Source organism: Paenibacillus albidus (genome assembly GCF_014644435.1).
GTDB classification, from domain to species: Bacteria; Bacillota; Bacilli; order Paenibacillales; family Paenibacillaceae; genus Paenibacillus_AQ; species Paenibacillus_AQ albidus.
In genome coordinates this window covers 1-115343 of record NZ_BMKR01000001.1, presented here as the reverse complement: position 1 = coordinate 115343, position 115343 = coordinate 1, and the positions used below count along the sequence as shown (strand labels likewise).

Below are 115343 nucleotides of genomic sequence, written 5' to 3'. Positions count from 1 at the left end.
GGTTCCCTTCCGCCAAATGCACTCCTGGGATTACAGCGGGCCGTATCATGGCTATGACGGCTTCAAGATTTTTGCCAAGGATATGGATATGACGGTGAACAGCCCTGTGTGGACTTTATTAAAGCCGGGAAAATCAGGGCTGCGCCATAAAGAGGGGGCGGGCCTATGAAGAAAGACAAACTGGTGATTCCCGATCACAATACATTGTTCGCGACTGATCCTTATGTAAAGCAGCGGGAGGGGAAAAAGGCGTTCGAGGCCCCATGCAGTGAGCAGGAAACCGCGGAAGCGCTGGCTTACTCCAAATCGGCGGAATACAAGGACAAAAATTTTGCCCGGACTTCGCTGGTGGTGAACCCGCATAAAGCCTGCCAGCCGCTTGGTGCATTGATGGCTGCCCTGGGGTTCGAGATGACGCTGCCGTTCATTCACGGCTCGCAGGGCTGCACCGCTTATTTCCGCAGCCACCTAAGCCGTCATTTCAAGGAGCCGACCCCGGCGGTATCTTCCTCCATGACAGAGGACGGAGCCGTATTCGGCGGGATGGCCAATCTGATTGACGGACTGGAAAATAGTGTGGCCCTGTACAAACCGGCAATGGTTGCCGTATCTACCACCTGTATGGCCGAGGTCATCGGTGACGACTTGCAGGCCTTTATCTCCAATGCCCGCCAGAAAGGCGCAATTTCGGAAGAATTGCCTGTTCCGTATGCGAATACGCCAAGCTTCTCCGGTTCGCATATTACCGGATATGATGCCATGCTGAAGTCCATTATCAGCACCCTGTATACCCGTTCCGGGATCGAAGCGGCTCCCGGCAGCGGGGAGGGGACCGGAGAGAAGCTGAACATTATCCTCGGCTTTGAGCCTTATACCGGCAATTTTGCCGAGATGCGCAAAATCATGGCCGCTTTTGATACAGCCTATACGTTCCTTGGCGACCATAGCGGCAATTTCGATTCACCAGCTACCGGCGAATATTCCTATTATTATGGAGGTACAAAGCTGGACGATGTACCGAAGGCGGCTTATGCGCTGGGCACCCTTTCCTTGCAGAAATATGCGGTCAAAAAGACGTTGGAATATATCGGCGGCACGTGGAGGCAGCAAACGGTAGGCTTGTCTGCACCGATTGGAATTACGGCAACCGACCGCCTGCTGGAGGCCATCAGTGAGCTGACAGGATTGCCGGTACCTGCCGAATTGACCGAAGAGCGCGGCCGTGTCGTGGATGCACTCACCGACAGCCATCCTTACCTGCACGGCAAACGTGTGGCTCTGGTGGGTGATCCGGATCTGCTGATCGGCCTGGTTCAGTTCTGTTTGGATACCGGGATGGAGCCTGTGCATATCGTCTGCTCCAACGGGGACAACGGCTTCAAGGAAGAAGTGGAAGCCTTGCTGGCATCCAGTCCATTTGGAGCCGGGGCCACGGTCTATATCGGCAATGACCTGTGGCATATGCGTTCCCTGCTGATCGGGGAGCCGGTGGATCTCGCTGTTGGCAGCTCCCACCTGAAGTTCGCCGCCAAAGATGCCGGCGTTCCGCTGATCCGTGTCGGCTTCCCGGTCTTTGACCGCCATCACCTGCACCGCTATCCGCTCATCGGATATCAAGGCGCACTGAACCTGCTGACCACCATCGTCAATACCGTACTGGAGGGCCTCGATGAACAGGCTTCCGGGTTCAATCATGATCTGGTGCGGTAAGCTTGAAGTGTTGTGAGGCTTCTACACCCGTGCAGGTACGGATTCTCAGGGTAACGGGTATTCAGTTACAGCAAAGGAGGCAGACGATGGAGCCCATTCGAAAAGATGAGTTAGACGCGCATGCTTGCGGGAGCCTGTCTCCCAAAACAAAGCCCTGTCCCCGGCCGAAGCCGGGTGAGGCCGCCGGAGGCTGTTCCTTCGACGGAGCCCAAATCACGCTGTTGCCGATTATGGATGCCGCCCATTTGGTCCATGGACCCATTGCCTGTGCAGGCAACAGCTGGGAAAGCCGGGGGACCTTGTCCAGCGGTCCCTCCCTCTCCCAGTATGGCTTCACTACAGATCTGAACGATACCGGCATTATTTTTGGCGGAGAGAAGAAACTGAAGGAGAGTATCGACTATATTGCCGGGCGTTTTGCGCCTCCGGCAATATTTGTATATTCAACCTGTGTAACTGCACTGATCGGCGAGGATATGGATGCTGTATGCAAAGAAGCGGCTGGGCGGCTGGGCCTGCCGGTCATTCCTGTGAACAGTCCCGGATTTGTGGGCAGCAAGAACCTCGGCAACCGGCTGGCGGGGGAGGCGTTGCTGCAGTACGTAATTGGCACTGGTGAACCGGAATCCGGGATTCCGCTGGGGGTAAATCTGCTTGGCGAATATAATATTGCCGGTGAGTTGTGGGACATAGAGAAGCTGATGAACAGTGCAGGGATAACGCTGATGTCCCGGATTACCGGGGATGCGAGGTACAAGGAGATCACCTGGGCGCACCGGGCCAAGGTCAATATGGTTGTATGCAGCCGCGCCTTGCTGGGGCTGGCGAAGGAGATGGAATCGAGGTATGGGATTCCCTATTTTGAAGGCTCTTTCTATGGGGCCAAAGAGACGACCTATTCCTTGCGTCAGATGGCCTTTCTTCTGAACGACCGGGAGATGGAGCGGTGTGTGGACCGGCTGACCGAACGCGAGGAGAGCCGGTTGTTGCAGGAGCTGCGTCCATACCGCAAGCTGCTGAAGGGAAAGAAGGCGGTTCTCTATACCGGAGGCGTTAAAAGCTGGTCGGTCATATCCGCGCTGAAGGAATTAGGGGTTCAGGTTGTTGGTGTCGGTACGAACAAAAGCACCGAAGATGATGTGCGGCGCATAGCGGGCCGGGTCGGAGACGACACGGAGTATATTCCGGATGGCGGGGCCAGCCGGATCATCAAGACCGTGCGGGACCGCAAGGCCGATCTCATGATTGCAGGGGGTCGGAATATGTACGTGGCGATGAAAGAACAGATCCCATTCGTGGATATTAACCAGGAACGGCATAGGGCGTATGCCGGGTATGAGGGGCTGCTGCGGCTGGCCAAGGAGCTGACCTATGCTCTGGCGAACCCGATCTGGAAGCTGGCGGCAAGCCCTCCGCCCTGGGATCAGGAGGTGCCGCATGACCGTTAACCACAGAATGAAACCGGCTGCGGTGAATCCCATCAAAACCGGTCCCTCGCTTGGCGCGGTGCTTGCGCTTCAGGGCTGCTACCGGGCCATGCCGATTATACATGGCTCGAAGGGCTGCTCCGCTTTTTCCAAAGCGCTGCTGACCCGCCACTTTCGGGAGCCTATAGCCGTACAGACTTCTGCGCTGCAGGAGATGGATGTTATTTTTGATGCCAACCGCAATCTGGAGGAAGCCCTTGATCTGGTGCTGAGCAAGCACCGGCCGGATATTATCGGGATTATCGGTACAGAATTGACCGATGTTGCTGGGGTGGACTACAGGGCGATGCTGAAGACGTATAAAAGAGAGCGGAATGTGCGGGGCAGCCTGGCTTTCTCTGTCACATTACCGGATTTTCGCGGTTCGCTGGAATCGGGGTTCAGCTCTGCCGTTGAAGCAATGATTGATGAGATGATCCAGATGGCAGGGCATAAGGGAGCGAGACATGTGAATAACCGGCAGATTACGCTGCTGCCTGCTTCTTTTTTGACACCGGGGGACGTCATGGAACTCAAGGAGATCATAGCGTCGTTTGGGTTCGAGGTGATCGCGGTGCCGGATATTTCAACTTCGTTGTCGGGGCATTTGCTGACGGGTTTCTCTCCGCTGACCAGGGGTGGTGTGCGGCTGGACTCCATGCTGCAAAGTTTGCAGTCGGGTCTGACCATAGCGGTTGGCGGGAGTATGGAGCGTCCTGCCAGAAGGCTGCATAATGCGCTCGGCACACCTTACAAGGTGTTTCAAGGGGCAATGGGACTGAAGGCGGCAGATGAACTGCTGCATTTTTTGCATCAGATCAGCGGAGAGCCGGTACCGCTGCGTTATTGCTGGCAAAGAGAAAATCTGCTCGATTGTATGCTGGATGCACATTTTCAATTCGCCGGGATGTCGGCCATAGCCGCTCTTGAGCCGGATCATCTATTCTCCGTGTCAGGGTGGCTGGAGGAACTGGGTGTAGAGCAGCAGGCGCTGGTTACTTCTTGTGAAACGCCGGTGGTGGCGGGCATGGAACAGGAGGTCTGGGTGGGTGATCTGGATGATGCTGAATATTTCGGGAAAGGTGCCGATTTGTGGATCAGCAGTTCCCATGGAATAACCGCGGCACGGCGGATTCAAGCGGCGTTCCTGCCGGCGGGTTTTCCGGTCTGGAATGAGCTGGGTGCCCACATGGCAGCTTCCGTCGGCTACCGCGGGGCGATGGAATGGACCAACAAAGCGGGGAATTTGTTAATGCGAAGGGAGGCGGAACGCCGTGAAAGTAGCGTTCGCAACAGATGATGGAATCCGGGTCAACGCCCACTTCGGGCAAAGCCCGATGTTTGCCGTGTATAACGTGACCCGTAGCGGCGGGGAATTGCTTGCGCTGCGCAGGCTCCCGGAGGCCCTGCATCAGGATGAAGCGGGCAAAATCGACTGCCGCCTTGCGGCCATCGCCGACTGCACCCTGATCTTTCTGATGCAGATCGGAGCATCGGCAGCTGCGCGGGTGACCAGGCGCCAAATTATGCCGGTGAAGGTGCCCTTTGGCAGCCCGGTGGAAGAGCAGGTAAAACGGCTCGTGGAGATGCTGCAAGGCAAGCCGCCGTTATGGCTGGCCAAGGTGCTCCGTACTGAAGAGGAGGAGGCGGCCTATGGCAGCGATGGCGAGTGAAGGCGGGGCAGGGGCCGGCCGGAGGAATCAGGAAGGCGCGGCGACGGCTCGCCGCAGCCGTGCAGTGGAAAGGGATGTGGATCAAGTGCTGGAGGAGGCCTTCATTCGCCGTTTATGCCAGCTATTGGATGCCGGAGATTTCTTTGGGCGGCATGCTGCTCTTCCGGCTGAGGAGAAAATATCCGCGATGTTCCTGGCTTCCCTGGAGGATAAGCGGCAGTCCGATCTGAATTGCATGGTATCTCCTAAGGTGCAGTTGCAAGTTCCGCTGCTCTTTCAGGCCGCTGCCGGAGTGATGGAAGAGAAATGCGGATGGCTTATCCAGAGCTCAGCCGAGATCAATGGCGAAGGTTTTGGGCGGGCGTTGCTGTACAGCGGACGGATGATTCTCGTATTAAAAAGCCTGCGCGCAGGTTTTCCCTTCCCGTTCACTTCCGGGGACAAAGCCATCCTGTACGGGGTGGCCTGTGTGGAGGAAGGGCTCGCTTTTATGGATAAATACAATGAAAAAACTGCGCTGCATGGCTTGTTAAGCCTGGAGGGGTAATCTAGTTTGGCCATGCCGCTTGTTGCAGGGAGGGAGCAGAATGGAACAGCGGCTTGCCGGAGGAATGGAACTGGAGCGTTACGCCCGGCAGCTGAAGCTGCTGGGAGAAGGCGGACAGAAGGCGCTGAAGGAGGCGACGGTCATGGTCGCCGGTATTGGCGGGCTTGGCGGAACGGCAGCGCTGTATCTGGCAGCTGCCGGAATCGGGAAGCTGATTTTGGCCCATGAGGGGGTTGTTCTGGCCCCTGATCTAAACCGGCAAATTCTGATGGACAGTGAGCATTTGGGGATGGAGCGGATCAGCACGGCTGTTCAGCAGTTGAAACGTCTGAATCCTGAGGTGGAGATTGAGGGATATAACTCCAAGATCCATTATCCCGGGGCAAGACCTTGGGTAGAAAGCGCAGATCTCGTAATTGATGCGCGTTATGATTTTCCCGAGAGATACGCCTTGAACCGCTTATGTGTGGAGACAAGGACACCTATGGTGGAGGCGGCTATGTACGGTTTTGAAATTTCGCTGACCACTATCGTTCCCGGGGTTACGCCTTGCCTGGAATGCCTGTATCCGAATCTTCAGCCGGAATGGGAGCCGTTTGGCTTTCCGGTTCTGGGTGCGACCTCCGGAATTGCGGGTTGTCTGGCCGCACTTGAAGCCGTAAAATGGATTACAAGGGTAGGGACGACATATGCGGGCGTGATGCATCGCTTCAGCTCACTCGACTTCGCCTGTTACAGCGTTCGAATTACCCGTAATCCGAATTGCGCTTGCTGCGGAGAGGGAGGTACACCGTGAAAAATCTCAAGCTATGTGACACGACACTTAGGGATGGCGAACAGGCGGCTGGAGTATCATTCACGAGGGCGGAAAAGCTGGACATCGCAAGGCTTTTGTCGGAATGCGGAGTAGAACAGGCGGAAGTGGGTATCCCTGCTATGGGAACACGGGAACAAGGAGATATTGCGGCCATTGCTGAACTGGGGCTTCCGATGAAGATGATGACCTGGAACCGGGCAACTGCAGGCGATATCGACAAAGCGCGGGCGACCGGAGTGGACTGGAATCATATCTCTCTTCCGGTCTCCCGGATTCAGCTGCAGGGCAAGCTTAGGCTCACGCCTGCGGAAGGACTGGATAAGCTGGTGCGCGCGGCGGAATATGGCCTGGGACTGGGAATGACGGTATCGGTTGGCATGGAGGATTCCTCCAGAGCGGAGATGGAATTTCTGGTAGAGCTGGTGAACCGGCTCTACCGGGAAGGTATTCGCTGGTTCCGTTATGCGGATACGGTATCGGCCCATCATCCGGGACAGATGGCGGAGCGGGTGAGCCAGCTTCTAGGGTCGGTGCCTGCTGATGTGGAGCTGGAGGTGCATTGCCATAATGATTTTGGCCTGGCCGCGGCGAACACGCTGAGCGGGATTGCGGCTGGCGCCACGTGGGCCAGCACGACAGTGGCGGGCATTGGGGAGCGGACCGGAAATGCGGCGATGGAGGAAGTCGCCATGGCCTGGCGCTACCTGTATGGGGGAGCATGCTCTGTGAAGCCGGAGCGCCTCAAGGAGCTGGCTGATACTGTCATTGCGGCTTCCGGCCGCAGTGTTGGCGATGCGAAGCCGATTGTGGGCCAACTGGCGTTCACCCATGAGTCCGGCATCCATGTGGACGGACTGCTGAAGGAGCGGGCCACGTACCAGATGTTTGATCCCGGAGAGGTGGGGCGGGCACACCGTTTTGTGCTGGGCAAGCATTCGGGGACCGGCGGCATCACCCATGTGCTGGAAGGACAAGGCCTCATGGCCGGCCCGGATACGGTGGAACGGCTGCTGATGCGGGTGCGGGAGTATGCCGAAGCCTACAAGAGCAACGTGCCCGAAGCTCTGCTGGTGGAATGGCTGCTGGAGGAGCGGCGGCGGCAGTCGCAGGATGCGGGCTGACGGCATCTAATATTACAGACCCGCTTGGTCTCAAGCGGGTCTGTTTGCTTGCGCCCGCTGCTGCTGCGGGCGGGGGTCTTTTGCCAGGGCTGTTACACCATAATCGGTGCTTGACCAGAGCTGTGGGGTAATGAAAGGGCAGTTCCCTTTGCGGGATGGGCCAGTTGTGCGGAATGAGAGGCAAAAATGCCTTTGGTTTGAGCGGATGGGGCCAATGGCCACCCATACCCACCGTGATTGTGTTTGAATTAAAGCCTGCTCCCCGCAAAAAAAGCAAATTCCTTCACCCGCCCCGCAATTGTTCACTAGGCACATGAGGTTATCGTTCACATCCCGATGAATTGTATAATTGCAATTGAATCCGCTTTCATCCATGGTGGGAATATCCTACATTCTAAGGGGGTTTTCTTACTCAATGCGACGAAAACAAAGCAAACGCTGGTTTACGGTACTCCTTGCTGCCGCCACTTTTTTCAGCTTTCAGGTACCGTTGCCAAGCGCTGCGCAGGCCAGTCTGCTGACAAATCCGCAGGAATGGAGCGGGGAATTGGAGCCTCTGCCGGAGGCGAAGCTCAATGAGCTGCTACCGGAGGAGCAGGCGCCGGAACCTGATGAGCAACTGCCGCCCAAGCAGATAGTTGATCTCGATGAGCAACAGCCGGATGAACAGTCAGTGGAACAGCCGGATGAACAGCAGCCGGATGAACAGTCAGTGGAACAGCCGGATGAACAGCAGCCGAGTGAGTCGTTACTAACAGACCTTGCTTCTGAGGCCGCGTCTGAGCTTAACGAGCAGCAATTGAGCGATAACGATTATATTTTGTATTTCGTGAACGCTGGTGATCCTACGCCAGCTACGCTGGAGGAGTATGACAAGCTTGGGCTGTATGCCAGTGTGACTGAACAAGTCTACGGGCCGGATGCGGTGACGGGGAAAAACTGGGGACTGACCACAACGGCCACCGGTACGAATGTTCCGAACGCAGCAGTCAAGACAGGCAGCTTGCGCTACTATAATGGGACTCAAGTGCGAAGCAAGGCGATCAGCTACAAGTTCGAGCTGCCTTTGGATCAATATGATATTACGTTCGGATTCAACAATCCCTGGAGCGGGCGTTCTGTTAATCTGCTGGCTGAGGGGATGAATGTATCGGGCGGCGATTACGACATAGGTGCTCAACAACTTAAGGAATTTACTTACCGTGGCCTGGCCGTAACAGACGGAATGCTGGAGGTGTCCATTGCGGGACCTTCGACGGCAACGCTCACCAACTATAATGATCCGCTGATCAACTACATTATTGTGCGAAAAAGCGTGATCCTGCAGCTATCCGATGTGCAGGCGCTGATCGATCAGTCCCGTGCATTGGCTGAACAGCCGCAGTACACAAAGTATAGCGTGGATAAGCTGACGGCCGTGCTGGATGCGGCGCAGGTTTTTGTGGACCATGCAGCGGGGCAAGGAACGGAGGTTGTTACGATCCAGAACGAGCTGCATACGTATAAGCAGCAGATCGGCGATGCCGCCGCTGCGCTGGCTGCGTACACCGTGAACAGCTCTTTTAAGCCGGGAGCGGTATGGACGGATACGAACGGCACGCCGATACAGGCGCATGGCGGCGGGATTTTGTATGATGAAGCAAGTTCTACGTACTACTGGTACGGAGAGGATAAGACGCACGGTTACATGCCGACACGAGGCGTTCGGGTCTACAGCTCCAAGGATCTGTACAACTGGCAGGATGAGGGCCTTGCACTGACCGCGATTGAATCGATGGACCAATTTACAAGCGACCCGCTGATCTCACAGCTGTATGCCGGGCGGGCGGATCAGGCGGATATTTTTAACGATATCGGTACGATGCGGGTTCTGGAACGGCCCAAGGTTATTTACAATGATACAACAGGAAAATATGTAATGTGGCTGCACACAGACGGCCCAAGCGCCACCTCTACGGCGAACTATGCCAAGGCCGAAGCGGGGTATGCGCTCAGTGACTCCCCGACGGGACCTTTTGTCTATGGCAAAAGCGAACGGATGGACCGCGCTCCGGAGGATGCCGAGTATAATGGACAGCCCAATCAGCCTGGCATGGCCCGGGACATGAATCTGTTCAAAGACGAAGACGGAACGGCTTATTTGATCTATTCCAGTGAAGAGAACATGACGATATACATCTCCAGGCTGAATGAGTCGTATACCGATGTGACCGGATGGCACAAGGACGGCAACGAAACGCGGGATACCACTTATCAATCCGAGTATGGTGTGGACTATGTACGGGTCTTCCCGGGGGCGCAGCGCGAAGCGCCAGCGATGTTCAAATATCAGGATAAATATTACATGTTTACCTCGGGGGCAACCGGCTGGGCTCCCAATCCGGCCCGGTATACGGTGGCGGATGAGATTTTTGGCGAATGGAAACCGATGCGTGATCCGTCTGTCGGCACCAAGGCGGCTACCACCTTTGACTCCCAAAGCACGAATGTCATCACAGTGGACGCGGCAAGCGGCAAATATATATTCATGGGCGACCGCTGGAACTCGGGCAATCTGACGGACTCCCGTTATATCTGGCTGCCGCTGGAATTCGGGCAAGGCGACCAATTAGTGCTGAGATGGTACGACGAATGGAATTTGTCTCTCTTGGACCGGATGGGCAGAATTACCGTGAACACGGAGCTGCCGTCTTTTGCGCCAATGGGGAAGGCTCCGGCGCTGCCCTCACAGCTGTCTGTAACGCTGTCCAGCGGCACGACGGTGCAAATGCCTGTTCAGTGGATGCTGACGGCGGAGGCTTTTACTAAACCTGGCCGGGTGACGGTGAACGGGGTTTTGCCGGAGCTGGCGAACAAGGAAGTGTCGTTCACACTGGATGTTCTTCCTGCGCATGCCGTTTATTTCGTCAGTGCCGGCGGTGTGGTGACCGAGGACTATACGGCTTGGACATCGCATTTGGGCGACACGCTCTTGAACAAGGACGTTCCGGATCAGCAGTATAACCCGGACCTGGAACAGAACTGGGGTTACGTAGGCGATGCTACGAATACTTCGGGAACCGCCGCAGGCGATTTGTTCTCAACCCTGCGTTATCTCAAAGCCAACTCCGGCAACGATATTACTTATAAATTTGACCTGGAAAACGGTTTGTACAATGTGTACACCGGACTGTATGATCCATGGGCCCAATATTCCAATGGCGCCCGCAAGGCGGATATTATTCTGAATGGGCAGACCTTGACCTCGGCCTACGTCTTTACGAGTGCGAAGGATGTGCTCGCTTATCCGAATTTCGCGGTTGGCGAGGAGGATGACGGACTGGAACTGACGGTTCACCGCTCAGCTTCAGCCGGAGCTTCAAGCTCCGACCCGCAGATCAGCTGGATTATGGTGGTGAAGGTGCAGACGGCTCAGGAAGTGGCGAATACGCTGACAGTGATTACCGCTCCGGCGCAGGATGCTCTGAAGCTGGCCCTGCCGGAGGTTCCTGCAGAATATAGTGTGGCGATCCAGGCGAGCAGTGATCCTTCCGTAATTGCGCTGGACGGAACCATCACTCCGCCTCGGGAGCAGGCCAATGTCGAGCTGATCCTGGAGGTTACGCGGACAGTGGATGGTTCCAAGGGGACTGTCACACTGAGCGTCACTGTGCCGGCCAGATCCGCGACTGCACAGGAAGTGGCAGATACGCTGGCAGTGATGGCCGCTCCGGCGCAGGATGCCGTGAAGCTGGTTCTGCCGGAGGTGCCGGCAGGATATCACGTGGCGGTTAAGGCGAGCAGTAATCCGTCCGTGATTGCGCTGGACGGAACAATTATCCCGCCAAGCCAGGCTGTGCAGGTGGAGCTGACGCTGGAAGTGACCAAAACAGCGGATGGCAGCACGGGCGAAATTAAGGTCATCGTGAACGTGCCCGCGAAGAGTGTGCCAGGCGGTGAAGATGGCGGCGGGAACGGAGGCAATCCGGGCCCGGACCCTGGGGGTAATCCAGGTGGCAATCCGGGTGGAAATCCTGGGGGTAATCCGGGCACAAATCCGGGAACGAATCCAGGCACAGGCAGCAGCGGCAGCTCGGGCAGTGGCACAGGTATTGGCAGTTACCCGGTTGCCGGCAGCGGTCCGTCAACAACAGGCACTATTGTTACGGGAGCCATGGGGAGCAAGGCAGGGGTGATAACCACCGCTTCACCTGTCCTTGTCGGTAAAGAAGCTACCGTTACGGTGGAATCTTCTGCGCTGGTAGCGGCCGCCAAGGAGGCCCAACTGCTTACTGTAGACATTCCTCAAGTCGAAGGCGCGCACACTTATGTTGTGAATTTGCCTGTAGGTCCTTTACAAGACTCAGAAGAACTCAAGCTGAGAATCAACACGGAAAATGCGATGATGGAGCTGCCATCAGGCTTTTTCCGTAGTGCGGATATCGGCAACGCAGAAGTCATTACTTTGACGATCGGCAAGGCGGATCTCGCCCGGGTCAACCGGGCTGTGCAAGACCAGATCAGTAACAGACCTGCTGTGGAACTGCAGCTGCTTATTGACGGTGTTGTGAAGAACTGGAGCAACACCAAGGCACCGGTGCAAGTGTCCTTGCCGTATTCACCTGCTGCCGGAGAAGATCCTGAACATCTGGTCATTCTGTATGTGGATGGGGAGGGCGCAGCCCATAGTGTTCCTGCCGGGAAATACGTCCAGCAGGAAAGGATGATACGTTTCTCGGCAACACATTTCAGCGCTTATGCAGTGGCGTATGTGGAACGGTCGTTTGATGATATCGGAACTTACGGCTGGGCCCAACAAGCGATTGAGGTCATGGCCTCCAAAGGAGTTATTCAAGGCACAACGGCTGACAGCTTCACGCCACAGGCGGAAGTCAAACGAGGAGACTTTATCATCCTGTTGGTTCGAGCCTTGGGGTTGACGGCAGATGTGGAAGGAAGGGCCGGTTTCACGGATGTGAAGGTAACGGATTATTGGTCCGAAGCGATTAAGGTGGCTGCGGAACTTGGGATAACCAAGGGAGCAGGCAACAACAGCTTTGACCCTGATGCCGCCATCTCGCGCCAAGAAATGTTTGTCCTGATCACCCGTGCGCTTACAGCGGCGGGCACTCCACTGGAGAAGGGCCATGCCCAGTCGCTGGAAGCTTTCACCGATGCAGCGGAAGTATCCGCCTATGCAGTGGACAGTGTTGCTGACTTGGCGGCCAGCGGTATTGTGAGCGGAGACGGAACAACACTCCGTCCGCACGGTACAGCGACCCGGGCGGAAGCCGCAGTGCTGATCTACCGGATGTATAACAAGTTATAGGGTAGTGGTAAGGGGCTGCAGTTTCTACTGTAGCCCCTTTTTTTCTGGCAGGTGTTGAACAAGCCGCCGGGTAAAATATTGCCCGTTCCCCATTTGCCGCTATGAGGGACGGCTTAATTTCCATCCATTGTTGCAATTAACCATGTTCCTTTATCCTTATCCTCCAATAAGGAATAGGTCATTATTTCTTGCTCAATTTCTTCATCTTTTATATTCCGAAGGAAAGTGGCGACCACTTGAATACGCTTCGCGTCTTGTTCATAAGTGATAGTATTCACCTCTTTGAATTCAAATTTCACTCCAGCTTCATACTTATAATTAAACCAATGCATATTAAATTTGACGGATTCCTCATCAAGCATATTTTCTTTGAACTTCTTTTCATCATGCTGAATAATAGCTTTCATATTATTTTGAACCTTGTCTGATATGTCCTGTGTGAAGAAATCCTTCACATGATCTGATAAGTCAAAGGAAACTCCTTCTTTAAAATTTGAAAGATCAGGTCTTTCCTGACTGAATTCTTTTGTATAAAGAATGGTCGTGCTTCCTATCTTGTCTGTGGATGAGTTGGTTGAACCCTTACTGGCCTCAGCTTGACTTACATCCGGAATTTTCGATTCTTGAGCACATCCGGATGCAATGACGATGGATAGAGCTGCAATCACACCAATCATCCCTTTTTGAAATCTCATATAAATCATCTCCATAAATAAAATGTATCATTGTTACGCATCTACCTCAAAATAAGCCGTTGAGAGACTTAACGGACTGGAGAAACGTTATTTCGCGAAATCAGCTTATTTTTCCGGCTAAACGGACTCAGGTGCCGCTAAATGATCCATTGACCCTCGTTTTGGGCTAGAGATCATACAATAAGAGCACCTGTGTCCGCATAAAAGGACAACACCCTTCGTTGACTCAAATAAGATCCTCTGAGTCCTCTTCCTTGCACAGCCGGTCCCGGTGACGAGGGGTTGCCGGGACCAAGTCAACCGCTGATTATGGATTCCAGCAAAAAAATCCACGGCCGGTCAACAGCAGCCAAAGCTTGGCGTGGAGCTGGGCTCCTTATGACATTACGGAGAGCAAGCTGGGTCTGCTGCTGTCCCTGTATAAGGGACAAGAGCTGGTTGCGCTTTCTGCCATTGCTGACCGGCTTGCTGGCGGCCTGCCTGATTAAGAGCGAGGCTCCGGATACTTATTTAACACCCAAATCTTGAGTTGTTTGTTATCGCCTTCCTCCTGTGTGGTTAAGATATATTAATATGTCCGGAATCTAACAGCAAGTTAGGAGGCAAACCAAGTGAACCCTAAATGGTGGAAGGAAAGCATTGTGTACCAAATCTATCCGATCAGCTTTATGGACAGCAATGGGGACGGCAAAGGCGACCTGCGCGGTATTATCTCCAAGCTCGATTATTTGCAGGAGCTTGGCGTGGATGTGATCTGGGTCTGCCCGATTTATAAATCGCCGAACCATGACAATGGCTATGATATCAGCGATTATTGCGACATCATGAAGGAATTCGGGACGATGGATGATTTTGACCGGCTCCTGCAAAATATGCACGCCCGCGGGATGAAGCTGATGATGGACCTGGTGCTCAATCATACGTCCCATGAGCATCCGTGGTTCGTGGAATCCAGAGCTTCAAAGGATAATCCGAAACGTGACTTTTATATATGGAGGAAAGGCAAAAACGGCGGTCCCCCGAACAACTGGGAATCCTATTTCAGCGGTTCGGTGTGGGAGCTGGACCCGCAGACCGATGAATATTATTTGCATTTATACTCCAAATACCAGCCGGATTTGAACTGGGATAACCCCGCAGTGATTGATAAGCTGCATGAAATGGTACATTGGTGGCTGAAAAAGGGAGTGGACGGCTTCCGCTTCGATGCGATTGCCCATATTGTCAAAAAAGAAGGCTACCCGGATGCTCATAACCCGTCAGGAGCAACAACGGTACGAGCCTATGACATGTTCTCCAATCTGGAGAATGTCCACACCTTACTGCAGAACCTGTACGACAAGGTGCTGTTTCACTACGATATTATGACGGTTGGCGAGACTTCGGGGCTTGGCCCCGAGCAGGCGCTCGATTATGTGGGCGATGGTCGGCGGGAGCTGAATATGACCTTCCAGTTCGAACATATGAATCTGGATGCGGCTTCGCCGGGCAGCGGCAGATGGGATGTGGTTCCGTGGAAACTGACGGATCTCAAGCAGATCATCAGCAACTGGCAGACGGTGCTGCATGGCCGGGGCTGGAATGCCAATTATCTCTGCAACCACGACCAGCCGCGTTCAGTATCACGGTTCGGAAATGATCTGTATTACCGGATTCCTTCAGCCAAAATGCTCGCCACCTTCATCCACATGCTGGAAGGCACGCCTTACATTTATCAGGGTGAAGAGATCGGTATGACCAACATCGCGCTGGAGTCGATTGATGATTACCGGGACGTAGAGACGCTGAATTACTATGAAGAGAAACGCCAGCAAGGCGTTCCCGAAGAGGAAATTATGTCGGCGATCCACCGGAAAAGCCGGGACAACGCCCGCACCCCGATGCAGTGGGAGGATGCACATGAAGGCGGATTCACCACCGGCACCCCTTGGCTACGGGTCAATTCCAATTATGCGGAGATCAATGCGGCGAATGCAGTCAAAGACCCCGACTCGATCTACCATTATTATAAAAAACTGATTGAGCTGCGTAAAAAGCATAAGGTCATTGTGTACGGAGAATACGGGCTTCTGCTGCCGGATCATCCGGAGATTTACGCCTACATCAGGACGCTGGAAGACCAGCGGCTGCTGGTGATCCTGAACTTTTTTGACAAGGAGCCGGTGTTTGAACTGCCTGCAGATATGAAGCAGGGCGGAATGCAGCTGCTGCTGTCCAACTATCAGGCACCCAAAAACGATGATCTGACCCAGTTGAAGCTGCGCCCCTATGAAGCACGGATTTATTTGCAGCAGCTGGAAGGTAAGTGACATTGTTGTTTTGAGTTTCACAGCGAAAGGGGGTACAATTAGCGTTACGATAAATATGTACAAGGGCTGTGATGGGATACAGCGATGTAGGAGGAGAACACAAGTGAGCGAATGGTATGAGGAGAGCTTCGGAGAGGACTATCTGATCGTCTACAAACACCGGGATTTCGGGGGAGCACGGCGGGAGGTCGAGCAAATGATCGGCTGGCTGGATCTGCCTTCGGGCGCCAAAGTGCTGGATTTATGCTGCGGAATGGGCCGCCATTCACTGGCACTGGCCGAAGCCGGCTATGAAGTCACGGGGGTCGATCTGTCGGAAGCGCTGCTGCGTGAAGCGCGTTCCCAGAACGGGGCGGAGCAGGTCACCTGGATACATTCCGATATGCGGGAGCTGCCGCTTGCCGGGGGATTCGACGCGGTAGTCAATCTGTTCACATCGTTCGGTTACTTTGAAGAGGATAAAGATCAGGTGAAGGTGCTGCGTGAAATACACCGGATGCTAAAGCCGGAAGGGAAATTTATTATTGATTTTCTTAATCCGGCTCATGTGATCCGGCATCTTGTACCGCATTCCACCCGCGAGGATGGAGAGAATCTGATTGACGAGTCGCGCCGGATCGAGAATGGCTATGTCATGAAGGATATCATTCTGACCTCCAAGAGTGACGGTACACCCCGCCTGTATCATGAGCGCGTGAAGCTGTATCCGCGTGAGAAATTCCAGGAGATGATTGCCGAGGCCGGCTTACAGCTTAAGAAAGTTCACGGTAGTTACGAGGAAGAGAGCTACGATGCCGAGAACTCGCGGCGGATGATTTTTTGCGGTACCCGGCCCTGATGGTATCCGGGAGAAGACTCAGAAGAGATGACGGGGAAGGCTCGCAGCGGAAGGTAGAAATCATCCCTTGGGAGGGGGGCAGCCTCTTGCAGGTCTCTGTGCCGATGGACCCCCCGCTGCGTCAGGTGAACAGCTATATCCTGCCGGAGGGAGCGGATGGCATCACCGTCATCGACCCGGGGCCGCGTTCCCCTGAGACAGAGTCCGTCTGGCAGTCGGTGCTGGATGAACTGGGGCTGTCCTGGAAGGGAATCCGTGAGGTTGTGGTTACGCATCACCATCCTGACCATTACGGGCTCTCGGGCTGGATGCAATCCCGCAGCGGCTGCAAAGTGCGGATGACGCGACGTGCCCATCAGGAAGCATTGCTGATGTGGGGCGGGCAATCCACCATGAACGATACTTTGCCCGCATACTTCGCGGGGCATGGCATGCCGGAGAGCTGGACCACGCAAATCTACGGACATTTGCTGAGCTTTGAGCCGCAGGTGACTCCGCAGCCGCAGGTGAGCTATATTGATCCGGCGGAGCCGTTTGTGATGGGAGGCCGGACTTGGCAGCCGCTGGTTACCGGTGGCCACGCCCCGGGACAGATATCGTTCTATCATGCCGAAAGCGGACATTTATTGTGCGGTGATGCCGTTCTGCCGCAGATTTCGCCCAATGTCAGCTTGCTGCCCGGCAGTGACGAGTCGCCGCTGCTGACGTTCCTGCAAGGGCTGGAGCAGCTTGGCAGCTATCCGGTAAGCCTGGCATTCCCGGGGCATCGTGAGCCGTTTCGCGGCTGGAGCGAACGTACGCACAGCCTGATCCGGCATCATGAGGAGCGGCTGCAGACGACCGAAGCTCTGCTGGCCGCAGGTCCGAGAAGCGGCTTCGAGGTCTGTGACTCGCTGTTCCGCGGCCGCATCGCGAGTGTGCACCAGATGCGCTTCGCCATGAGCGAGACGCTCGCGCACCTCGTTGAACTGGTGCGGCGGGAGCGGGCAGTTACCGTGGAACAGGACGGGATTACCCGGTTTGCCCTCAAGGAATCGGCCAGTGGGGCAATAACAACCTCATAGATGTGTGAATGGAGGGGGTCCAGAAGCCAGAAATGGCTGCTGGGCCCCCTCTTCGTGTCGGTTAGACATTTGCACTGGTTTGGGCAAAGTGAGAGGAGAGGCAAAATCGCCTCGCGTGGAGCGATCGGCACCGCTTTGAGCGTAAAGAGAGGCAAAATCGCCTCACGTGGAGCGAGTTGGGCGGTTTTGAGCGTAAAGAGAGGCAAAAATGCCTCACGTGGAGCGATCGGCACGGCTTTGGGCGAAAAGAGAGGCATAAATGCCTCACGTGGAGCGGGTTGGGCGGTTTTGAGCGTAAAGAGAGGCAAAAATGCCTCACGTGGAGCGGGTGGCGTGGTTTTGGGCGAAAGGAGAGGCAAAAATGCCTCACGTGGAGCGATCGGCACCGCTTTGAGCGTAAAGAGAGGCAAAATCGCCTCACGTGGAGCGGGTGGCGTGGTTTTGGGCGAAAGGAGAGGCAAAAATGCCTCACGTGGAGCGGGTGGCGCCCCTAGGTTGGGTGGTTTTCCCCGCCCATTATCTGCTGAAGCAAGCCGCTGATGACTAAACACGCAGAGCAGCAATTCTCCGGGTATCGGAAAATTGCTGCTCTGCTGTTTTTTGGCAGTTTATAAGTAGACAGCGCGGTCTTTTCCAGTAGAGAAGTTACTTATGAGATAGCACCTTGCCTATCCCTAGAGGAAAGCGGATTGGTTGTGCAAAGATGTTATTCAGGTGCTTCGCTGCCTTCCTGCGCCGCCCGTCTCTTGGCGGCTTCCTCGCTGTCCTCCGGCGCATGGGGCAGACCCAGCTCCTGTTCACGCTCCGCCTGTTTGCGGTGGGCGATCCGGCTGCTGGCTGCGGCGGCTACCGCGCCGACGATATCATCGAGGTAGGTGTGGATCTGCCCGTCGCTTTTGTCATTCAGACGCTTAAGGACGCCGGGCTTCAGCTTGTCCACATAACCATAGTTCGTAAAGCCGATGCTGCCGTATACATTCACAATGGAGAAGGCCAGAATCTCATCGACGCCATACAGCCCCTCATCATTTTCGATCATGTCCTGAAGCGGCGGGAACAGCTTGCCTTCTTCCGCCAGCACATCCAGCTGGATGCCGGTCAGGACCGCATTTTGCACTTCCCGCTTGCTGAGCACCATCTCCACATTATGCACACATTCATCCATAGTTAAATTCGGATAGTAATTCTTTTGCAGAAGCATGACGAGCTCCGCGATTTCCAGCAGGGTTACTCCCCGCTTGTGAAGCCATGCATAGGTTGCTTCGGCGACCGCCTTGCTGTTCAGACTGTAGGGCATTTTGGCATCTTTGGCATCTTTGGCATCTGTCATTCTACATCACTCCGTTAGTAAGTCTTAGATTATACTCCAGTTGCTTAGTGAAATTGTACGATTACGCACTGTAAATGTCCAGGCCGCGGCCTATTCCAACAATTTAGGATAAGCTGTTGTTATTTTTTGGACAAAGGGCTCGTATACATAGCAGTACAAGTGCTATCCAACCTTGAAAGGGGTAATAATGATGAAACATTTGAAGCAAATCCGCGGGGCCTCCGCAGCTTGTCTGCTGGCCGTTCCACTGGTATTGTCCGGCTGCAGTCTGTTTGGTTCGGAGTCTGCTTCGGTTGATCCGCCGCCAAGCGAGGTGGAAGCGCAAATGCTGCAGGTCAGCGGGAATACAACCCTGGATTCGGGTGTTATTGGCCCGGTGACCCAGATTTCCTCTGAAGGCGGCAAGGAGGCGCCGGTCTCGAATTCTTCGGGAACACGTGCGACTGTATTCCTGGAGGATGCGAACGGGCTGCTTGCTCCGGTATCCATGAACCTGCCAAAAGGCGAGCTGGCGGCGAATCTGAAGGATTCACTGACTGCGCTGGTTGACAAAGGAGCTTACGCTTCTATGCTGCCGGCGGGCTTTGCAGGTGTCCTTCCCGCCGGAACGGCTGTGGAGAACGTCACGCTAGACAAGTCGAACGGGCTGGCGGTGGTTGAGTTCAACACCGGGTTCAATGCCTATGAGCCTTCCGATGAACGCAAAATTATGGAGGCCATCACCTGGACATTAACCGGTCAGGAGGATATCAAGGGAGTACAGCTCTGGGTAGACGGCAAAAAACTTACGGAGATGCCGCTCAAAGGGACTCCACTCGACCGGCCGCTGACGCGCAGCATGGGCATTAACCTGCCGAAGCAGGGGGCGCTCTTGATGAACTCGAGTGCCGTTACGGTGTATTTTTCCGCAGCTTCACAAGATGGCCTCCAATATTATGTTCCGGTTACGCGTTTTGTACCTTCCGGGACGGAGCCGCTGAAGGCGGCACTGAACGAGCTGATTACCGGTCCTGAAGCCGGCTCCGGTCTGGAAATGGTGATGACGCAGGAAACGAAGCTGGATCATGTGGAAGCAGGCCAGAATGGCGTGGTGACCGTATCCCTCAAAGACGATATGTTCGCGGACGGAAAGGATATTCCTGCGGAAATGCTGGAATCCGTCGTCCTGACGATTGCCCAGAACACCGGAGACTCCCTGGTCCAGATCCGCATGAACGGCAAGGAGACGGTCACCGGCACAAACCATGTGGATTACGGCAAACCGGTATCGGCTCCCGAATTTGTGAATGAGCTTCCGTTATAGAATGGCCTGTTAAAGGTAAAAAGATGCTTTTGTGCCTGCTCTTTGGTAGAATAAAGGTTGCTCAAAAAGACGTACATCCCGTGCGCGGGATCCATGCCAAACTTTAAGCTACTCACGATGTAGGAGGCAGAAAAGATGAGATCACATGGGCGAACCGACGACCAGCTCCGGCCGTTGACGATAACTACCCAAACGAATAAATATGCTGAAGGCTCCGTCATTATTGAAATGGGGGATACCAAGGTCATCTGCACGGCAACCGTGGATGAGAAGGTACCGCCATTCCTGAAAGGACAAGGCAAAGGCTGGGTGACCGCAGAATATTCCATGCTTCCACGGGCGACGCAGACACGCAATCAACGTGAAGCGGCGCGCGGCAAGCTGACCGGGCGGACCATGGAAATCCAGCGCCTGATCGGCCGTGCCCTGCGCTCCGTTGTGAATCTGCAGGCGCTTGGCGAACGAAGCATTACGCTGGACTGCGATGTGATTCAAGCCGATGGCGGAACGCGCACTGCTTCGATTACGGGTGCCTTTGTAGCCATGGCTTTTGCGATAAATAAAATTGCCCTGCAGCACAAACTGGCGGTCTTCCCGATTACGGATTATCTGGCGGCTATCAGCGTGGGTGTGGTAGGCGACAAAACGCTGCTCGATTTGAACTACGATGAGGACTCCAAAGCCAAGGTCGATATGAATGTGGTGATGACAGGCCAAGGGGCGTTTGTTGAAGTGCAAGGTACCGGTGAAGACAGACCGTTCTCCCGTCAGGAGCTGGATCAGCTGCTGGGGCTTGGGGAAAAGGGGATCTACGAGCTGATTGCCGCCCAGAAGGAAGCACTGGGTGCCATCGCGCTCCAGATTCCTTCCGGCCAGCCGGGCCAAGAGGCGTAAATATGAAGGCCTCTACGGATATCCTTATTGTCGCGACGAAGAATAAGGGCAAGGTGCGCGAGTTCCAGCACGCCTTTGCCCCGCTTGGACTGACAGTGCAAAGTATGTTCGACTACCCCGATCTTCCGGATGTGGTAGAGGATGGGGCAACTTTTGCCGAGAATGCGTTCAAAAAAGCAAAGGCCGTCGGCGAGTCCCTTGGACTGCCTGTGCTGGCGGATGACTCCGGCCTGTGCGTGGATGCACTGAACGGCAGACCGGGTGTCTACTCCGCCCGTTATGCGGGGGAAGACGCTGACGACGGGGACAACAATCTTAAGCTGCTGAGCGAGCTGGAGGGGCTGAAGCAGGGCGAGGACACTGGACAACCGCTGCTCAGTACGGCGCGTTTTGTCTGTGCCTTGTCCCTCTACGACCCGGCCACGGGCAAGGAGCTGACCGCCGAAGGGACGGTGGAAGGCTGGATTACCTCCGAGCCCAGCGGTGCAGGCGGCTTCGGTTACGATCCGCTGTTCTTCCTGCCCGGCTACGACAAAACGATGGCGGAGCTGACGCTGGAACAGAAGCAACAGATCAGTCACCGCGGACAGGCCCTGCGGCTGTTGACGGAGAAGCTGGCCGCCGAGCAGTAAGCGGGTGACGGCAAACCGGGCTTGCTGAAAGTTAAGCAGCCTTGTAGCACTGTACAATAACAAGCTTGCAGAGAAGGGCGGAAGCCTTGATCTGCAAGCTTTTTTGCTGTGGGCCATTTATCGGGGGAATGGATAAATAGTTATTTAAATTCCATATATTTGAAGAATTTATCCCCCGATCAGCGATTTTTATCCCTAGCGCCAGCGGCCGCTGTGCCTGAGAATTAGAGTTACCTTCACCTGGTGTCTGCACCAGCTTAACCCTCCCTCACACACTGCCTATTCCTGCCACCTATGATTCCACACAACGTGCCAGAGCACATATGAATCCTGCGGAGACCCTTTGGTTCCCGTTTGTGCTGCCCGGATTTTCCAGTAACTCTAGCAGGTTGATCTGCCGAAAATAATAGAAACCTGCGGTGAAGGCCAAATCGACAGTGGGGGTGAGCGCCCGAACAGTCTGTCCGGATCAAGGATACCCGAGCTTATCATCGAATAAGGAGGTAGATGGGAATGGGAATCACACACAGCAAATCTGGCAAAGCATGGTTGCTTGGAATGGTGGCGGTGCTGTTATTGACACTTATCCCCGCATGGAGTTCGAACGCCGGCACAGCCAGCGCAGCTGCAGAGTACAAAAAGGTAGGTTACTATGCGTCTTGGGCTGCTTATGGGCGCGGGTACAATGTAACGGATATTGATCCTGCCAAAATGAATGTGATCAACTACGCTTTTGCGGATATTTGCTGGAACGGGGTTCATGGCAACCCTGACCCGACCGGTCCGAACCCCGTGACCTGGTCCTGCCAGAATGAACAAGGCCAAACCATCAATGTGCCGAACGGGACGATCGTTCTGGGCGATCCCTGGATTGATGCCCAAAAAAGCTTCGGGGATGACAAATGGGATGATCCGATCAAAGGTAATCTCAAACAGCTGTGGAAGCTGAAGGACAAAAATCCGAACCTGAAGACTGTGATTTCCATAGGGGGATGGACCTGGTCCAACCGCTTCTCGGACGTGGCGGCGACGGCGGCGACCCGTGAGGTTTTTGCCAACTCAGCCGTGGATTTCATTCGCAAATATCAAATGGATGGGGTTGATCTGGACTGGGAGTACCCGGTCAGCGGTGGTCTGGCGGGCAACAGCTCACGTCCTGAAGATAAGGAGAATTATGTGCTGCTCCTGCAAAAAACGCGTGAAAAGCTTAATGCCGCCGGTACGGCCGACGGTAAAACCTATCTGCTGACCATTGCCTCGGGCGCAAGTCCGGCGTATGTCACCAATAACAATTTAAGCGGGATCGCTGCGGTTGTCGATTGGATCAATATTATGACTTACGATTTTAACGGGAGCTGGAATACGACTACGGGCCACAATGCTCCGCTCTACTATGATCCGGCAACATCCGGTACGGGTCTGGCCGATCCGTTGGACTATAACATCGATAAGGCGGTAACCAGCTATTTGCAGAATGGAGTGCCTGCCGGCAAGCTGGTGCTGGGCCTGCCTTTTTACGGCCGGGGCTGGAGCGGTGCCCCCAGTGCGGGCAATGGCCAATATAAAGTCTCGGCCGGAATCTCTTCCACCGGGACCTGGGAGAAGGGCAGTTATGATTTCTATGACCTCGAGGCCAATTATATTAACAAAAACGGATACACCCGATACTGGAACGATACGTCCAAGGTGCCTTATCTATATAATCCTGCCAATCAGACCTTTATCAGCTACGATGATGCGGAATCCTTAGGCTTCAAGATTAATTACCTGAAAAGTAAAGGACTTGCAGGCGTCATGTTCTGGGAGACCAGCGGCGACCGGAATCATACGCTGCTGAACAAGCTGAACGCCGAGCTTGGCAGCTCCGTGGTCCTCCCGACGGCCACACCGACCGTGACACCGCCGGGAACACCGGCGCCAACCGCGACACCGACGCCAACCGCGACACCGGGGCCAACCGCGACACCGGCACCAACAGCCACACCAGCGCCGACACCCACCCCAACATCGACGGTAACTCCTACAGCTACTCCGCCGGGATGTACGGTAGCTGCCTGGAGTTCCACCACGGTGTACACGAAAGGGCACCAGGCCTCCTACAATGGGGTTCTGTATCAAGCCCAGTGGTGGACGCAGGGCGACCGGCCCGACTTGAGCGATGCTTATGGACCCTGGAAAGCTATAGGAACCTGCGCTGGCGTGAGATAACCGGCCGGTAAGGTTCATATGCTCGTGATTTGAACGGACTGTCTCTTACAGTGGGAGTTTCCACAAAAGAGACGGTCTTCTTTGTGTTCTTAAGGAACAGGAGACTGCTTACGGACAACGGAGTCCGTAAGCATGGCGAAATCGTGTTCTCTTTAAAAATAAGCGCACCGGGGTCCGTTACCGTCGCTTTGACCTGGCTGCTGTCTACCGGCTTTTCTGCATAGATTCATCTATTCAAAAGCGACGAGCAGGCAATCCATGCTCCGAGGGAGGGCGACGATAATTGGGGTGGTTTTGCTGCCGCAAAAGATTGTGCTCATAATCTTACATGAGCTGAAATATAATTCCTTTACATCCCCGCGCCTATTTTTGAGAACAATTGCAACGCATGAGTGAAATATTCGTTATAGTAGTATATAGCGGAAGGTGGTGGGTTCACCAATGGTTGTGTTTATAGTCTGGTTAATTGCAGCTGGTGTCCTGTTTGTAGTCGAAATGATGACGCTTACGTTTTATCTGCTATGGCTCAGTATCGGTGCATTGGCTGCCGGTCTGGTCGCTTGGATCATCCCCGGCTCCATTCTGCTCCAGGTAGTGACTGGTTCGTTGGTTGCGCTCGGGCTCACACTGTTCTCCAAACCGCTGGTAGCAAAGTTCCGCAGCTCCAGGGGCTTCAAGGACACCGGGACGGATATCGTCGGGCGTCAGGGGGTTGTGCTGGAAGCCATAGTGCCGGGGCACTACGGCCAGGTCAAGGTAGGCGGAGATACCTGGAGCGCAACCTCATTGCAAGTGTTGAACAAGAACGAAGCCGTCAGGGTAATCAAGAGGGGTACGACTATTATTGAAGTAGAACGATGGGGGGAAAAGTAATCATGCAATGGGCAATTATAGCAATCATCCTGGTGGTAGTCGTAGTTTTTATCGGACTTACAGTCAAGATTGTTCCGCAGCAGCGGGTTGGGGTAGTAGAACGCCTGGGTAAATTTCACCGGCTGCTTACACCGGGTCTGAACGTTCTCATTCCGGTGATCGATCAGGTGCGGACCTACCATGATTTACGGATACAGCAGGCCAATGTTCCGCCGCAAACGGTAATTACGAAGGATAATGTGCAGGTGCAGATTGATACGATTATTTTCTACCAGGTGGTGGGACCTGAAGAAGCAACTTATGGGATTTCCGACTACGTCTACGGTGTACGGAACATCTCAACGGCGACGATGCGCCAGATTATCGGGAAGCTGGAGCTGGATGAGACATTGTCCGGACGGGAGAAAATATCCTCCGACATCCGGATTGCCCTGGATGAAGCCACTGAGAAGTGGGGTGTGCGGATTGAACGTGTGGAAGTGATCGATATCAAACCACCGCTGGATATTCAGGAAGCCATGGATAAACAAATGAAGGCTGAACGCAGCAAACGGGCGATTGTCCTGGAAGCGGAAGCTGCCAAGCAGGATATGATCCTGCGTGCCGAAGGGGATAAGCAGAGCAAAATCCTGAAGGCGGAAGGGGACAAGGAAGCGCGTATCCGTCAAGCCGAAGGCTTGCGGCAGGCGCAGGAACTTGAAGCGCTGGGCCAGGCCAAAGCGATTGAAGCTGTGGCTGAAGCCGAGAAGGTGCGGATTCAGTTAATCAGCACCGCGGGGCTGGATGAGCGGGTGCTGGCGTACCAATCCTTTGAGGCGCTTGGCGAAATTGCCAAAGGACCGGCCAATAAGGTGTTTCTGCCGTCAAGCACGGTGGAAACGCTGGGCAGCCTAGGCGCGATGGCTGAGATCTTCAAGGCCAGCAAGGACGGCAAATAAGCCTATTTTACAATTGCAGGAGTTTCCGTTAAAGTAAATAGCAACCTGATCCAGACTTCGTAAGTGGGCGGACATAGATTTGGGCCCCTTGCGGAGTCACTTTGTTTATGTAGTATGATGTACATATGTTTATGAAGAGACTGCTGTATCACACCACCTTTAAGGAGAGAAGAACCGTGACACACAAAGAAATATCGCCGCTGGTTGAAGCATTGGGCTTGCAGCCCCATGTAGAAGGCGGCTGGTACAAGCGACTTTGGAAATCGGAATTTGAAATCCCACAGGAGGTGCTAGGCGAGAAGTATTCCGGTGCGCGCGCATCGGCATCCTCCATTTATTTTTTGCTCCACGAGGGCGAAAGATCCGAGTGGCATACCGTACTGTCGGATGAAATCTGGCTGTGGCATTCGGGCAGCCCTATTGTGCTAAGTCTTGGCGGCAGCGGAGATCAGCCGGAAGATGTGCAGGAGATTATATTGGGACTCGATGTTGCAGCCGGCCAACAGCCGCAGGTAGTTATTCCAGCTGGGGTCTGGCAGGCGGCCCGGCCGCTGGGTGCTGAACCGGTGCTGGTATCCTGCATCGTGTCGCCCGAGTTTCATTTTGACGATTTTAAGCTGATTGAGAAATAAACCGCCGCTGTACTCACAAGGGGCTGTCCCATAAGTGGATTTTCCACCAATGAGACAGTCCTATTTAAAAAAAAGGACAGAAAGCAGCGATCCTCCCGTTACTGGAGAATCGCTGCTCTGCGTTTTTGGTCATTTGCTGCTTGCTTTAGGGGCAAGCGAAAGCCGACTGACTTCGAGGGTCACTTTTTCCATCCCTCATCGCCAAAATCGCCGGAAGCCCCGGTTGTTCTTCAGTTGTCCAAACACACTTTCCGGTTCCGTCAGTAGGCAACCGTTACAACTGGGGCTACGGTAATGACGTTTTCGAATTTCATATCGACTCTCCATTGGAACAACGGTCCGTTCGCGGAGCGTCCTCACAGAGCGCAACGTCTATCCGACTCCAAAAAGAAGGGGATGTCCCAGTTCATGGCTTATGGGAAAGCCTCTTTTTTTTTGCAGTAAAGGTCCGCTTATCTTACTTTTCTCACAATGGCCCTGTAGGCTGTACCGACGGCAAACAAGACCACAGCCCCGCCCAGCAGCCAATATTTCTCATTCATACTCTCCTTCGAGAGCGAAAATAAGTAGAAATTCCCCAGCTTCTGACCCGAAAACATATTCAGGGTATAATACACTGTCGGCAGTATGTACCCCGTGACCAGGTTGTCTGACAACGAGTAGGCTAGGAACCCGAGGGAGCCCAAAAACAGGGCAGTGGCAAAGGTGCCAAGGATAAACGGCCCGGCTGCGAACTGGCAATGGTTCAACAGCATCACTCCAATAAAGCTGCTCACGAGGCATAGCAGGACAGTCAGAGCTAACATAAGCCTAATCAGGAGTACCCCTGTATACGGGGTGTATTTAGACTCGACTAATTCTTTTACAGAGTTGTCTTGCTCCGGGAAAAACAAGGGCGTACATAAAATAATCCCAGTGAACGAGAGAAAACGTTCCAATACGAAGCTGGAGGCCCGGCTGTCAAGATATTGTATACCAAACAGGACGGGGGTTCCCAGGACAAGCGCCAAGGCCAGCAAAAAATTAGCCCAGAGTGTCAGCTTAAATTGGGCTTTTGCGATTTCTGAATATTTGGTGAAAATGGCCGTAGACATCCAGTTTCCCCCTTCTCTTAAGCTCATGTAGCACAATGGTCACTCCTACCAGAAGAAGCGAAAATAGCACATATGCGCTTCTGTTCAGTATAAGGTCGGGTAATCCATCCTGCATGGCCTGCAAATTGTCCAAAGTGTTGTGGCGGATAGCCAACTGGGTACCGTAGTGTCCACCGTAAATATAGGAGCTGCCTGAGAGTAGATCTGTATAGCTCCAGAATAGTTGTACCGCTATGGCAATAGGAGTGTCAGTCAGCGCAGTCAGTACAAATGCAACCGCTGTGGTTGTCATCAGCGTGGGGAGCAGCCAGGCCAGAATGTATTTTGCAAAAGCCCATAAATCGACTGCGATATGGTGTTTGCTCCCATACAGAACCAGCTGAGTCAGCGGGATGAGCGACAATAACAGGACGGGAAGCAGCAGCATCGTTACCAGTGCAAAATACCTCGCCAGAATAAAGCCTGCCGAACTGTATTTGCGGGAATAAAGCAGTTCCTTGACCCCGGCCTTTCTGTCTCTGATTAGGAATGCCACGGGTACAAAAACAGAAAATAAAGAGATCACGATGCCCATATAATCACAAAATAGCCGGGCGTAGGCACCGGTTACTTGGTCAACTTGAATGAAATCATGGTATTCCGCCAGCTTTTCTTCATAAGTAACAGGGAGGTTCCCATATTCTTCAAGTCTGGTTTCTTCGTATTTTGATCCTCCTCCCAGCAGGGTATCGAGCTCTGCCATTTTGACTGTAAACGATTCGTAAGTGATCAGAATGGGAAGCTTGTCCTGCTCATTCATCAGATCTTCCGGACGTTGTCCTGTAATGTCTTTTACGATCGCAGCCACTTTCTTCTGTTTCTCCTGGCTTAACTTTACATTCTTATAGAAGCCGACAGGATAGGTGGCGTATTCATTGTTTGCATATTCGCTTAGCAATTGATTTAGAGCAGCAGGCATAATCTGTTCCGGAATTTCCGCTTCCACAGACCCGTAATTGTCAGCATCCGGCGGAGGTTTCATCAGAGGGTTTTGGCTGTTGTACCCGGACGGGTTCTGCACTTCAGCGATATCGGCTCCTGCAAAATCACTAAGCTGGGTGAAGTAGAACAGGAGCATTGCGCCAATAAACACAAAGTAGATTATGCTTTTGAGGGTTTGCCGGCATTCTGTGAGAAATAGCTTCATCGTTGATGCGCTCCCATCTGTTTCATATAAGCTTCCTCCAGACCCCGTTCATTTCCGATGAAATGCTGCAGCGCTCCCTGATAAATGATTTGGCCCTTGTCCAGAACGGCAATGTTCTGACAAGTCTTTTCAATATCCTCTACAATATGGGTAGACAGGATAACGATTCTATTCTCTGCTATTTCACAGAGTAAATTACGGAACCGTATTCGTTCTTCGGGATCAAGCCCGGCGGTTGGTTCATCCACAATCAAGATTTGAGGATCATGAAGAAGGGCCTGTGCGATGCCCAGCCGGCGTTTCATGCCTCCCGATAATGCCTTTACCTTGAGGCTCAGGCAATCTTCGAGGTTGACCCGTTTTAAGAGAGCAGGTATCCGCTCTTTCCTTGCCGCTTTGGACAACTCCGATAATATCCCCAGATAATCCATGGCCGCGTACACAGTCATACCGGGATAGATGGAGAAATCCTGAGGCAAATATCCGATGAGCTTCCTGACTTCCTTTGATTGTTCAATGGGAATGCCGCATACCGTAACCGATCCGCCTGATTTATGAAGCAGGGTCGCGAGTACCCTCATCAAGGTCGTTTTTCCGGCGCCGTTTCTGCCAAGGAGTCCGAACATGCCGGGCTGAATATGTAGTGAAACATCCCGTAGTGCTGCTCTTTTTCCAAAAGTTTTGGATAGATGATCAATGATAATTTCAGGTTTCAAGGTTATTCCTCCCTTATTTGATGAATGCTCTAAACGAGAAGTCGTCCAATATGTAACCAAGCAGCAGATATGCTCCGCAAATGCCCGTTATAGATCCAGGGTTTGAGGGGACCCAGAGGATTAGCAGCACAAATGTTAAAAGCATGGCCGTGTACAGGACGATATTATTTTTCATCAATCTCCGATTCCGTTCTCTGGCTTGTTTTTTGTGCAACTGCTCTGCTTCCAGAAGTTCAACGCTTCTCCACATGCCGGCTAAAAAATCCTCTTCACTCTTCATTTACAATCAGCTCCTTATACTGAAGTTTGAATTTTTTGCGTGCTCTGTAAAGCAGGATTTTGATTTGGGGCACTGATTTTTTCATAATGCGGGCAATATCCTTATAGCTGAAATCAGCTACAGCATACAGATACAAAGCTGTTTTATAATCGATCTGCAAATCGTTCAGCACTTCATAGATAAGTTTGGTGTTCTCCCGGCTGGCCAGGATTTCTTCGGGTGTAGTGGGATCGCTGAGCTCAGGGACCGTTTCAAGGGTTAATGACCGCGAGGCTTGTCTTGACCTTAAGTAATCAATGCAGCTGTTGCGGATAACGGTAAACAAATACGTATTAAAAGCATGGCTGGGCTGGTAGGCGGTTCTATGTATATAAATTTTTACGAAGCACTCCTGCACAATATCCTCGGCGGTATATAAATCACACACGAAGCTGTTTGCAAATGCGACAGCCTTTAGTCTGTGCTTCAGGACAAGCTTTTCGTACGCCCCTTTATCTCCAGCTTGTACCCGAGCCATAAGTTCATTGTCTTCATACAATCCTCTCCACCTCCTTCAGGCCCTTCTTACACGAAAAATAAGGATACAAGTTACACCCTAAAGCAAAAAAAGCCGGAGGACTGTGATGAACAGATCAGCTGACACCAGCATTTATAGAATTTTGGTAATTGTCAACGTTCTGCTATACTAAAAGCATTGTTATGTGCTTCTTATGCCTCTTTTGCGGTTAAGGAAGAGTGATGAACTTACTATAGGCTTGGAGGGGAAACGATGAGTCAATTAAACGGACCATTCTCAGGCGGACCTACGTTGAATGATGGGGTGACCATGCCTTGGCTGGGGCTGGGGGTATGGCAGACCAAAGACGGGGAAGAAGTGATCCAGGCCGTGAAGGCCGCGGTAGAAACGGGGTATCGGAGTATTGATACTGCTGCCGGGTACAACAATGAAGAGGGTGTCGGACAAGCGATCCGCGAATGCGGCGTATCCAGAGATGAACTCTTTATTACCACGAAGGTACGGAATCCCGATCAGGGTTATGAGTCCACACTTCAGGCCTTTGAAGTCAGCCGCCGCAAGCTGGGGCTGGATGTTATAGATTTGTACCTGATCCACTGGCCGGTTGCCGGTAAATATAAGGAGACATGGAAAGCGCTGATCCATCTGCAAAAGGAAGGTTTCATCAAGTCGATCGGCGTCAGCAACTTTCAGATTCACCACTTGAAGGACATTATCGAAGACAGCGGTGTCGTGCCGGTCGTCAATCAGGTGGAGTTCCACCCGCTGCTGACCCAGCGCGAATTGCTGAAGTTTACACGTGCGCATGATATTCAGTTAGAGGCCTGGAGCCCGCTTATGCAGGGGAAGCTGGATCTGCCTCTAATTAAGGAGCTGGCCGGCAAATACGGCAAGACTCCGGCACAGATTGTGCTGCGCTGGGATCTGCAGCAAGGCGTAATTACCATTCCCAAATCCGTTCATGCAGAGCGGATCAAGGAGAATGCCGGATTCTTCGACTTCACCCTCAGCGATGAGGATGTTAAGGCGATCGAGAACCTGAACGAAGACCACCGTTTCGGTCCGGACCCGGATAATTTCAACTTTTAAATGAACACCTAATGAAGAGTCAGTTAAAGCCAAGGCTTTAACTGACTCTTTTTGCGCACAGCTCTATTTAATTGACACATTATAGGTTTTTAGCCACAGGTTGACCTGGGCCAGATAGGCGAATAATTGCGGGCCGGACATCAGCTGGCCGAACCATGGCAGGTTGCTGGAGGATTCCTCCGAGGCGGCGAGCTCACGGATTCTGGCGGCGTCGATTAAGGGCAGGATAGGCGAGGTCGCATCGTCCAGAATGTTCAATACCTGCTGGCGGACTACGTTCAGATAAGCCGGATTATGCGTTTTGGGATAAGGGCTTTTTTTGCGGTAGAGGACATCCTCCGGCAGTACGCCTTCAAGCGCTTTGCGCAGAATGCCTTTTTCGCGGCCCCCCACGGTTTTGATTTCCCAGGGAATGTTCCATACATACTGGACGAGGCGGTGGTCGCAGTACGGAACGCGGACCTCCAGGCCGACGCCCATGCTCATGCGGTCCTTGCGGTCAAGCAATGTAGGCATGAAGCGGGTGATATTGAGGTAGGACATGATGCGCATTTGCGCCTGTTTGCCGGTCTCCCCGTCCAGCTTGGGGACCTCTGCGACTGCATCGCTGTATCTGTCGCCCAAATATTCCAGCGGGCGTATCCAGTCACGGATTTCGGGTGACAATAGTCCGGCCCGCATTTTGGGGGCTACCGACCAGGGGAACGTGCCGGAGGACAACATTTCTTCCCGGTGGAACCAGGGGTATCCGCCAAAAATCTCATCGGCCGCTTCGCCGGATATGGCGACGGTGGCGTTCTTTTTGATCTCGCGGCAGAACAAATACAGTGAGGAATCGACATCGGTCATGCCCGGCAAATCACGGGCGAAAAGCGCGTTATCCAGAGCGGCTGCCAGCTCGGGGGTATCGAAAGCGATATAGTGGTGGTTCGTTTGCAGTTCATCTACCATCCGCTTGATCCAGGGGCCGTCGGCACCGGGCTGAAAGGAATGGCTTTTGAAATGCTTGTCATTATCGACATAATCGACGGAAAAGGTGTTCACCCGGCCCTGGCCGGTCCGGTTATAATAATCTACCGCGAGTGCCGTCAGGGCGCTGGAATCCAGTCCCCCGGAGAGGAGCGAGCAGACCGGGACATCCGACACGAGCTGGCGCTCCAGCGTATCCTGCAGCAGTTCACGGACCTTGACGGCAGTCTCTTCTTCATTGTCGGTATGCTTCTGGCTCTCCAGTGTCCAATAGGCATATTTACGCAGTCCCGAACGGCTGTAGATCATGGCGTGGCCCGGCCGGAGCTCCTGCAGATCTTTGTATACTCCTTGCCCCGGTGTACGCGCCGGACCGACAATGAATACTTCCGCCAGCCCCTCCGGACCAACGACGGGTTGGACTTTGGGATGCTGGAGCAGCGCTTTGGGTTCGGAGCCGAATACCAGGACATCCTCCACCTGACTATAAAATAAAGGCTTCACGCCCAGGCGGTCGCGGGCAAAAAACACCTCTTCACGTTGACCGTCCCATACGGCAAAAGCAAAAATGCCGTTCAGCTTTTCCGTACAATCGGGTCCCCATTCAATATAGGCATGCAGCAGAACCTCAGTGTCGCATTGGGTCCGGAAATGATGGCCGCGCTGCTTCAATTCTTTGGTAAGCTCGGGCGCATTATATAATTCACCGTTGTAGACAATCGCGTACACCTTGTCGTCATGGCGGGTGATCATAGGCTGGGCGCCGTTCTCTGGATCAATAACGCTGAGTCTGCGGTGGCCAAAAGCGCAGGGCCCTGAAATCCAGGTTCCCGCTGCATCCGGGCCGCGGTTCGCCAAAGTTTCAGTCATTTGAACGAGCAGTTGGGAATGTTGGGTGAGGTCGCCGCGCCACTCTATAAATCCGGTTATTCCGCACATGATGGTTCATCCTCTCTTTTGTGCGATTGTTGTCCTTACTTTTTTGCCAAGTAATACAGATATATGCCGAAGAGAGGGATAAAATGTATGTCCTTATCCCAACAATAGAGGAGAGGGAAATTTGCCAGGAGGGATGGATGACAGGTGTATTACATTAAAGACGCCAAAATTCGCAGAATGACGGAGTATGACGGGGCACCTTGTGCCGAAGTGGGGGTTTTGCCTGGAGGTGCAGGCGACCCGGCGCTGCTGGTATACATCGTTGAGGATCAGCGCGAAGAGGGGTACGAAATTGTACGCATCCTGACGAATGATGCAGATACCGCCACCGATTGGTACGACAATAATATGCACGATGCTTTCAAGGATGTTACGGTAAGTGCTTTTACAGGCAGCACTATCATGACTCCGGAGGATGAACGCTCCAAATTTCAGCGCGAGCTGCTCATCTTCGGCGATTTAAAAAGACAGCTGGAGGCTCACTTCCGCAACTTCTAGGCGGCGGAGGCTTGAGCTTGGCGTATAGATATGGGTAATTGGACAGGTGAATAGATACGGGTGAATAGGTGTAGGTGAATAGAGTAAGATGATTATTGGGAAAAGCCGTTTGCCTGCGGGCTGGCGGCTTTTTAATTTTGTGTGATTACTGAGAAGGTAGGTAACGTTCAGAGTGATGGCGCTCCACGCCGTGCGATAACGTTCAGTGAGTGAAGGGGTGCCAGCACCCGGCGCGGCCATGGGCGAAAAGAGAGGCAAAAACGGATTAACCCCCTAAATTTGGACACAACCACATTCATTCTTGCAAAAACGCATTAAAGCGCAATAGTCTTGGGCGCATTGGAAAGCCACCTCCCGGGAGGCGTGCTTTTAGCCTAGGGGGATAGGGTGCACTTTGTACATCAGGATGGGAAAAAGAAGGCTCGTTTTAGGATTTCAATGTATTTGGTACAGCAGGAACCGCAGCATTAGCCGAAAAGCACCTTATGGCTATCCTTTGAATGTACAAAATACATCAGTATGGATGTTTGAGCCTCGTTTAAACCATTCTGATGTACGATATACATTAGAACAGCTCGAAGGCTGGTGACGAAGGCTGATCCATATCAAACAGCCTTCAGGAATCCCTATTTTTAGCTGTATTTTATATTGATGAAATGGCTTGGAGAATGAATAACGGGGATATCCTGATTCGGATGGATCTACCCAATGCCTCTGCTGCTCTAAGGACACCTTTGTAAGAACCATTTTTTGCTGAAACTTTGGTGACTAGGAGCTCCCGTATTACCTAGCTTACGATACTGCATGAACAAAACCTCCTGCAAACAATAAAGACCTTTCCATATAATAACACTTTCTTGTTGGTTTAAGCTCCGGTTATTAACTAAAAGCAACCGATCACACTGACCGGTTGCTTTTTATGAATTTAACGTTCCCCGTTAGAATTCAAGCTTATTTAATCGAATTTGGTAACTTGTCCATTTTCGCAGATGCGGAAAAATAACTCATCTCAACGACGGAAATGGGTTTTATTTTTGCTTTCTCCTTATGTTCTTCTAAAACTTCGTCTTGACTTTGATCTGAGCATTCCTGGCGGGGTCTCCCTTCTTTCAGCTTTATGTCAATAAAATCAACGATCTGCTGAAGTGAGGAGATTTGTTTTACGATATTTTTACGGTGACTTCTTAATTGATCCACCAGTTCGGGATATTCCGCGGAAACGGTGTCGGCCGAGGCCTCCAAAAATGGCCGCATAGCCTCGAGCGGCATTCCCGTTTTTTTGAGGCAGGATATCAGCTTGATCCTATAGATGTCCTCTTTTCGATAGATGCGATGCCCGTTTTCCTTTCGTTCTGCCTGAGGCAGCAGCATGATCTTTTCGTAATAACGGATCGTGTCCTCGGAAATTCCGGTTTGCTCAGCGGCTTGCTTGATCGTAAACGTTTGTTCTGCCATTGCGTCCCCTCCCGAAATTGCCATTTTGAGTAATTATACATCTTGGAGCCGACTCCAAGTCAAACTTATTCCCCCATCTCTTATCCTTGGGTAACCCTTTTATTTTTGCACCTTGACTTGGATTCGACACCAACTTTTATTATGGGCTCTGACGGGGAGAAAATCTCGACCATATAAAGGAGGAGATGTACATTGAGCTCGAGTCAATACGATATTTCGCACTGAAAACTGACGCTAGTGCAGGATCGGATTTGAACCGCAATAATTAAAGTATGTGTAGTGATTGAAGTAAATAAAGCTAACTAAAGGAGTAGGCATCTATGAACCCTAAATATCGACCTTTAATGGAGTCGTTTCATTTCAAGAATGGTGTCGAAGTAAAGAATCGCATTGTTCTTGCGCCAATGACGATATCTTATTCTCAGCAAGACGGTACGATATCTGATGAGTTAATCGCATATTACGAAAGCCGTTCGAACGGTGTTGGAATGGCTGTCACAGGGAGTACAATAGTCACACCAAACAGCAGGGTATTTGGCGGGGAATTGGCGGCTGATCATGATGATAAGATCCCGAGTTTACAACGCCTGGCAACAACAATTAAGAAAAGTGGGGCAAAATCCATTCTGCAAATCTTTCATGGCGGTCGCGAAAGTTCGCCGGAAGTGGTACCGAACAGTGAGATTGTAAGTGCGAGTGCGGTTGCTAAGGAAGGGTTGAGCGTATTCCCTCGAGCACTCGAAGAAAAGGAAATTGGGGAGATCATTCGTGCGTTTGGCGCTAGCACTCGGAGGGCAATCGAGGCTGGTTTCGACGGGGTAGAGATTCACGGGGCAAATCGATTTCTTATTCAACAATTTTTCTCACCGTACACAAACCAACGCGATGATCGTTGGGGAGGAAATATAGACAAACGTATGGCGTTTCCGCTCGCTGTTGTAGATGAAGTGCAAAAAGTGGTGGCTGAGTGTGCCAAACAGCCGTTTCTTGTGGGATATCGGTTATCGCCAGAAGAAGAATGGACACCCGGTATTACAATGGCCGATACACTTAAATTGGTGGAGGCCCTCGCAAATAAAAGTTTGGATTATTTGCATTTCTCTCTAATGGACTTTTGGTCAAAGCCTAGACGTGGAGTAGAGGACAATCGCTCTAGAATGGAAATAATTTACGAGCTCGTCGGGCAAAGAGTTCCTGTTATCGGTGTAGGTTCGATCCACACACCTGACGAGGCGCTGAGAGCGTTACAATCAGGAGTTCCATTTATTGCACTTGGGCGGGAACTGATTATCGATCCAGATTGGGTTGGAAAAATAACTCTAGGTAAGGAAAACGAAATTCGTACTGAGTTAACTTTAAATGATCAAGAAAAATTGGGGATTGCTGAACCATTATGGTTGAAAATCATCAATACTCCAGGATGGTTCCCTATCGCAGATAAAACTTAACAGACTTGAGTTAGGTCATGGTTTTGTGAATTGCTTTTGGATTTAGCCATTTTTCTAATCTCACATTTAAACAAATCGGCCCTTCCGCTTCTTATTGGAGAAGGGAAGGGCTAGGCTACATTAATGATTATGAACGATGGGTTTATTGGCAGATGGCCCGGATCCTTCCGGTTCATCTTTCATATCGGCAACCTTTATCACGGGGTATGTTTTAACCGCTTGATCCAAAGTCTGCTTCTCCAGCAGTTTCCCGTCCAAGACAACGGCAGAGATGCTTGTTGTGTTTCGAATGTCCTCCAGCGGGTTCTTGTTAAGCAGCACGAGATCGGCGAGTTTTCCTTTTTCTACGGTACCCAGTTCCTGCTCTCTCTCCAAATATCGAGCCGGATTAAGTGTTGCCGTCTGCAAGGCCTGCAGTGGGGTGAGGCCGCTTTTAACTAACAATTCGAGTTCATCGTGCAAGGAAACGCCGTATATAAAGTTAGTCATTTCGAAACTGGAATCGGTGCCTGCAAGCATAGGTACGCCGGCATCGTTCAACTTTTTGACCATGCCCGGCGTTGTGGAATTGATTGCCTTCATTAATTCCGTTTGTTCGGGAGGAATGGCGCGAATCAATTCGGCCCATTGCTTCTGCACGACAGTCGGTACGTATTTGGACCGCGGATCGATTTCGGTTTTGGCCGAATTCAAATAGGTAACAATGGTCGGTACAGGCCAGACTCCCTTTTCTTTGAATATGCGGAACAGCTTGTTGGCCTTTCCGGAATCATAGGATTTGGAGGCCTTTATCTCTGCCAGTGAATAACCGAGCAAATCGCTCATGTCGGCATTCTTGAAAATATCGTTTTCGATGCTCGAAGTGGCAATAAACAAACCGTGCAGGTGTTCTATGCTCTTGAATCCCAGTCGAGCGGCTTCGCTGGCCCGTACCTCTACCGGCAAATGACCGACCACCGGCAAACCGTACTTTTGGGCTTCATCCATGACCGCCAGAAACAGAGGACGCGGCAACCAGGAGTATACCTTGATATGGTCCGCGCCTTTTGCCACATTGAGACGTACGGCGTCGCGCGCTTGTTGCTCTGTTTTCAAGTAGAACATGTGGGGGGCCTCGTCAGCTGGACCTCCATCTAGGGTCGAACCCGCGTAGACAAGACGTGGGGCTGGCATACCGGCTTGAATACTCGTTTTCCACAAATCGACGTTTGTAAGCGCCGCCCCCATCTCCCTTACTCCGGTTACTCCGTTAGCCAGAAAGAGCGGGAAAGCGTCTTTATAGTTATCTTCCAGATGGATGTGCATGTCCCACAAACCGGGAGTGACGTATTGGCCCGTAGCATCCCGTACTTGCGCGTACTGTCCATGCTAGGCATTACCGATTATGGAGCCGAGGATTACGCTTTTTCCACTTACCCGGAGTCGTTCATGCTGATCGATACCTTCGTCAGGGCAACCTTCATAATATTCGCCGGGGTACTAGCTCTCAATAATGATTGTCGGGGAATACAGAAACAATACGTTGAGCGTGCTCTTTACGTATCCGATTAAACGCCGCAAGCTGATCGCTGCCAAATTGGTCATCATCTTCGTTTTTACGTTCGGAATGATCCTGTTCACCGACGTGCTGATGGGTTCTGTTTTGGTCGCCGTGGATCGCTTCTATCCCTTCATTACGGATTCGCTGACGATGGAACAGGTACGAGTGCTGCTGCTCGAGTACACCGTCAGTTCGCTGTCGGCTGCCGCAATGGCCATGATTCCTTTGTTATTCGGTATGCGCAAGCATTCGGCTACGGCCACTATGGTCTCCTCTGTCCTGCTGGTGCTAATCGTATGCTCCGGCTTTAACGGACCGTTGGTATCCATTAACTCCATCATCGCGATCCACATGTCGCTTGGAGCCGCCGGCTTGTGGATTGCCTTGCTATCGATGTTTCGTCTGGAGACGAAGGACGTGAACTAGACGGCGCGTACTATCGTCGCTAAATTCTATGGCGCTTATGCATTCGATGATCGTAGTGTGGACATATCTTTTGGAATTTCCTGATCAGATCGTATTTTTGAAACCGTTAATCTGAAAAAGATTGACGGTTTTTTTGATGCTAAAAACGCAGCATACAGGTAGGTCCCGAAAGCCGAAGGAATTCGAAATCTCTCCTTTCTGACAGCCTGCCCCCTGCGCCACTAGCACTGTTTCACCGAATTGGCTCTGTCCTGCAGTTGGTCGTACGTCGACCGCTTGCCGTTGTGCCCACACCCCGGCTCAGATGAAAAGCTACAATCTGTGTCTGTCCTACTCTCATTCAAATAATTGCTTATGCTTATTGAAAAATCGATAAAAAAATTGCACATTGTCCAGTTCAAACCATTCTGCTGTCTGAAGAGGCTTAGCATCCAGATTATAAATTTTTGCATGTAGCGAGCCTAAAACAAAGGGAGAATGAGTGGCAATAATAAATTGACTATCAAAATATCGTGCCAGCTCATTTATCTGTTCTGCCATTTTTATTTGATTGGCAGGAGAAAGTGACGTTTCCGGCTCGTCCAATAAATACAATTGCCCAGGTAGCAGAGATTCCTCAAAAAACTGCATGGACGTTTCTCCATTAGAGTATTTTTCTTGTGAAAATTGAATGTTCTCCAGCTTCTTCTTAAACGCATATGTAGCTTCATATTGTGCCGCCTCAGCCTTGCTCATCCCTTTGCTAATCTGCTCATACATTATTCCCTCATGCAACACGGAAGATTGCTGTATCTTTTTGATCTCATATAAAATATCCTCTGATTTCATATACCGGCTTCCTTCTGGAAGTTGCCTGATTTCATGCTCTTGCTCATCATGCCCAAGCTGATAGCTGCTCAAATCAAGGAATCGCTGAGCATAAATACTATGCCCATAGCTTGTCATTCTTTCAGCCCCCGGGATTCCTAGCTTGTTGGAAATTACATTGAGTAAAGTGGATTTTCCGCTGCCGTTACTGCCATACAACACAGTAATCCGATCAAACAAAAGCACCTCTCCAGCTACGTGCTTAAATACATAATCAGGATAAATGTTGGGATTTGGAGACGTATAATCAGAAAGCTTAAAGCTTCTCAAATAAATCATTGCCGCACTCCTTCTACCTGTCTTATAGTTTGAATTCTATTTTATCAGAAAAAAGACAATTTATACTTAGGGTTGCAGCCGTATTTCTCCCACCTTCCCAACTACTAATATTCCGTTCCCCCTTCATGTTTACATTCATCGGGACGAGAGGGGCTTCTCGCTGCGCAGCCTGGATAGCCGATGCAGTTGCCCTCTCGCGGAGCGCCCAGCGCGGCATTGGGCCTGTACTTTGTATCTGAGAATTGGACCCCTGGATGAAATCAGGGTTCAGGCCTTGAAAAATTTCTGAAATGGAGTATAATAAGTAACGTTGCATTGTTACATATGGCATCACAGCCTCTGTTATTTCATATTTATATTTGTCCCGGTAGCTCAGCTGGATAGAGCATGCGCCTTCTAAGCGCACGGTCAGGGGTTCGAATCCCTTCCGGGACGTCATTGAAACAGCCTTTCGCAGAAAGGCTGTTTCTGCTTTTTAGGGGATTGCTGCTGCCATAAAGAAATCAATAAGAAAAGAGGCTTTCCGGCAGGACGACTGCCTGGGAAAGCCTCTTTTTTGTGGGATGGAGCAACGTAAGCATGGGAAAAAATACAAATGTGCAGCAACATTGGGACGCATTCCCTTCACAAAAGAGGCCAGATCTCCTCCCACACGGTGTCGAGAATATCCTGCATCCGATCTTCGGCACTGTTGATGGCAATCACCGCTTCGGCTTCCGGAAGCACAAGGCAGAGCTGGCCGTGGGCGCCATCGGCACGGTAGGCGCCGTGCGTGCACATCCAGAATTGCGCGCCGTATCCTTGCCCCCAGTCTCCTGTGGCGTCCGTGCCGATCTGCTTCTGTGTTACATAGTCGATCCAAGCTGAGGGAATCAGCTGCCTTCCGTTCCAGGCTCCTTGCTGCAACAGCAGCTGACCGAACCGGCTCAGTTCCTCCGTGCTTAGGGCAAGCCCTGCACAACCGAGGGTATATCCCTGCGGCGTGGCCTCCCAGAGTACATTCTCTATGCCGAGAGGGGTAAACAGGCGGGGAACCAGATAGTCCCTGACGGTCTGGCCCACACGGGCCTATATCATGGCAGAGATCATAAAGGTGTCGCCGCTGCTGTAAGTGAAATGCCCGCCGGGAGTTCGGTCCAGAGGAAGCGATAGATAGTGCGCTACCCAATCCTTGTCTTTCATTGCTGCCCGCTCCTCAGCCCAGAAGGGCGGGGAGTCATGGCCGCTGGACATGCGCAGTAAATTCAGCAATGTCAGTTCTCCCGGCTGCAGGGAGTGAGGGGTGTGGGGATGGGGCCAAGCATACTCCGGAAACACATCCTTGAGCCGGGTATTCAGCGCCAGCTTTCCTTCCTCAATTGCCAGTCCGGCAGCCATGCACGTAAACGATTTGCTGACCGAATGCTGCAAGCGCCGGATATCTTTGGCAAGATCCAATGTTCCGGTGAGTGCTCCTTTCTGCAGCACGCGAACAGTGAGGACATTTAGGCCGCGTTCGCGGACCAGTATTTCAAACGGGTTCATATTCAGCATGGGGCGCTCTTCTTTCTGTAATAGTAGATTTAACTGAATGAATTATACTGGAAACGTTTCCCGAAAAAGATATGAAAACACCTGCTTGTTCTTATGTTTACCCTATTTTAAAGTGAGGGAAGCAGAAAAACAACACTTGAATTGTGCTTTAGTGGTGGGAAAAAGTAATTTCAACCCAAAAAGTGCAACTGAACCTCTTTGTCAATTCGATTTTGAAACCTATTTCTTCTAAATAATTTTGTTGACATCTCCAATAGACCTGTTCATAATGAACGAGGAAAGCGAATTTGGCTCAAATAGCATGCAGATTCGACTTTTTTCGACTTTAAGGGAAACGTTTCCCGTCATTTCATTCGTTTCCATAAGCCCGGTTGAATCGGGCCAAGGGGGAACCAATACCGGGGTGAGGCAAGGGACATATGAACATTAAAGATATTGCAAAGCTTTCAGGCGTGGGGATCGCCACGGTCTCCAGAGTCATTAACAACACCGGTATAGTCAGCGATATTACGAGAGCCAAGGTGATGGCGGTTGTTAAAGAGCACAACTACATTCCGAACGGGAATGCCCGCAACCTCAAAAAAACCCAATCGAACACCATTGCACTGATGGTTAAGGGGATCTCCAATCCCTTTTTTGCTGACATGATTAAAGAAGTGGAACGTCAGGTGAACCTGCGCGGCTGTCCGCTCCTCATTCAGCACGTAGAAGATGGGGTTGATGAGATCAACGCCGCACTGCATCTGGTCAAAGAAAAGAACCTTTATGGCGTGATCTTTATGGGCGGCACTTATGACCACTCCGAAGAGAAGTTCAGACAATTGCCCGTTCCATTTGTCTTGACCACCATTACAACAACAAAAGATGTCGATCCTTCTGTATTCTCCAGTGTAGTCATTGATGATATTCAAGAGTCGTACAAAGCTACGAGTTATTTGATCTCCCTTGGGCACCGTAACATCTGCTTTCTGGCCAGATTTCCGCTGGTGCAGAATACTACCGGGAATCGGCGTCTGCTTGGGTACATCAAAGCGCTGGAGGAGCATGGCATCGCTTACGATGCTTCGCTTGTAGGGGACTGCGAATACAGTCCCAGCTCAGGTTTTACCGCAACCAAACGTCTGCTGAACAAGAAAAAGGACATCACTGCCGTGTTCGCCGCGTCAGATACGATTGCCATCGGGGCGGCCAAGGCATTGCTGTCCATGGGGCTTTCAATTCCTGGTGATGTCTCGATCATCGGTTTTGACGGGATTGAGATGGCGGAGTATTACCATCCTTCACTGGATACGATCAGCCAGCCCGGCGTCGATATGGCCAAGGCCAGTGTGGAAATCCTGTTTGATCTGATTACCGGCCAGTCAGACAACAAGCATACAGTATTCGAATCGGTACTCGTAAAACGCGGGTCCTGCAGAAAAATTAATTAATGAAACGTAAAGCAAAGGCAACAAGGTTTCCAAGGGAGATGGACATATGGCGCTTTTAACTGTTGAGACGGGTTCTCCGACCTTGAGAATGACAACAACGATCCACATGATCTCACCCGTTGATTCGGGCAACACCTCCGGAGGGACGCTTTATTTGCTGCATGGCGCCGGGGATAATGCCAGCACCTGGCATAGGCTGACGACAGTTGAACAGTATGCGAGCCATTATGGCTGCACAGTAATCATGCCTCAGGTGGGCAGGAGTTATTATACCGATATGGCCTACGGACTTGATTATTTCCACTATGTCACGAAGGAGCTTCCCGAGTTGTGCGGGCGGATGCTGAGGCTTACGGATGATCCGCAGAAGACTTATATTGCCGGTCTGTCGATGGGGGGATATGGTGCCTTGAAATGTGCACTAACCTATCCCGAACAGTACAGTAAGGCCGTTTCTCTGTCGGGTGTGCCTAATCTGCAACAACGTCTGAATGATCCGCAAATGACGCCGGAGCTGGCCAGAGAAATGGCAGGTACATTTGGAGAACGTTTACAGGTGAAGCCGGAGCAGGATATTTACGCTTTATCTGCCAAGCTGATCACGGAGGGGCGGCGTCTTCCTGCCCTGCTCGCCTGCTGCGGCTCCGAAGATCCTTTTGTGGACATGAACCGGGACTTTGCCTCTTATATGGACAAGCTGCCCTATGATTTCAGGTATGTCGAGACCCCGGGAACCCATGAGTGGAGATTCTGGGAAGAGCATTTGAAGACAACCTTTGAATTTCTATACAACAACAACTAAAAGACATAAGTAGAGTGAGGAGATGCAATTTGAAATCCGCAGCCGCAGTACCGGCGAAAAAACCGGGTGACAGCAAATTTCAGCTGTTTTTACGGGAAGTCTGGAAGAACAGAATGGTCTATACGCTTGTATTGCCTGGACTGGTCTGGTTGATCCTGTTCGCTTACCTGCCGATGGGCGGCCTGTCCCTGGCTTTTAAAGATTTTAAATTCAGAGAAGGAATCTTGGGAAGTCCCTGGGTGGGGCTGGATAACTTCACATATGTGTTCCGTGATCCGGCTTTTCTGGATGCGGTATGGCGGACGCTCGCCATCAATATCGGAAAGCTGATTGTCCAGTTCCCGTTCCCGATCATCCTGGCGCTGCTGCTCAATGAGCTGCGCATGCGCCGGTTCAAGAAGTCACTGCAAACCATTTTTACTTTTCCGAATTTCCTGTCCTGGATCGTGGTATCCGGGGTAGTAATTAACGTTCTGGCCTATGACGGGCTGGTCAACAGCCTCATTAAGCTGCTTGGCGGCACAGGCATTAACTTCCTGGGTTCAGAAAAAATGTTCGTACCGATGATCTACCTTACAGATATCTGGAAATCTGCAGGTTGGGGCGCAATTATCTATCTGGCAGCCATTTCGGGTATCGATACCGACCAATACGAAGCTGCCCAGATCGACGGAGCTACACGACTCCAGCAAATGTTCAAGGTGACCTTGCCCAACATTATGCCGACGATCACGATTATGTTCATTCTTTCGGTAGGCGGCTTGATGTCCTCCGGATTTGATCAAATATTCAACCTGGCGAACGCTGCCACCAAAAATGTCTCGGAGGTTCTGGATGTGTATATCTACCGGATTACCTTCCAGTCCTCAACCGACTTCTCGTTCTCGAGTGCAGTCAGTTTGTTCCGTTCCATCGTCAACATGATCCTGCTGCTGCTGGCGGACAGAGCTGCCAAACTGATGGGCGGGGACGGATTATTCCGGTAAGAGAGGAGAGCAAACCAAGATGAGCAAGAACCCTAAGAAACCCAAGCTCGGCAGTCAAAAAATGACCGCCATGGACTATGTGATCTTTGTTATTTTATCGTTAGGCGCTTTGGCTATCCTGCTTCCTTTCTGGAATGTCGTGATGATTTCCTTTTCCACACAAAAGGAATATGCCGATAATCCATTAATGTTGTTTCCGAAGAATCCGACGCTGGAGTCCTATCAGAGATTGTTCTCGGAAGGGATGATTGGAAGCGGATATCTCAATACACTGAAGATTCTGCTGATTGGCCTGCCGCTGAGCATGTTCCTGACCACAAGTATGGGATACGGCCTAAGCCGCAACAAATTCCCCGGCAAAAAGCTGATCTTTATGCTCGTATTGTTCACTATGATTTTCAATGGCGGGATTGTACCGCTTTACCTGGTCATGCAGAATTTGAATCTGACAGGCAATATCATGTCGGTTATTCTGGCCGGAAGCTTCAGTGCGTTCAACCTGATTCTGATGTCCAATTATTTTAACGGTCTGCCGGAATCGTTGATGGAATCCGCACGGATTGACGGAGCCGGGGAGTGGAAGATTCTGCTGAAGGTGGTATTGCCGCTTTCGGCACCAATCATAGCCACGATTACTTTGTTCTACGGGGTAGCCTTCTGGAATGGCTGGTATGAAGCGATGGTCTTCCTGCGCAAAGCGGAGCAGATGCCGCTGCAGAATGTGCTGAGGTCCATCATTATGGAAGCCGATGTGAATGCTGCCAATGCAAGCAGTATGGCGGCGGGCAAACAATCGTTCTCGATGGGAATGAAAATGGCCGCAGTATTCATCACCATGGTTCCAATCATGTGCTTCTTCCCGCTGCTGCAAAAGCATTTCGCCAAAGGGGTATTGACAGGGGCTATCAAGACCTGATTTATACAAGCATGTCATGAGTACAGGTACGGAACAAAAGGGCATTCACACAAAAATAGGAGGTCACACATGAACACGTTCAAAAGAAAATCAGTTAAATCGGTTCTGGCAGTTGCATTGTCTCTGACCATGATTGGACTCGCAGCATGCTCGAATTCGGGCGGCAACAATGCGGAAACGGGCAGTGCCAATGAAGGCAATCCTACAGATGGCTACACAAAGAATCTGACCATCTCCCTGGGAAGCACGATCAAAACAGCAAGCTCCGACTTCGAGAATGAATTCCATAAATATTTCACCGATAAATTCAACATTAAATGGGATTACAACTATATTGAATGGGATTCCTGGGCGGAGAAGCTACGTCTGTGGATCAGCTCGGGTGATCTGCCTGACGTAGCCAGCTGGAACTATGTTCACGGCGATGCGGTCAACTACATCGATCAAGGGTTGCTCTACAAGCTGCCGGATGACTGGAAAGAACGTTGGCCAAATGTGGCTAAGGCGTACGCGCTGACAGGCCTTGGGGACAAGCTGGAGGAATTGGTCGGCGGTACCTATGTGCTGCCAAGACCTGTATACTTTGAGAACAAGCCGGCTGATCCGCTGATTAACCAAATCGGGGTCATTGCGCTCCGTTCCGACTGGGCCAAAGCGGTAGGTTTTGAATTAAAGGATGCGTACACCACAAGCGAACTGATGGAATTTGCCAGACTGGTTAAAGAAAAAGACCCTGGCAAGGTAGGCGGGAACCTCGTTCCAATCGCTTACGATATCAATGATGCTTTGACGAACATTGTCATGGCCAACAGCGTGCACTCCCGCGTAGAGTCCGCTTTCTACAAAGATGCCGAGGGCAAATATCAATGGGGCCCGGCCAGCGAAGAAACACTGGCCGCTCTGAAAGAACTGCAGGCAACGTATAAAGAAGGGCTGCTGCATCCGGAGTTCTACACCTGGAAAAACGGTGAAGCCACTCAGAAGTTCACGGTTACCGGCGATTCGGCGATCACCAGTCTTGGCGGTCTTGCTTCCTATAGAAAAGATATGGATACCAAGATGAAGGACAACCTGGGTGTCAACAGCGACGAACTGGTTCACACGGCGATTGTGCTTGGCGATGACGGCAAATACCGTAACCTGGATCAAGTAAACTACTGGTCCGCTGTTATTTTCAACCCGGAAATTTCGGAGGAAAAATTCGAGCGCATTATGGATTTCATGGAATACACAACTGCCACCGAGGGCCAAACGATTGTTAACATGGGCTTTGAAGGAAAAGACTGGAAATATGGCGAAAACAAGGAATTGGTCAGCCTGCTTCCGGAAGGCACAACCCTGGATAAGAAATATCCGAACCGTTTTGAAGGTCTCTATGTCCTTGCGGATGACTTCAGTGTAGTGAATCCGGCGATCAAAAAGGAATACCGTGACCGTTCGGTAGAACTGTACAAACTGAAAGCGGAGCTGGCTACCAAAGACAAAGCAACCGCAGAATATGACTGGGATTATCAGCTGTATGACTCCAAGGCTAAAAATCAGGCTTCCTTTGACTATGCTACAGAATACACGAACCTGATCCTGAAACCGGGTGATCTGGAAGCTAATTGGAAGGAATGGGTAAACAGCAAGATGTCACTTGTTCAACCTGTTCTGGATGAGCTGAATAATCTGAAGAAATAGGATGTCTTAATAAATCGTACCGAGCTTTGCCGAACCCGCGTGCGAATTCATGCACCCGGGTTCTTCCACTAATAGGAACTCTTGGCCCCGGGAAATTCGGCGAAGGCCACGCATATAGAAACCATACAATGGGGGACTTCAGATGAACGACCAGCAATTGGTCATCTTGTTAAATGAGATGACGCTTGAGGAGAAAATTGCCCAATTGCAGCAGCTCGCCGCCAATTTCTATGAAGGGGCGGAGAGCGGAGGGCAAATAACCGGTCCGATGGAAGCAATGGGCATCACCGATGACATGATTATAAACAGCGGGTCTGTGCTTGGCCTGTCCGGTGCAGAGCAGGTGATTGCCGTTCAGGAGGCACATCTGCGCAAGAACAGACTCGGAATACCGCTGCTGATGATGGCGGACATTGTACATGGCTTCAAGACTATTTTTCCAGTGCCGCTGGCTATTGGCTGTTCCTGGGATCTGGAGCGGACCGAGCGGAGTGCGGAGATTGCCGCCAAAGAATCGGCGGTATCCGGTGTGCATGTCACCTTTGCACCCATGGCCGATCTGGTCCGTGATCCACGCTGGGGAAGAGTGATGGAATCCACGGGGGAGGACCCGTATCTGAACGGGCTTTATGCCCGGGCGTTCGTCCGGGGCTTTCAGGGCAGTGATCTGAAGGGAGACGTCAACCGCATGGCGGCCTGCGTCAAGCATTTTGCCGCTTATGGCCTCTCAGAAGGCGGCCGGGATTACAACACGGTGGATTTGTCAGAACGTCATCTGCGCGAATATTATTTGCCGGCTTACCGTGCCGCACTGGATGAAGGCGCGGAGATGGTGATGACTTCCTTCAACACCATTGAGGGGATTCCGGTGAGCGGCAATGTGAAGCTGCTGCGGGATCTGCTGCGCGATGAATGGGGATTTGACGGAGTACTGATCTCGGATTGGGGCGCCGTGAAGGAATTGATTCCTCATGGTGTAGCCGAGGACGAAGCCGAAGCTGCACTCAAGACGATCAGGGCCGGAGTGGACATTGAGATGATGACGGCATGTTACGTGCACCAGCTGCCTGAGCTTGTAGCTTCAGGACAAGTCGAAATCTCGCTGATTGATGAAGCGGTGCTCCGTATCCTGCAGCTCAAGGAAAGGCTGGGACTTTTTGAGAATCCGCTGCGCGGAGCAGACCCTGTTGCGGAGCGCGAGGTAGTGTTCTGCGAAGAACACCGCACGGCAGCACGTGAGCTGGCCGCGAAATCCTGTGTGCTGCTGAAGAACGAACAGGTCCTGCCGCTTGCTCCCGGGCAGCGGATTGCCCTGATTGGACCGTTTGCGGCAAGCGGCGACATCCTTGGACCTTGGTCTTGGACGGGTTCGACCGAAGATGCGGTGAAGCTGGACGCGGCTATGAAGGCCCGGGCCGGGGTAGGTCAAATTACGGTCGCCGAAGGCTCCGGGATTGACACCTTTAGCGAAGAGTTGTGGCTGGAAGCAGAAACGGCGGCACAGGCAGCAGAGGTTATTGTTCTCGCCTTGGGGGAACGTTCCGAGATGAGCGGAGAAGCGGGCAGCCGCTCGGATATCCGCCTGCCGGAAGCCCAGCGGGAGCTGCTGCTTCGCCTGAAAGCGCTAGACAAGCCGCTGGTGGTTGTCTTGTTCAATGGACGTCCGCTGGATCTGAGCGGCGTCTATGACATGGCGGATGCTGTGCTGGAAGCCTGGTTCCCGGGCAGCGAAGGCGGGGCGGCCATCACGAGTCTGCTCTACGGGGACGAGAATCCTTCCGGCCGTCTGAGCATGTCCTTCCCGGTAGCGGTCGGACAAATTCCGGTATATTACAATCATTTCAACACCGGCCGTCCGCTAGGTGCACCGGATGCCGATGCACGTTACGTGTCACAGTATCTGGATATCCCCAATGAGCCGCTTTTGCCATTCGGGTACGGTCTTAGTTATACCACGTTTGACTACAGCGAACCGGTTCTTTCGGGAGACAAAATGACGGGCGACCAGCCGATTCAAATCTCCGTAACAATAACCAATACGGGGGCTGTTGCAGGCGAGGAAGTGGTACAGCTCTATATCCGGGATATTTCCGGCGAAGTGGTCAGACCGATGAAGGAACTGAAGGACTTTGCCAAAATCAGCCTCTCTCCGGGCGAAAGCCGGGAATTAACCTTTACCCTGACCGAAGAGCAGCTGCGTTATTATCATAGCGATCTCAGCTTTGCCAGCGACCCCGGGAAATTTGAATTGTTCGTGGGTCCGAACAGCCGGGATGCCAAGGCACGTGGTTTCCGTCTGGAGTTAGCCGCAGTAGAAAATAAACGGCACGTGTTGTCGTAATGGATAGGAAGTGTTAATCAATGACAACCCTGAAATCAAATCTCCGGCTGAATGCCGGGGAACTGAGCGTTACCTTTTTGAACAGCGGGGACTTGTATCAGATCGCACAGGAGCGGACAATGATCAACCAGCTGCTGCCAAATCCCGTGGACGGCTCATTATCGAACCTCTATTTGCGGGTGTTCCGGCAGGGGAGCATTCAGGCCGTGCCTTTACTGGGCATCCATTCCGGGAGCACGGTGCGCAAAGCCGGCAACCGCCTGGTATGGGAAGGGACCGCCGAGTCTATTAATTATCAGGTAGTGTTTACTCCGACCGCACAAGGGGTCTGGTTCTGGGATGTGTTGCTAAAGGGTGAGGGTGAAGAAGTGGACCTGGTGTACGGACAGGATGTCGGCATTGCCGATATTGGCGCAGTCCGCAGCAATGAGGCCTACTTGTCCCAATATATTGACCATGCCGTATTTGAGGACAGCACTAACGGTTATGTAGTCTGCTCCAGACAAAACCAGCCGCAAGGCGGAAGGTTTCCATACCTGCAGCAGGGTTCGCTCACCGGGGCGGCAGGGTTCTCGACGGACGGATTCCAGTTCTTCGGACTGTCCTACAAAGAAACCAACCAGCCGGAGAGCCTGTCCCAAGCGCAGCTGGCTAATGAAGTCTACCAGTATGAGTTCGCTTATACCGCACTGCAATCGCAACGTGTGCAATTAAACGGGGAGGCGCGGTTTGTTTTTTACGGATTGTTCAAACAAGACCATCCTTCCGCCATTACCGGTCTTGAATTTACCGCAGAACTCGCTGCAGCCTGGGAGGCGGTTAAAGACCTGCCTGTAGAAACCGAAGCGACGCTTGAGCGCCCGTTCTTCTCGAAGACACTCGGAGCGCCGCTGACCGGGAATGATTTGACCCGTGAGCAGCTGGACGCGTTGTTCCCGGTTCGTTATCAGGAGGAGAAGGATGGAGATACGCTGCTGTCTTTTTTCACCGGGAATTATGAGCATGTGGTGCTGAAAGAGAAGGAAATGCGCGTCGAGCGGCCGCATGGCCACATCCTGATGAGCGGTGACAATGCCCGCCTGAACGATAAGGTAATTACAACAACAGCCTATATGTACGGGATTTTTAATTCCCAGGTCGTGATTGGCAACACCAACTTCAACAAGCTGATGTCCAATGCCAGAAATGCGCTGAATGTTCCCAAAACTTCGGGGCAGCGGATTTATGTGCAACTGGGTGGAGAATACCGCCTGCTGACTATGCCGTCCCTGTTCGAGGTGGGATTCAACTATGCGCGCTGGGTGTACCGCACCCAAGAGGAATGCTTCATTATTACCAATTATACTACCGCCGATTCTCCGGAAATTTTCCTGAATGTGCGGACGGAAAGCGGCAAGGCCTACCGTTACCTGGTGACCAACCAAATCACCATGAACGTCAATGAATATGAGCTGCCGTATGAAGTCCGTCAAGATGGAGGAGCCCTAACCTTCTCGGCTGACCGGAATGCCCTGAGTGCAAGCGAATATCCGGAGCTGCAGTACACGTTCAAGGTTCAGGGTGCTGAGCTTGCCCTGCGGGATGAATCTGTGCTGGTCTCCCCAGCCGAAGCCCAGGAAGCGCCGCTTGCCGTGCTGGAGTTGTCGGCCAGCAAGGATTGGACGCTCCGCATCGAAGGATTGCTTGAGGGCCAGGCGGCGGAAAGTTCCGGCCGCGGCGTCGAAGCTGAGATTACCGCCTACCGTGAATTCTATGCCGGTGTGATGAACGGCTTCCGTCTGACCCGTGAGAACGGGGATGAGGGTGAATTGTTCAAAGTGAATGCGCTGGCCTGGTGGTATACGCACAACATGCTGGTCCACTATTCCGTGCCGCATGGCCTGGAGCAATATGGAGGCGCAGCGTGGGGAACCAGGGACGTCTGCCAGGGTCCTGTCGAATATTTCATGGCAACCCATAAATACGGGCAGGTCCGCGAGATCCTGCTGACGGTGTATGCCCATCAGTATGAGGATGACGGCAATTGGCCGCAGTGGTTCATGTTCGATAAATATACGAAAATCCAGCAGGAAGAAAGCCATGGCGACATCATTGTCTGGCCGCTCAAAGTCCTCGGCGATTATCTGGCGGTAACCCATGACTATAGCATTCTGGGAGAAAAAATTCCGTATACCCGCAAGCACAGCTTTGACTTTACGGAGCAAGGCGAGACTTTGCTGGATCATGCCCGCAAGGAAATTGCCTACATTCAGGAGCACTTCCTGCATGATACCCACTTGTCTTCCTACGGAGACGGCGACTGGGATGATACGCTGCAGCCGGCCAACTCGCAGCTCAAGCAGTACATGGTGAGCAGCTGGACGGTATCGCTGACCTATCAGACCCTCAGCCAATTCTCGAAGGTGCTTAGCAAAGTGGATCAGGGGATGTCGGAAGAGCTGAAGCAGATGGCCGAAGGCATCCGTGAGGATTTCAATACGTATATGCTGCAAACCGAGGTGATTCCGGGTTTCCTGTATATGGAGGACCCGGAGCAAGTGAAGCTTATGGTACATCCAAGCGATACCGAGACCGGTATCCAGTACCGGCTGCTGCCGATGACGCGCAGTATGATCAGCGAGCTGCTCACTCCCGAACAAGCTGAGGCGCATTATGAGCTGATTCAGGATAAGTTGTTCTGTCCGGACGGCGTGCGTCTGATGAACCGTCCCGCCCAATATGCCGGCGGTGTAAGCACACACTTCAAACGGGCAGAGCAGGCTTCGAACTTCGGCCGGGAAATCGGCCTTCAGTACGTGCATGCGCATATCCGTTATGTGGAAGCGATGGCCAAGCTCGGCAAAACCGACCAGGTCTGGAGCGGCCTGGCCGCGATCAACCCGGTTGGCATCCGCGACGTGGTGCCGAATGCCGAACTTCGTCAGGCCAATTCGTATTTCAGCAGCTCGGACGGCAAGTTCAATACGCGTTATGAAGCGCAGGAGAACTTTGGCAAGCTGCGCACAGGCGACGTAGCCGTAAAAGGCGGCTGGAGAATCTATTCCAGCGGCCCGGGGATCTACATGAACCAGTTGATCTCGAATGCGCTCGGCATCCGTGCCGAAGGCGGCGACCTGATCATTGACCCGGTGCTGCCGGAATCGCTGGACGGCATGCGGTTTTGCTTCGAATATGCAGAAGCAAAGGTGGATTTCATCTACCACCTGACCGGCAGCGGCTTAAGCCGTGTTACGGTGAACGGTGAGGAGGTTGCCGGAGAAGGCACACCTAACCGCTACCGCACCGGTGGCCTGCGGATTAAGCGCGAAGCTTTTGACCGCCTTCGCTCGCCGCAAGGCAATGTTGTAGAGATCTATATGTAGAAGTTGTAATCACGGGTAGCCCCGGTGCTGAGAAGCGCCGGGGTTTTTACGTTGGTGGGATGTCCGGGTAATGGCTTATTACTTGCTGTGGAGAGCCGGACTATCCAACCACTCAGTATCAAGGTGCACATGTGGCTATGTTCCGATGGCGGCTCGCCGGGATTCCTTGCTGCAATGGGGCAGAGTCTATTCACTGCACTTTGTACAGCAGTCTGCGCGTAAATTAGGCTCATGTTCGATTTGACTGCATTTGCTGCATCAGGAACAGCAGAAAGGGCCGGAAAACGCCGGTTGTCTGAATTTCCACTGTATGAAATACATCAGAATGGACTTTTGAGCTAACTGAGTGCGATTGTGCTGTACTAAATACATCAGAACTGCTTATTCATTGGAAGTGGCAGCTGTCTCAGCGGGTCAAACCATGCTCCAAACGCCGCAAACGAAAGCCAGAATCACTAAAAATGTACACTGATGATCATAGATTTGTTGACGGACATTCGCGTTAGCCCCCGTCTACAATGAAGAGTGAAAGTGATAGACGCTCTTATTAATTTGCAGGCAGATGGGGGGAATCTTCAATACTAGCGGAGAAAAAGGAATATTATGATGTTGTAGTCTGCGGGGGTGGTCTTGCGGGCTTTTGTGCCGGAGTAGCGGCAGCCCGTCAGGGCAGAACGGTTTGCATTATCGGGGACCGGCCCGTCTTCGGCGGGAACAGCTCCTCCGAAGTGCGTGTGACACCGCATGGAGCGGCGGCCTTCCATGCCTATGCCCGGGAAACGGGCATTATTTCCGAGCTTTTGATTGCGGAGCGGGCGGCCAACCATGAAATCATCCGGGAGAATGGATGGACGAACAGCATATGGGATATGACACTTTACGACATGGCGGTAAATACGCCGGGGTTGTCGTTTCATCTGAATACAACAGTTGTATCGGTGGAAAAGGAGGGTGACCGGAGAATCCGGGCGGTCAAGGCAATCACGGCCGGAGCCGAAACGGAACTTACGATCTGCGGTGAAATCTTTATGGATTGCACCGGCGACGGGAGTGTCGCGGATGCCGCAGGCAATGAATGGCGTATGGGCTCGGAGGGGCGGGGTGAATTCGGAGAGCCGCATGCGCCGCTTGCCGCAAGCAGTGACACTATGGGCAGCTCTATCCATTTCAAAGCCAAGAACATGGGGAGACCGGTGCCGTATACGGCTCCGCAGTGGGCGGTCCGTTATGGGGACCCCGCCTTTTTTTATGAGCAGGGCAGACATTTCTATGATATCGAATCGGGGTATTGGTGGATTGAGATCGGGGTGCCGCGGCATACGATCTTCGACAATGAAGACATCAGGCATGAATTGACCCGGCATACGCTTGGCATTTGGGATTATATCAAAAACCGTGATCCCGTCCTGAAGGAACGTGCCGCTAACTTCGCGCTGGATTGGGTCGGCCAGGTTCCCGGCAAAAGAGAGAGCCGCCGGATCATCGGCAGGTATTTCATGACTGAACATGATCCGGCGGGACGGACGGTGTTTCCTGATGAGGTGGCCTACGGCGGCTGGTTCATTGATTTGCATACCGCAGGCGGCCTGCTCGCCTCCACAGCTGAGCCTTCCAGCGCGGAAGGCTACAATGAGACTAGCGAGTATGCGGTCAAAAGCTACTGCTGCCCCTATGGCATTCCACTGCGGATCATGCTGGCGAAAGACATAGACAACCTCATGATGGCGGGACGCAACGTAAGTGTAAGTCATGCCGCGCTCGGGACGGTCCGCGTCATGGCGACGACGGCCTTGATGGGACAGGCGGCGGGCACTGCCGCGGCGGTAGCGCTTTCGAAGGGCCTCCAGACCGGCGAGGTGCCGGAGAGCTGTATGGACGAGGTGCAGCAACGGCTGCTGCGCGACGGCTGTTTCCTGCCCGGCGTGAGGAACGCCGATCCAGCCGATCTGGCACGCACGGCGTCCGCGTCCGCTTCCAGCGCGGCGCTTGTTTACGGCGCCGGACCGGAGAGCCGGAACCCGGGCGGCGGGTTCCGCAGCGTTCACGAGGAGCAGGAGGAACTGCTGCTGCACCGGCGGGGGCAGTGGATCGCTGTAGGGACGGAAGAAATCGCATCGCTGTCCGTATGCCTGAGCAATAACAGCGGCAGCGTGCAGAGAGTTGCCGCCGAAATTGTCAATGTGGATCATATTTGGGATTATCGAAGCTCCGGACATACGCCTCTTGCGGCAACGGTTCTTTCTGTTCCTCCCGGACAGAAGCAATGGATCACCTGGGATACCGGTCTCGTTGCAGCCGGGGAGCTTGCTTCCGGCCGGTATATCCGGCTTGACCTGCTGCGTAGTCCTGACGTGGAATGGCATATGGCCGGGGCGGTGGTTCCGGGCCATACGTCAGCCTACGAAATGGGCGGAGGGAAGATGCGCCGGTACAGGGACGGAGGCACGTTAAGCTTCCGGGTGTCCCCGCCCCAGCCGTGCTTCAGGGCATCCAATGCCCTGTCGGGCGTGTCCCGCCCGTACGATTATACGAACGTGTGGCGGTCCGATCCGGCGGAGCCGTTGTCCCAGTGGCTGCAGCTGAAGTGGACGGCTCCGCAGACCATCGGAGTGGTGATCCTTGTGTTCCCGGGGCATCTGTTCAGGGAGTATCACCAATATGAGCCGTTCTACCGTGATCCTCAGTGTCCCAAGGACTATGATATCCAGGCCTGGAACGATGGAGAATGGCATACGGTCGTCAGCGTAAGGGACAACCACCAGTGCCGGCGGGTGCACACCTTGACATCGGCTGAGACCACCGACAGGCTGCGTATAGTCATTCTCGCGACAGGTGGTGATCCCAGTGCAGCGATATCCGAAATACGCTGTTACCGGTCCTAGTATAGCGGGCGGGCTAACCCACTGGGCGGTGAGTTTTTTTTCTGCCTTAGAGCGATGATTTCGGCGGTGGGTATATGATAAACTTGTTGTATTAGGGGAAAGGGGAGGGCGAAACTATGAAACGGCTGCACCGGATATGGCCTTCAAGTCTGAAGAACCGTCTGTTTGTCGCGATATTGTTGTTTGTGCTCGTTCCCTCCACCCTTCTTCAGATCCGGAATATTACCCAGCTTGAGACGATGATGAAAGATAACGTCTCCCAGCAGAACGCCGAGCAGCTGGAGTACCTGAAGAACAGCATGGAAAGCCTGCGGGTCGGTGTTCTCGGAGCGATGCTTCAACTGGAGCGTGACCCCGAGGTGAAGGACAGGCTGCAACATCCCGAGGCCTACGATCCGCAGGAGCTGACGCTGCAGCTGGAGAACCGGCTGATTGCTGCCAAGCAGGGGCTTATGAACGCTGTGATTCCCGTACATCTGACGCTGGCGGATGGCGAAGGCCATCTCTATTCCTCCCCGGCGGAGGAACCGGGCAGTTCCCAGCCGTTCGGGGTTGAGCAGCTGAGCGCAAAAGATCTGGAACGGCTGACCCATTCTGCGGAGCCGTATTACTGGGATGTTCACGAATGGGAGAGTGAGCTGCAGGGCCTGCTGCCCAGCCAGGAGGTCTTCTCCCTGTATGCCAAGCTCCAGGCCGTGGACGGCGAGACCTTTGGCTATTTGCGCGTCAGCCTCGATATCAAAACCTGGCTGAATTCCATTACGAACGGTTTTCAGGTGAAGCAGACCTATTATTTGCTGGACGGGAGCGGACAGCCCATCATGCTAGGCAAAGATGACCGGACGACAGACCGCATCAAGGGGATGCTTCCGGCGTTTAAGTCTAGGCCGGAACGTTATTTTACCGACGAAGCCGACCGCTTCCTGTTCAATGGAATATATATGCCGAACATGGATTGGTACCTGGTCGACCGTTTTCCTTTGGAAGCGTTATCGGGGAATATAACGTCGATGAAGCAACAGGTGCTGCTCTCATTTATGGCAACGGTAGTTGTATTTATCGGCGTTACCTATGCCATTGTAGCTTCCATCGTGCGGCCGCTGCGGAATATGCAGCGCAAAATGAGTGAGCTTGCCGACCGAAATCTGAACATCCGCCTCCCGGAGCATAAGTACCGGGGAGAGACGCTGATGCTGGCCAAGGCATTCAACCAGATGACCGGGGATATCCGCAGGCTTATTGACAGGCTGAAGGCGGAAGAGCGTCAGAAGGAGGCTATCCGCTTTCAAATGCTGATGTCGCAGATGAACCCGCACTTCCTGCTCAATACGCTGAATACTATTAAATGGAATGCACGGAATTTTGGAGATAAGGGCACTTCAGAGATTTGCCTGAAGCTTGGCAAGCTGCTGGAATGCAGTCTGAACGACGAGGTCGACCTCGTCCATCTGAAGGAAGAAATCGAACTGGTCCAGGCCTATCTTTATATCCAGTCTTTCCGTTACGATCATGCGTTTACAACGGAGTACGAGATCGAAGAGGACCTGCAGTATGCACTGATTCCGAAGCTTAGCCTGCAGCCGCTGGTCGAAAACTCTATTTATCACGGGCTGATTCACATGAAAAAAGGCGGCACAATCGCCATTTCCGTCCGCCGCATAGAGGACAGACTGCGGGTGGAAGTCCGCGACAACGGCCAGGGGTTGCAGCAACCCTCGCGGCTTGCGGCCAGAAAACGCAAAGGCATCGGTATCAGCAATCTGCGCGAACGGCTTGTGCTGCTGTATAAGCATGAAGCGTCTTTTGAACTGCTGCCGCAGGAGCAGGGGATGGTTGCCGCACTCGATATTCCGCTGCTGCTGTCTTCCCCATATGACAAGGAGGGTTATCATGAAGACCATTCTGCTGGTTGAGGACGAGCCGTTCGTCCGCCGTTCGATCCGGAGCGCGATTCCCTGGGAGGAGCATGGCCTTAGGATCGCCGCCGAAGCTTCCCACGGGCTGGAAGCACTGGATGTGATTCATGAACTGAAGCCGGATATCGTCATCACGGATGTATTCATGCCCTATATGGACGGGATCGAGCTGCTGCAAAAGGCCCGGGCGGAAGGCTGTGAGGCCTCTTTCATCATGCTGACCTGTGCGGGTGAGTTCGAATATGCACGGATGGCACTGGAGTATGGCGCATCGAGTTATATTCTGAAGCTGTCGATGGATGACTCTGAGCTGCTGCGTGCGCTGGACAAAGTAAAAGTGCAGCTGGACAAGCGGGCGGAGCAGCAGGATGTGGTGCTCTGGGACACCGTTCAGGAACGCCTTCCTTATCTGTGGAAAAACGTATCGGGCAAGGAGGATACGGGCATCGGGACCGAGAAGCAGGCCGGGTTTCGCCGGCTCCAGGATCGTTATTCGAGGCTGGTGCTCATCACTTCGCTGAACGGAACCCGGCCGTTTTCATTGGAAGAGGCCCGCGCGATGTTCCCCGTGGAGTGCGAAGGGGCGCTGCGTTCACTGGTCTTTGTTAGCATGGGGGTTACAACCCATTTTCTGTGGAAAGAGGGGAAGAGTCTGGTTGGCGTCCGGTCAGCGGTACATCAAGAGAGCGGTATCCCTGTCATCTGCCGGACGTCGCCCTGTCAAGAAGAAACGGCATTGGAAAGCGGATGGCTGGCCAACGTGAACTGGCTGGATTATGCCTACTACGACAGGATACCCGAACGGAATGTCTACAGAGACGACGCCCAAAAGAGGCGGTGGCAGCCCGTGCCATGGGAAATGGAGCAGGAGGTCATCCGGCTGTTCGAGCGTTCGGCTGTTAATGAATGTGCCTCAAAGCTTAGTGAGCTGTGGCGGTTTATGCAAGAGACATTTATGCCGATGACGCTGGTAAAAGAGACGGCCGAGCGGCTGGATAAGCTGTTTGCCCGCATCAGCCACAAGCCTGCCGAGGATGCCGCAGGTCTGCTCAGTCTGCCCCGCCACTCCCTGCTTCTCGCAGTGTTGACGGAGCGGATGCAGCGGTATGCCAAGGGCAGGGGCGGACCCAAGCCCCCGGAGACGGACCACCCGGAAATCAATGCGATTATCCGTTATTTAATTCAGCATTATGATAGTGACATCTCGCTCCAGGCCATGGCCCAATATGTGCGTATGGACGAGAATTATTTAAGCGGATTGTTCAAAAAGAAAACCGGAGACACCTTTATTAATTACCTTCAGCGGATTCGCGTAAATGAGGCAAAGGTATACCTGGAGGAGACGGATCTCACTGTGGCGGAAATCGGCGAGAGATCCGGCTTTGTCAATCCAAGCTATTTCTTTAAAATCTTCAAGCGGTGGACAGGAGCAACTCCGAGTGAATATAGGACGGAGCATAAAAATAAAGAGGCCGGCGGCTGAACAGCCGGCTTCTTTATCTTGTAGAGCCAATCAGGGCCATTTGGCGAAACTGAAAATCGTACACTTAATTCCAGAGATATGCTGATTATGCCTTCTGCGGACATCCGATATGATTAGAGCATTCAACGGATAGGAAGGTTGAGAATATGGAACAACCCATTGCAGTTTCAGCAACAACGAAGGCTCAGGCTCACAGCAGCCGGCTCCGGAGAACGATGGCGGATGTCTGGAAAATGAGAACGCTGTATATCATGCTGCTGCCCTGCCTGGTGTGGTACTTTATATTCAAGTATCTGCCGATGTACGGCGTCATTATCTCGTTCAAGGATTACAATTTTTCCGACGGAATATTGCACAGTCCCTGGGCGGACCCGTGGTACAAGTATTTTGAAATGTTTTTTCAATCGCCCTATTTCTCACAGCTGCTGGGGAATACGCTTCTGATCAGCGTGTACAAGCTGTTGTTCGGAATGCTGCCGTCTATTCTGCTGGCCATCCTGTTTCACGAATGCCGGATTTCCTGGCTGAAGCGCTGGGTTCAGACGCTGAGCTATATGCCGCATTTTCTGTCCTGGATTGTGATTTACGGCATTTCCATCGCGTTTCTGTCGGAGACCACCGGACTTCTGAACCGCTGGATTACGGATATGGGCGGAAGCGCCATTCCGTTCCTCAATGGGGTGGAGTGGTTCCGCAGCGTACTGGTCTCGACGGAAATCTGGAAGGATCTTGGTTGGGGGGCCATCATTTATCTGGCGGCGATCAGCAGCATAGATCCCACACTGTATGAAGCGGCCAAGGTGGACGGGGCGAGCCGGCTGCGGATGATCTGGCACATTACCCTTCCCGGAATCCGCAATGTGATTGTGCTGCTCCTGATCTTAAGAATCGGCAGCATTCTCGATGCGGGCTTTGAGCAGGTCTTTGTCTTCTATCACCAGCGGGTGTATGAGGTAGGCGATATTATCGACACCTGGGTATACCGGACAGGACTACAGCAGATGAACTTTAGTCTTGGCGCCACCGTCGGGCTGTTCAAATCGGCCATCGGTTTCATTCTAGTGTTCGGCACCAACAAACTGGCCAAAAGATGGGGGGAGAGCATATGGTAAGCGGAAAATCGGATAAAGTGTTCAATGCGTTCATCTATACTATTCTGCTCGTAGTCGCGGTGACAGCCATTTTCCCGCTCCTCTATGTCGTCTCCATGTCGCTGACGCCTTACAGTGAAGTTATTAAGCACGGCGGGTTTATCATCATTCCCAAAAAAATATCCTTTGAGGCTTATGAGCGGATCTTCTCGGACCCTGCACTCGGACGATCCATGCTCGTGACGGTATTCGTCACCGTCATCGGAACGCTGATCAACATCATTCTAACGACGCTTGCGGCTTACCCGCTGAGCCGGAAAAACCTGCCGGGCCGTTCATTTTTTCTCCTGTTCATCATTATTACGATGCTCTTTAACGGAGGATTAATCCCGACCTACCTGATCGTCCAATCCCTCGGGATGCTCAACACGGTATGGTCGCTGATTGTGCCGGGAGCCATTGCTACCTTCAATGTACTGATCCTCAAAAGCTTTCTGGAGAGTCTGCCCGAGGAGCTGTTCGAATCGGCCCGGATTGACGGGGCCAAGGAATTCCGCGTATTGTGGCAGATCGCGCTTCCGCTGTCCGTCCCTTCGATGATGACCGTTGGACTGTTCTATATGGTCGGACACTGGAATTCGTTTTTCTCCGCCGTACTGTACATTACCGATACGAAGCTCTACCCGCTTCAGGTCATTATCCGGAACATGCTGCTCCTGACCCAGTCCAGCGAGCTGCAGGCTGAGGTTACCGTGCCAACTGCCGCCATGCAGATGGCAGCGGTAATCGCAGGCAGCTTGCCAATTATAGCTGTGTACCCGTTCATCCAGAAGCATTTCACCAAAGGAATGCTGCTTGGAGCGATTAAGGGATAAACCAATCCTTACATTATAAGAGGGGGAATTATCATGAAGATGAACAAAACAGGAGCCACGCTGCTCGCAACGTTGATGCTGGCCGCAACCCTTACCGGATGCGGCGGCTCGGGAAACGGGAATAAGGAGAATGCGGAGGGGGCGGGCAACGGCCAGGCCGCTTCAGCCGGTCCTGTAGATCTGGAGATTGCCCAAATCAGCTGGGGCACTAACCTGCCGGGGGACGATTTCGTCAAAAAAGAGCTGGATGCCAAACTGAATCTGACGATAACCCAGACACTGGTTGGAGATCAGGCAGACTATGAGAACCAAATGAATGTGCGCGCCGCCTCCAACAATCTTCCGGACCTGTTTATTGCTACCACAAAGGCCCATCTGCAGAAGCTGGCAGAATCAGGCTCGCTGCTCGATCTGACGCCATATCTGGAGAAGCTGCCGGAATATACGGCAGCCGCCGGAGAAGATGTGCTGAAAAAAGGGATTATCGGCGACAAGCAATACGCCCTTCCCAAAGCCGGACAGGCGAGAGCATACACGTATTGGATTCGCAAGGACTGGCTCGACAAGTTGGGGCTCCCAAAGCCGGCTACAGTTGACGAGCTGCTGGAAGTGGCCAAAGCGTTCACGGAACAGGACCCTGACGGCAACGGGAAAAAGGATACCATGGGATTGACAGGAACCAACTTTCAGGCGTTTGAACCTATTTTTGGCGCTTACGGAGTTACCAATATTTTTGACACGACCCAGTTGTTCGTCAAAGATGGAAAAGTCGTCGATACACTGTATGAACCGGCCATGAAAGAGGCGCTGACAACGATCCGGAAATTCCTGGACGCCGGTGTGGTCGACCCCGAGCTGGTCAGCAATAAAGGCACGATGGCACAGGACAAAGCATTCCAGGGCAAAGTAGGTATTATCAATATCGATTGGGCGCAAATGGTGAAGGAAGATAAAGTGAAGGTATGGAAAGGTGCGAACCCGAAAGCAGACTGGATTCAGCTGGATGCGCCAAAGGGTCCGGACGGGAGTGCTTATTCCAATGCGGTCAACATCGGTATGGCGGGCGGCCTGTGGGCAGTCCCGAAACGGCTTGAGAAAGAGCCGGAGAAGCTGAACAAAATTCTGGAGCTGTTCAATTATACCGCATCGGCTGACGGAGGACGTCTCGTGCAGTTCGGCATTAAGGACACCCATTATACCTTGGATGGCGATAAAGTCGTGATTACCGACAAAGGACGCGAAGAGGCCGGTTATACCTGGCTGTACCAGTTCGCCGGACGCGAGGAAACGGACTATCTCAAGACGAAATTTACGGTTCTGGCAACATATATCGATTTTGAAGCCAACATGCCGCGGATCGAAACGCTGGACGGATTCGTGCAAAGCCCGGCAGGCTATAATGCTGCAGACGCCAACCGCTTTATCGAAGAAGAGATGATCAAATTCATATACGGCAAAAATAATATCGAGAATTACGATAAGTTTCTGTCGACGCTGGAATCCACGTTTAAATATGATACGTATGTCGATGCTGCAGTGGAGCAGCTCAACAAGCTCGGATACGGAAAGTAAAGACAGTCAACACCTACTGAAAAAAATGAGGGTATCCCACAGGCCATTAGATCTGGCATCGGGATACCCTCATTCCATGCCTTCATTACATGGATCGTCGTTTCTACATTCTGCCTGGTGCGGGAAGACCAAGCACCTGCAGCACATCGCTAAAAGTATCCACAAAGGCGGAGGTGATCCAGAGGCGGAATCTCATAAGCTCCTCTGCACCCTTCAGGATCGGGCAGACGGCATAGAAGTTGTTGAACAATGTGGCTAATCCATGCGCATAGGTACAGATTAAGCTCGGCGCGAGCTCTTTGCCGGCATTGTTCAGGGTATCAGGCCAGGCGCTGAGGTGCCTTAACAACGCAGCCTCCGCTTTTTCCAGATCCTGAGGGAATTCTACAGGGCGGCTCACCGTTATGCCGAGGTCCTGACCCTTGTTCAGAACACTATGGGCACGTGCATAGGAATACAGCAGATAAACCCCGGTATTGCCGGAAATTTCGGTGGCCTGCCGGAAATCAAAAACAATCTCGGTACCCAGATTGTAACGGAGCAGATAGTAGCGGATAGCCGCAATGGCTATGATCCGGCTGGAGAGGCCTTTTTTATCCGGGCGGGCTTCCTCAATCGTCTTTTCCATCAGCAGGGCCAGATCGGTTACCTTAATGCCAATACCCTGGCGTCCGGACATAGCGTAAGAGTGTCTGCCGTCTCCAGTGTCGATCCCAAGCTCGGCAGCCGAAGCGGGACTAAGCGAAACCACACCATAACTCACATGATGCAGCCGATCTGCCTGAGCCTGGAAGCCCAGTGCCTGCAAAGCCTGTTTGACCATCTGCTGCGGATATTCCTGTCTATAGTCGATGACGTTAATGACCCTGTCCGCTTGGCCGAAAGGAAGCTTCTTGCCGTTTAATCCGGTGGTCCATACTTCGCCTGTAAAAGGAGTATAGGAGAAGTCCCGGTCCAGCAGCCCGAATTTCCACAGGTGGTAGGCGATATCCTTGGCTGTGTAGGTTAAAATCCCGTTGGACCGTACCAGCACCTTGTCCTGGAGATGTTCTTCGGAATCCGCTGTACCGCTGTTGTCCGTGACCGCTTGCTTCAATACCCGGCAGCCCGCGAGTTTGCCTTCGCTTTCCCGGACGTAAACCGCAGTCTGTTCCAGCAGAGTGGATGCCGCTGCCCAGAAGCCTTCTTTTACAATACTGCTCTCCCATACAAGCAGATCATACTCAATGCCAAAGTTCCGCATCTCCTCGACATGCTCTCTCACGATTCGTTCAGCGACAAGGTTGCCCAGCCAGGCCATGTTGCCTTGGCCTTCCTCCAGACCATGCAGGATCTCCGTACGTTTATGCGTCATCTCCGGATGTTGCGCATATTCTTTATTCACTTTGGCATAAAGGTCCCAGCAATAATCCCCAAAACGCACATACTCTCCCTCAAAGGGCACATGAAGCAGCCCAACCACCGTATCCGCCAGCTGATTCCCCAGGTCGTCAATATAGTTATGCACCTCCACTGTATGACCTGTTTGTCTCAACATCCGGACCAGGACATCACCGATACAGGAATTTCTCAGGTGCCCAAGGTGCATGGATTTGTTCGGATTCACAGAAGTGTGCTCGATCACAATCTTGTCCCCGGAGCCGGGGGGCAGCGCAAAAGAACGTCCGGCCCACTCTTGCCAGTCCATAAAAAGATTAATGAATCCCGGAGCCACGACTTCAACTTTACGGAGCAGTCCGTCCATATTGCCCTGCTGTTCCAGCCGGTCGGCGATAAGCCCGGCGATGGCAAGCGGGGCCATACGCAGACTTTTAGCGAGCTGCATGGCAATATTCGTGGAATAATCGCCATGCTCCAGATTGGCCGGTTGCTCCATCGGAATGGTGATGCCTTGGCGTTGATCCGCCTGAAGACTCTCGAATACCTGATTGACGCTGTGTGCCAGATGGGTTTGAATGATTTGACTTAACATGCGGTTGCCTCCTTTTGTGAATGCAAAAAAAGCCCACGTCTCCAAAGAGACGAGGGCTTATGCGCTCGCGGTACCACTCTCGTTGCTAAACGGAAGGTTTAGCCACCTCACAAGGTTAACGGTCTTCAGCCGGGACTTCCTAAGAGGGCTGTTCAGAAGTCCATCTCCCGGGTGCGCTTCATTACAGGATTCGTACCGGCTCTCACTTACCCGGCTTGCTGTGGACTGAATCCGAGATAACTACTCTCCCGATCATCGATTGAATATTGATTTTTATCAGTATAACGAAATTTGTGAAGAAAGCAATATCTGTTTTTGAAAATACCCAGGAGCGGGCTGAGCTTGTGCACCATAGTATAGCTAATAAATATAACCCCTACTGCATCAGAAGCTGACTCAAAAGCAGGGAGTAATGGGGGGATTGACGTACCTTGCCTGCGGTGAAAGTGATTCTAATGTATTTTGTGCAGCGTAATTACTCTCTGAGAGCTCTAAAGTCCATTTGGATGTATTTCGTACAGTGGATATTTGAAAAACAGGCGAATTTCAGCCCTTTCTGTTGTTTTCAGTGCAGAAAATGCAGTCAAATCGAACATTAGCCGGATATAGTTGCTACCCTGATGTACAAAGTGCAGTGAATAGCCAGCGGGGGAGATCCACACAAATCATAAATGTTGCATATTAAGCTGAAAAGAACGAATAGGTAGGAGAAACGAATAGAGGCTGATCGTGTTCCATACACATGATCTACCTCTTTTTTGTAGAAATGACAATCAGCTGCATAAGAGACTCAAGGGAATATTAGGATTATTCCTTTCTTTTGTCCAACGATATATGGATTAATATTGTCCATTTGTAAATGAGGCTCCAATAAGTGCGGTTGTCGTCCACACCGTCTGTATAACGTTTGAATATTAGTAAGTTGAGTCCTTGATTATAGTTTGCTTGCTGCTAGTTTCGCAGATTTGTGATTCCAATGCCGAAGGAGAGGAGGAATGTGGCTTATGGCAGTTTTATCAACAGGACCGATAGAAAATAACCCGGTCAATGGTACTAGGCTAACACAACTGGTAACCGTTCGAATCGTCAACCGTGATCCGGTGAGCAGCTCTTACCTGCTAATCCTGGGGTATGTGCTGGGCGTATCCAGGGAGTTTTACGTAATTGAATCCATTGAGATAACCGCTAATGGAGTGGTGAGCAGAAATTATTTTGCTGACCTGAATGCTTTCGAATTTCTGTTCATAACCGATGGAGTGGGGGAACAGAATGTGGCAGTCTCTGTCTGGGGAAAGGATGCTTCAGGCCAACTAGTGGATGCACATCGCATAGTCACGCAGGAGAAAGTAGCATCTGAGGACTCCCTGGAATAATTTGCTTGCCGTTTAAGCAAAATTACAAACTACTATATTTAAAAGGAGAGTTGAAACTATGGCTTTTTTATCTACGGGCCCGATAGAAAATAGTATTCCCACAGGAAGCACTGTAAGACCTACTCAGCAAGTAACGATCAGAATAGATAACCGGAGTGCCATTACCCCCTCGACCGTTGTCATCGATGGATACTACCTGGACGGGGGAGTCCGGACGTTATATGTCAGTGAGCTCATCAACGTGGCAGCCAATCAAGTGATTACCAGAAATTATTATGCCAATTTTGATGGGTTTGAGTTTCTGTTTACAACAGCAAGTATGGAAGATGATCCGGTTCAGATTTCAGTCTGGGGAAAAGACGGCGTAGGGCAATTAGTAACGAGCCATCGCTTAGTATCGGCAGAGCTGCTGGGAGAAGTGAGCGGGGCTACAGGAGCGACAGGGGCAACTGGTGCAACCGGAGCTACTGGAGCTACTGGTGCAACCGGCGCGACGGGTGACACCGGAGCTACGGGTGCTACTGGAGCAACGGGTGCGACAGGAGCGACAGGAGACACTGGAGCTACAGGTGCAACTGGAGCGACAGGTGACACTGGAGCTACGGGTGCAACTGGAGCGACAGGAGACACCGGAGCCACGGGTGTAACTGGAGCGACAGGTGACGCCGGAGCCACGGGTGCAACTGGCGCTACGGGTGACGCCGGAGCTACGGGTGCGACAGGAGCGACAGGTGACGCCGGAGCTACAGGTGCAACTGGAGCAACAGGAGACACTGGAGCAACAGGAGCGACAGGAGACGCCGGAGCTACAGGTGCGACTGGAGCGACAGGCGACGCCGGAGCCACGGGCGTAACTGGGGCAACAGGTGACACCGGAGCTACGGGTGTGACTGGGGCGACAGGTGACGCTGGAGCCACGGGTGCAACTGGTGCAACAGGTGACACTGGAGCTACGGGTGTAACTGGAGCAACAGGAGACACCGGAGCCACGGGTGTAACTGGAGCGACAGGCGACGCCGGAGCAACGGGTGCGACTGGAGCAACAGGAGACACCGGAGCCACGGGTGTAACTGGAGCGACAGGCGACGCCGGAGCCACGGGTGCAACTGGCGCGACAGGTGACACCGGAGCAACGGGTGCAACTGGTGCGACAGGAGATGCCGGAGCAACGGGTGCGACAGGAGCGACAGGTGACACCGGAGCCACGGGTGCAACTGGTGCGACAGGAGACGCCGGAGCTACAGGTGCAACTGGCGCTACGGGTGACGCCGGAGCAACGGGTGTGACTGGTGCGACGGGTGACACCGGAGCCACGGGTGCAACTGGTGCGACAGGAGCAACAGGTGACACCGGAGCTACGGGTGCAACTGGAGCGACAGGAGACGCCGGAGCCACGGGTGCAATTGGTGCAACTGGAGCAACAGGTGACCCCGGATCAGGTGCGATTATTCCGTTTGCATCAGGGCTGCCTACAAGCATGACCACTGTGCTGGGTGGCACGCTGAATACTTCGGGATTGATTGGATTCGGCAACAATACCTCAGGAGTTACCGCAACCGGCGGTACTATTAACCTTACCGGAGCGGCGGGAACCGAGCTCAACTTTGCCTTCTCGGTTCCGCGTGCCGGAACGATTACGTCGCTCGCTGCTTACTTCAGTACAACAACAGGGCTTACCCTGGTAGGTTCCACCGTTACCATAACAGCCACCTTGTTCCGTTCCACTACACCGGATAATACCTTTACGGCGGTGCCGGGTGCTGTGGTTACTTTAAGTCCGTCACTCACGGGAGTTCTTGCTCTGGGTACGATTAGCAGTGGGATCACCTCGGGATTAAGCATAACGGTATCCCCGGGAGAACGTCTGCTGCTGGTCTTCACCGCTGATGTCACGGCAGGTCTGGATCTTGCGACTACAATATCGGGTTATGCAAGTGCGGGGATCACGATCGCTTAATCAGGGACTTCGTCTTTTTTATCCATTCAATAACAGAACAAAGGATGCCCCCAAGCCTATGGCTCTGGGGGTATCCTTTGTTTAAATTACCAAATGGCACTCTAAGAACACCGACAGCAGTTGATCATCTTCCTTGCCCGCTACACCAGATCGCAGGCTTCGGCGGGCATCCAGTGGGCATCCTGGCCATCCCATTTCACATTGCAGCCGATTGGATTGGTCAGCGGCACGCTGACCGGTTGGCCGGAGACAAGCTCGGTAAGGGCATTGTCCAGATCGTTGACCGTCATTTTATCCACTTCTCGCGGGTTGTCCACGCCGCGGCCCGTATAGACCAGTCTGCGTTGCTCGTCAAAGACATAGAAATGGGGCGTCCGCAGTGCACCGTAAGCTTTTGCTGTTTCTTGTGTCTCATCCCGTGCATACACCCATGGGAAACGCTGTTCGTTCATCCTGACGATCATATTCGCGTAAGAATCATTGGGATGCGTGATCTCACTGTTCGAGTTGATGCCAATAAAGGCCACTCGCTGTTCTGTGAATTTCTCCACGGTCTTGCGGGTGACCTCATCGGAGCCGGTCACAAAAGGGCAATGATTGCAGGTAAAGAATACCACCAGGAACCGGGATGAGGCAAAGCTGTCCAAAGAATACGTTTGGCCATCGGTTGCCTTCAAGCTAAAGTCGGGGGCGGGAGCGCCAATCTCTAAAGTAAAGCTCACTTCAAAGCACCTCCTATGAGTGTAGGCAGCCAAAAGCGGTATGGATATGGGTGCAAGGATGGCTGCCATGATTGCCTTCTCCTTTTATTATACCGATAGCGGCCTGTCAAATCATCAGGATCTCACGGATGTCCTGCTCGGACAAGGTGGATAAAGCCTCTTGCCCCGGCTGGATGACCTCGTCGATCAGGTTCTTTTTCTTTTGCTGAAGCTCATACATGGTTTCTTCTACGGTGCCCTGGGTAACCATGCGGATGACCTGCACCACGTTCTTCTGCCCAATCCGGTGGGCCCGGTCCGCAGCCTGCTGCTCCACGGCAGGGTTCCACCACAGATCATATAGAATGACGGTGTCGGCACCTGTCAGGTTTAATCCCGTCCCCCCTGCCTTCAGGGAGATGAGGAACAGGTCGCGCTCGCCGCTGTTGAAGCGGCTGCATAACTCCACACGTCTGGAAGAAGGAGTGGAGCCGTCCAGGTAGAAATGGGGCACACTCTGAAGTCCAAGTTCCCGGCCAATCAGGCCAAGCATCTCGGTGAACTGGGAGAAGACCAGCATCCGTTTGCCTGAGCTGCGGCATTCTTCAATGATCTCCAGCAGCTGCTCAAATTTGGCTGAGCCTCCGCTGTACCCGTCAATGAACAGAGACGGATGGCAGCACAGCTGGCGCAGGCGGGTCAGTCCGGCCAGGATTCGGATGCGGTTGCTGTTGAAGCCGTCGTTGGTCAAATGCTTAAGCGCCTCTTTCTGCAAACGGGCCAGATAAGCGACATACAGCTTTTTCTGTTCCGGCAGCAGTTCGGAAGCCTGGATAGACTCAATCTTGTCGGGCAGCTCCTTCAGGACATCACTTTTTAGGCGCCGCAGCAGGAAAGGGCGTGCCCGTCTGGCGATCGTTTCCCGGGGGAGATCATGAAAGGCTTTTAGACCCGGGAACAGCTCCGGGAACACGATGCTGAAGATCGACCATAAATCCTCCAGCTTGTTCTCTACCGGTGTTCCGGTAAGTGCGAACCGGTAACGCGCTTGCAGAGCTTTGGCGGCTTGGGCTGTCTGCGTAACATGATTTTTGATAACCTGGGCCTCGTCCAGAAACAGGGTGTGAAACGACTTTTTAGCGTACAAGGCTGCATCTCTGCGCAGCAAAGGGTACGAAGTGATGATGACGTCAGCTTTCTCAGCATTCTTTAGAGTCCGCCTCCGCTCGGTGAGGTTACCGTCTGCTATGGCGACCCGGATCTTTGGCGCGAACTTCTTCAGTTCATTAAACCAGTTGTAAGTGAGTGAAGCAGGAGCGACAATAAGCGCCGGCAGCTGCTTTGTACGGATGTCTTCAAGCTCTGAGAGCAGAAAAGTAATGCTCTGCAAGGTTTTGCCAAGGCCCATATCATCGGCCAGTATGCCGCCGAAGCGGTAGTGGGCCAGGGTCTTTAACCATTGGAAGCCGTATTGTTGATAATCGCGGAGTACAGGAACCAGGCTGCCTGGTACAGGGAAATCGAGATTCTCGGGATTCTGCATGTTAGCCAGCAGCCGCCGCAAGGAACGTCCGAGCTTCACGGCATCGCCATTGCCGGTTTCGGCGCTAAGATGCAAGCCGCGCATCAGCGGCAGAGAGAATTCGGCTTTTTTAAGCTCCTCTGCGTTTAGTCCAAGCTCATTTATGAAGGCGATGATTTCCTGGAATTCTTCACTTTCCAGCGGCAGCAGCGCTCCGTCCGGCAGGCGGTAATATTTGCGTTTCTCCTGCAGGGATTGCAGAATATGAACGACCTCAGTTTCGGGAATCCCGTTCATGTCGAACTTGAAGTCCAGCCAGTCCATTTTCTCATTCCACTGCAGGGTCGCTTTTGGCGGGCGGGTTCCGGTGTACAGCCGTTCTTTGACCGCAGTGGTGGCGTAGATTTCGAGCAATTCCTCCAGCAGCGGAACGGTGTGGTACAGAAAGTTGTATTCGTTGTCTTCATCCCGCATCAGATACCCGCTTTCGGTCTTGATAAAAGCGGCATTCTCCATCAGCGCAAGTATCCGCGCTTCACTGTCTCCGTCCCGAATCAGAATGAGTTCCGTGCTCCGGCGTTGTGCCTGTTCATCCAGAGGATTCAGAATCACATCTCCGTATTGAAACTCCAGCCCGGCCAGCAGCCGGTCCCTAACCCGGTCCAGGTAGAGCCGTGCCTTCAGCTTGCCTTGAACAATACGGCGTGAGATGGAATCTGCAATTTGAACCTCACCCAGCTTCTTTAGTCCGGGAATCACTTTGTCCATAAAAGGTTCCATTTGCTCCGGTGCGATCCCGATATCCCCTCTGCGGGAGGCTTCCAGCATCCCTTTCAGCTCCGCCAGCCGCTTGCATTCGCGTGCAGGCAGTTTCAGCAGCCTGCCTTCGGACATTACCAGTCCGTACTCCTCCAGGACCCTAATATGCTCCAGCCCCTGCACTTCCAAAAGGTAGCCGGTTTCTTCTGCCTGCTTGAACTGAAAGCTCAGCGGCAGCGCCTCTTCCAGTACCCGAATTCCCTCAGTCAGCTTCTCCCCTTGCTGTATACGGACGTTCGGGGCCAAGCTCAGCACAGGCAGCAGTTTATCCCAGAAAAAAGGCGGAATGGGCAGCAGCCGCTCAGTTGCGGTCATTCCCGGGAAGGAGGGGGCAGAGCTAAATTTATCCCGGTAGATCCGTTCATTCTGAAGGATGGAAATCAACTGCTGTAGCACTTCGTTGTCTTCCTTCAGGAAGCTGTGCAGGGAGGGGTCATAGGTGAAATGTTTGGAAAAGGTAAAAGTGCCGCCGCTCTCAATGCGTTCCAGCAGTTCTCTGATTTTGGTTACAATATAAAGGCGTTTGGGCCCAAGCTTCATCTCCAGACCCAGCATGTATTGGCCATAACCACGGGTAAAAGGCTTGCAGATAAACTCCACGGCAAGTGCCGCCCGCGTCTCTACAAAGTTCCCGCGGCCGCTTGGGCGCTGCCGGGTATTGCTGAACACGCCCAGCAGGTTATTCACCAGCTGCTGATCCCGTGCGGCGATTTCCGGATGTTCTGTGGAGCTCGGGGAACTGGCTGGTCCGGCCGCACTGTAGTCATGAGAATCTTCCTCTTCCTCCATCCCCAGCGCTTGAATCAGCACAGCCGCAATATGTTTGCAGAATGGGCCGCCATGGACATAGGCGGGACAGTCACACTCAGCCTTGACATCGCCGTCACTGTCAATTTCGGCAGTAGTGAGATAGACCTGATTATGGCTTCCCAGCACTTCTGCGGTATAGACCGAATAATCCGCCTCGGTGCGATGCCCGGTCAGGCTGACCTGGCCGAGGTGACAATAAGCCAGCCCTGATTCATACCCCTCCTTGCCGCAGAGCAGCAGGATCACCCGTTCCGGTACACTGTACTTCATGACTTGCTTTTCCCCTCCTGAACCTATCTGTATCTCTTTAATCATCGTAGCAGTTGCTTTAGAACCAATAATAACAGAACAAACGTACGTGTGAAAGGCAAAGAGAATCCGGGCATAACGCCAGCACAAAAAACTGCCCTGCCGGCACAATAGCATGCGGCAGGACAGGTTATCAGGATTGCTTTTAAAGGTAAATGAACTTAAAAATCATACCAGTATTGCAGTTTGTTATTGTAGAAATAGACATGTGTTTGGCCATAGACCACATAGCCCAGTGATTCATTGACGCTGTCCGGTTCCCCCCAGGCGAGATACACCTCATCAAACTTCATTCCTACGACCACCTTTTCTTCGCGGATGGCGGACCACATCTTGTCGCTGATCGATGTGACATTGCGCGGATTCTCAGTGAAGAACATCTCGGCAATGTCTCCAATCATTTCGTTGCTTGGGTTCATGGCGATTGGCACCTCCTGGCCATTGGCCCGGCGCATCACAACCTCCAGCTCGCCTGTGGAGAGGTTGGCCCGGAGATCCTTGATTGTCAATTTCTCCATGTTCTTGAAGGGGCTGTTGTCAATCTCCGAATTACGGATCCACACAGTGAGGCCATTGAAATATTGTCTCATGTATTGAAGATGAACATCGGTGAAGATGATCCGCTCGTCATAAGTGTTATAGTCGAGCTTCCAGGTAGAACCGTCATTCGCCAGCAGGGTGAAGACGATGACGGAACCGCCGTCATACTGGACGTCGGTTATCCAGTGGGAACCGGAATAACCGTTCACATAGACTTTTTTTCCCATTCCGTAAGCCATGTTTTCCGGCAGCTTGCTGATGCTGTAGAGGGTGCTGCTGCTTTTGCTACGGCCTTCTTCGGTGCTCCAGATGAACAGCGATTCGGCACTGGAGGCATATTTGCCGTCAATAGCTCCCAGCTTCAGCAGGGATTTAAAAGCGACATAGTTGGAATTTTTGTAAAACACCGAGTTGGCGGTATTCAAGGTGGTTATTCCTTTGGCGCCCTTTAAGGTTACACTGCCCGCCGTTGACTGCACCGTGAAGCCCGGAATTTGGTCGAGCAGCTTGACAGGAACATACGTGGTTGAACCGACCAGCAGTGATTTGGAAGCTGAAATCAGCAGCTTGCCGTTGACAAAGGTGGCCAGCTCCGTATACTCCGGACTGGCGGCCGCCGCCGCTTTATCCGTCCCCGAAGGGTACCCTATTCCCGCAACAAGCAGTAAAACAGTAAAGATCCATACCATTTTTTTCATGATTATTCTATTTTCCTTCCCCCAGTGAACTTGGCTGACCCAGCCGTAGCCGGATTGCACTCCTATGGATTCGGCAGCTCTCCAATAATTTCCTTCGGGGCTTAGCTCTTTTCGTGTTTTTTATTTATCGCTTATCTGATTTATACGATTTAAAGAGGATGAAATTAGGTTAATGAGGATTAACTGGCATTTAATGAGCCTGATGACCCAAATCTGCGGCCGGGAGGTTGTTGTAATTATGGTGAGAAAAAGATGGCGGAGCCCGCGGCTTGCAGTTCTGCTGGCAGCATTCAGCCTCAGCGCCTGCAGTGGCGCGAATACGGCAGGAGAAGACGGGGAGGTCCGTATGGAATTATCCGGCAATTCCATAGAACGCCCGGTTTATTTGCCGAAGGATCTTCCGATTCCAGCGGGGGCATCCGTTACCCTGTCGGGCGGCAAGCTGGAGAACGGGAAGAAGTCATCCATGCTGATTTATGAGACACAGGAAAGCATGAACCGGTTGGGAACAACATACAAAGAGTATGTCAAGGACAAGTCACTGGAACAGGATACGCAAATCATCGACCCCCACAACATGATTATCAATGGCAAGGTGGACAATGCCTATTCTTATTCCATTATAGGGAGCAGTCTGGACAGCAAACCCGGGACTTCGGAAGTTATCGTAACCTGGCTCGAGAACTGATCGAGGCGTTCTGGGTCATAAGTAACATTTCAAGGCCGTGACCGATATATCCGGGGCGGCTTTTTTTTGCGTGTAAAAAGAAACGGCATTTAATATTTCCAAAACAATCCTCTGCAACACAATTGACAATGGTAGACGAAAATAACAGTAGCAGTTACCTATATGAAAAGGGTGAATTGAATTGAGAAACAGTAAATGGATGGGCGCAGCTCTGGCATCGGCACTTCTTATAACAGTGAGTGCGGGTAGCGTTGGAGCAGCGGGTACCGGCAGCAGCACTAAAGTAGGGGCAGGCCATACAGCAGCAGCGGCCGCGGGTCCGGTTAAGGTAAAAGAAGGTACTGCAGCCTGGACTGTAAACGGTTCACCCGTTAGCTTCAGCACCATTGACAGCAGCGGCTACAAGCTCTATTCACTCAGTCAGGTGGCCGGTGAAATTGGGGCCAAGGTCATACTGGCCCAAGGCGGCATGGAGCTGAATGACAGCAAGGGTCTACATACGGTTCTAATTAAACCGGGCGCCAAAAGCTTTCAGGTCGATGGTGCTGCCCAAGAGTTCACAGTGGCCCCGGTCCTCTACGGCGGCAAGGTCTATGTAGAGCTGACGAAACTGGTAACTTCACTCGGCGGCGAGCTTGAAGCGGATTCCGGCGCCATTCTCAGCTTTGCACGTCCGGAAGGTGCGTTTGATTCCCTGCGCTGGACAGCGGATGGCAGTCTGATTGCCAACAAAAGCGATGCGGAACTGCCGGTATTGCTGAAATTCGGTACTGCGGCGGAAGGCGACTATCATGTTTTCTCATCCGATGACAATGCAACCGAACTCGCCGTTTCTCCCGATCAGGGATGGGGAGCGTTCAGTGATGAGACCGGGCTGCTTCATCTGATCAATTTGTCGAGCGGAGCGATTCGTGCTCTGGGCACGGACAATAGTGTAAAGACGGATCTGGTCTGGTCGGCTGACGGCAAAAAGATCTATTTTATCCAAGGGGACAAACAGGAGAAAATCGCACAAATTTCTGTAGATACAGGAGAAGTGAAGACGATTTTGGCCGACAAGGTAGAGAATAAATCAGAGCTGCGGATTTCGGGCGATGAAAAAAGTGCGGTGTATATCGTCAATGTTACCGGCGTAGCCAAAAACGATGCCGACAGCACCGAGGATTCCCTGACTGTGGACTACAGCAAAGCCGGCGAGCAGTTGTACAAGCTGGATCTGTCCGCCAAGGAGGCCAAACCGGCCGCATTGACCACTTCCCCCGACAACAAATTATACCCGGAAATTCTGGCGGGCGGCAGTGTAGTATACCTGAGCGCCGATGCTGAAGGCGACGCGGCGAACACGCTGAAAGAAATCAAAGCCGATGGCACCGCGTCCAATATCGCTTTTGATGTAGAAGTGAACTGGGCGGAGAATGTGGGCAGCGGTCTGGTGGTAAGCGGGACAACGGCAGACGGAAGCACGGTGATCTACTCCCTGGACGCGAGCGGTGCTAAGACTGAGCTGTTCCGTACAGCTGGTGATGTGTCCGAGATTGCTGTATCCAAGGATGGGGCCCGGCTTGCAGTTGTAAGCGACGGGAAATTATCGGTGATTCAGGGCGGCAAGGCCTTGCAATTGACCAAATAGAACGGCTTCAACATCCAAACTAAAATATCGGCGTTTAGCCGGGAGGAGATTTATTCATGAAGATTTTCAGAAAATTCACAGTTACGGCACTTACGGCCGTGATCGCAGTCAGTACAGCTTTTGCAGGGATTGCATCTGCAGCCGACACCTTGAAAGGTAAAATTACGATCAACGGTTCGACGGCACTGCTGCCGCTGACGCTGCAGGCGGCCAAGGAATTTCAGAAGCTGCATCCCAAAGTAAAAATCGCCGCCTCCGGCAAAGGTTCCGTGACAGGCCCGCAAGCGGTCAAAAAAGGCATCGCCGATATCGGCGCAGTAGACTGGGACGCCAGCACGGATGTTCCGGGCTTCAAAGCTTTTGAAGGCCAGGTGGCAAACAAGGTGGCGGTTATTCCTTTCGCAACCATCGTGAACAAAAATGTGGGCGTCGACAACCTGACTACAGAGCAGCTTAAAGGGATTTTCTCCGGCAAAATCAAAAACTGGAAAGAAGTCGGCGGTGCAGATGCAGATATCGTAGTGATTACCCGCGCCTTCGGTTCCGGGACCCGCGTCAACTATCAGGCCAAGGCTCTGGATGGCGGAGATATCGTGAAGAAGGAAAAAAACTATAAAGAAACTGGCAGCAGCGGTGATATGAAAACGGCCGTAGCCACGACTCCGAATGCAATCGGTTATATCGATCTGGTCTATGTAAGCGGGGATGTCAAAGCTGTTAAATTCAACGGGGTAGAGGCCACTACGAATAACGTAATCAACGGCTCCTACAAAATCTGGGCATACGGTTACTATATGACCAAAGGCCAGCCTGAAGGCATTACCAAAGAATTCATCAAGTATGTTCAAAGCAGCAAGTTCCAGCAAGGTTCGCTCAAAAAGCTGAAGTTCATCCCTATCTCGGCAATGAAGTAATCCCAATAATCCCGTCTTTCGGGAATCATATGGAACGGCAACGGCGGCCAGCCCCGATCTTTATGCGGGGGTGGCCGCTTACAGGAGGGAAAGTATGGGTTCACCAGTCCACAACCTGACATCCAGGGCGAAAGGGAACGCTGTAGCAGTGAGCGCGAGTCCTAAACGGCACAGCAGACATCTGTTAAGCAATACCCTGTTCCGCTATTATTTTCTGTTCAGCATTTTAGCGCTTTGCCTGGTGCTGGGCCTGGTTATTCTGTTCATCGGCAAAACGGCGCTGCTTCTGTTCGGCCAAATTTCACCGCTGGACTTCTTTTTCTCGTTCAACTGGACGCCGGAAGAGGAGGCCTTTGGAGCGGCTGCCTTCATTGTAAATACACTTTCGCTTACGGCGCTGACCCTGCTGATTGCAGTTCCCGTCTCCGTGGGAATGGCCGTGCTTTGTGCGGAGATCGCACCGAAATGGATGAAAAACTTCATCCGCCCGGTGCTTGATCTGCTGGTGGGAATTCCCTCCATTGTCTACGGCTATCTGGGGCTTACCGTCTTGCTGCCGTTTCTGCGCCGGGCCAGCGGTGAGGGGCTTGGCGATGGGCTGCTCGCTGCGGCACTTGTGCTGGCACTGATGGTGCTGCCCACGATTTGCCGGATCAGTGACGATGCGATTGTCTCTGTGCCGCGCAAATACCGTGATGCCGCTTATGCACTCGGCTCTACCCGCCTGCAGGTCATCTTCCGTGTTGTGCTGCCTGCGGCCAAAAGAGGCATTATCTCGGCAGTCATCCTTGGCATGACCCGCGCCGTTGGTGAGACGATGGCGGTGGTAATGGTCATCGGCAACACGCCGCAGCTGGCGAAGACGCTGTTCACGCCGTCGTCCGTGCTGACCAGCAATATTGTCATGCAGATCTCCAACGTTGAATTTGATTCCACCTGGAACTACGCGCTGCATATGATGGCTTTCCTGCTGCTGCTGATCTCATTTATGCTGATCCTGGTCATTCGTATACTGGGCAGAAAAAGGAGGGAGGTTTAATGAGCGGTTCCTCAAGTACAGGAAAGGGACACCCGGTAAAAGGCGGCAGAACGCAGGCGATGGAGTTCTCACGCACACGTTACACAGCCCGGGCGCAGAGGCGGAACAAGGCAGCGACCTTCGGCTTCTATACCCTGGGTTTCCTTGTGATGCTGCTGATCTTCTGGATGCTGTTTACGATTTTGGCCAAAGGCCTGCCTGCGCTCAGCTTTGACTTCCTCATCAAGCAGCCGGAAGAAATTGATCCGGGAGGCGGGATTGGTCCTGTCCTGTTCAATTCCTTCTATATATTGTTTATTTCGCTGCTGATTTCAGTCCCGATCGGAATCGGGGCGGGTATTTATATGGCGGAGTATGCTCCGGACAATGCTTTTACCGGGGCGCTGCGGATCTGCGTGGAGTCCTTATCGTCCGTCCCTTCCATAGTGTTCGGATTGCTGGGACTGGCGATTTTTGCCGAATACTTCGACGTTGGCCTGACGATTCTGGGCGGAGGTGTCAGCCTCGCGCTGCTTAATCTGCCGATGCTGGCCCGCGTGACCGAGGAAGCGGTGCGGGCGGTTCCCGGTGAAATCCGCGAAGCGGGATATGCCCTTGGAATGACTAAGTTTCATGTCATCCGCAAGGTGGTGCTGCCGGTGGCCCTGTCAGCCATTATAACCGGTGTGTGTCTGGTTGCCGGCCGGGCCTTCGGCGAGTCGGCGGTAATCATTCTTACGGCGGGGCTCAGCACCTCCGGGGAAATGTGGGACTTTAATCTGTTCTCGCCGGGAGAGACGCTGGCGGTGCATTTATGGTACGTGCAATCCGAAGCTATTGTGGAGGATGCGCGGCAGATCGCCGACAAATCGGCGGCGGTGCTCGTGTTTGTTGTGCTTTTGATCAATCTGGCTTTCCGTTTGCCGCTATGGTTCGGCAAACGCCGCCAGGGGCATTGATCGGCTTGCAAGGGAAGGGGGCAGCAGGCGCACGGCTGCGGCCGGTAGACCGGGGGCTGGCCTCCCGGATCGAACGGTTGCTGCGGCCGTGAGTGCTGAACCAGCCCCTGCCGGAGTGAGCCAACAAGTGGTCCAGCCCGGCGCTCATGAAAGGCAAAAATGCCTTAGAATGTGCCGAGTGGACCGGATCGGCGCACATGAAAGGCAAAAATGCCTTAGAATATGCCGAATGGCCCAGCTCGGCGCTCATGAAAGGCAAAAATGCCTTAGAATATGCCGAATGGTCCAGCTCGCCGCTCATGAAAGGCAAAAATGCCTTAGAATGGGCCGAATGGACCGGATCGGCGCACATGAAAGGCAAAAATGCCTTAGGATGAGCCGTGTGGTCCAGCTAGGCGCTCATGAAAGGCAAATATGCCTTAGAATGTGCCGGATGGGCTAGATCGGCGCACATGAAAGGCAAAAATGCCTTAGAATGGGCTGAATGGGCCAGATCGGCACGAACGAAAGGCAAAAATGCCTTAGAATGTGCCGAATGGGCCAGATCGGCACGAACCTGATTAACCTTTGCCGGAACTAAAATCCTCCATGGCGCTTCATTCTATTGATCATGGTTTAAGTGTATTATATGCAAAGAAACAGCCTTCCCGAAGGAAGGCTGTTTCTGCTGACGTCCCGGAAGGGATTCGAACCCCCGACCGTGCGCTTAGAAGGCGCATGCTCTATCCAACTGAGCTACCGGGACATGATTAAGGACTGAAAAGCAAGCAAAAATTATCTTATCATACATAAGGATATTTTTCAAGCTGTTTTTTTAAAGGCCGTCTAGGTTATGCTATAATCTACAATTGAAGTAACTTCGGAAAATTAGACTACTTTAAGGGAGGTGCCCTCATTAAACATTCGAATTCCCCCGCCAAAGAGAATATCGTGCTGTTTCCGAAGACGCTGGATTATTACCAGATTCAGCTCACGGTGATGCTGGAAAGTGAACGTTACGGGGAAGCGATGGAACTGCTGCGTTTCTTGCTGCAGTGCCAGGGACAGGAAGAGCGGCACTACGAGGAATGGCAATCCTTGCTGGACTGGCTGGAGGCGGCATTTCCGTATGCCGCCCGGAACGAAGAGGCTGAAGGCAACTCTTCCTCCGGGGATGAAGACCTGCGCGAAGAGGATATGGCCCGGATTCTGGCCAACTCGAAGCTTCAGGAGGATGCGGAATATCCGGCCAAGCTGTTGAAGAAGGTCATGCATGAGCCGTTGTCGGAGGCGACCATTCTCGCGTTGGAGCAGCTCTCCTACCTGGAGGGAAATGAGGTGGACGAAGAACTGTCGGCCTGGCTGAGAGAAGAGAAAGTTCACCCGCTGCTGCAGTTCAGGACACTACAGACCCTGCGCCGGCGCGGCGTGCAAGGGACCCTGGAGCTTGTGCGCGGGCAGGAAACCGTGCAGGTGGAGATTGAGACGGTGCCGCTGCAAAATGAAGACTTTCCGCCCCAGGTCAGCCAGGTGCTGGAGCGGGTAGCGGGGCAGGCTGAGGTGCATGAGCCGACGCTGTACTATTTTGCCCAGGAGCTGTGGGGCCAGTTTATGATGTCAATCTATGGTTCCAGCGACTACCGTGCTCTGCTCGGAGGGGATTATGCCTTGCTGGATATCTGGGCGGGCGCGCTGCACCAAATTGTCTCCGAGAGTCTGAACGGCAGCCGCCAGGAAGAGGAGACCCGCAGTATGTACGGGATTACCGATGGCATGCGCTTTCAATTTGAGGGAGCATACCGTTCTCTTAAAGGATTTGTAAAGACATCGCTACTTGATAAATAAAGCATTGTTGTATATAATATAATGGTTATTCTGTGCGTGAATTGTACTATTATTTTAGAAGTCAACATGTAACCTATTTTGGAGGGAAAAGTATATTATGAAAGCAACTTGGGAAAAAATAGAGAAGAACCTCGGTGTTCTGGAAGTTGAAGTAGAAGCTGAGCGCGTAGCTTCAGCATTGGACAAAGCTTTTAATAAAGTCGTAAAGAAAGCCAACGTTCCCGGATTCCGTAAAGGTAAAGTGCCACGGCCTATTTTTGAATCCCGTTTTGGAGTGGAAAGCCTGTACCAGGATGCTATCGACATCCTTCTTCCTGAAGTCTATGGAGAAGCGGTTGAACAAACCGATATTTTCCCGGTAGACCGTCCTGAAGTGGACATTGAGCAATTCGGAAAAGGACAATCCTTTATCTTCAAAGCAAAGATTACCGTAAAGCCTGAAGTGAAGCTTGGCGAATACAAAGGTCTGGAAGTACCGGTGCAAAAAGCCGAAGTTACTGAAGACGAACTGAACGCAGAGCTGACTCGTCTGCAAGAGCGTCACGCAGAGCTGGTTGTAGTTGAAGACGAAGCAGCAGCTAACGGTGATATCGCTGTGATTGATTACGACGGTTCCGTTGACGGTGTACAATTTGAAGGCGGCCAGGCTGAACGTCATTCCCTTGAGCTGGGCAGCAACTCCTTCATCCCGGGCTTTGAAGAGCAAGTTGTAGGCATGGCTACTGGAGATTTCAAGGATGTTGAAGTTACTTTCCCTGAAACTTACCATGCTGAGAACCTTGCAGGCAAAGCGGCAGTCTTCAAAGTGAAGCTGCATGAGATCAAACGCAAGCAGCTCCCTGCACTTGATGATGAGTTCGCTAAGGACGTCAGCGAATTCGATACTTTGGAAGAGTACAAGACAGACCTGAAAGCCCAGCTGGAATCCCGCAAACAGGAAGAACTGAAAGGTGTTCGCGAGAATGCGGTTGTCGACAAGGCAGCAGCTAACGCGGAAGTTGAAATTCCGGAAGCGATGATCGACAGCGAAGTACAGAACATGGTTCGTGACTTCGACAACCGTCTTCGCCAGCAAGGCATGAACATGGATATGTTCCTGAGCTTCTCCGGCCAGACTCGTGAAGACCTGCAGAACCAAATGAAGGGCGATGCAGAGAAACGCGTTCGCAACAACCTGGTGCTCGAAGTAATCGCTAAAGAAGAGAACATTGAAGTTTCCGAAGAAGAAATTGAAGCAGAGCTGGCCACAATGGCTGAATCCTTCAAACGTTCCCCTGAAGAAATCCGCAGCATTCTTGCTGCCAATGGTTCCCTGAACAGCCTGAACGACGAAATCTCGCTGCGCAAGACTATTGACCTGCTCGTTAGCAGCAGTGTTGAAGTTGAAGCGGTAGAAGAGCCTGCTGCCGAGAAGACTGAAGAAGCAAGCGCTGAGTAAGGTATTACGTAAATAATTTCGCATAGAACGGTCAAGTCTTGGTTTGACCTCCATACACAACAGATAAGGCACGTATGTTTGTTTACGTGCCTTATTTTTTGTAGATGCCTTTGGGTGTGGGGAATCACCTGCCTGGCGGCAGTTATGAAACGGTGGTAATCGGGATATAAATGCTGTAAGAGATCATTCTTTTGCAGGGTGGAGAAGACTTCAGAAGTGAAAAAATGACAGGCCGCTGTGAACGTGTTAAAATATTTCTGAAACGGAAAGACTAATCTATAGAGAGAAAAGAGGTTGGTGGCATGAGTCTGGTACCAATGGTTGTGGAATCCACAAGTCGGGGAGAACGGTCATACGATATATACTCCAGATTGCTAAAGGATCGCATCATCTTCCTGAGCAGTGCGATTGACGATGATGTCGCCAATCTGGTCATTGCACAGTTGCTGTTCCTGGCAGCAGATGACCCCGAGAAGGACATTCACTTGTACCTCAACTCCCCCGGTGGTTCTGTAACAGCCGGTATGGGGATATATGATACAATGCAATATATTAAACCGGATGTTTCAACGATTTGTGTGGGTATGGCCGCCAGCATGGGGTCGCTGTTATTGACGGCAGGTGCGCCGGGCAAGAGATATGCGCTGACCAACAGCGAAGTAATGATTCACCAGCCGCTCGGTGGCGTCCAAGGGCAAGCCTCCGATATATGGATTCATACCGACTGGATTCTCAAAACGAGACAGAAGTTGAATCAGATTTATGTGGAACGTACAGGTCAGCCTCTTGAAAAAATCGAACGGGACACCGACCGCGATAATTTCATGAGCGCAGAGGAAGCCAAAGAATACGGGCTGATTGACCAGGTGCTTTCTTCACCGATCAAATCTTAAAGGGGTGCTTAGATGTTTAAATTTAATGATGAAAAAGGACAGCTGAAATGTTCTTTTTGCGGTAAATCCCAAGAGCAGGTTCGTAAGCTGGTAGCTGGACCGGGCGTTTATATATGTGATGAATGCATTGAGCTGTGCACGGAAATCGTGGAGGAGGAGCTGGGGTCCGAGGAAGAGCTGGATCTGAAGGATATTCCCAAGCCCAAAGAAATCCGCGACATTCTGGACCAATATGTCATTGGTCAGGAACAAGCGAAGAAATCGCTCTCCGTTGCCGTATACAATCACTACAAACGTGTCAACAGCCAGAGTAAGATCGAAGATGTAGAACTGACGAAGAGTAATATTCTTCTTCTGGGTCCGACGGGTTCGGGTAAGACACTCCTGGCCCAAACCATGGCCAAAATCATCAACGTTCCTTTTGCGATTGCTGATGCGACTTCCCTTACGGAAGCTGGTTATGTAGGTGAAGATGTGGAGAACATTCTGCTGAAGCTGATCCAGGCTGCAGATTATGATGTCGAGAAAGCCGAGCGCGGTATTATTTATATAGATGAGATTGATAAAGTGGCACGCAAATCCGAAAATCCATCCATTACCCGTGACGTTTCCGGTGAAGGCGTACAGCAAGCGCTGCTGAAGATTCTGGAAGGAACTGTAGCTTCTGTACCTCCGCAAGGTGGACGTAAGCACCCTCATCAGGAGTTCATTCAGATTGATACGACCAATATCCTGTTCATCGTCGGTGGTGCCTTTGACGGTCTGGAGCAAATGATCAAACGCCGTATCGGCAAAAAAGTGATCGGCTTCAACGCCGCAGTTGAAGGACAAAAGGATCTGAAACCGGGCGAATACCTCTCTATGGTATTGCCGGAAGATTTGCTTAAGTTCGGACTTATCCCTGAATTTGTCGGCCGTCTGCCAGTCATCTCCACCTTGGAGCCGCTGGATGAGAACACACTGGTCCGCATCTTGTCTGAGCCGAAGAATGCGCTCACTAAGCAGTACATCAAGCTGCTGGAAATGGATAATGTAGCGCTGAAATTCGAACCTCTGGCTCTTGAGGCCATTGCCAAGGAAGCGATTAAGCGCAATACGGGCGCCCGTGGTCTGCGTGCGATCATTGAGAGCATCATGCTGGATGTAATGTATGAGGTTCCTTCGCGCGATGATATTAAAGACTGTGTGATTACGGAGCAGGTGGTTCAGGACAAATCTTTGCCTGAGCTGAACCTTAAGAAAGACAAGAAACAAGAGGAAAGCGCGTAAGCTAAGCTGTCCTTAATAATATATGTCAAAGGTCTCCACCTTTCTTCCGCTTACCTGCTTTAGAAGCAGGAGGGAAGGGTGGAGCTTTGGCGTTATGGGGGAGAAATCATGTTCTTGAGACACCAGACCCGGCCCGTCAATGTGGGCGGGATCATCATCGGGGGCAATAACGAGGTTGCTATTCAAAGCATGTGTACAACCAAAACTGCAGATGTGGAAGCAACGGTGGCTGAAATATTGCGGCTTGAAGAAGCAGGCTGCCAGCTTGTACGTGTAACGGTCAACAACGAGGAAGCGGCCGCGGCCATCAAGGAAATTAAGAAACAGATTCATATCCCGCTGGTAGCGGATATTCATTTTAACTATAAGCTGGCGCTGCTGGCGATCGAGAACGGCATTGATAAGGTGCGGATCAACCCGGGGAATATTGGCCGCCGCGAGAAGGTGGAAGCGGTAGTTAAAGCCTGCAAGGAAAAAGGGATTCCCATCCGTATCGGTGTTAACGCCGGTTCCCTGGAGAATCATTTGCTGGAGAAATACGGTTACCCGACGCCTGAGGCAATGGTCGAAAGCGCGTTGTTCCATATCGGCATTCTGGAGGAACTGGATTTCCACGATATTATTGTGTCACTCAAAGCCTCCGACGTGCCAATGGCTATCGAAGCCTACCGCTTGGCGGCTGAGGTCATTCCTTATCCGCTGCATTTGGGCATTACGGAGTCCGGCACCTTGTTCGCCGGCACCGTGAAGAGCTCGGCGGGTATTGGTGCTCTGCTCTCCATGGGGATCGGCAGCACCTTGCGCATCTCGCTTAGTGCAGACCCGGTGGAAGAAGTGAAGGTGGCGCGTGAGCTGCTCAAGACCTTTGGTCTGATCTCCAATGCGGCTACGCTGATTTCGTGCCCGACCTGCGGACGGCTTGATATTGATCTGTTCTCCATCGCCAACGAAGTGGAGGAGTATATCTCCAAGCTTAAGGTACCTATCAAGGTATCCGTGCTCGGCTGTGCTGTTAACGGCCCTGGTGAAGCGCGTGAAGCCGATATCGGCATTGCGGGTGCCCGTGGGGAAGGTCTGCTGTTCCGTTACGGCCAGATGATCCGCAAAGTCCCTGAAGCCGACCTTGTCTCCGAGCTTAAAAAAGAGATCGACGCCATCGTTGTTGCTTATGAGGCCACCGGAGAGATCCCCGGCCGCAAACACGCCAATCTGGCGCCGCCTGTGCAAGCCGGCAGTGCAGAATAGTAGCTTTTGAATTCTTGAAATCATATCATTGCAATTTATAGCATTCAGCTGGTGATGAAGAACGTCCCGCTGCTGTCCCTTAATTGGGGTGCAGGCGGGGCGTTTTTTATTTGGCATAGAGGAGGAAAGAGGAGGTGGTCTACGAACAAGGTTATGATGCGTTTATTCAGTGGCATATTTCCAGCAGATCGGGGGAGCGGCGGGGCAGGCTGGAGAGAGGGTATCAGCACGCGGTAGCGTTGTTTTTGCGTCAAGTATGGTGGCCGCTGCGAGGGGGTTTTTACGAGGTGCTCGACTGGCGCGGGCGATCATACTTTGCTGACTTTGCTTTTATCTCGGGTCCCCTCCGGCTCCTGATTGAGATCAAGGGTTACACGGCTCATGTAAGGGAGATGGATAGACAGAAGTATTGCAATGAACTTAATCGGGAGGCTTTTCTTACAGCTATGGGTTATCAAGTGATTTCCTTCGCCTATGATGATGTGGAGCGGCGGCCTGAGCTGTGCCAGACCTTGCTGAGAATGGTGCTGAGCAGGTATATGGCCACAGCGGGACCCGCAGCCAAATGGCTGCTGGCTGAACGGGAAGTCATAAGACTGATGATTCTGGACTACTGGGAGGAATAAGTGGAGGAGATATAGAGGAAGTAGCCGGTGGGAGCTGGGTACCGGGTAGCGGCGTTGAGTGGTTGTGGATGAATATTGAATATTGAATTCTGAATGCTGAATGCTGAATGCTGAATATTAAATGCTAAATGCCGCACTTGAGTATGAATTCTATACGCAGTGCTGAGCTTATTCAGCCGCCCCCTATAGGGAATTACACCCGTTAGTTTTATGAAAATGCTCGGTTTTGAGGGTTTTGACGGTATTAACGGGTGTGATTCCCTCTAAAGTAGCTGGAAGAGGCCAATCTGCGGAATTAGTGGGCGAAATTCCCTATAGCACAATTTCGGCAACTTATCATAGCTAAAAACGTAAACCAATCAGCACTCCAACCAGCGATGCTCCTCAGACAACCAAGTTACACTCCAAAAGTAGGCCGCTCCCCAGACAACCAAGTTACACTCCAAAAGTAGGCCGCTCCCCAGACACCAAAGTTATACACCAAAAGTAGGCCGCTCCCCAGACACCAAAGTTACACACCAAAAGTAGGCCGCTCCCCAGACACCCAAGTTACTCTCAAACTACGCCACTCTCACTTGTGCTGCTCCACAAACAACGCCACCCTGAGACTTTCCTGCTCTCAAAGCACATTGTCCCCTGGCAATTCAGCTCCATTCTCCGCCGTGCACTTCCAAAGGGGCTGTTTGTATTAAGCTCATGACGAGTCCTCTTCAACCTTGCTCTCCCGCCCCAGATCAGTTGCTTATTTGCTTCGGGCCAGTCCATTATCCCCTGTTTTGCCCAGTAATTTCATAAATCGGGCTTTGCCGCGTTTACGAATGAGTGAAACGGCTATACTACCTAGTAGTAGCCTGGGGTGAGAAAGGTAGACTGAACGAAACAGGAGGATGACCTATGGAATTAAGCATATTGCTGATGATCGTGCAGCTCTTTTTTGCGCTGGTTATCGGCGTTTATTTTTGGAATCTGCTGCGGGGCCAGAAGACCAATAAGACGGCGGTGGACCGGGAGTCGCGCAAGGAACTGGACAAGCTGCGGAAAATGCGGATGATCTCTTTGACCAAACCGTTGTCGGAGAAGACCCGGCCTGCTTCCATCGGGGATATTGTCGGGCAAAAGGATGGGCTGAAAGCCTTGAAGGCCGCGCTTTGCAGCGCCAATCCCCAGCATGTGATTATCTACGGCCCGCCGGGTGTCGGCAAGACTGCAGCGGCGCGTGTGGTTATGGAAGAAGCGAAAAAAAACGTCCTGTCCCCCTTCAAAAAGGATGCCAAGTTCACCGAAATTGATGCTACGACTGCCCGCTTTGACGAACGGGGCATTGCCGATCCGCTGATTGGTTCCGTGCATGACCCGATATATCAGGGAGCGGGAGCGATGGGAGTGGCGGGTGTGCCGCAGCCCAAGCCCGGTGCGGTGACGAAGGCGCATGGAGGTATTTTGTTCCTGGATGAGATCGGGGAACTGCATCCGATTCAGATGAATAAGCTGCTGAAAGTGCTGGAAGACCGGAAGGTGCTGCTCGAAAGCGCCTATTATAATTCGGAGGACAGCAATACTCCGGCGTATATCCATGATATTTTTCAAAATGGGCTGCCTGCGGATTTCCGTCTGGTTGGTGCTACGACCCGCTCGCCGGAAGAGATCTCGCCCGCGCTGCGTTCCCGCTGCATGGAGATTTATTTCCGCCCGTTATTGCCGGATGAGGTCGCCGTGATTGGCCGGGATGCGATTCAGAAGATTGGGCTGAAGCCCAGCCCTGAAGCGGTTACTGTGGTGCAGCAGTATGCCACAAACGGGCGTGAAGCCGTGAACATGATCCAGCTGGCGGCGGGGCTGGCGCTGACAGAAGAACGTGACACGCTCAGCGCAGCCGATGTCGAGTGGGTGGCAGGCAGCAGCCAACTGCCGCTGCGGACGGAGCGCAGAATTCCGTCTGCTCCCCAAGTGGGCTTGGTCAACGGGCTTGCCGTATATGGGCCGGGCATGGGCACCCTGCTGGAGATCGAGGTATCGGCAGTTCCGGTAGCAAATGGTCAAGGCCGGTTGAACGTAACCGGCGTGGTGGATGAAGAAGAGATAGGCGGCGGTTCCCGCACCATTCGCCGCAAAAGTATGGCCAAAGGCTCGGTCGAAAATGTGCTGACCGTACTCCGCACCATGAACCTTGACCCCGACCGGTATGATCTACATGTGAATTTCCCCGGGGGGACACCAATCGACGGCCCGTCGGCGGGTGTGGCCATGGCGGTGGCGATTGTCTCCGCCATCCGCAGGCTGCCCGTGGACAACACAGTGGCCATCACCGGTGAGATCGGTATTCACGGCCGGGTTAAGCCGGTGGGCGGTGTGATCGCCAAGGTCGAGGCAGCTTTTCAGGCAGGAGCGACTACCGTCCTGATTCCCAAAGAGAACTGGCAGTCGTTGTTCGCTGATCTCGCACCGCTGCGGGTGCTTCCGATGGAGACGGTAGAAGAAGTGTTCCGCCATCTGTTCGGAGCCGACACGGCGGATGTCCGGCTGCCTGCAGTCGCAGGTGAGACATTCTCCTCGTCTCCGTCCCTGCTCAAAGCAGATGCGGCTGGGGAACAGGTTTAAGAGGCTGGTCTTAGAACCGGCGGCAGCTGCACTGAAATGAATCTGCACTGAAATGAATCGAACGGGAAGCGCAGGTGATCTGCTGCTTCCTTTTTTAAATGGGAACTGCATATTTAGGGCATCTTAAAACCGTTGTTAGGCATTCTTTGGCTGCGAACAAAGCTGATACTGTAGAGCTACACGTGTTCTCCGGTGTCATGCGAAAAAAAGGGCAGCTTGCAGATCGTTGGTGTTTTGATGCCGCTTTTGTTAGAATGAATGAATATGACACTACTTGAGAGCCATGGGAGGTGCGAAAGCGATGATACAAAGCAAATCCAAAGGTCGTCGTTTTCCTTTATTGCCGCTTAGAGGTCTTCTTGTGTATCCCAGCATGGTTCTTCATCTGGATGTGGGACGCGAGAAGTCAGTTCGGGCGCTGGAAAAAGCTATGGTTGATGATAATTTAATTCTCCTCTGTTCCCAGTCGGAAGTGAATATTGAAGAGCCGGGGCAGGAAGATATTTTTCGGGTGGGCACTGTCGCGAATGTGCGCCAGATGCTGAAGCTGCCCAACGGCACCATCCGTGTACTCGTAGAAGGTGTGGAGCGGGCCGAGATTCTTCAATATACCGACAATGAAGAGTTCTATGAGGTCCTGGCCCGCGAGCTGCCGGAAGAAGAAGACGGGGATCAGGAGAGCGACGCTTTGATGCGGACGGTGCTGAACCAGTTCGAGCACTACATTACCTTGTCAAAGAAAGTCACACCTGAGACGCTGGCCGCAGTATCCGATATTGAGGAACCCGGCCGTCTGGCCGATGTAATCACCAGCCATTTGGCGCTGAAGATCAAGGACAAACAGGAGATTCTGGAGACCATTGATGTCCGCAAGCGTCTGGAGAAGCTGCTCGATATCCTGAACAACGAGCGTGAAGTGCTGGAGCTGGAGCGCAAGATCAATCAGCGTGTCAAGAAACAAATGGAGAAGACCCAGAAGGAATATTATCTGCGCGAGCAGATGAAAGCGATCCAGAAGGAGCTTGGCGACAAGGAAGGCCGGGCCGGCGAAGCGGAAGAGCTGCGGAGTCAGCTGGAAGAGAAGAATCTGCCGGAGCGCGTCAAGGAGAAGATCGAGAAGGAAATCGACCGTCTTGAGAAAATGCCGGCAAGCTCGGCAGAAGGCGGCGTCATCCGCAACTATGTGGATTGGCTGCTGAGTCTTCCGTGGGGCGAGTGGACCGAAGATGATCTGGATATTGTGAAGGCGGAAGAAGTGCTGGATGCCGATCACTATGGTCTGGAGAAGCCGAAAGAGCGGGTGCTCGAATATCTTGCGGTCCAGAAGCTGGTGAAACAGCTGAAAGGTCCGATTCTATGTCTGGTAGGGCCTCCCGGTGTGGGCAAAACCTCACTGGCCCGCTCCATCGCCCGCTCCCTAAGCCGCAAGTTCGTCCGCATCTCGCTGGGCGGTGTGCGGGATGAGGCGGAGATCCGCGGTCACCGACGCACCTATGTCGGTGCAATGCCGGGGCGGATCATTCAAGGCATGAAGACTGCCGGCAGCATGAATCCGGTCTTCCTGCTCGATGAGATCGACAAGATGGCGGCGGATTTCCGCGGCGATCCGTCGGCTGCGCTGCTGGAGGTTCTTGATCCGGAGCAGAACAATACGTTCAGCGACCATTTTGTAGAGCTGCCGTTTGACCTGTCGAACGTTATGTTCGTAACGACTGCGAATACGGTGCATAATATTCCGCGTCCATTGCTGGACCGGATGGAAATGCTGCATATTCCCGGTTATACCGAGCTTGAGAAGCTGCAGATTGCCAGCCGTTATTTGCTGCCCAAACAGAAGAAGAATCATGGGCTGGAGGAATCGCAGCTGCAGATTGCCGAGGATACCCTGCTGCGGATGATCCGTGAATATACGCGGGAATCCGGAGTGCGGAACCTGGAACAGCAGATTGCTGCGCTATGCCGCAAAGCTGCCAAGCAGATCGTATCCACGGACAAGGAGGAAGTAACAATTCTTCCGGAGGACATCAAGGATTACCTGGGAGCCTCGAAATACCGTTACGGTATGGCTGAGCTGGAGAATCAGATCGGTACCGTGACCGGGCTGGCCTGGACCGAGGTCGGCGGCGATACGCTGCTGATTGAAGTTACAGTGGTACCGGGGACCGGGAAGCTGACTCTTACCGGCCAGCTGGGCGATGTGATGAAGGAGTCGGCGCAGGCCGCCTTCAGTTATACCCGGTCGAAGGCGGATGAGCTGGGACTCCAGCCCGATTTTTATGAGAAAATCGATATTCATATCCACATTCCGGAAGGAGCCATTCCGAAAGACGGTCCGTCTGCGGGTATTACGATTGCCACGGCGCTCATCTCGGCCCTCACCAAACGGTATGTGTCCAAGGATGTAGCCATGACTGGTGAAATTACGCTGCGCGGACGTGTGCTGCCCATCGGCGGCCTGAAGGAGAAATCGCTGGCTGCCCACCGGGCGGGTTACAAGAAAATTCTGCTGCCCAAGGACAATGAGCGTGATCTGAAGGAAATTCCGGACAGTGTCAGAAATGATGTAGAGTTCGTGCCGGTATCCCATATGGATCAGGTTCTGCTGCATGCGCTGGTGGAAGAGAGTCTGGTGGAGCCAAGTATGGAAATAAGCAGTGAGACACAGAGAAGTGTGCATTAGAAAGGAAGTCTTATGAAAGTTAACCAAGCCGAATTTATAATCAGTGCCGTCGGCCCTGATCAATACCCTGATGATGCCTTGCCGGAGATTGCTCTGGCAGGGCGCTCCAATGTAGGGAAATCCTCCCTTATTAACCGGATGATTAGCCGCAAAAATCTGGCCCGGACCAGTTCTACCCCGGGGAAAACGCAGCATATGAACTATTACCGGATTAATGAGAGTATGTATTTTGTTGACTTTCCGGGCTACGGGTATGCGAAGGTATCCAAGACCCAACGCGCTGTCTGGGGTAAAATGGTCGAGAAATACCTGTCGGAGCGGGATACGCTGAAGCTTGTGCTGCTGATCGTTGATCTGCGCCACCCGCCTACAAGCAACGACAAGATGATGTTCGACTGGCTGAAGCATTATGATCTCCCATTGTGTGTTGTGGCCACCAAGGCTGACAAAATTCCCAAGACCCGCTGGCCTAAACATATCAAAATTATGAAGCAGGAGCTCGGCGTCCTGCCGGGGGATAACTTTATTCCGTTCTCTTCGGAGATCGGGCTCGGCAAAGATGAGCTGTGGGGACTTTTGGACGGCTATCTTTTGGCTTCACAGGAAGAAGCGCAAGAGGCTCAGGCAACAGAAGAAGAAGCACGGCATCAAGAGGAGTCATCAGAAGTTTAAAGCGCTCTTTTATTGTATAATCCGGAATAAGTTGTTACCAAGAATTGAGGGATGTTATGGCTCAGCGATTGGCTACGGAATATGTGAATGCAACGCTGCAAATGACAGAATTTCAGTTGAACCAGTTTCTGCTCTCGGCGGATACTTCTTATATCAGTCACCGTGTGAAAGTGCTCGGAGGCGGAGAACAGGAGGTCGTTCTGGAGGAGGCTCAGGGAGAGGAAGTTCACTTGTCCTTTGAACGTAAAGGCAGCATGTACATCTGTGCGCTTTCCTGCAGGGTAGTTAATCCCCATTTGAACAATGCGGTCCGCAAGCTGTTCGTTACCTATAAGGGGACGGGCACGGTGAACCGTATTTACAAGGGCTTTACAATGATTTATGAATATGTACAGGGTTCAGTCCGCCAAATCTCCGAGCTGACGGAGAACGGCTGCAAGCGGATCTATCAGCACAGGCACACGGTGGCCGAAATGCAACGGTTATTTCAGGCTGATACCATTGAACGGGAAATCGGTGAACTTAGGGGCAGGGTCAACCTGCTGCTGGATCGGCGCAATACCGCTTCCCTGAATAGCGAGATTATGAAGATAGACAGAGAACTGCAAGCTGCTGCTGTACGGCTATTTCAATTGGAAGCCTGAAGAAGCTGGTGGGACTGCAGCACCCTTGGCAATCATTTCCTAGTGAAATGGTTGTATTTTTTTGCTGAAAAACTAAATATTCTAGCAGAAAGGACCGATAGAATGCATATGATAGATATTCATAGCCACATCTTACCCTTTATGGACGACGGGGCGGCCGATTGGGAAGCCGCACTCGCGATGGCAAAAGACGCTCATGCGGACGGAATCACTACCGTTATCGCCACGCCGCATCATGCCAACGGACAATATATGAATTCCGGACCGGGTATCCGGCAAGCCGTGGAACTGATGAATGAGAGACTTCATCAGAATAACATTCCGCTGCAGGTGCTCCCGGGTCAGGAGATTCGAGTCTATGGCGATCTGCTCTATGATCTGGAGCAAGGCGAGCTGCTGAGTCTGGCGGGTTCGCGTTATATGCTGCTGGAGATGCCCTCCTCGCGGATTCCCCGCAATATGGCAGAAGTCTGCCATGAGCTGGTGATTCAGGGTTTCGTACCGGTGATTGCCCACCCGGAGCGCAACGCTGAAGTGGCTTCGGATCCGTCCAGGCTGGAGAGCCTGATGGAACTGGGGGTCCTTGGACAAGTGACTGCACAAAGTCTGGCCGGTGCATTCGGAAGCAAGCTGCAGAAGCTGTCTCTCGAATTGTGCCGCAGGAACCTGGTTCATGTCATTGCGTCCGATGCCCATGACTGTGCGCACCGGCCTTTTGGCCTGAGTGAAGCGCACGCCTTCCTGGACAAAGAATTGGGAGCCGAAGCCAACGACTATTTCCGCAGAAACGCACAGCATATTGTGGCGAATTCGGCTATAATTCCAGGGGATTATACACGAGTCCACACAAAACGTCATAAAATTTTTGGTTTTTTTTCGCGAAAGGGCTGACCAATCCCTAAATTGATGGTAGAATGGTTTTTATTGGGTTATTGTTATATTTTGCTGGATTGTGTAAACAAGAGATGATTTTTTACACTCCGGCAACAGTAGTACCTGGTATTCTATTACATAAGAAGAGGTGGACTAAAAGTGACATTGAAGAAGAAATTGGCAGTATCCACGCTAGCAGTAAGTATGGCAGCGGCAACTGTAGCGGGTATTCCGCTCAGCGGCAAAGGTCTGGCTCAACAATTGGGATTCACAGGAACGGCTTCAGCTGCTTCCATCAGCAATGCTGATGTGAAGGCGAATATTGTAAAGCTTTACAATGCGTTGACAGATACCGAGAAACAAGCCCTGCTGAAATACCAAACCGAAGCCGGCAGCATTAGCCAAGCTAAATACGAGGCTATTTTCGAGCCGATTCTGGCCAAGCTTGCTCTGAGTGGTCCTGATGTGCAAACCTCACATAAGCTGTTCACAAGCGTTTCCAGCGTAGTCTATGATGTCTATGCAATTGATAATGATTTTGCCAAGCTTAAAGAGATTCGTTATGACGAGAAGAACATAGCACTGCTGAAAGGCATCGCTGCCAAAGCGGGTGTAGCCAATCTTACCGTTGATGACCTGATCGAATTCCTGCTGGGCACTGGCGGTGTGGAAGCTGAGCTTCGTGCTCTAATCAGCAGCAAGACTACTGCAGAGCTGTTGGAGATTGTCAGCAATCCAAACGGCCAGGAAGCACTTCTGAACGAAGCGATTGATAAGGTAATGGATAACAGAATCGGATCTGACGGTGCAGCTACCGTTAGCCAAGTGGTATACAACCTTGGTATCACTAAAGGTGATGTCAAGCAAACCTTGAAGAACCTGAGTACAGAGATTACATCCGCCAAACCTGCTGCAAAAGCATTGGCTACCGCTTACATCCGTGCATTCGGACTGGGAGTTAACCCAGGTACTGGCGGAAGCGGCGGCGGTGGTGGTGGCGGCGTAGTAACTACACCGGTAACCAACCCAACAGCAACACCGGGCATCTACGATGTCTCCAAGCTGGTATTCATCGTGGGCGACAAAGCTACGCTGAAACTGGTAGACGCTGATGTCATCAAAGCCTTCGACGCACTTGTTGCAGCCAACCCTGGAAAAAGTGGCCTGACCTTGACCCTGAACCTGGGAACGGTCAATGCCAAAACGGTTGAAGTTCCATTGTCCAAAGTTATTATTGAAGCTGCCAAAGCCAGAGGAATCGCTAACATTGCTATTACCTTCAATGGTTTGACTGTAACGATTCCTGTAGGACAGTTCAGCGATGCAGTGACATTGACGGTATCCACTTTGGATGATTCGACAATCACTAACGTGAGCAAGCAGAAGCTGGCTTCCAGTGTATATGATTTCAATGTGACTGTGGGCGGAGTGGCTACAACCGTCTTCAAGCAACCGATCACTATCAAGCTGCCGCTTAAGAACACAACTGGCCTGGACAAAGAATTGTTGTCCGTTGGCAAGCTCGTATACAACAAGCTGGATTTCCAAGGTGGGGTAGTTGATGGAGAATACATCATCGAACCACGGGATACATTCTCCACTTACGCCGTACTGGAGAACAAAGTGAGCTTCAACGATATCAGCAAGGTTCAAGCATGGGCTGGCAGACAAATTCAAGTAGTTGCCGCTAAAGGCGCTATTGAAGGCATCGGCGATAGCAAATTTGCTCCGAAGAGCAATGTAACCCGTGCTGAATTCGCTAAAATGCTGATTCGTGCCTTGAATTTGGAGAACAACTCCGCAGCTCAAACCTTCACAGATGTTAGCTCCACTGCATGGTATGCACCATATGTAGCGGTTGCTGCTGAGAAAGGTATCATTACTGGCCGCGGTAATTCCAAATTCGATCCGACTGCAACGATCACCCGTGCTGAGATGGCGACAATGATCTCCCGTGCCCTCAAAGCAGAGAAGGGTCTGACTGAAACTGCACCAGCATCCGCGCTGAACGGGTTCAAAGATGCTTCCAAAATCGCAGCTTCCCTGAAGGAAGGCGTTGCTTTTGCAGCAAGCCATAACCTGGTTATCGGCAATGCCGGCAAATTCAACCCTAACGATACAGCTACCCGCGCTGAAGCGGCCGTAATCATCTATCGTACGATTAACTTCAAGTAAGATTGTTAACTGCCTCCTCTCATGCAGGTGAGAGGGGGCCTTTTTTTCAGAGGGAACATAATTTATAAGTTGTATGTCTATTTTATTAGAGCAGCTTGGAGGGAAGTTAACGTGTCATCACAAGAATTGGATCTTCGCGACTATTTCCGGATTGTCAGGAAAAGACTTTGGTTAATCGCGAGTATTGTAGTAGTGGCGTGTATTCTAGCCGGGGTGTACAGTCTGTATATCAAGAACCCGGTATATGAAGCATCAACGAAGATTATTGTCAACCAGACCCCAACACAGTCCACAATGGCACAGCTTGACCTGAACCAGATCAATACCAATATTCAGCTGATTAATACGTATAAGGAAATTATCAAGACCCCTGCCATTTTGGATATCGTCATTCAGGACTACCCGGAATTCAATATCACTACGGAAGAGTTGCTGAAGAAGGTAAATGTGAGTTCTGTAAACAATACGCAGGTGATGACACTTGTCGTTCGAGATAATTCATACAGCCAAGCCGCAAAAATAGTGAATGCTATTTCCCAGGTATTCAAACAAGAGATCCCATCCCTGTTCAATGTACAGAATGTATCCATTCTGAATGAGGCCAAGCTGGACCCGCCTGTTGCTCCGGGACCTGTAGAACCGAACGTAATGCTTAATCTGGCGATCGCATTTGTAGTTTCGTTGATGATTGGATTAGGAATTGCCTTCCTGCTCGAATACATGGACGATACACTGAAGACAGAAGCGGATATTGAGAAATATCTGGGGCTGCCAACCATTGCAATGATTACAAGAGTAGGGCAGGAAGAGGGCAAGCAGACAGCTTCGCAAGCACAGACACAGCAGCCGAGAAAGGCAGGGGAACTTGAACATGTCACAGCTTCCAAATAAGCAGCGTCATCTGATTACGGTCACAAATCCCCGGTCGCCGATCTCCGAAGCGTTTCGGGCCTTGCGGACCAATATTGATTTTTCCTCAGTAGATGAACAGATTCAGGTTATTATGGTTACATCATCCGGTCCGGAAGAAGGCAAATCGACGGTATCGGCCAACCTGGCGGCCGCTTATGCACAAGCAGACAAGAAGGTTCTGCTGATCGATGCGGATATGCGCAAGCCGACAGCACACAAGACCTTTTCGCTGAGCAACCGCTTTGGACTCTCTTCATTGCTCTCGCAACAGGCGAACCTGGAGAATGTAGTTCAGGAATCGGGAGTACCGAATTTGTATCTGATGACTTCGGGACCCATACCGCCGAATCCGGCCGAAATGATGGCTTCCAACCGCATGACCACGGTGCTGCAGGAGCTGCGCCAACGTTTCGATATGATTCTGATTGATACTCCGCCGCTGCTCGCTGTTACCGATGCGCAGATTGTTGCTTCCAAAAGCGATGGTGTCATTATGGTAGTCAGCTACGGCAAAGTGAAACGTGATATCGCAGCCAAAGCCAAAGCCGGCCTGGACCGGGTGGGTGCAAAGATGCTTGGTGTAGTGCTGAATAATGTGAAACGCAAAGCAAGCGAAGGTTACTATTATTATTACTACGGAAATTAACCCGGTTACGTACGGGGAAAATGTTATTTTTGGAGGCACTGAAAATGACAGCGAAAACTAGAGTGGTGCTCTTATTCTTCATTGATCTTGCGATCATCTGGTTCAGTATCGTTACCTCGTATATGTTCCGGTTCTACGACGATATTCCCAAGGATTATATTACCCAAATGTACGCGTACGGAATCATCTCTACTGTAACCTTTGGAGGCAGCCTGATCTATTTCGGTCTGTACCGGCGAATGTGGCAGTACGCAAGTATCGGGGAAATTGTGTCTGTCGTTAAGGCTATTCTGGTGGGAGCGCTGCTCTCTTACGGCATAGCCTTCCTTATTCTTCCGGAACGTATTCCGTTCGGAGTAGTAGTGAGGTCGGTAGAGACGATATTGGTACTTGTAGGCGGCGTGCGTTTCCTGTGGAGATTGTTCCGCAATGAACGAATCAGCTATAAGGATACCCAGACGCATACCCTGATTGTGGGAGCAGGCGACTGCGGTACCTTAATTGCGCGGGAAATGATGGGACCTACCTTTGCCCACACAAAGATCGTTGGTTTCATTGACGACAGTGTGAACAAATACCATATGTCTGTATTGGGCGTGCCTGTACTTGGCAACCGTTATGCCATTCCCAGCCTGGTAAAGGAACGCGACATCCACGAGATCATTATTGCCATGCCTTCCGTCTCGCGCACTGAAATCTCGGAGATTATTAATCTCGCCAAGAAAACAGGGGCCAAGCTGAAGATTATCCCGGCTCTGAATGACTTGATCTCAGGCAAAATATCCGTCAAAAAGCTGCGGGATGTTAGTGTGGAGGACTTGCTCGGACGTGAGCCAGTGGTCGCTGATCTGAACGGCATCCTGGGTTATGTTCATCAGAAGACCGTACTCGTTACAGGGGCGGGCGGATCGATTGGTTCGGAGCTGTGCCGGCAGATTTCACCTTTTGCACCGGACAAGCTGCTGCTGCTCGGGCACGGAGAGAACAGTATTTATACGATTGAAATGGAATTGCGCAAAAGCTTCCCGGAACTGAACATCGTGACGGTAATCGCCGATGTGCAGGACCGTACCCGGATGATGGATGTCTTCCGTAGCCACAAGCCGCAGGTCGTCTTTCATGCGGCAGCGCATAAGCACGTTCCCTTGATGGAACGCAACCCGTCGGAAGCAATCAAAAACAACGTTTTTGGGACCCGGAATGTAGCTGATTGTGCTGACAAATTCGCAGCAGAACGTTTTGTGCTGATCTCATCAGACAAAGCGGTCAATCCTACCAGTGTGATGGGCGCAACCAAACGCATCGCAGAAATGTATGTGCAGAGTCTCAATACCACCAGTCAGACCAAGTTCTCGGCAGTCCGCTTCGGCAATGTGCTGGGCAGCCGCGGCAGTGTAATTCCCGCGTTCAAGCAGCAAATTGCAGCGGGTGGTCCGGTAACGGTCACACATCCCGAGATGGTCCGTTATTTTATGACGATTCCGGAAGCGGTGCAGCTGGTGATCCAATCCGGCTCCTTCGCGAATGGCGGCGAGGTCTTCGTCCTTGATATGGGACAACCGGTGAAGATTCTGACTCTGGCCGAGGATCTAATTACTTTGTCCGGTTACGAGCCTTACAAAGATATCGAGATTAAGTTCTCCGGCATCCGTGAAGGCGAGAAGCTCTATGAAGAGCTGCTGACCGACGAGGAGAACCTGGGTTCTACCACACATGACCGGATTTTCATCGGCAGACCAGCGGTGCTTAGCCAGAATCAGCTGGAGCTGGAGTTCAAACGCCTCGAACGTGTACTGGCCGAGGACGGGGATGTCATCCGCGAAGTCATTAACCAGATTGTTCCGATGCAGCCTGTCGCTCAAGCCGCAATTAGCTAATCAATTCATAATGGGGGATTCCCACATGGGCAAGAAAAAAAGATGGAAAAAGATTGTATTATGGACGTTGTCTGTTGTTGTTGTACTTGCAGTCGGTGGATTGTTTGCCGCCAACTACGCCGTAGACAAACTGATGAACTCCATGGCTGAAGGTTTTGACTTGGAGGCCGAGGAGACGACAGCTACGGGTGGAGGTCAAGTCGATCAACCTGCGTCCACTGATGCTCCGGCAGCTACCGACAGCACAGTTCCAGCACCAACTACAGAACCAGCTTCCGCGCCAGCCACAACGCCAGTAGCGGAAGGTACAGGTACAACTACACCGAATATCGCCAAAGGGACTACTGCCCCAGCAGCGAGTCAGCCAGCCAAGACAGAGGCTCCTGCTGCTACAGAGTCACCAGATGGTTACAGTGCACAGGTATCCACAGACAAGGCCAAAGCCATTCAAGAGAATGTTACAGTCAAAGATAAAGCTGACGTCGCTTCCATCGTATTAGGCCAATTAAGCGTCTCAGATATCAAGCGGCTGCAAGAGTTGGCTAGCGGCGGCTTAACTGTCGAAGAGAAGCGTGAAGCTCGTCAAATAATTCTCGGTAAAGTCTCAGAAGAACAATACAATGAGCTATCCCAAATTGCCAAGAAGTACGGGGTTAGCCGTGGAATTACACATGATCAAGCTGTTAAAGAAGAAGAGCAAATGAAAGAAGCTAATGAAAAAGGAAGTGAATAAAAATGTCGAACATTAAGGTTTCAGCTGCGGCGCTATTGCTAGTGATGTTGATTGGCGTAGCACCATTGACAGCTAAAGCACCTTTGTCTGCATCAGCTGCAGAGACGACTGCTACGAATACGATTAAAGTAAAGTCCATGGATGTCAAAATGGTCTTTGACGGGGTGAGTCTCCAGCCTCCAGCAGGACAAGTGGTGTTCATGTATAACAATACTACTCATGTACCTCTGCGCTTCATGTCCTATGCACTGCAAAAAAGCGTAGCCTGGGATGCCAAAAACGTTAAAGTTACCGTAGCAGAACCAACCGCTTCTGAACTAGTGGTTATTAAAGAATATGTAATGAACGCAAAAAATAATGAAGCGGCTAAATTTACAGCCAAAAGTGTAACACTTAACGCGGTTAAAGCCAGCTATGTATTTAACGGCTCTGTCAAAAAACTACCCGAGGGCCAATCCAGCTTTATCTTGAATGGCTCCCTGTATGTGCCGTTACGTTTTTTATCGGAATCCGCAGGGAATTCCATTAGCTGGGATCCGAAAACAAAAACAATTACTTCGGCCTCCACGGCATATCAGGAATCAGGAGCAAACACTGGCGGAAATGATCCGCTAAACAACAATGGCTCCAGTCGGGGAGGAAGCTCTACTCCAGCGCCCAAGGCTACACCGGCACCTAATAGCACAGCAGCTCCAGGATCAACCGGAGGAACCGGTGGAGGAACATCCAGCGGCAAGATATCTTATGAGAGTATTACCAGCGATACCGAAGCCAAGCTGTATGCTTTGAAAGCAGAAGCCGAGTCTGCGCTAGGAAGCACTGTTATTGAGTATATAAGGGCTACGGACGATGCAACCAAACAAGAGCTGATCGCCAAGGGCAAGCAGCAACTTGCCTCATTCACATCCAGTTTTAATAGTATAGTGGCTGATGCTGAACAAAAACTAAACAAAAACGGCTATGACACAGCGATTATTGTTGAGTATAGAAACGAGTTTAATGCATCGGTAGAGAAGGGGAAGGCTTTGCTTGGTGGGTAAGTTGCAAGAGATGGTTTTGATTAATTATTGAAATCCATCCCTTAATTGGGTTAAGGGATGGGATTACATAGCAAAGAGTTCTAAGGATTAGGTGATTAGATGAGACCTTATATGGTATTTAAACAAATGATTGATTTTATGCTGGCTCTAATCGGACTTCTCCTGTTATGGCCTTTTTTCTTGGTCATTGCAATAACTATCAAGTTGACTTCAAAGGGGCCTGTCTTATTTAAGCAAAAGCGTCTCGGTAAGTATAAGACTGAATTCTATATTCTGAAATTCAGAACGATGCGGACAGATACTCCTAGTGATATGCCAACACATTTATTGCAGGACCCTGATTCTTTCATCACAAAGGTAGGCAAGTTTCTGCGGAAGACCAGCCTTGATGAGTTGCCGCAGATTATTAACATCCTCAAAGGCGATATGAGCGTTGTCGGACCACGCCCAGCGCTTTGGAACCAATATGATTTGATCGCTGAGCGTGATAAGTATGGGGCGAATGATATCAAACCTGGGTTGACGGGATGGGCGCAGATCAATGGGCGGGATGAAATCCCGAATGAAGATAAGGCAAGGTTCGATGGAGAGTACACAGGAAGACTATCTTTTTGGTTCGATCTTAAAGTATTCTGCATGACGATCCTGAGTGTTCTAAAATCTGATGGTGTGAGAGAAGGAGCAGTTGAACCGGAGGCATCTCCAACCACCAAAGGAGTTTCGTTATAAATGGACAAGAAGAAGATTCTGATCACGGGTAAGGGAAGTTATATTGGTACTAGCTTCATCAACTGGGTAAAGCAGTGGCCGGAGCAGTATGAAGTGGAAGAGTTATCGGTAAGGGGAGAAGCGTGGAAAGAGCATGATTTCTCTCAATATAAAGCAATAATCCATGTTGCTGCTGTTGTTCATAAGAAAGAGAAACCAGAGAACGAACAGTTATATTTCAGAGTGAATAAAGATTTGGCAATATCTATAGCGAAAAAGGCTCAACAAGATGGAGTAGGACAGTTTCTTTTTATGAGTAGTATGTCTGTATACGGACTTGAAGGACTTATTGGTCAAGATACAGTTATTTATGATTATACGGAATGTAAGCCAACGTCTTTTTATGGAAAAAGCAAGCTTGCTGCTGAAGAAGAAATATTAAAAATGGATTGTGAGGAATTTAAAATAGCTATTATAAGAGCACCGATGATATATGGATACAACTGTCCTGGAAATTATACACGGTTGAGAAAAATAGCTCTTAAATCGCCCTTATTTCCTTCTATAGAAAATAAAAGAAGTATGATATTTATAGATAATTTATCAGAATTTATAAGATGGTTGTTACTTAGTCGGAAAAATGGAATCTTTTTTCCTCAGAATAAAGAATATATTTCTACGGTTGAATTAGTGAAGTTAGTTTCATCTATTAATAATAGAAGGCTATTATTTTCAAAGTTCTTCGCAATTCCTATAAAATTGTTGGGAAATCAATTTGATATAACAAAAAAAATATTTGGTAACTTGAAATATGATCTTAGAATATCTCTGCATGATGAATATAACTATAGTCTTGCTAATCTCAAGGATTCAATCCAAAAAAGTGAAATAGATGGTGCATAATATGAAAAAAGTTTTGTTTACTGCTACAGTAGATAGTCACATAATGAATTTTCATATCCCTTATTTAAAATATTTCAAAGAAAATGGATATGAAGTCCATGTTGCAAGTAATGGAACTACGGACATTCCTTCAACGGACTTTAAGTATAATGTTCCTTTTCAAAGGTCACCATATAAACTAGAAAATATTAAAGCGTATAGGCAACTTAAAAAAATAATTAATAGTAATAAATATGATACTATCCACTGTCATACACCTATGGGTGCTGCAATAACGAGATTAGCTGCAAAAAAATCAAGATATAATGGAACTAAAGTTATATATACAGCTCATGGATTTCATTTTTTTAAGGGTGCAGCTTTAAAAAATTGGTTATTATTCTATCCTATAGAAAAATGGCTTTCTAGATACACTGATGAACTTATAACTATTAACAAAGAGGATTTCGAAATAGCAATAAATAGTTTTAATGCTGCTAATGTTCACCTTATTAATGGAGTAGGAGTTAATTTAGAAAAGTTTAGAAAACAAAATTTAGAAAAGCGAAACCAACAGCGGAAAGAATATGGATATCCTTTAGAGGATTACATATTAATTTATGTTGGGGAATTGAGTTATAGGAAGCATCAAGATTTACTTATAAAGGCTGTGAATTACCTCAAGGAGGAGATTCCTAATCTAAGATTATTAATTGTAGGAGATGGAGAAAAGATAGAAAAATATAAATTAATGGCGGATAAGTTAGGAGTTAATGGAAATGTTGATTTTTTGGGATATCGTAATGATATTGAGAAACTAATGATGCTTTCAGATGTAGCAGTGTCTTCTTCCAGGCAAGAAGGGTTGCCTTTAAATATAATGGAAGCTATGGCGACTGGATTACCATTGATTGTGACAAATTGTAGGGGGAATCGTGATCTGGTTTATGATAAGGAAAATGGCTATGTTATTGATATAAACGACGCAAATGGTTTTTCCCGTGCAATCCACAATCTTTATGCCTTTAAAGACATCTGTGGAAAATTCAGCAATAAAAACATCGATCTTATCGATGCATATTCACTAGAGACTATATCAACTCAAATGAGTAGAATATATAAAATAAAGTAAAAAGCTATAATTTTAATGAGTTAGTGTATGAATTGTGAAGAAGGTGAGAAAAGTGAAAAAAAGAATATTACACCTAGTTTATAGTAATATATATTCAGGAGCAGAAAATGTTGCAATAAATATAATAAATACTTTGTCAGAAGAATACGAGCTTATTTATGCATCACCAGAGGGCCCCATTGAGAGTATCCTTCTAAGTAACAATATCAGGCATATACCTTTGAAAAGTTTTAATCCACTTTACTTAAATTCAATTTTCAGAAAATGGAAGCCAGATATAATTCACACTCATGATTTTAGAGCAAGTATCAACACATCACTCTCACTATATCCATGTAGAATAATATCTCATTTACATAACAATCCTTCATGGATTAGAAAAATTAATTTGTATTCAATTTGTTACGCTATTTCTAGTCTAGCGTACAATAAAATCATAACTGTTTCTTCTGAAGTATTAAGCGAAGCGATCTTTTCAAAAATGTTAAGTGAGAAATATACTGTATTACCAAACATTGTGAATATTGAACGGATTATAAGGGCATCAAATAGTGAAATTATAGATAATAACTTTGATATTGGGTTTATTGGAAGATTAACCGAACAAAAGGATCCTTTGCGCTTTTTGGAGATCGTGAGTGAAGTTAAAAAGAAAATACCGAATATTAAAGTAGTCTTGATAGGTGATGGTGAACTAAAAGTAAAATGTAAAGAAGCTATTGATAGATTGAATTTACAAAAAAATGTTCAAATGTTAGGTTTTAAATCAAATCCCTTTCCAATTCTGAAGAAAACAAAGATATTATTAATGCCCTCGAAATGGGAAGGCTTTGGTTTAGTAGCTGTTGAATCAATGGCGCTAGGTATACCAGTTTTCGCATCACCGGTTGGTGGCTTAAATGGAATAATTAATAATGGATGTGGGGAATTATGTGAATCCAACGAAGATTTTATAGAACAAGCTATAAAGTCCTTACTTGAACCACAATATTATTCATTTTTATCTAAAAATTGCCGTAAGAATGCATTGAATTTTGGGAATATAGATATTTGGAAAAATAAAATAATAAATTTGTATGAGGTATAAGGAGTCAAAAATGTATAATAAGGCATTTCAGAACTCGAATAAAATAGTCAAAAGTATTATTGATGCATTATTGATATCAGTTTTATCATATGCCACTCTATTTGAAAATATCATTTTTAGGGATATTTTTGTGCTTTTGTTGGGTTTACTATGTTGGGGGATTTTAATTGTTAGAAATTATAAAGAAGGTTTCTTGTTTTTAATAACAAGAATGTTAGTTCTTAGCTTGCCATTATCTTTTGTAAATGTTTATGGGGGATCCTATGAAGATTTGCCCTTATCTTGGTTTAACATATTTGTTGGTTTATTAATCTTAGTAGCTTTAATTAATATTTTTGCAAGCAGAAGATTTATAATAGATCATATTGTGTTATCATCTTCTTTTATGATCATCATAAGTTTAATACCACTAATAACCTCATCAATGCTTACTGATGCTTTAAAGCAATACTTAAATATTATTTTATCCTTTTTAATAATTATTGTAGGCGTGAACATAAAAAATAAAATTAATAATACTCAACAATTAAGGCTTGCATTGGATTATATAACTGCTGTTAAAATAGCAGCAGTAGGCATATTCATTCAATACATCAGTAAAAATTTATTTGGTGTAATACTAGGGAATTTTGAGTTATCAAGTGGTAATAGAAATTCATATTCATTCCTTTTTACAGACTTCAGTTTTTTTTCATTATTTTTGTCTTCAGGTGCTTTAATGGTTTTTTTCGTTGAAAGAACAAAAATAAAGTCTGATAAATATTGGATTTTTAATATGTGTTTCTTATTACTTGCAAGTATTATTTCCTCAGCAAGAACCGGAATAGTTTCTTTTATTGTGATTTTCTGTTTATATAGTTTTTTTAAGTTTTTCCATATGGTTAGAAACGGATCAAAGCATATTTTCGGAATAGTTTTTTTTAATATATTAGTCATAATCTCAAGTTATTTTCTAATTGTTAGAGTAAGAAGTAATGAAGTTCTATACGATTCAGGACGAAATCTTCTAAATGAAATTGCTTGGAGAATATTTTTAGATAATCCTATGTACGGAATTGGATTTGGCATAAATAATTATTCTAAATTTGGAGGAATATTACCACATAATTTATTTTTTCAATTTATTTCACAGGGCGGAATATTATATTTAGTTCCCTTATTTTTATTTTTATGTTCTATTTTAGTTACTTGTTTTAAAAAATATAATGAAATGTTTATGGTTCTGCTAGGCGTTTTATTTGGTGCATTATTCATTCCAGATATTTTTAATTCTAAATTTTTACCCATACTTTTTTTAATGATTAGTTTACGCCAAGAACCTTTTATAAATAATAAGATCGAAATCAAATAATTTATGAAAGGATCTTTGTGATGGAGGCAAAAATATCAATTATTATACCAGTGTACAATAGAGAAAAAACTATAAACAAAACTTTGAATTCAGTATTGCAACAAACATTTGTGGATTATGAAGTTATTATAATTGATGATGGAAGTACAGATACCACTTTAAAAATAATTGAAGAAATCTGTTCTAAAGACTCACGATTTAGTTACCTTCATCAGAGGAACTCAGGGGTTGCCACTGCTAGAAATAGAGGACTCTCAGTTTCAAAAGGGAAATACATAACTTTTTTGGATTCTGATGATTTTTATGAGAATACATTTCTAATGAAGATGTTTAATGAAATTAATAAGAATGATGATGATATTTGTTATTGTGGGTCATATCGTGTGACGCCTAAACAGAAGAAAAAAAAGAAAACAAAATTTCTTTTGAATAATTTGCTGCAGAAATATTTACTTGATACAGTTTTTATTTGTACTAATGCATGGATGATAAAAAAAGACTTTCTAAAGAAGAATGGAATTGTATTTTTAGAAGGAGTTTCATGGGGAGAAGATATTGAGTTTTTTTGTGAAGTTTTAGCGGCGACCAATAAAGTAAGTTGTGTAGAAGAGTATCTTATTAATTATACGGCAGAATTTGACAATAACAACCTCTCTTCTTACTCAACGGAAAAAATAGATCAAGATTTCAAGTCGATTCAAAGAATTTTGAAAAAGAAAGGAATGGATCGGAAAGATTTAAAAACAGCATTATTGAACTACAGACTATCAGCTTTAATTACTTATAGGCTTTGTATGGCTATAGAGAATGGAACATCTGAAAATGAAATGTTAGAGTACTATGAAAATTATAAAAAATATATTTGGGTGTTTTCTTTCAACAATGGATGGAGAAGTCTTAAGTTGAATTATTATAAAATCAAGCTATTTATTAAAATTAAAAAGTTGAAATAACTTTACAAATTTTCCATACGGAATAATAAATTTCTATTCATATATAATACAGAATTTTGGGAGATAACTATGAAGAAAGTAATGATAAACGCATATACACATTTGAATCTAGGAGATGATTTGTTTATAAAGATATTATGCGAAAGATACCCTGATTCAAAATTTTTAATACATGCTCCAAGAAAGTATAGGGATGTTTTTCGTCGAAATAAAAATATTGAAGTGTATTCATCTGATGGATTGGTGATAAGAGGTATTAATTATATTTTGAGGAAAATGAATATTTTTGGTCTGTTCCAACGGATAATATCTAGGAAATGTGATGCTTTAGTTCATATTGGAGGTTCCATATTTATTGAAGGAGAGAAATGGGAGTCTCGCTTAAATTATATTAAAAAAATGATAAGCAGCGGTAAACCCTATTTTCTTCTAGGAGCTAATTTTGGGCCTTATACTGACAAAAATTATTATTTACAACATAAAATAATATTTAAAAACTGCACAGATATATGCTTCAGAGAAAAACATTCTTATGAGATGTTTAAAGAATTAGAAAATGTTAGAATAGCAGACGATATTGTATTCCAAATAGCTGGAAATAAATCTAATATTATAAAAAAAGGTGAGGTACAAGCAAAAAAAATAATAATTTCAGTGATAAAGCCTTCTATTAGAAAGTATTTAACTGGCCTAGATGAAGTTTATTATAATAAAATTTTGGGGATTATGATTTCTTTCATTGAAAAAGGGTGGACAGTTACACTTATGGCTTTTTGTGAGTACGAAGGTGATAATGATGCAATAGATCGAATTATAGAATTGACTCCCTTGAAATATTCAAAGAATGTTAGTAAGTATTATTATTCTGGTAATTTAGAAGAATCTCTAAATGTTTTATCAGAATCAGATTTTATAGTTGCTTCAAGATTTCATGCAATGATATTAGGATGGGTATTCGAGGTGCCTGTATTTCCAATAGTATATAGTGAAAAAATGACAAATGTTATCGAGGATGTTGGTTTTAAAGGTGAATATTTTGAACTTAAGAATATTTCAACCGCGAATCCAAGAGAAGTGTATAGATCATTATTTACTAATAGAATTGATGTTTCTAGACAAGCAAAGAATGCTGCATTTCATTTTAAAATTCTAGATAATTATTTGACAGAAAGTATTGATTAATACGCTGAAAAGGGAATGAAGAAAAATCAGAATTATTTAACCATGTTAAAGGAGAAATATGAGGATTAAAAGGAGCATATTAAATTTAATATTAGGCATTATAGGTCAAATTTTCACTATTGGTTTTGGGATATTCATTACAAGATTGATTTTGGTGAATTACGGTTCTGAAGTGAATGGTTTACTTTCCTCTATAGGGCAAATTATAGTATATATGTCTCTCTTTGAAGCTGGTATTGGTACTGCGACTTTACAGGCACTCTACGGGCCAATTTCAAGGAATGAAGAAAAAAGTATTAATTCTATCCTATCAGCAACTTCTATTTATTATAAGAGAACAGGCATTTATTATTTTTGTGGCTTATTGTTATTATCTATAATTTATCCACTTATGATTACATCCAAAACCATAGAACTAAACCATTATAGTATTACTTTCATAATTCTCTTTACAGGTTTAGGAGGAGCACTAAATTATTATTTTCTGGGCAAATATAGAATTCTTCTTAGCGCTGAAGGGAAAAGCTATATAGACATACTTATCGTGACCACTGTAAATACCCTGAGTAATATTTTAAAAATAATATTATTAGTCTCTGGGTATAGTATTGTTGTAGTACAAGGTGCTTATTTCTTACTAATGATTGTACAACTTCTCATTTTTCAGATCTATATCAAGAAAAATTATACTTGGATAAATTTAAAGATTGAACCAGACTATAAATCGATTTCACAAAAAAGTTCTGTCCTTATACATCAAGTATCTTATTTGATTTTTAAAAACACTGATGTAATCATTTTGTCTATTTTCACAAATTTTAAAGTTGTGAGTGTATATGTAATGTATAATATGTTATTTGGTATTATTGACAGTATAGTTGGGACTGTTAATACTAGTATAACATTTGCCCTTGGACAGTCATATAATGAAAGTAAAGAAAAATTCATGCTATTTTATGATACATATGAAGTGTACTTTATGGCATTAGTATTTTCTATGTTTACTGTAACTTATATTTTAGTATTACCTTTTATAAAGATATATACCGTTGGCATTGATGATATCAATTATATTGATATGTGGTTGCCAATATTGTTTGTCACACAAAAGATATTAATTAATGCACGCTCCTCGTCTAATAACATAATAAATATAGCAGGACACTTTAAGAATACAAAATATCGCTCTATTATAGAGTCTTTAATAAATTTAGTGTGTTCTTTGATTTTTGTTCAATCTTTGGGGATATATGGGGTCTTAATGGGGACAATTGTTGCAGTTCTTTATAGATCAATTGATATACTAATTTATGCAAATAAGGAAGTACTAAGACGAAGCCCGTGGATAACTGTTAAAAGATGGGCTATCAATGTTTGTATATTTTTAAGTATTGTTGTTGTAACTTCAAAGTTTGATTTTCAAGCTACTTCTTATATCGAAATTATAGTAATAGCTATAAAATTGCTTTTAAGCACTTTTTCGTTATTTTTCGTAATTGTCTCTATATTTAATGCTAGGTGTTTCTTTTATGTGGTGGATTACTTTAGAAGTAAATTAACATAAATATAAAACGTGAATTTTAATAATTCCATAATTCAACTCTTTTTATATGTATATTCCATAATTTCATGGAGGGAAAACAATGATTACTGATGACCGCTTAAAGAGTGATTTTATTGAATTTATAACTTTTCTTGAATGTAATTTAAAACAAAACCAAGACCAAAATTGCTATCAACAAATAAAAGATAAATCAGATCATTACTTGAAAAAGAAGCTTGATTATCGTATGAAACCATTTTTTGAAGAATTGATTTTTATGATTGTTATTTATATAAAATCTGGAATATCTGATCAAGCATTTTATTTTTATTTGAAAAGTCAATTCAAACTAAGAGATAGTAAGGAGCAGGTTGAATTTACGAATAAAATAAAAATGATATTTGGAATTAGTGATAAAAAAAGTAATAATGATTTAATATTTTGTATTTCAAATAATTGTCCCAAAGTAAGCATTATAATTACAACATATAATAGAAAAGAATATCTAATACAATCTATTAAAAGTATTCTTAATCAAGACTATCCCAATATACAAATTATAGTTATAGACGACAACTCCTCAGATGGTACTGAATTAGTTATGAGTGATTTAATGAAAACTAATAAATCCTTAATTTATATGAGAAATATTAGTAATCTGGGACCAGGAAATAATCGGCGTATTGCCTTCAAGTCTCACGCTGACGGTAAATACACATTGTTCTTAGATGACGATGATTACTTAATTGACAGCAATTATATAAGTAAGGCTGTTGAATTTCATGTGAAACATCCACAAGTTTCATTTGTAGCAGCTAATGTTTTAACGGAATATACAGAAACAGGATTATTCAAATCATTATTACTAGGGTTAAAAGAAATCACGAATAAACATGATTATTTTATTAATTTTGAAGAAGCTAAATTTCCAAAGCCCGTATCAACTTTAACGGCCTTATTTAAACGCGATGCTCTTATTAAAATGGATATACTTAATATGGAAATGGTGAATGACTCATCAATTTATCTTCGATCTTTACTAGTGGGAGATGCTGGATTCATAGATGAGATTATAGGGGTTTATAGAATTCATGGGAGTAACATAACATTTAATTTATCCCCTGATTTTCTAATTGCAAACTTAGATGAAAAACGAAAAATTAAAAATATGGCAATTAACCAATTTCAATATGATTCTATAGAAATGGATAAGTGGTTTAATAATAATTCATATAATACCATTTCGTATTTCTTCTATAATTCTGCTAAGACTTCTAATGATTTTAACTATATGTATGAATGGGTGCTGAAAAATTGTCCAGATATTTATGCTAGATTAAAAAGAAAATTTAAATTTCATTTATATATTAAAAAAATATCAAGTGTCACAATTGCAAGGCATATGATTATCTATCTTAAAAAGATTATAAAGAGCTAAGGTTTTTAATTCTTAATGATTGTCGACTTTAGTTTTTTCATGGATTAGCTGATTCTTTGATGTTAAACTTGAAAATATTATTGAGCAAAGTTTTTGCGAAAATATATTTATGGAGGTTTTACCATGAAAGGCATTATCCTAGCAGGCGGCTCCGGCACGCGCCTATATCCACTAACCATGGTAACCAGTAAGCAACTGTTACCCATATACGACAAACCAATGATATACTATCCATTGTCTACGTTAATGCTGGCGGGGATTAATGATATTCTTATCATTTCTACGCCAGAGGACACGCCGAGATTTGAGAGTCTTTTAGGCGATGGATCACAATTCGGCATTAAGCTGCAATATGTTGTACAGCCCAGTCCTGACGGGTTGGCTCAGGCTTTTATCTTGGGCGAAGACTTTATTGGGGATGATTCGGTAGCGATGATCCTCGGCGATAATATTTATTATGGCAACGGGATTCGTAAGATGCTCAAACGGGCCGCGGATAAGGAACAGGGTGCTACGGTGTTTGGCTACCATGTGCAAGATCCGGAGCGTTTCGGTGTGGTCGAGTTCAATGAAGACGGCAAGGTGCTGAGTGTGGAAGAGAAGCCGGTTGAGCCGAAGTCCAACTATGCGATTACCGGCTTGTATTTCTATGATAACCGGGTTATTGAGATCGCCAAGAATGTGAAGCCTTCTCATCGCGGGGAATTGGAGATTACTTCGATTAATGAAGCGTATTTGAATCTTGGCGAGCTGGATGTTGAGCTGCTGGGGCGCGGATTTACATGGCTGGATACCGGGACGCATCAGAGCTTGGCGGACGCTTCTAATTTTGTCCGGACGATTGAGGATCATCAAGGAATTAAGATCGCAGCCCCCGAAGAAATTGCATACATTAATGGATGGATTACCAAAGAGCAATTATGGGAATGCGGCAATAAAATGAGCAAAAACGGCTACGGCCAGTATCTGATGAAGGTAGCCATCGGGAAAATCCAATATTAACTACTGAAAGTGTGGACGAGATGAAAATAACTGAGACTCCTTTGCAAGGTGTATTGATTGTGGAACCGGCCGTGTTTGGCGACCACCGGGGATGGTTCACGGAAACTTACAGCAGTGCGAAATTCAAGGCTCAGGGCATTGATATGGATTTTGTGCAGGATAATCAATCGTATTCTGCCACGAAGGGAACGCTGCGCGGGTTGCATTATCAGCTGAACCCCAAAGCTCAGACCAAGCTGGTACGCTGCACCCGGGGCGCCATGTTTGATGTGGCCGTGGATATCCGCAAGGGCAGCCCTACGTATGGGCAATGGTTTGGGCTTGAGCTGAGTGCCGAGAATAAGAAACAGCTGTTGATTCCGAAAGGTTTTGCTCATGGCTTCATGACATTGACGGAAGACGTAGAGGTTCAGTATAAGTGCGATGAACTGTATGCGCCGGAATGTGATGGGGGTATTCTGTGGAATGACCCTGCCATCGGCATCGAGTGGCCAATCGACGTAACGCCTGTGCTGTCCGCCAAGGATGAGCAGGCGCCGCTGCTGAAGGATGTTGTGTTGAATTTTGTATTTGGAGGGACAGACATTGAGTAGATCAAAAGTACTGGTGACCGGCGGAGCCGGGTTCATCGGAGGCAACTTTGTGCAATATATGGTAGATAAATATCCGGATTACGATATTGTTAATCTCGATGCGTTAACGTATGCGGGAGATTTGACGAAGCATAAAGCGATTGAAAACAAAGCGAATTACCGGTTCGTGAAGGCGGATATTGCGGATCGGGATGTGATCTCGGCTCTTTTTGCCGAAGAGCAGTTCGAGTATGTGGTCCATTTCGCTGCGGAGAGCCATGTGGATCGCTCGATTACCGACCCGGGTATCTTCGTGCGGACGAATGTGATGGGGACTCAGGTGTTGCTGGATGCGGCCAAAGCGAATGGCATTAAGAAGTTTGTGCATGTGTCTACGGATGAGGTGTATGGGGAGCTGGATTTTGATCCTACCGTATTCTTTACGGAAGATACGCCACTTCAGCCGAACAGCCCATACAGTGCCAGCAAAGCGTCTTCCGATCTCCTGGTGCGCGCTTATCACGAGACGTTTGGACTGCCGATGAACATCACGCGTTGTTCCAACAATTACGGACCGTACCATTTCCCCGAAAAGCTGATCCCGCTCACGATCTCCAAAGTGGTCAATGAGCAGGAAGTGCCGGTCTACGGGGACGGCAAAAACATCCGCGACTGGCTCCATGTGTGGGATCACTGCGCGGCGATTGATCTGGTGCTCCACGAGGGGATCAGCGGCGAGGTCTATAATGTTGGCGGACATAATGAGAAGACCAACCTGGAAGTGGTCAAAACGATCATTGCCGCCTTGGGCAAATCCGAAGATTTGATCACGTTTGTGACGGACCGGCTTGGCCATGACAAGCGTTACGCCATCGATCCAACCAAGCTGGAGCAGCTGGGCTGGAAACCGACCTACAATTTCGAGACGGGTATCGCCCAGACGATTGAGTGGTATATGGATAACCGCGAGTGGTGGGAGTATATCCTGAACAGCGAAGATCATAAATAAATGAAGGATCGGCAAATACGCAAGAAGAAGCCGCGCAAGGGTGCCAAAAAAAGATTGGTATTCTACCTGTGCGTGCTGCTCTTGCTGACCGTGTTTCTTACCGCCGGCAGTTTCCTCTCTCTGAACGAATCTCCACAGCAGGCCGATGTCATTATTGTCCTTAGCGGGGGTCCGGGTCGGATGGAGGCTGCTGCTAAGCTGTATGAAGCAGGTTATGCGCCATATCTGCTGCTGTCCAATGGCGAAGAGGCCATCAGCAGGTCCGGAGACATGCGTGAAACGGCTCTGGCGCTGGGCATCCCGGAGAAGGCTATTGTAACTGAAAATGAGGCCTTGAGTACGTACCAGAACGCCGAGCTTACACTTCCTATCATGCAAGAGCACAAGTTCACTTCCGCGATTGTAGTCTCTTCGGATTTTCATATGCGGCGGGTAAAGTTTAACTTTGAGCGGGTCTACAAAAAGTCGGGGATCGAACTGACCTATGTCGGCTCCCCATCGGGGTACAACGCCAAACGATGGTGGAGCGGCAGCTACAGCCGGGAGACGACGTTCAACGAATATGTGAAGATGATCGGGAATGCGTTCGGGTACAACGGGCCGGAGGCCAAGGGTGTGCTGAATGAGATCAAGGCCTGGTTCCGCTAGAGAGCCTTGAGGCTGTACTGTCTACAGAGCATAAATTGATGCAAAAAAAGAGCCTATGGAGGTGACTCCTTAGGCTCTTTTTTTGTATGGCGAAGCCGACATACTGTCCAAAGAAAATAAAGTTATAGACTGCCACTGGGTTGTTCAACTAACGTGTCCCGTTAGCTTAGCTGCTAAGCATGAGCCAACTTAGGTATACAAAACGCTGGTAGCTTTCCCAAATTAGAAAGCGGTCTAATAAACAAGACATCTTCATGCTTACCAAAGGGTTCTACATAAGCTTTGTCGATGAGTTGATCTGGCGTGAAATGAAACCGAACTTTCCTTGTTTGTTTCGTTGTAATCCGCGAAACCAACGTTTCAATATTCACCTGTTTGTCGCTAATAACATCATACAAATGCAGCAAATCGCCTTCATGCTCAAAAATGATAATGGCATCGTCAGTTCGCGAATAATATAGGCATTCGTGGAATACGTTCAAAGCGTAAAATTGAAATAAACCCTCGTTGTTTGTGACACCAAAATGTTTTGAAATTGGTCTACGGGAAAAAAGCATTTGTTTAATTGAATCCCAATGCTCTTCCTTCGAAACATCCAGTTTATCAAGTAAAATTAGTTCATCTTTGGGCTGAACAGATATGTTTAAATAAAATTGATGTTCAGGTAAGGTAGTAAATCCAAATTTGGGATAAAAATCGAGCACAGTGCTGTTCGCAAATAAGAAAAACATATCGCATGTATCTTCGTAGGTTTCCAATACATACTCCATCAGTTGTTTTGACAACCCTTTACCCCGGTGCTCGGGATGAGTCATTACAGTTCCGATTTGTAGTGCCCTTTTGCTTTCACCATTAATGACCAAGTCCATCTTGCTTACTGAAACATTAGCAATTATTTGGTCATCGGTAACTATTGAATGGCAAATATAGCGATCGTCCCAGGCTCCCTTTTGGTACCATGCTTCGAAGTCAATTCCAAATACTAGCTTGGAAAGTCGATTGAAACTTGCTCGGTACTCGTCTCGGTTTTTGAAATTATAACTATGTATCATCATCTAAATTGTTATCCTTTCTAGGTAAGAATACTTAAATTATTTGAGTTCCGCATGGTTCATTGTGCAATTCTGCCCGTTAGCTTAATGAGGCCATGACAGTCTAACACTCTATTTTCTGAGTCTAATACTTTATTTTTCAGTCTATATAAACCGCAATTAAGTTTATAACTTGATAAGTAGACGATCAATCGTT

Annotated in this window: 95 protein-coding genes, 2 tRNA genes, 2 pseudogenes and 1 other annotated feature (1 of these 100 running past the window's edge); of the genes and pseudogenes, 78 read left to right on the top strand and 21 right to left on the bottom strand. The window is 49.9% G+C overall.

What is annotated here, in order from left to right; translation table 11 throughout:
• The 9 genes from nifD to IEY53_RS00440 all read left to right on the top strand — a co-directional run.
• A protein-coding gene (gene nifD / locus IEY53_RS00480; RefSeq protein WP_189021662.1) for a nitrogenase molybdenum-iron protein alpha chain crosses the window boundary here: on the top strand, window positions 1-169 show its final stretch. The gene continues 1295 nt to the left of window position 1, outside the view; the window shows 169 of its 1464 coding nt (coding positions 1296-1464); the start codon falls outside the window, past its left edge; its stop codon occupies window positions 167-169.
• Window positions 166-1710 (top strand): nitrogenase molybdenum-iron protein subunit beta, encoded by a 1545-nt coding sequence (nifK, locus tag IEY53_RS00475; RefSeq protein ID WP_189021661.1) that lies wholly within the window; start codon window positions 166-168, stop codon window positions 1708-1710. Before nifD ends, nifK begins: the two co-directional genes overlap by 4 nt.
• A gap of 86 nt (window positions 1711-1796) precedes the next feature.
• Window positions 1797-3158 (top strand): nitrogenase iron-molybdenum cofactor biosynthesis protein NifE, encoded by a 1362-nt coding sequence (nifE, locus tag IEY53_RS00470; RefSeq protein WP_189021660.1) that lies wholly within the window; start codon window positions 1797-1799, stop codon window positions 3156-3158.
• Entirely contained in the window at window positions 3148-4476 is a 1329-nt protein-coding gene (nifN, locus tag IEY53_RS00465; protein ID WP_189021659.1) for a nitrogenase iron-molybdenum cofactor biosynthesis protein NifN, read from the top strand. Before nifE ends, nifN begins: the two co-directional genes overlap by 11 nt.
• Complete coding sequence (locus tag IEY53_RS00460) at window positions 4451-4849, top strand: NifB/NifX family molybdenum-iron cluster-binding protein (protein ID WP_189021658.1); 399 nt, start codon at window positions 4451-4453, stop codon at window positions 4847-4849. The genes nifN and IEY53_RS00460 overlap by 26 nt, the downstream gene beginning before the upstream one ends.
• Window positions 4830-5396, top strand: a complete 567-nt coding sequence (locus IEY53_RS00455; protein WP_189021657.1) for a DUF269 domain-containing protein — start codon at window positions 4830-4832, stop codon at window positions 5394-5396. The genes IEY53_RS00460 and IEY53_RS00455 overlap by 20 nt, the downstream gene beginning before the upstream one ends.
• Before the next feature lie 40 nt (window positions 5397-5436).
• Window positions 5437-6192, top strand: coding sequence for a HesA/MoeB/ThiF family protein (locus tag IEY53_RS00450; RefSeq protein WP_189021656.1), 756 nt, complete (start codon window positions 5437-5439; stop codon window positions 6190-6192).
• Complete coding sequence (locus IEY53_RS00445) at window positions 6189-7334, top strand: hydroxymethylglutaryl-CoA lyase-like TIM-barrel protein (protein ID WP_189021655.1); 1146 nt, start codon at window positions 6189-6191, stop codon at window positions 7332-7334. Before IEY53_RS00450 ends, IEY53_RS00445 begins: the two co-directional genes overlap by 4 nt.
• 415 nt (window positions 7335-7749) lie before the next feature.
• Window positions 7750-12642: an S-layer homology domain-containing protein gene (locus IEY53_RS00440; RefSeq protein ID WP_189021654.1), complete on the top strand. Its 4893-nt coding sequence runs from the start codon at window positions 7750-7752 to the stop codon at window positions 12640-12642.
• A gap of 113 nt (window positions 12643-12755) precedes the next feature.
• On the opposite strand, the gene IEY53_RS00435 is transcribed toward IEY53_RS00440, so the two are convergent.
• On the bottom strand, window positions 12756-13337 hold the full coding sequence (locus IEY53_RS00435; protein ID WP_189021653.1) for a hypothetical protein: 582 nt from the start codon (window positions 13335-13337) through the stop codon (window positions 12756-12758).
• Between the two features lie 356 nt (window positions 13338-13693).
• Between IEY53_RS00435 and IEY53_RS35670 the strand changes: the two genes are divergently transcribed.
• The 5 genes from IEY53_RS35670 (at window position 13694) to IEY53_RS00415 (ending at window position 18088) form a co-directional block, all read left to right on the top strand.
• On the top strand, window positions 13694-13825 hold the full coding sequence (locus tag IEY53_RS35670) for a hypothetical protein (RefSeq protein ID WP_268240736.1): 132 nt from the start codon (window positions 13694-13696) through the stop codon (window positions 13823-13825).
• Window positions 13826-13948: 123 nt separating this feature from the next.
• Entirely contained in the window at window positions 13949-15646 is a 1698-nt protein-coding gene (locus IEY53_RS00430; protein WP_189021652.1) for a glycoside hydrolase family 13 protein, read from the top strand.
• A 103-nt stretch (window positions 15647-15749) separates the two neighbouring features.
• Window positions 15750-16484 (top strand): class I SAM-dependent methyltransferase, encoded by a 735-nt coding sequence (locus tag IEY53_RS00425; protein ID WP_189021651.1) that lies wholly within the window; start codon window positions 15750-15752, stop codon window positions 16482-16484.
• Window positions 16484-17548, top strand: coding sequence for an MBL fold metallo-hydrolase (locus IEY53_RS00420; protein ID WP_189021650.1), 1065 nt, complete (start codon window positions 16484-16486; stop codon window positions 17546-17548). The genes IEY53_RS00425 and IEY53_RS00420 overlap by 1 nt, the downstream gene beginning before the upstream one ends.
• Window positions 17549-18088, top strand: coding sequence for a hypothetical protein (locus IEY53_RS00415; protein WP_189021649.1), 540 nt, complete (start codon window positions 17549-17551; stop codon window positions 18086-18088).
• Window positions 18089-18254: 166 nt separating this feature from the next.
• Here the strand turns inward: IEY53_RS00415 and IEY53_RS00410 are convergent, their stop codons facing one another.
• Window positions 18255-18878: a phosphatidylglycerophosphatase A family protein gene (locus tag IEY53_RS00410; protein WP_189021648.1), complete on the bottom strand. Its 624-nt coding sequence runs from the start codon at window positions 18876-18878 to the stop codon at window positions 18255-18257.
• 190 nt (window positions 18879-19068) lie between these two features.
• Here IEY53_RS00410 and IEY53_RS00405 point away from each other — a divergent pair, with 190 nt between their 5' ends.
• The 3 genes from IEY53_RS00405 to IEY53_RS00395 all read left to right on the top strand — a co-directional run bounded on the left by IEY53_RS00405 (window position 19069) and on the right by IEY53_RS00395 (window position 21707).
• The gene (locus IEY53_RS00405; RefSeq protein ID WP_189021647.1) at window positions 19069-20181 is read left to right on the top strand and encodes a GerMN domain-containing protein; all 1113 of its coding nucleotides are present in this window, start codon (window positions 19069-19071) and stop codon (window positions 20179-20181) included.
• A gap of 135 nt (window positions 20182-20316) precedes the next feature.
• A complete protein-coding gene (gene rph / locus IEY53_RS00400; protein ID WP_189021646.1) occupies window positions 20317-21075 on the top strand; it encodes a ribonuclease PH in 759 nt (252 codons plus the stop codon).
• Window positions 21076-21077: 2 nt separating this feature from the next.
• Window positions 21078-21707: an XTP/dITP diphosphatase gene (locus tag IEY53_RS00395; protein ID WP_189021645.1), complete on the top strand. Its 630-nt coding sequence runs from the start codon at window positions 21078-21080 to the stop codon at window positions 21705-21707.
• A 31-nt stretch (window positions 21708-21738) separates the two neighbouring features.
• Here the strand turns inward: IEY53_RS00395 and IEY53_RS00390 are convergent, their stop codons facing one another.
• Window positions 21739-21960 (bottom strand): hypothetical protein, encoded by a 222-nt coding sequence (locus IEY53_RS00390; RefSeq protein ID WP_189021644.1) that lies wholly within the window; start codon window positions 21958-21960, stop codon window positions 21739-21741.
• Between the two features lie 260 nt (window positions 21961-22220).
• On the opposite strand from IEY53_RS00390, the gene IEY53_RS00385 reads away from it, so the two are divergent.
• The 4 genes from IEY53_RS00385 (at window position 22221) to IEY53_RS00370 (ending at window position 26358) form a co-directional block, all read left to right on the top strand.
• On the top strand, window positions 22221-23915 hold the full coding sequence (locus IEY53_RS00385) for a glycosyl hydrolase family 18 protein (RefSeq protein ID WP_189021643.1): 1695 nt from the start codon (window positions 22221-22223) through the stop codon (window positions 23913-23915).
• A 441-nt stretch (window positions 23916-24356) separates the two neighbouring features.
• A complete protein-coding gene (locus IEY53_RS00380) occupies window positions 24357-24788 on the top strand; it encodes an NfeD family protein (RefSeq protein ID WP_189021642.1) in 432 nt (143 codons plus the stop codon).
• A 2-nt stretch (window positions 24789-24790) separates the two neighbouring features.
• The gene (locus tag IEY53_RS00375; RefSeq protein ID WP_189021641.1) at window positions 24791-25726 is read left to right on the top strand and encodes an SPFH domain-containing protein; all 936 of its coding nucleotides are present in this window, start codon (window positions 24791-24793) and stop codon (window positions 25724-25726) included.
• Window positions 25727-25857: 131 nt separating this feature from the next.
• Window positions 25858-26358 (top strand): cupin domain-containing protein, encoded by a 501-nt coding sequence (locus tag IEY53_RS00370; RefSeq protein WP_189021877.1) that lies wholly within the window; start codon window positions 25858-25860, stop codon window positions 26356-26358.
• Window positions 26359-26456: 98 nt separating this feature from the next.
• Here the strand turns inward: IEY53_RS00370 and IEY53_RS36255 are convergent.
• The 6 genes and pseudogenes from IEY53_RS36255 to IEY53_RS00345 form a co-directional block, all read right to left on the bottom strand.
• Window positions 26457-26682: pseudogene (locus IEY53_RS36255) on the bottom strand (IS1182 family transposase); the annotation flags it as partial.
• Window positions 26683-26810: 128 nt separating this feature from the next.
• Window positions 26811-27452, bottom strand: a complete 642-nt coding sequence (locus tag IEY53_RS00365) for a hypothetical protein (protein WP_189021640.1) — start codon at window positions 27450-27452, stop codon at window positions 26811-26813.
• The gene (locus IEY53_RS00360; RefSeq protein ID WP_189021639.1) at window positions 27400-28638 is read right to left on the bottom strand and encodes an ABC transporter permease; all 1239 of its coding nucleotides are present in this window, start codon (window positions 28636-28638) and stop codon (window positions 27400-27402) included. The genes IEY53_RS00365 and IEY53_RS00360 overlap by 53 nt, the downstream gene beginning before the upstream one ends.
• Window positions 28635-29354, bottom strand: coding sequence for an ABC transporter ATP-binding protein (locus IEY53_RS00355; protein WP_189021638.1), 720 nt, complete (start codon window positions 29352-29354; stop codon window positions 28635-28637). The genes IEY53_RS00360 and IEY53_RS00355 overlap by 4 nt, the downstream gene beginning before the upstream one ends.
• 13 nt (window positions 29355-29367) lie before the next feature.
• The gene (locus IEY53_RS00350) at window positions 29368-29634 is read right to left on the bottom strand and encodes a hypothetical protein (RefSeq protein ID WP_189021637.1); all 267 of its coding nucleotides are present in this window, start codon (window positions 29632-29634) and stop codon (window positions 29368-29370) included.
• Complete coding sequence (locus tag IEY53_RS00345; RefSeq protein WP_189021636.1) at window positions 29624-30172, bottom strand: RNA polymerase sigma factor; 549 nt, start codon at window positions 30170-30172, stop codon at window positions 29624-29626. Before IEY53_RS00345 ends, IEY53_RS00350 begins: the two co-directional genes overlap by 11 nt.
• Before the next feature lie 231 nt (window positions 30173-30403).
• Between IEY53_RS00345 and IEY53_RS00340 the strand changes: the two genes are divergently transcribed.
• Window positions 30404-31240, top strand: a complete 837-nt coding sequence (locus IEY53_RS00340; RefSeq protein WP_189021635.1) for an aldo/keto reductase — start codon at window positions 30404-30406, stop codon at window positions 31238-31240.
• A gap of 63 nt (window positions 31241-31303) precedes the next feature.
• Here IEY53_RS00340 and asnB read toward each other — a convergent pair whose 3' ends face one another.
• Window positions 31304-33148 (bottom strand): asparagine synthase (glutamine-hydrolyzing), encoded by a 1845-nt coding sequence (gene asnB, locus IEY53_RS00335; protein WP_189021634.1) that lies wholly within the window; start codon window positions 33146-33148, stop codon window positions 31304-31306.
• 144 nt (window positions 33149-33292) lie between these two features.
• Here asnB and IEY53_RS00330 point away from each other — a divergent pair, with 144 nt between their 5' ends.
• The gene (locus IEY53_RS00330; protein WP_189021633.1) at window positions 33293-33646 is read left to right on the top strand and encodes a hypothetical protein; all 354 of its coding nucleotides are present in this window, start codon (window positions 33293-33295) and stop codon (window positions 33644-33646) included.
• 951 nt (window positions 33647-34597) lie between these two features.
• On the opposite strand, the gene IEY53_RS00325 is transcribed toward IEY53_RS00330, so the two are convergent.
• Window positions 34598-35101, bottom strand: coding sequence for a MerR family transcriptional regulator (locus IEY53_RS00325; protein WP_189021632.1), 504 nt, complete (start codon window positions 35099-35101; stop codon window positions 34598-34600).
• Window positions 35102-35421: 320 nt separating this feature from the next.
• Here IEY53_RS00325 and IEY53_RS00320 point away from each other — a divergent pair, with 320 nt between their 5' ends.
• Window positions 35422-36549 carry an NADH-dependent flavin oxidoreductase gene (locus tag IEY53_RS00320; protein WP_189021631.1) on the top strand — a complete coding sequence of 376 codons (1128 nt, stop codon included), beginning with the start codon at window positions 35422-35424 and terminating at the stop codon, window positions 36547-36549.
• Window positions 36550-36669: 120 nt separating this feature from the next.
• Here IEY53_RS00320 and IEY53_RS00315 read toward each other — a convergent pair.
• Window positions 36670-37866, bottom strand: a pseudogene (locus IEY53_RS00315) (amidohydrolase family protein); the annotation flags it as partial.
• Window positions 37867-38041: 175 nt separating this feature from the next.
• Between IEY53_RS00315 and IEY53_RS00310 the strand changes: the two are divergent.
• On the top strand, window positions 38042-38515 hold the full coding sequence (locus IEY53_RS00310; RefSeq protein WP_268240735.1) for an ABC transporter permease: 474 nt from the start codon (window positions 38042-38044) through the stop codon (window positions 38513-38515).
• Between the two features lie 336 nt (window positions 38516-38851).
• On the opposite strand, the gene IEY53_RS00305 is transcribed toward IEY53_RS00310, so the two are convergent.
• On the bottom strand, window positions 38852-39661 hold the full coding sequence (locus IEY53_RS00305) for an AAA family ATPase (protein ID WP_189021628.1): 810 nt from the start codon (window positions 39659-39661) through the stop codon (window positions 38852-38854).
• Between the two features lie 361 nt (window positions 39662-40022).
• On the opposite strand from IEY53_RS00305, the gene IEY53_RS00300 reads away from it, so the two are divergent.
• A tRNA-Arg gene (locus IEY53_RS00300) sits at window positions 40023-40096 on the top strand.
• Between the two features lie 189 nt (window positions 40097-40285).
• Here the strand turns inward: IEY53_RS00300 and IEY53_RS35840 are convergent.
• Both IEY53_RS35840 and IEY53_RS35835 read right to left on the bottom strand, forming a co-directional pair.
• Entirely contained in the window at window positions 40286-40723 is a 438-nt protein-coding gene (locus IEY53_RS35840; protein WP_308424194.1) for a serine hydrolase domain-containing protein, read from the bottom strand.
• A 6-nt stretch (window positions 40724-40729) separates the two neighbouring features.
• Window positions 40730-41194 carry a serine hydrolase domain-containing protein gene (locus IEY53_RS35835; protein WP_308424193.1) on the bottom strand — a complete coding sequence of 155 codons (465 nt, stop codon included), beginning with the start codon at window positions 41192-41194 and terminating at the stop codon, window positions 40730-40732.
• Between the two features lie 419 nt (window positions 41195-41613).
• Here IEY53_RS35835 and IEY53_RS00290 point away from each other — a divergent pair, with 419 nt between their 5' ends.
• From IEY53_RS00290 to IEY53_RS00230, 13 genes are all read left to right on the top strand, one after another.
• A complete protein-coding gene (locus IEY53_RS00290) occupies window positions 41614-42624 on the top strand; it encodes a LacI family DNA-binding transcriptional regulator (protein WP_189021627.1) in 1011 nt (336 codons plus the stop codon).
• A gap of 46 nt (window positions 42625-42670) precedes the next feature.
• Window positions 42671-43426: an alpha/beta hydrolase gene (locus tag IEY53_RS00285; RefSeq protein WP_189021626.1), complete on the top strand. Its 756-nt coding sequence runs from the start codon at window positions 42671-42673 to the stop codon at window positions 43424-43426.
• Window positions 43427-43455: 29 nt separating this feature from the next.
• Window positions 43456-44412, top strand: coding sequence for an ABC transporter permease (locus tag IEY53_RS00280; protein WP_189021625.1), 957 nt, complete (start codon window positions 43456-43458; stop codon window positions 44410-44412).
• A 19-nt stretch (window positions 44413-44431) separates the two neighbouring features.
• Entirely contained in the window at window positions 44432-45328 is an 897-nt protein-coding gene (locus IEY53_RS00275) for a carbohydrate ABC transporter permease (protein WP_189021624.1), read from the top strand.
• Between the two features lie 69 nt (window positions 45329-45397).
• Window positions 45398-47011 carry an extracellular solute-binding protein gene (locus tag IEY53_RS00270; RefSeq protein ID WP_189021623.1) on the top strand — a complete coding sequence of 538 codons (1614 nt, stop codon included), beginning with the start codon at window positions 45398-45400 and terminating at the stop codon, window positions 47009-47011.
• Window positions 47012-47153: 142 nt separating this feature from the next.
• On the top strand, window positions 47154-49352 hold the full coding sequence (bglX, locus tag IEY53_RS00265; RefSeq protein WP_189021622.1) for a beta-glucosidase BglX: 2199 nt from the start codon (window positions 47154-47156) through the stop codon (window positions 49350-49352).
• Between the two features lie 20 nt (window positions 49353-49372).
• Complete coding sequence (locus tag IEY53_RS00260) at window positions 49373-52714, top strand: GH36-type glycosyl hydrolase domain-containing protein (RefSeq protein ID WP_189021621.1); 3342 nt, start codon at window positions 49373-49375, stop codon at window positions 52712-52714.
• A 578-nt stretch (window positions 52715-53292) separates the two neighbouring features.
• The gene (locus IEY53_RS00255; RefSeq protein WP_189021876.1) at window positions 53293-55596 is read left to right on the top strand and encodes an FAD-dependent oxidoreductase; all 2304 of its coding nucleotides are present in this window, start codon (window positions 53293-53295) and stop codon (window positions 55594-55596) included.
• A gap of 116 nt (window positions 55597-55712) precedes the next feature.
• A complete protein-coding gene (locus IEY53_RS00250; RefSeq protein ID WP_189021620.1) occupies window positions 55713-57509 on the top strand; it encodes a sensor histidine kinase in 1797 nt (598 codons plus the stop codon).
• Complete coding sequence (locus IEY53_RS00245; RefSeq protein WP_189021619.1) at window positions 57487-58995, top strand: helix-turn-helix domain-containing protein; 1509 nt, start codon at window positions 57487-57489, stop codon at window positions 58993-58995. Before IEY53_RS00250 ends, IEY53_RS00245 begins: the two co-directional genes overlap by 23 nt.
• 146 nt (window positions 58996-59141) lie before the next feature.
• Window positions 59142-60107, top strand: a complete 966-nt coding sequence (locus IEY53_RS00240; RefSeq protein ID WP_189021618.1) for an ABC transporter permease — start codon at window positions 59142-59144, stop codon at window positions 60105-60107.
• Window positions 60101-60961: a carbohydrate ABC transporter permease gene (locus IEY53_RS00235; RefSeq protein ID WP_189021617.1), complete on the top strand. Its 861-nt coding sequence runs from the start codon at window positions 60101-60103 to the stop codon at window positions 60959-60961. Before IEY53_RS00240 ends, IEY53_RS00235 begins: the two co-directional genes overlap by 7 nt.
• Window positions 60962-60994: 33 nt before the next feature.
• Window positions 60995-62533 (top strand): type 2 periplasmic-binding domain-containing protein, encoded by a 1539-nt coding sequence (locus tag IEY53_RS00230; protein WP_189021616.1) that lies wholly within the window; start codon window positions 60995-60997, stop codon window positions 62531-62533.
• A gap of 103 nt (window positions 62534-62636) precedes the next feature.
• Here the strand turns inward: IEY53_RS00230 and IEY53_RS00225 are convergent, their stop codons facing one another.
• Window positions 62637-64505, bottom strand: a complete 1869-nt coding sequence (locus IEY53_RS00225) for an arginine--tRNA ligase (RefSeq protein ID WP_189021615.1) — start codon at window positions 64503-64505, stop codon at window positions 62637-62639.
• Window positions 64506-64547: 42 nt separating this feature from the next.
• Window positions 64548-64770, bottom strand: a binding site (T-box leader).
• Window positions 64771-65509: 739 nt separating this feature from the next.
• On the opposite strand from IEY53_RS00225, the gene IEY53_RS00220 reads away from it, so the two are divergent.
• Both IEY53_RS00220 and IEY53_RS00215 read left to right on the top strand, forming a co-directional pair.
• Window positions 65510-65878 carry a hypothetical protein gene (locus IEY53_RS00220; protein WP_189021614.1) on the top strand — a complete coding sequence of 123 codons (369 nt, stop codon included), beginning with the start codon at window positions 65510-65512 and terminating at the stop codon, window positions 65876-65878.
• 58 nt (window positions 65879-65936) lie between these two features.
• Window positions 65937-67835 carry an exosporium glycoprotein BclB-related protein gene (locus tag IEY53_RS00215; RefSeq protein ID WP_189021613.1) on the top strand — a complete coding sequence of 633 codons (1899 nt, stop codon included), beginning with the start codon at window positions 65937-65939 and terminating at the stop codon, window positions 67833-67835.
• A 140-nt stretch (window positions 67836-67975) separates the two neighbouring features.
• Here IEY53_RS00215 and IEY53_RS00210 read toward each other — a convergent pair whose 3' ends face one another.
• The 3 genes from IEY53_RS00210 to IEY53_RS00200 form a co-directional block, all read right to left on the bottom strand.
• On the bottom strand, window positions 67976-68557 hold the full coding sequence (locus IEY53_RS00210) for a thioredoxin family protein (RefSeq protein WP_189021612.1): 582 nt from the start codon (window positions 68555-68557) through the stop codon (window positions 67976-67978).
• A 106-nt stretch (window positions 68558-68663) separates the two neighbouring features.
• Window positions 68664-71957, bottom strand: a complete 3294-nt coding sequence (locus IEY53_RS00205; protein WP_189021611.1) for a DEAD/DEAH box helicase — start codon at window positions 71955-71957, stop codon at window positions 68664-68666.
• 200 nt (window positions 71958-72157) lie between these two features.
• The gene (locus IEY53_RS00200) at window positions 72158-73234 is read right to left on the bottom strand and encodes a hypothetical protein (RefSeq protein WP_189021610.1); all 1077 of its coding nucleotides are present in this window, start codon (window positions 73232-73234) and stop codon (window positions 72158-72160) included.
• A gap of 172 nt (window positions 73235-73406) precedes the next feature.
• Here IEY53_RS00200 and IEY53_RS00195 point away from each other — a divergent pair, with 172 nt between their 5' ends.
• From IEY53_RS00195 to IEY53_RS00170, 6 genes are all read left to right on the top strand, one after another.
• Window positions 73407-73922, top strand: a complete 516-nt coding sequence (locus IEY53_RS00195; protein WP_189021609.1) for a hypothetical protein — start codon at window positions 73407-73409, stop codon at window positions 73920-73922.
• A gap of 181 nt (window positions 73923-74103) precedes the next feature.
• Window positions 74104-75552, top strand: coding sequence for a TolB family protein (locus IEY53_RS00190; protein ID WP_189021608.1), 1449 nt, complete (start codon window positions 74104-74106; stop codon window positions 75550-75552).
• Window positions 75553-75608: 56 nt separating this feature from the next.
• The gene (locus tag IEY53_RS00185; RefSeq protein WP_189021607.1) at window positions 75609-76466 is read left to right on the top strand and encodes a phosphate ABC transporter substrate-binding protein; all 858 of its coding nucleotides are present in this window, start codon (window positions 75609-75611) and stop codon (window positions 76464-76466) included.
• 94 nt (window positions 76467-76560) lie between these two features.
• Window positions 76561-77505: a phosphate ABC transporter permease subunit PstC gene (gene pstC, locus IEY53_RS00180; RefSeq protein WP_189021606.1), complete on the top strand. Its 945-nt coding sequence runs from the start codon at window positions 76561-76563 to the stop codon at window positions 77503-77505.
• Between the two features lie 59 nt (window positions 77506-77564).
• Window positions 77565-78443, top strand: coding sequence for a phosphate ABC transporter permease PstA (gene pstA, locus IEY53_RS00175; protein ID WP_189021875.1), 879 nt, complete (start codon window positions 77565-77567; stop codon window positions 78441-78443).
• Window positions 78444-78589: 146 nt separating this feature from the next.
• Entirely contained in the window at window positions 78590-78820 is a 231-nt protein-coding gene (locus tag IEY53_RS00170; RefSeq protein ID WP_189021605.1) for a hypothetical protein, read from the top strand.
• 294 nt (window positions 78821-79114) lie between these two features.
• Here IEY53_RS00170 and IEY53_RS00165 read toward each other — a convergent pair.
• Window positions 79115-79188, bottom strand: a tRNA-Arg gene (locus IEY53_RS00165).
• A 233-nt stretch (window positions 79189-79421) separates the two neighbouring features.
• On the opposite strand from IEY53_RS00165, the gene IEY53_RS00160 reads away from it, so the two are divergent.
• The 31 genes from IEY53_RS00160 to IEY53_RS00010 all read left to right on the top strand — a co-directional run bounded on the left by IEY53_RS00160 (window position 79422) and on the right by IEY53_RS00010 (window position 114095).
• The gene (locus tag IEY53_RS00160; RefSeq protein WP_229695908.1) at window positions 79422-80267 is read left to right on the top strand and encodes a regulatory protein RecX; all 846 of its coding nucleotides are present in this window, start codon (window positions 79422-79424) and stop codon (window positions 80265-80267) included.
• Window positions 80268-80364: 97 nt separating this feature from the next.
• Entirely contained in the window at window positions 80365-81705 is a 1341-nt protein-coding gene (tig, locus tag IEY53_RS00155) for a trigger factor (protein WP_189021603.1), read from the top strand.
• Between the two features lie 302 nt (window positions 81706-82007).
• The gene (gene clpP, locus IEY53_RS00150) at window positions 82008-82598 is read left to right on the top strand and encodes an ATP-dependent Clp endopeptidase proteolytic subunit ClpP (protein ID WP_189021602.1); all 591 of its coding nucleotides are present in this window, start codon (window positions 82008-82010) and stop codon (window positions 82596-82598) included.
• A gap of 12 nt (window positions 82599-82610) precedes the next feature.
• Window positions 82611-83867 carry an ATP-dependent protease ATP-binding subunit ClpX gene (gene clpX / locus IEY53_RS00145; RefSeq protein ID WP_189021601.1) on the top strand — a complete coding sequence of 419 codons (1257 nt, stop codon included), beginning with the start codon at window positions 82611-82613 and terminating at the stop codon, window positions 83865-83867.
• Between the two features lie 108 nt (window positions 83868-83975).
• On the top strand, window positions 83976-85112 hold the full coding sequence (ispG, locus tag IEY53_RS00140; RefSeq protein WP_189021600.1) for a flavodoxin-dependent (E)-4-hydroxy-3-methylbut-2-enyl-diphosphate synthase: 1137 nt from the start codon (window positions 83976-83978) through the stop codon (window positions 85110-85112).
• Window positions 85113-85246: 134 nt separating this feature from the next.
• Window positions 85247-85738: a DUF559 domain-containing protein gene (locus IEY53_RS00135; protein ID WP_189021599.1), complete on the top strand. Its 492-nt coding sequence runs from the start codon at window positions 85247-85249 to the stop codon at window positions 85736-85738.
• 894 nt (window positions 85739-86632) lie between these two features.
• Window positions 86633-88336 (top strand): ATP-dependent protease LonB, encoded by a 1704-nt coding sequence (lonB, locus tag IEY53_RS00130; RefSeq protein ID WP_189021598.1) that lies wholly within the window; start codon window positions 86633-86635, stop codon window positions 88334-88336.
• A 98-nt stretch (window positions 88337-88434) separates the two neighbouring features.
• A complete protein-coding gene (locus IEY53_RS00125; protein ID WP_189021597.1) occupies window positions 88435-88614 on the top strand; it encodes a hypothetical protein in 180 nt (59 codons plus the stop codon).
• A gap of 23 nt (window positions 88615-88637) precedes the next feature.
• Entirely contained in the window at window positions 88638-91016 is a 2379-nt protein-coding gene (gene lon, locus IEY53_RS00120; RefSeq protein ID WP_189021596.1) for an endopeptidase La, read from the top strand.
• Window positions 91017-91028: 12 nt separating this feature from the next.
• Entirely contained in the window at window positions 91029-91688 is a 660-nt protein-coding gene (gene yihA / locus IEY53_RS00115) for a ribosome biogenesis GTP-binding protein YihA/YsxC (protein ID WP_189021595.1), read from the top strand.
• A 56-nt stretch (window positions 91689-91744) separates the two neighbouring features.
• On the top strand, window positions 91745-92332 hold the full coding sequence (locus IEY53_RS00110; RefSeq protein ID WP_189021594.1) for a non-ribosomal peptide synthetase module: 588 nt from the start codon (window positions 91745-91747) through the stop codon (window positions 92330-92332).
• A gap of 108 nt (window positions 92333-92440) precedes the next feature.
• A complete protein-coding gene (locus IEY53_RS00105; RefSeq protein WP_189021593.1) occupies window positions 92441-93223 on the top strand; it encodes a tyrosine-protein phosphatase in 783 nt (260 codons plus the stop codon).
• A 141-nt stretch (window positions 93224-93364) separates the two neighbouring features.
• Window positions 93365-95380, top strand: a complete 2016-nt coding sequence (locus IEY53_RS00100) for an S-layer homology domain-containing protein (RefSeq protein ID WP_189021592.1) — start codon at window positions 93365-93367, stop codon at window positions 95378-95380.
• Between the two features lie 111 nt (window positions 95381-95491).
• Window positions 95492-96271, top strand: coding sequence for a YveK family protein (locus IEY53_RS00095; protein ID WP_229695896.1), 780 nt, complete (start codon window positions 95492-95494; stop codon window positions 96269-96271).
• Entirely contained in the window at window positions 96252-96938 is a 687-nt protein-coding gene (locus IEY53_RS00090) for a CpsD/CapB family tyrosine-protein kinase (protein WP_189021590.1), read from the top strand. Before IEY53_RS00095 ends, IEY53_RS00090 begins: the two co-directional genes overlap by 20 nt.
• A 44-nt stretch (window positions 96939-96982) precedes the next feature.
• On the top strand, window positions 96983-98815 hold the full coding sequence (locus tag IEY53_RS00085; protein WP_189021589.1) for a polysaccharide biosynthesis protein: 1833 nt from the start codon (window positions 96983-96985) through the stop codon (window positions 98813-98815).
• Between the two features lie 25 nt (window positions 98816-98840).
• Window positions 98841-99548 carry a RodZ family helix-turn-helix domain-containing protein gene (locus IEY53_RS00080; RefSeq protein ID WP_189021588.1) on the top strand — a complete coding sequence of 236 codons (708 nt, stop codon included), beginning with the start codon at window positions 98841-98843 and terminating at the stop codon, window positions 99546-99548.
• Between the two features lie 2 nt (window positions 99549-99550).
• A complete protein-coding gene (locus IEY53_RS00075; RefSeq protein WP_189021587.1) occupies window positions 99551-100588 on the top strand; it encodes a stalk domain-containing protein in 1038 nt (345 codons plus the stop codon).
• A 111-nt stretch (window positions 100589-100699) separates the two neighbouring features.
• Window positions 100700-101317: a sugar transferase gene (locus IEY53_RS00070; protein WP_189021586.1), complete on the top strand. Its 618-nt coding sequence runs from the start codon at window positions 100700-100702 to the stop codon at window positions 101315-101317.
• Entirely contained in the window at window positions 101318-102199 is an 882-nt protein-coding gene (locus tag IEY53_RS00065; RefSeq protein WP_189021585.1) for an NAD-dependent epimerase/dehydratase family protein, read from the top strand.
• Window position 102200: 1 nt separating this feature from the next.
• Window positions 102201-103310: a glycosyltransferase family 4 protein gene (locus IEY53_RS00060; RefSeq protein ID WP_189021584.1), complete on the top strand. Its 1110-nt coding sequence runs from the start codon at window positions 102201-102203 to the stop codon at window positions 103308-103310.
• Window positions 103311-103362: 52 nt separating this feature from the next.
• Window positions 103363-104397: a glycosyltransferase gene (locus IEY53_RS00055; RefSeq protein ID WP_189021583.1), complete on the top strand. Its 1035-nt coding sequence runs from the start codon at window positions 103363-103365 to the stop codon at window positions 104395-104397.
• A 10-nt stretch (window positions 104398-104407) separates the two neighbouring features.
• Window positions 104408-105748, top strand: coding sequence for an O-antigen ligase family protein (locus IEY53_RS00050; RefSeq protein WP_189021582.1), 1341 nt, complete (start codon window positions 104408-104410; stop codon window positions 105746-105748).
• A 20-nt stretch (window positions 105749-105768) separates the two neighbouring features.
• Window positions 105769-106701 (top strand): glycosyltransferase family 2 protein, encoded by a 933-nt coding sequence (locus IEY53_RS00045; protein WP_189021581.1) that lies wholly within the window; start codon window positions 105769-105771, stop codon window positions 106699-106701.
• A gap of 69 nt (window positions 106702-106770) precedes the next feature.
• On the top strand, window positions 106771-107883 hold the full coding sequence (locus tag IEY53_RS00040; RefSeq protein ID WP_189021580.1) for a polysaccharide pyruvyl transferase family protein: 1113 nt from the start codon (window positions 106771-106773) through the stop codon (window positions 107881-107883).
• Between the two features lie 58 nt (window positions 107884-107941).
• Window positions 107942-109447 (top strand): MATE family efflux transporter, encoded by a 1506-nt coding sequence (locus IEY53_RS00035; protein WP_189021579.1) that lies wholly within the window; start codon window positions 107942-107944, stop codon window positions 109445-109447.
• 79 nt (window positions 109448-109526) lie between these two features.
• A complete protein-coding gene (locus IEY53_RS00030; protein WP_189021578.1) occupies window positions 109527-110864 on the top strand; it encodes a glycosyltransferase family 2 protein in 1338 nt (445 codons plus the stop codon).
• A gap of 123 nt (window positions 110865-110987) precedes the next feature.
• Window positions 110988-111866, top strand: coding sequence for a glucose-1-phosphate thymidylyltransferase RfbA (gene rfbA / locus IEY53_RS00025; RefSeq protein ID WP_189021577.1), 879 nt, complete (start codon window positions 110988-110990; stop codon window positions 111864-111866).
• A 20-nt stretch (window positions 111867-111886) separates the two neighbouring features.
• Window positions 111887-112459, top strand: coding sequence for a dTDP-4-dehydrorhamnose 3,5-epimerase (gene rfbC / locus IEY53_RS00020; protein ID WP_189021874.1), 573 nt, complete (start codon window positions 111887-111889; stop codon window positions 112457-112459).
• Window positions 112452-113447, top strand: a complete 996-nt coding sequence (gene rfbB, locus IEY53_RS00015) for a dTDP-glucose 4,6-dehydratase (RefSeq protein WP_189021576.1) — start codon at window positions 112452-112454, stop codon at window positions 113445-113447. The genes rfbC and rfbB overlap by 8 nt, the downstream gene beginning before the upstream one ends.
• Window positions 113448-114095 (top strand): YdcF family protein, encoded by a 648-nt coding sequence (locus IEY53_RS00010; protein ID WP_189021575.1) that lies wholly within the window; start codon window positions 113448-113450, stop codon window positions 114093-114095.
• 173 nt (window positions 114096-114268) lie between these two features.
• Here IEY53_RS00010 and IEY53_RS00005 read toward each other — a convergent pair whose 3' ends face one another.
• Window positions 114269-115150 carry a GNAT family N-acetyltransferase gene (locus tag IEY53_RS00005; protein ID WP_189021574.1) on the bottom strand — a complete coding sequence of 294 codons (882 nt, stop codon included), beginning with the start codon at window positions 115148-115150 and terminating at the stop codon, window positions 114269-114271.
• Window positions 115151-115343 lie beyond the last annotated feature (193 nt).

Coding starts and splice junctions, on each gene's coding strand:
- nifK (WP_189021661.1), top strand. CDS start 166: ATGAAGAAAGACAAACTGGTGATTCCCGATCACAATACATTGTTCGCG.
- nifE (WP_189021660.1), top strand. CDS start 1,797: ATGGAGCCCATTCGAAAAGATGAGTTAGACGCGCATGCTTGCGGGAGC.
- nifN (WP_189021659.1), top strand. CDS start 3,148: ATGACCGTTAACCACAGAATGAAACCGGCTGCGGTGAATCCCATCAAA.
- IEY53_RS00455 (WP_189021657.1), top strand. CDS start 4,830: ATGGCAGCGATGGCGAGTGAAGGCGGGGCAGGGGCCGGCCGGAGGAAT.
- IEY53_RS00450 (WP_189021656.1), top strand. CDS start 5,437: ATGGAACAGCGGCTTGCCGGAGGAATGGAACTGGAGCGTTACGCCCGG.
- IEY53_RS00440 (WP_189021654.1), top strand. CDS start 7,750: ATGCGACGAAAACAAAGCAAACGCTGGTTTACGGTACTCCTTGCTGCC.
- IEY53_RS00435 (WP_189021653.1), bottom strand. CDS start 13,337: ATGAGATTTCAAAAAGGGATGATTGGTGTGATTGCAGCTCTATCCATC.
- IEY53_RS00420 (WP_189021650.1), top strand. CDS start 16,484: ATGGTATCCGGGAGAAGACTCAGAAGAGATGACGGGGAAGGCTCGCAG.
- IEY53_RS00415 (WP_189021649.1), top strand. CDS start 17,549: ATGTGTGAATGGAGGGGGTCCAGAAGCCAGAAATGGCTGCTGGGCCCC.
- IEY53_RS00410 (WP_189021648.1), bottom strand. CDS start 18,878: ATGACAGATGCCAAAGATGCCAAAGATGCCAAAATGCCCTACAGTCTG.
- IEY53_RS00405 (WP_189021647.1), top strand. CDS start 19,069: ATGAAACATTTGAAGCAAATCCGCGGGGCCTCCGCAGCTTGTCTGCTG.
- rph (WP_189021646.1), top strand. CDS start 20,317: ATGAGATCACATGGGCGAACCGACGACCAGCTCCGGCCGTTGACGATA.
- IEY53_RS00395 (WP_189021645.1), top strand. CDS start 21,078: ATGAAGGCCTCTACGGATATCCTTATTGTCGCGACGAAGAATAAGGGC.
- IEY53_RS00385 (WP_189021643.1), top strand. CDS start 22,221: ATGGGAATCACACACAGCAAATCTGGCAAAGCATGGTTGCTTGGAATG.
- IEY53_RS00380 (WP_189021642.1), top strand. CDS start 24,357: ATGGTTGTGTTTATAGTCTGGTTAATTGCAGCTGGTGTCCTGTTTGTA.
- IEY53_RS00375 (WP_189021641.1), top strand. CDS start 24,791: ATGCAATGGGCAATTATAGCAATCATCCTGGTGGTAGTCGTAGTTTTT.
- IEY53_RS00370 (WP_189021877.1), top strand. CDS start 25,858: ATGAAGAGACTGCTGTATCACACCACCTTTAAGGAGAGAAGAACCGTG.
- IEY53_RS00365 (WP_189021640.1), bottom strand. CDS start 27,452: ATGTCTACGGCCATTTTCACCAAATATTCAGAAATCGCAAAAGCCCAA.
- IEY53_RS00360 (WP_189021639.1), bottom strand. CDS start 28,638: ATGAAGCTATTTCTCACAGAATGCCGGCAAACCCTCAAAAGCATAATC.
- IEY53_RS00350 (WP_189021637.1), bottom strand. CDS start 29,634: ATGAAGAGTGAAGAGGATTTTTTAGCCGGCATGTGGAGAAGCGTTGAA.
- IEY53_RS00340 (WP_189021635.1), top strand. CDS start 30,404: ATGAGTCAATTAAACGGACCATTCTCAGGCGGACCTACGTTGAATGAT.
- asnB (WP_189021634.1), bottom strand. CDS start 33,148: ATGTGCGGAATAACCGGATTTATAGAGTGGCGCGGCGACCTCACCCAA.
- IEY53_RS00325 (WP_189021632.1), bottom strand. CDS start 35,101: ATGGCAGAACAAACGTTTACGATCAAGCAAGCCGCTGAGCAAACCGGA.
- IEY53_RS00320 (WP_189021631.1), top strand. CDS start 35,422: ATGAACCCTAAATATCGACCTTTAATGGAGTCGTTTCATTTCAAGAAT.
- IEY53_RS00310 (WP_268240735.1), top strand. CDS start 38,042: ATGATTGTCGGGGAATACAGAAACAATACGTTGAGCGTGCTCTTTACG.
- IEY53_RS00305 (WP_189021628.1), bottom strand. CDS start 39,661: ATGATTTATTTGAGAAGCTTTAAGCTTTCTGATTATACGTCTCCAAAT.
- IEY53_RS35835 (WP_308424193.1), bottom strand. CDS start 41,194: ATGCTGAATATGAACCCGTTTGAAATACTGGTCCGCGAACGCGGCCTA.
- IEY53_RS00290 (WP_189021627.1), top strand. CDS start 41,614: ATGAACATTAAAGATATTGCAAAGCTTTCAGGCGTGGGGATCGCCACG.
- IEY53_RS00285 (WP_189021626.1), top strand. CDS start 42,671: ATGGCGCTTTTAACTGTTGAGACGGGTTCTCCGACCTTGAGAATGACA.
- IEY53_RS00275 (WP_189021624.1), top strand. CDS start 44,432: ATGAGCAAGAACCCTAAGAAACCCAAGCTCGGCAGTCAAAAAATGACC.
- IEY53_RS00270 (WP_189021623.1), top strand. CDS start 45,398: ATGAACACGTTCAAAAGAAAATCAGTTAAATCGGTTCTGGCAGTTGCA.
- bglX (WP_189021622.1), top strand. CDS start 47,154: ATGAACGACCAGCAATTGGTCATCTTGTTAAATGAGATGACGCTTGAG.
- IEY53_RS00260 (WP_189021621.1), top strand. CDS start 49,373: ATGACAACCCTGAAATCAAATCTCCGGCTGAATGCCGGGGAACTGAGC.
- IEY53_RS00250 (WP_189021620.1), top strand. CDS start 55,713: ATGAAACGGCTGCACCGGATATGGCCTTCAAGTCTGAAGAACCGTCTG.
- IEY53_RS00245 (WP_189021619.1), top strand. CDS start 57,487: ATGAAGACCATTCTGCTGGTTGAGGACGAGCCGTTCGTCCGCCGTTCG.
- IEY53_RS00240 (WP_189021618.1), top strand. CDS start 59,142: ATGGAACAACCCATTGCAGTTTCAGCAACAACGAAGGCTCAGGCTCAC.
- IEY53_RS00235 (WP_189021617.1), top strand. CDS start 60,101: ATGGTAAGCGGAAAATCGGATAAAGTGTTCAATGCGTTCATCTATACT.
- IEY53_RS00230 (WP_189021616.1), top strand. CDS start 60,995: ATGAAGATGAACAAAACAGGAGCCACGCTGCTCGCAACGTTGATGCTG.
- IEY53_RS00225 (WP_189021615.1), bottom strand. CDS start 64,505: ATGTTAAGTCAAATCATTCAAACCCATCTGGCACACAGCGTCAATCAG.
- IEY53_RS00220 (WP_189021614.1), top strand. CDS start 65,510: ATGGCAGTTTTATCAACAGGACCGATAGAAAATAACCCGGTCAATGGT.
- IEY53_RS00215 (WP_189021613.1), top strand. CDS start 65,937: ATGGCTTTTTTATCTACGGGCCCGATAGAAAATAGTATTCCCACAGGA.
- IEY53_RS00205 (WP_189021611.1), bottom strand. CDS start 71,957: ATGAAGTACAGTGTACCGGAACGGGTGATCCTGCTGCTCTGCGGCAAG.
- IEY53_RS00200 (WP_189021610.1), bottom strand. CDS start 73,234: ATGAAAAAAATGGTATGGATCTTTACTGTTTTACTGCTTGTTGCGGGA.
- IEY53_RS00195 (WP_189021609.1), top strand. CDS start 73,407: ATGAGGATTAACTGGCATTTAATGAGCCTGATGACCCAAATCTGCGGC.
- IEY53_RS00185 (WP_189021607.1), top strand. CDS start 75,609: ATGAAGATTTTCAGAAAATTCACAGTTACGGCACTTACGGCCGTGATC.
- pstC (WP_189021606.1), top strand. CDS start 76,561: ATGGGTTCACCAGTCCACAACCTGACATCCAGGGCGAAAGGGAACGCT.
- pstA (WP_189021875.1), top strand. CDS start 77,565: ATGGAGTTCTCACGCACACGTTACACAGCCCGGGCGCAGAGGCGGAAC.
- IEY53_RS00170 (WP_189021605.1), top strand. CDS start 78,590: ATGAAAGGCAAAAATGCCTTAGAATGTGCCGAGTGGACCGGATCGGCG.
- IEY53_RS00160 (WP_229695908.1), top strand. CDS start 79,422: ATGCTGGAAAGTGAACGTTACGGGGAAGCGATGGAACTGCTGCGTTTC.
- tig (WP_189021603.1), top strand. CDS start 80,365: ATGAAAGCAACTTGGGAAAAAATAGAGAAGAACCTCGGTGTTCTGGAA.
- clpP (WP_189021602.1), top strand. CDS start 82,008: ATGAGTCTGGTACCAATGGTTGTGGAATCCACAAGTCGGGGAGAACGG.
- clpX (WP_189021601.1), top strand. CDS start 82,611: ATGTTTAAATTTAATGATGAAAAAGGACAGCTGAAATGTTCTTTTTGC.
- ispG (WP_189021600.1), top strand. CDS start 83,976: ATGTTCTTGAGACACCAGACCCGGCCCGTCAATGTGGGCGGGATCATC.
- lonB (WP_189021598.1), top strand. CDS start 86,633: ATGGAATTAAGCATATTGCTGATGATCGTGCAGCTCTTTTTTGCGCTG.
- IEY53_RS00125 (WP_189021597.1), top strand. CDS start 88,435: ATGGGAACTGCATATTTAGGGCATCTTAAAACCGTTGTTAGGCATTCT.
- lon (WP_189021596.1), top strand. CDS start 88,638: ATGATACAAAGCAAATCCAAAGGTCGTCGTTTTCCTTTATTGCCGCTT.
- yihA (WP_189021595.1), top strand. CDS start 91,029: ATGAAAGTTAACCAAGCCGAATTTATAATCAGTGCCGTCGGCCCTGAT.
- IEY53_RS00110 (WP_189021594.1), top strand. CDS start 91,745: ATGGCTCAGCGATTGGCTACGGAATATGTGAATGCAACGCTGCAAATG.
- IEY53_RS00105 (WP_189021593.1), top strand. CDS start 92,441: ATGATAGATATTCATAGCCACATCTTACCCTTTATGGACGACGGGGCG.
- IEY53_RS00090 (WP_189021590.1), top strand. CDS start 96,252: ATGTCACAGCTTCCAAATAAGCAGCGTCATCTGATTACGGTCACAAAT.
- IEY53_RS00085 (WP_189021589.1), top strand. CDS start 96,983: ATGACAGCGAAAACTAGAGTGGTGCTCTTATTCTTCATTGATCTTGCG.
- IEY53_RS00080 (WP_189021588.1), top strand. CDS start 98,841: ATGGGCAAGAAAAAAAGATGGAAAAAGATTGTATTATGGACGTTGTCT.
- IEY53_RS00075 (WP_189021587.1), top strand. CDS start 99,551: ATGTCGAACATTAAGGTTTCAGCTGCGGCGCTATTGCTAGTGATGTTG.
- IEY53_RS00070 (WP_189021586.1), top strand. CDS start 100,700: ATGGTATTTAAACAAATGATTGATTTTATGCTGGCTCTAATCGGACTT.
- IEY53_RS00065 (WP_189021585.1), top strand. CDS start 101,318: ATGGACAAGAAGAAGATTCTGATCACGGGTAAGGGAAGTTATATTGGT.
- IEY53_RS00060 (WP_189021584.1), top strand. CDS start 102,201: ATGAAAAAAGTTTTGTTTACTGCTACAGTAGATAGTCACATAATGAAT.
- IEY53_RS00050 (WP_189021582.1), top strand. CDS start 104,408: ATGTATAATAAGGCATTTCAGAACTCGAATAAAATAGTCAAAAGTATT.
- IEY53_RS00045 (WP_189021581.1), top strand. CDS start 105,769: ATGGAGGCAAAAATATCAATTATTATACCAGTGTACAATAGAGAAAAA.
- IEY53_RS00040 (WP_189021580.1), top strand. CDS start 106,771: ATGAAGAAAGTAATGATAAACGCATATACACATTTGAATCTAGGAGAT.
- IEY53_RS00035 (WP_189021579.1), top strand. CDS start 107,942: ATGAGGATTAAAAGGAGCATATTAAATTTAATATTAGGCATTATAGGT.
- IEY53_RS00030 (WP_189021578.1), top strand. CDS start 109,527: ATGATTACTGATGACCGCTTAAAGAGTGATTTTATTGAATTTATAACT.
- rfbA (WP_189021577.1), top strand. CDS start 110,988: ATGAAAGGCATTATCCTAGCAGGCGGCTCCGGCACGCGCCTATATCCA.
- rfbC (WP_189021874.1), top strand. CDS start 111,887: ATGAAAATAACTGAGACTCCTTTGCAAGGTGTATTGATTGTGGAACCG.
- IEY53_RS00010 (WP_189021575.1), top strand. CDS start 113,448: ATGAAGGATCGGCAAATACGCAAGAAGAAGCCGCGCAAGGGTGCCAAA.
- IEY53_RS00005 (WP_189021574.1), bottom strand. CDS start 115,150: ATGATGATACATAGTTATAATTTCAAAAACCGAGACGAGTACCGAGCA.